The organism is Pseudomonas sp. 1L-C-7-B-C1, from assembly GCF_057291635.1.
On sequence record NZ_JBXAWH010000005.1, the window covers coordinates 170,452 to 285,794 of the forward strand.

Here is a 115,343-nt window from a genome sequence, read left to right on the forward strand (position 1 = left end):
AGGGCGTTTTGATGATTTGATTGGGCATGACGGAGCAACACGGCGGCGAACGAAACAAGCCGGCATGTTAGCCCTTTGTCTAACGAGGTACACCCTTCAACCTGTAGGGGCTAACTTACCTTCAGCGGTTTTTTACCGTAGAATCACCGGGCCTTTTAAGGCGCCAATGTCCGTTGGAAGCTGTTTTCAAAGCGTCACGAGCACAGTCAGGGCTTTTTACGATGAGTCGGCCAGCCACCCGTCGCACAAAGCCCGCCCCGCAGTCCGGTCCGACGCGAGTTCGCTTGCGTCCCCCCCTCGACCGATCATGCAGGCGTAAAACTTTGAAAACAGCTTCTGTTGGAGATCGTCAGCTTCCTGCCAAGAAACTTTAAAAAGTTCGAGAGCGCCGATGCGGACCTTCTCTGGATGAGCGTCCCGGACACCCATTTGGGACCACTGATGAGGGTAATACTGTGCTTGAAGCCTACCGTAAACACATCGAAGAGCGTGCCGCCCAGGGTATCGTGCCCCAGCCGCTTAACGCCGAACAAACCGCAGGCCTGGTCGAGCTGCTGAAAAACCCACCGGCTGGCGAAGAAGCTTTCCTGCTTGACCTGATCACCAATCGCGTTCCACCAGGCGTTGACGAAGCTGCCTACGTCAAAGCCGGTTTCCTTTCTGCCCTGGCCAAGGGCGAAGTCACTTCCCCTCTGCTGGACCGTAAACACGCTGTAGAGCTGCTCGGCACCATGCAGGGCGGTTACAACATCGTGACCATGGTCGAGCTGCTGGACGACGCTGCATTGGGCCAGGTCGCTGCCGACCAACTCAAGCACACCCTGCTGATGTTCGACGCCTTCCACGACGTCGCTGAAAAAGCCAAAAACGGTAATGCAATCGCCCAAGGCGTTCTGCAGTCCTGGGCTGACGGTGAGTGGTTCCGCAAGCGTCCGACCCTGGCCGAGAAGATCAGCCTGCGCGTCTTCAAGGTCACCGGCGAAACCAACACCGACGACCTGTCGCCTGCGCCTGACGCCTGGTCGCGTCCGGATATTCCGCTGCACGCCCTCGCCATGTTGAAGATGGCCCGGGAAGGTATCGTGCCTGACGTGCAAGGCTCCATCGGCCCGATGAAACAGATCGAAGAAATGCGCGGTCAGGGTTTCCCTATCGCCTACGTGGGCGACGTGGTCGGCACCGGTTCTTCGCGCAAGTCGGCCACCAACTCGGTGCTGTGGTTCTTCGGCGACGACGTCCCGAACGTACCGAACAAGCGCGCGGGCGGTTTTTGCTTCGGCACCAAGATTGCCCCGATCTTCTACAACACCATGGAAGACGCCGGCGCTCTGCCAATCGAATTCGATGTCTCGAACATCAACATGGGCGACGTGATCGACGTTTACCCATACGCTGGCAAAGTCTGCAAGCACGACAGTGAAGAAGTCATCACCACCTTCGAACTGAAGACCCCAGTGCTGTTGGACGAAGTCCGTGCCGGCGGTCGTATCCCGCTGATCATCGGCCGTGGCCTGACCGACAAGGCGCGTGCCGAGCTGGGCCTGGGCCCGACCGACCTGTTCAAGCTGCCTGAAGCCCCTGTCGACACCGGCAAAGGTTTCACCCTGGCGCAGAAGATGGTGGGTAAGGCCTGCGGTCTGCCGGAAGGCAAAGGTGTGCGTCCTGGCACCTACTGCGAACCGAAGATGACCACCGTCGGCTCCCAGGACACCACTGGTCCAATGACCCGTGATGAACTGAAAGACCTGGCGTGCCTGGGCTTCTCGACCGATCTGGTGATGCAGTCGTTCTGCCACACCGCGGCGTATCCAAAGCCGATCGACGTGACCACGCACCACACGCTGCCTGACTTCATCATGACCCGCGGCGGCGTTTCCCTGCGTCCGGGCGATGGCATCATCCACAGCTGGCTGAACCGCATGCTGCTGCCGGACACCGTCGGCACCGGTGGTGACTCGCACACCCGTTTCCCGATGGGGATTTCGTTCCCGGCCGGTTCCGGTCTGGTGGCGTTTGCCGCGGCCACTGGCGTGATGCCACTGGACATGCCGGAGTCGATCCTGGTCCGCTTCAAGGGCGAGATGCAACCGGGCATCACCCTGCGCGACCTGGTTCACGCGATTCCTTACTTCGCGATCCAGAAGGGTTTGCTGACCGTCGAGAAGAAGGGCAAGAAAAACGCCTTCTCGGGTCGCATCCTGGAAATCGAAGGCCTGGACAACCTGAGCATCGAGCAGGCATTCGAGCTGTCCGACGCCTCGGCCGAGCGTTCTGCCGCAGGTTGCACGATCAAGCTGTCGAAAGAGTCGATCACCGAATACCTGAACTCGAACATCACCCTGCTGCGCTGGATGATCGAACAGGGTTACGGCGATCCGCGCACCCTGGAACGTCGTGCTCAAGCGATGGAAGCCTGGGTCGCCAATCCGGAGCTCATGGTTGCGGACGCTGATGCCGAGTACGAAGAAATCATCGAGATCGATCTGGCCGACATCAAAGAGCCTGTGCTCTGCGCGCCAAACGATCCGGACGACGCCCGTCTGCTGTCCAGCGTTGCTGGCGAGAAGATTGATGAAGTGTTCATCGGTTCGTGCATGACCAACATCGGCCACTTCCGCGCTGCGGGCAAGTTGCTGGATCAGGTCAAAGGTCAGCTTCCTACGCGTCTGTGGCTGTCGCCGCCGACGAAGATGGATGCTCATCAATTGACCGAGGAAGGCTACTACGGCATTTACGGCAAGGCTGGCGCGCGCATGGAAATGCCGGGCTGCTCGCTGTGCATGGGTAACCAGGCACGTGTAGAGCCGAATTCGACCGTAGTATCGACGTCGACCCGTAACTTCCCGAACCGTTTGGGTGATGGGGCGAACGTGTATCTGGCTTCGGCTGAGTTGGCGTCTGTGGCGTCGATTCTGGGTCGTCTGCCGACGGTCGAGGAGTATATGGAGTATGCGGGCAAGATCGACAGTATGGCTGCCGATGTTTACCGCTATCTGAGCTTCGATCAGATAGCGGAATTCCGTGAGGCTGCGGCGAACGCTAATATCCCGGTTGTTCAGGCTTAATAGCTGAGACCGTGTTGAGAAAACCCCGCTTCGGCGGGGTTTTTTATGGGCTTTTTGCAGGCGCGGGTATTTGGGGGTTTATGCGAATTGTTGTGGTGGCATTGGAGTTGGCCTAACGGCCAACGGTTTCGCCTTCGGCGAGTTACTTGGAAAAGCACCCCAAGTAACCAAGGGTGCTTGCTCCTGATTTGGCCCGACTTCGTCGGGTTCCCTCACTCCGACGACGCTCCGTGGGCCCGCGCCGAACGGACATCCATGTCCTGACGGCGCTCTCGCCGCATCCATGCGGCTCGACCCACTGCGCGCCGTCTACGTTCGGCCTGCACCCAAGTCGCGTTTTGCGGTGACTGGGCTTTTTGCGTATGAAGATCAAAAGCGCAAAGCAGATCAAAAGCAGATCAAAAGCTTCCCGGCTGAAGCCGGTCCTACTGACGGTACGCAGTGCTTTTTGTAGGACCGGCTTCAGCCGGGAAGGCGGCCCCACTGACTGTATGCGTTGCTTTTAGTGGGACCGGCTTCAGCCGGAAAGCGCCAGTTAAGGAAGGCAAAGGCCGATGAGACGACGCTGTACCCGTGGGAGCGAGCTTGCTCGCGAATGCTGTTGATCGTACTCGCTGGTCGCCATAGCCATGTCAGCAATTGGCCGCTTAGACTGTTCCCTCTTTCTGTTTTCAAAGGACGAATCCAGTGAATGTTGCTGTCGATCAAGTGGTGATCCATCGTTTTACCGAGGCCCATATCGAGGGCGTGACTGCGTTGTATAACGACCCCGAGGTGTGTCGTCAGGTGCTTCAGATGCCGTATCAGTCCGCCGATGTCTGGCGCAAGCGGCTGGCGGGGGCGGACGACCGGTCTGTGAAACTTGTCGCTTTGCATCAGGGCCAGGTGATCGGCAACATTGGTCTGGAGCAATACGCGCGCATTCGCCAGCGCCATGTCGGCGCGATCGGCATGGGCATAGCGGCGGCGTGGCAGGGCAAAGGGGTGGGGTCGCGGCTGATGGCTGCCGTGCTGGAAGTCGCGGACAACTGGATGAACCTGCACCGGGTTGAACTGACGGTGTTCGCCGACAACGAAGCCGCCCTGGCGCTGTACCGCAAGTTCGGCTTCGAAACCGAAGGCCGCCTGCGGGACTACGCCATACGCGACGGCGTCCTCGTCGACGCCATCAGCATGGCGCGACTGAAATAACCGCCCAGCCCTTTGGAAGAACGACGCAGAGCGTCCCAGGATGCATACCCACGCGGAGCGTAGGAACGATCAACAGCATTCGCGAGCGAGCTCGCTCCCACAGGTAGGTTGTTCGGCCAGCAAAACTGCCAGCGTCCACACTGGCCCCTTCCCGGCTAAAGCCGGTCCCACTAAAAAACGCATGCATCCAGCGGGATGGGCGCCGACTGTAGGACCGGCTTCAGCCGGGAAGCTGTTGATCTGATCTAAACGCGCTTTTGATCTTGATCTTCATACGCAAAAGGCTCAGACACCACAAATCGCGACTTGGGTGCAGGCTGAACGCAGGTCTCGCGGAGTGGGCCGAGCGGCATGGATGCCGCGAGAGCCGCCCCCCGCCATGGATGGCGGATGGCGGCGGGCCCACGGAGCGAGACCGGAGTGAAGGAACCCGACGAAGTCGGGCCAAACCGAGAGCAGGCACTTTTGCTTACTTTTGGTGCTTTTCAAAAGTAAGTCGCCGAAGGCGAAACAGTCTGCCCCCAGGCAGACGCCCTTGACCTTGATCTCCCAACGCAAAAACAAAAAAGCCCCGCGTCTCTCGACGCGGGGCTTCCGATTACAAACGACTAAACCATCAAACCACAGCCGTCTGCCCACTCATTGCCAGATCCAGCAACTCACGGTTAGCGACCGCATACATCGCGTAATCGTGACCACTCGCTGCACGCAACTCCACTAACATCGCGCGCCAGCGCTCGACCATCGACAAATGCTGCTCCAGCCACAGATTCAAACGCTCCTCGACGTCCGCAGGACCATTCGCCATCTGCAACACAGACACCGTGATCGCCCGCTGCTGCCAATCGATATCATCGCGGAACGCCTCACGGGCCAGCGCCTGCCAATTGTTTTCAACCGGCAACGCACTGATCTGCTGCAGATACCAGGTCACATCCAGCGAACTGCCCACCGCGAAATACACCTTCGCCACGTCCGCTGCATTCTGACCGGTCACGTCCGACGCCTCGATGATCGGCAACAGTGTGTACAGGTGACTCGTACCCGCCACCATCCGCGCCAGCAACTCCGGCACGCCGGCCGCGACGTACTCCTGATAACGCGTCTGCCAGACCTCACGGGTCGGCCCTTCCAGCAACTCGTCCAGCTTCAGACCCAGTGCCGCGATGTGCGGACCGAAGTGCGCCACGTCACGCGCCGCGTCCAGTTCGTTGCGACGGCTGCGCAGGAACCAGCGCGTCGCGCGACGGCCCAGACGCATCAGCTCATCCATCAACGCCAGCTGAATCTCGGCCGGGACCTTGTAGTCCAGCGCCTCGATCTGACGGAACCAGTGCGGGAGGTGGAAAATGTCACGCACGATGACGTAAGCACCGGCCACGTTGGCGGCCGTCATGCCGGTCGACTCTTTGAGTCGCTGCACGAACGTGATGCCCATGTGGTTAACCAGATCGTTGGCGATCTGCGTGCTGACGATTTCGCGCTTCAGACGGTGGCGACGCATCGACTCGGAGAACTTCGCGCCCAGTGACGGCGGGAACGCCGTTTCCATGTCGCGGGCCAGGTAATCGTCGTCCGGAACGCGGGATTCCAGCAGCGCTTCCTTGAGGTCGATCTTGCTGTAGGAAATCAGCACCGACAGCTCGGCCCGGGTCAGGCCCTTCTTCTCGGAAATGCGCTCGGCCAGTTGATCTTCCGCCGGCAGGAACTCGATGGCGCGGTCCAGCTTGCCCCGCGCTTCCAGGTCGCTCATCAAGCGTTTGTACTCGGCGATGCGCTCGTAGGCCCGGCGCTCCGCCAGGGACAGAGCCTGGGTCTGCTTGTAGTTGTTGCCGAGGACGAGATTGCCCACTTCGTCGGTCATGCTTTCGAGCAGCAGGTTGCGCTGCTTCTCGGTCATGTCGCCGGCCTGAACCACTTCGTTCAGCAGGATCTTGATGTTCACTTCGTGGTCGGAGCAGTCCACGCCACCGGCGTTGTCGATGAAGTCGGTGTTGGTAGCGCCGCCCATCAGGCCGAACTCGACACGGCCCAGTTGGGTCATGCCGAGGTTGCCGCCCTCGCCCACCACTTTGCAACGCAGCTGATTGCCGTTGACGCGCAGCGCGTCGTTGGCTTTGTCGCCGACGTCTGCATGGGATTCGGTGCTGGCCTTGACGTAGGTGCCGATGCCGCCGTTCCACAACAGATCCACCGGCGCCTTGAGCAGCGCGTGCATCAGTTCGGTCGGGGTCAGCTTGTCAGCGGTGATGTCAAAACGCGCTTTCATCTGCGGGGTGATCGCGATGCTTTTCGCGCTGCGCGGGAAGATACCGCCACCTGCGGACATCAGGCTGGTGTCGTAATCGGTCCACGCCGAACGCGGCAGGTCGAACAGACGCTGACGCTCGACGAAGCTGCTCGCCGGGTCCGGATTCGGGTCGATGAAGATGTGCAGGTGGTTGAAGGCCGCCACCAGTTGCAGCTTGTCGGACATCAACAGGCCGTTGCCGAACACGTCACCGGCCATGTCGCCAACGCCGATCACGCTGATGCTGTCCTGCTGCACGTTGATGCCGCGCTCGCGGAAGTGGCGCTGTACGCCGACCCACGCGCCCTTGGCGGTAATGCCCATTTTCTTGTGGTCGTAACCCGCCGAGCCGCCGGAAGCGAAGGCGTCGCCGAGCCAGAAGCCGTAATCGATAGCGATGCCGTTGGCGATGTCGGAGAAGGTCGCGGTGCCTTTGTCGGCGGCCACGACCAGGTACGGGTCATCGTCGTCGTGACGCACGACGTTGGCCGGCGGTACCAGCGCGCCTTCTTTCAGGTTGTCGGTGATGTCCAGCAGACCGGAAATGAACAGGCGGTAGCAGGCGATGGCTTCAGCCTGAATCTCGTCGCGGGTCCCGGTGGTCGGCAGACGACGGGGCAGGAAGCCGCCCTTGGCGCCGACCGGCACGATGACCGAGTTTTTCACCTGCTGGGCTTTGACCAGACCCAGCACTTCAGTGCGGAAGTCTTCTTCACGATCGGACCAGCGCAGGCCGCCACGGGCTACGTTGCCGAACCGCAGGTGTACGCCTTCGACGCGCGGCGAGTAGACGAAGATTTCGAACTTCGGCACCGGCTTCGGCAGCTCGGGGATCAGGCGCGGGTTGAACTTGAAGCTGAAGTAGCTCTTGCTCTGGCCGTTGGCGTCGCTCTGGTAGAAGTTGGTGCGCATGGTCGCCTTGATCAGGTCAAGGTAGCGACGCAGGATGCGGTCTTCGTTGAGCACTTGTACGCCGTCGAGCGCAGTCAGAATGGCTTGCTCCAGACGCTGCTGCATGTCGTCGAGGTCGCCGCCGCTGAGCTTGCGCGCCAGGTAGAAGCGGGTCTTGAACAGACGCGTCAGCTCGCGGGCGATGTCGGCGTGGTTGTTCAGCGTGCTGGCGATGTAACCCAAGTCGAAGCCCAGACGGATCTGTTTCAGGTACCGCGCGTAGGCCCGCAGCAACGCCACATCGCGCCACGGCAAACCGGCCGTCAGCACCAGGCGGTTGAAGGCGTCGTTTTCGGCTTCGCCCCGCACGATATGGACGAAGGCGTCCTGCAACGTGTCGTTGAGCTGTTGCAGGTCCAGCTTCAGGCCTTCGCCGTAAGTGAACGCAAAATCGTGAATCCAGAATTCGCGGCCATTGGTGTGGCGCAGGCGATACGGGAATTCACCGAGCACGCGCAGGCCGAGGTTTTCAAGAATCGGCAGAACGTCGGACAGCGCCAGCGGCGTGTCAGCGTGGTACAGCTTGCAGTGCAGCTGCGCCTTGTCGCCCGACAGCGGCTGATAGAAGCTCATCACCAGCGGATTGGCTTCGGACAGGCTCAGCACGTGTTGCATGTCGACCACGGCAGAGTGCGCGGCGAAACGCTCGCGGTAGCCTGCCGGGAAACCTTTCGGGAAGTCGGCCAGGACATTGGTGCCCTGGGCTTCGCCGAAGCTTTCAATGACCAGACTGGCGTAGTCGTCTTTCCACGAACGGCAGGCCTGAACGACTTCGTTTTCCAGCTGCTGCGGGTCGATGTCGAGGGTGACTTTCGGGTCCACCCGCAGGATCAGCTGCACGCGCGCCAGTACCGACTCGGAGAAGAAGGTCCAGAACTCGCAGTCGGTGGCTTTCAGGCGATCCATCAGCACTTGCTGGATCTTCTGACGGACTTCGGTGGAGTACACGTCGCGCGGCACATAGGCCAGGCAGTAGCAGAAACGACCGTACGGGTCTTTGCGCAGGAACACGCGGATCTTGTTGCGCTCCTGGATCTGCACGATCGACATGACGGTGGTGAACAACTCGTCCACCGGTGTCTGGAACAGGTCGTCGCGCGGCAGCACTTCAACCACTTGCGCCAGTTCCTTGCCCAGGTGCGCCTTGGCGTCGAACCCGGAACGGCGCTCGACTTCGGCGACCTTGCGGCGGATGTAGGGAATGGCGCGCACGCTTTCGCCGTACACCGACGAGGTGTACAGGCCCATGAAGCGAGACTCCTTGATGACCTTGCCGTCGGCGTCGATCTGGCGGATCGACACGTAGTCCGGATACGCCGGGCGATGCACGCGGCTTGGGTGCGCGGCTTTGGCGAACGACAACAGGGTCGGCTCCTGCAGGTACTTCACTGCATAGCCTTCGATGTGCAAGTCATCGGCGGTGAGCCCAGCGCGCAGCAGTTTGGTCAGGCCTAGGAAGGACGACGGGTCGTACTGGAGCTGACCGCCCTCGCCTTCGTCACTGACGGTGAATTCTTCGTAACCGAGGAAGGTGAAGTGGTTGTTCACCAGCCATTCGAGGAACACCTTGACCTCGAATTTCTCCTCGGGGTCAATGTTGTACTCGGTGGCGTCGATGCCGGCCAGCAGCTCGTGGAGCTTGGCTTTCATCGGCTCGAAGTCTTCCACCGCGACGCGGACTTCCCCCAGCACCTGCTCCAGTTCGCGGGCCAGCACGTTCAGCTCCGCAGCATTGGCGCAACGGTCGATCTCCAGGTACATCAACGATTCTTGCAGCACATCTTCGCCGCTGGTGCCTTTGGGCAGCAGTTCGACCAGTTGACCACGGGCATCGCGTCGCACACTCAGTACAGTGGTTTGCAAGGTGTGGATGCTGTAGCCGCGGCGGTTGAGCTCGGTGCGCACCGAGTCCACCAGAAACGGCAGGTCGTGGTGCAGCACTTCGACGGCGGTGTGGGTCGACTGCCAGCCGTGGCGCTCGTAATCGGGGTTGTAGACCCGCACTTGCGGGCTGGAATGTTCAAAGCGCTCAAGCAAACGCCAGGCAGAAAGGGTACAGCCTGCCAGATCGGAGAGCCGACGCTGGGTCAGCTCGTCCAGGGAAATGATGCCGAAGAACTGCTCAGCGAACAGCGCCACTTGTGGCAGTGCCTGTTCACTGATGTGCTGGGCCAGTGCCGCTTGCAGTTGGTGCTGGAAGTCGGACTTGCTGGCTGCGGTGAAGAACGCCATCTTTGGTACTCCGCTTGGGCTTTTATATACGGTCTTAGGAGAGATGCGTGGTGCCGGGTCGAGTGTCGCGTTTACCGCTGCACGAGGATAGTCAGGAAAACGTGACTACGGGCAAAGCGTAGCGCTTTGCTTAAGTACTAACGCTTGTCGTGTGTGCGCCGTCACATCTGGCCGACCCGAATGAACCGTGTACACCGTCGCCCAGGCAGGCTCGGCTGTACAGCGTTTCATCTGCTACGCAGCTTAACGAGACCAGCCGCGCGCCTGCTTGCGGTGCTGCGACATATTCGGACATCGGGTTGCTACGGGATGTTGCGAAAGCGGCGAAGGCGCCACCTGGCTGAGATGACAACCCGGACCCCGTAGGAGTGAGCTTGCTCGCGATGCGGTGGTGGGCACCTTGAAGGTGCGTTGACAGTACTGGCGACATCGCGAGCAAGCTCACTCCTACAAGGATGGGCAATCAGCGAGTGGGCAAATGTGCGCGAACACTGGCAAAATCCCGCTCAGCCCCCCAGACGCTCTCAAGGAACATCCCCATGCTCATGACCACCGACAGCTTCATCTACAACCCCTGTGACGAGGAGGAAGATGACATGGCGCTGGCGTGTTGCCATGGGTCAAATGGCGACCTGTTCATGCTGGCGCGCTTTCCGGACGAGGACGAAGTCGACATCACCTTCCGCGACGACACCATTCACGTCGACGAGCAGATCATCGTGACCTTCAGCGCCACCCGCCTGATGTTGGAGATTGACGCCGGGGACGCCATCCATCTGGGCGGAGATACGTCCTACGAAATCCTGCACAGCACGCCGGCCAGTGAGCTGGCCGATCTGGATGCAACGTTGCGAATCATCCTCAAGGATGTAGGGGCATACATCAGCGAAATCGGCTAGTGAGTGACCCGGTAGTGGCGTGCACCCGGCGGTGAGCGACGACTGGCCTCCCCTTCTTCGACCGACGCCACCAGCGCCTCGACCTCATCACTGAACGCTTTTCCGCCGTCGAGCGCCATGTATCGCACATGCAAGATGACGTCGGTCAGCGTTGCAAGCATAGCCTGCTGACTCTCGGATTCATGGTTGGGGAAACTCAGCGTCCAGCTGGAGATGGCGCCCGTGCCTTCAAACGGGAAATAACGCTCATCGCCAAAGTCCAGCGTAGCCATGCCGTGGTCATCAACACCGCTGGAAAGACCAATCTGCTGATTGGATCGCGGGTTAAAGACGATCTGGTCCTGACGAATATCTTCGTCGCCTTCTGCCAGCTCCCCAGCCTGTTGATAAAGGTATTTCACATTGCCAATCTGCGGCTTCAACAGGTAGCTACTGGACTGCTGGCTCAGCGTTGCATGAATGTCCTGATAGGGTTGGAGCACGACTGGCAATGACACCGATACCCGCACCAGTTGGCGCAAGTAATGGCCGGGGTAATCCTTGTCGAATGTCGAGGACTTGAGCTGAAAATTGATTTCACCTTCGGCCCGCAGTGTCTCGACCACCGCGTCCCAACCCGTGGCAGCGGTCTGCGACGAGAAAGCAGCGCCTGGATCGTAATCCTGCAATAGCGCTTTGAGCGACACGGTTTTTGTCAGTTCAAGGCGCCGCTCATGACGACTCAGATACGCCGACTCCATCTGCAGCAAGCCCAATTTAAGGGACTCGCCCGCTGTCAACCCGAAGCGGTTATCAGCCCAGGCGGTGGTCGAGATAAACCGCGTATCGCGATCGCCGATTTCATACTGCCAACAGGCTTCGGTGCTCAAGCACATCGAGAGCACGGCGTCGTAGGCCTGGAAATACAGCGTCGACATTTGGCTCAACAACCATTGATACAGCCCAGCGCCGCAGGCCCGCCCTTTGATGAAGGCGTACATCGCTTGCGCCTGTTCCCGCGCTTTGGTGGCCTGTTCCAGGCTGGTTGTGGCCGACTGCATGTTCACTTCCTGCGCCTGGATCTGCTGATCGAGTATTTCCAGCTCGGACTCGGCCTGTTTGGCCATGAACTGCCACTCGTCACGACGGCGATTTTGCAGGTCAGTGGTCAGTTGTACCTGGGCCAGCTCCGACAATACTGCAGCGGCACTTTCGGCTAATTCCGCCGGGCCGAAAGCAGCGCCGCCCCAGTGCATGCCACCGGTGGCACCACCGAACAGGTTAGGCGCCAGGTTGGCGAAGTGTCCCGCGGCACCCAGCGCCCGGGCAGCAACGGTAGAGCCCATCGCAGCCATACGCTTGCCATGGGCAGATTTCTCCAGCGCGCTGACATCCTTGCGCACTAACGCGTCGTAATACGCCTTGCGCGCGGCGACACCACGACGACTTGCTTGCAACGCGTCGCGGCTTTTGCCGGCTTCATCGATGGCATTTTGTTGCAGCCGCTCGGCAAAGGTCGCCAGATCATCGACGATATGCCCTTGCTGCAGCTCATCCTGCTCGGCGCGGTCGCGGGATTCCATGTGGTTGAGCACTACCTGGGCAAAACGGATCAACATTTCCACCGCGTATTGGGTGCGCGGCAGCATGGCGCGAAAACGATACGGCGGGATGATTGCCAGCGAGCCCAGGCGCCGCTGGCTCAGGCTCGAGCCGCTCAACTGCGCACGCAGCAGGTCCAGCGGATTGGCCGGGGCTTCGTACAGCGCCAATTGCATCGGCTTGCCATCCAGCGTCAGGTTGTTCCGCAGGTTGAACAGCCGTTGCTCCAGCTGGCTCCACAGGTCCAGCAACTGGCTGTTGACCGGCAGTCGGAAGGCCGGGAGATCAAGCAGACGCAGCCAGGGTGCGCCGTCATCGCGCAGCGGGATCAAGTCACGCAGCGCGTCAAGCATGGACGACTCGAGCAAGGCAAAGGAATGCTTCTCCGGTTCCAGCACAGCAGACAGGGTCGCGGGCGTCCAGCGGCTGATACTGCGGCCATTCGACAACGGGCCTAACAGGGAGCCTGCCCGAACGTACAGCAGCTTGGCCTCGTTGAGGGTGTCGCGGGTGACCTGGCGATACAGCATGTCGCCCCAGGTCATGAGGTTGTTCACGTAGAGCATGAATATCGCTTTGCGGTAGTGCGACGGCGCACCTCGCGCGATGGCGTCAGGATTACCCAAACCTTCCAGCTCGGTGTTGAAGCGATCAGGCAGGCCCAGCGGACGGCAACTCCAGTAAGGCAACCAATCGGTCGTTGAAGGCGGCGGGTAAAGGGGAGCAACGCGCATTTGCGGATTGAACAGGCGCTCCAGCCAGGCCTGCGCTTCTGAGTAGTCGAACTCCTGCTGTAAGCGCCAGGCGACCAGGTGCGAGACGTGAAAGAAAATCTCCCAGAAATAAAGGCCATTGGCGCCATCGAAGTCCAGGTAAACCGGCGCAGTCTGGCCGGGTAATTCAGGTTCCACGGTGTGCTGGGTTTCCCAGGACAAGGCACTTTCCAGCGAGAAAGCAGCCTTGTGCGACAGTTCCTTGGCGAAAAGGGTGTTGAGGCGGATGGAAGCGGCGCTGGCATCGATGCCGATGGTGCTGAGATCAAGGTAATGCGCGCCGGCTGGGGTTGTCTTGATCAATGGAGCGGGGTTGGATACAGGCACCCGCTCGACCTTGAATGCGTTTGCGCCGAAATTCACGTCATCACCAAGTTTTTCACCCCACTGATACACACGATTGGGGTCATATTGCGTCCCCCACTCGTGATCGAGCAAGGGCGTCTTGGCAGCGCCATTTAAAATTAATGTGCCACTTCCTACCGATATATTAGGATCGAAGCGGCGGATAACCCACTCCATCTCCGCCGGTTGGTAATTAGGCTTGTAGTGAGCACAATCCAGTGGCCAGTCCATGCTATCGCTAATGTTGGCGATGAACTCACCGTCACTGCCCGTCAATTCAAACGCCTCTTGATCAAACTTAATAACTTTCTGTGCCTGCATATAACTGAAATACTCGTGAGGGTAGTCCTCGAAGTCGGCTTCAGTAACGGTACAGAGCACCTCTCCAGCATAAATGAGTGATGCGCTTATAGGAGGAATCTCCAGGTGCTTGTCGATGAACCTGATCACGCTGAAGGTTAAATCGCCGATACCTGAGATGACATCCACATGAAATCCATACCGCTGACTGTAGTCGATGGATTTACTATAAATAAAATCACTGTCTCGCTTTACATTGACTGCCTTATTGCAGAATCCTTGAAGAGTCCCGATGTTGCTTTTCCAATCGACGTGAAGTGTCAGGTATTGATTGACCGCCAACTCTCCTCTCCCGAGTACAGTTCCCTCGCTTGTTTGATCCCACGTTATCGGCGCAATCGTATACCTGCTGGCCACATCGTCGAAGGCGAACTGAACCCGACGGCTGTCTACACCAAGCATTGCATCCATGCTCCCGGACAGATCAATGTTGACAGGATTTAAAAGACTGTCGCGTACCAGGTGAGTATTGATATCAGGCTCGAATCCTTGTGAGACAAAGTGTACCGCTAACAGCCGGCGACCATCAGTGGCCCGGTCAGTGCCAACACCGAGTCGATAGCCTTTTGTAACAACACCCTCGGCACTCACCTCATTGGCGAGCAACTCATCCGGTGCCACGCCCGACTGAAGATGAATTGGCACACTCCAGCCATTATCAAGCCTTCGATACGTCAGCTTCAGATGATATTCGAACTCACCGGTCGTCGCCCCGGCATCGTCATACACCGCTTTCCCGGATTCAGCCCAGACCGCATATAAACGGCCATCCATGACAACCGGCCGACAATGTTTTATATGCGCACCCGAGACCGAGTCAATCGGCAGCCACTGTGTCCAGCCCGCCATGGTCGGTTTGGTTGCATTGTCTCCCGGATATAAATGCGCCTTGCGCCAATAATACCCAAACGGCTCGATGCTTTGCCGCCCTATAAAATAGTAATCGGCATCCAAAAACTTCGTGCTATCCACATAACAACCGGTGATCTGCAGATTGCTGATCAGCTCGAATGCCTGCAGGTAGTTGCCCAACGCGCTTTGAACCGAATCCCGAGACAACCGGGCCTGGGCGATTTCTGATTCGAAGGTCTCGAACAGGGTCGTCTTGTCGAGTCGCAGCGTCGGGTCAAGATAGTTTTCGGGGTAATCCGCAAGCATCTGGTAGCCCGCCCACACGCTGTACTGCGACATGCCCTCGCGCCAGAGCGTCAGCGATTCGCGGGATGCGTTGGCGTAGCCTGGCTCCATGCCATTGTAGATGGCATGAATATGTTGCTGGACGCTGGCAATGCTCTGCGCCACTCGACTGGTGTCCACCTGACCGGTGACCTGATTGTCGATCAGCAGATACTCGTAGAGATCGTCTTGGGTCAGCGCCGGACTCAACGCCGCGTTTCCCTGGGGAGCGAGCTGGCCCAGGTAGTAGGCGACCAAAGCATCCCGTCGTTGTTCTTCCAGAACCCCAATAATTGCCTGGCTCATGGCCTTGCCCTCATCATCCGTTGATGTGCGTACGCCGCGCCGCCGGAGCGGCACTATCCTGTTAAAGGCTGGCCGCCAGCGTCGCCGCTAAACGACACCGGTCAGGGGGTGGCAGCAGCGCCTTGACCTGTTCGGCAAACACTTTTCCACCGTCCCTAGCGCGGTAGCGCAGGTGGATGATGATGTCCTGCAAGTCATCGAACATTCGTTGCTGCGTGACACATTTATGTCGCGCAAACGTCAGCGTCCAGCTCGATACCGCGCCAGTACCCTCAAAGGGCAGGTAACGCTCATCGCCCGCCAGGGGCGTATGCAGACCGCTGTCCTCGGTATCACCGGAGATCGCGATCTGCTGCCCTGATCTGGGATTGGCGATGACAAACCTGGGATTGACGTCATCGTGCTCGCCCGGCAACTCATTGGCCTGCTGATACATGTGTTTGCAACCACCCAGATCAGCCTTCAACAAGTAGCTGTTAGTGAGCTGTCCAAGCACCGCCCGGGCGTTTTCGAACGGCCCCAGCACACCGGGCAGCGACAGGGTTACCTGTTCCAGTTGACGCAAGTAGTGGCCCGGATAATCCCGGTCGAACAGCGATGGCTTCAAGGCAAAATCAAGGGTGCCAGACGTACGCAACTGGGCGATCACGGAAGGCCAGCCTGCCTCGTTCCCGTCGGTTTGGTAGTCGGCCAGCAAGCGTCTTAGCGATACGGTTTTCGCCAGGTCAAGGGACCGCTCATTGCGCACAAGGAAGGCCGACTCCATTTGCATCAGCCCCAGCCCTAGGCTTTCTCCGGCCGTAAGCCCGTGGCGGTTGTCCTGCCACGCATTGACCGGTATGAAGCGCGTGTCGCCATCTCCGATCTCGTATTGCCAGCATGCTTCGGTGGCCAGGCACAGCGAAAACACCGCGTCGTAGGCCTGAAAATAAAGCGTGGCCATCTGCCCGCCCAACCACTGATACAGGGCAGCATTGGTGGCGCGGTTCTGGATAAATGCATACAGCGCCTGCGCCGCTTCACTGGATTTGCGAGAGCGATCGCGTTTCAGTTGTGCTGAACGAATCAACATCTGCTGCAGCTCATCCTGCAGGGCGAGCGCCTCGAGCTGATTTTGCGCCTCGTCCTTGAGGAACGCCCACTCGGTGCGCCGCCGCTCACGGGCATCGGCACGCAACTGCGCTTCGGCACTGTCCGAAAAATAGATGGCCGCACCCTCCAGCAGTGAAGCCGCCGCCCAGGGCGGCCCTCCCCACGTCCAGCCACCCGGTATCGGGATAGGCACCGGGACGCACATCAAGGTGATGGTGTTGGGAAGCGCGCTCAACGCGCTGCCGGCTGAGCGCAACCCGGCCGCTACCATCCGTGAGGCACTGGCTCCGGCGAGCATCTGTTCCGCCGCCAACTCCGCATCGCTGACATCCTCTTCCAGCCATTTGTCGTAGGACGCGACTTTGGCGTGCAGTTGCTCACGGCGCGACTTCAACGCTGCCAGGTTAAATTCCGCCTGCTGGATGGCCTGAGTGTCGAAGGTTTCCACGAACTGGGTCAGCTCCAGCAGATGAGCCTGTTGCAGGCTCTGCTGTTCGGCGCGGTCGCGGTTTTCCATATGCGCCTGCAGTTGATTGCCAAACGCCATAAGCGTGTCCACCGCCGACCGCGCACGCATCAGCATCGCTGAAAAGCGGTAAGGCGCAATGATCGCCAGTGCACCCAGACGCCGGACGGCGGCGCTGCTGCCTGCCAGTTGAGCACGCAGAAGGTCCCGCGGGTTGGCCGGGGCCTCATACAACGCCAACTTCATCGGCCGGCCATCCAGCGTCAGGTTGTTGCGCAGGTTGTAGAGACGCGTGTCCAGCTGGTCCCATATGTCCAGCAGGCGGGTATTGACCGGCAGGCGAAACCACGGAGCGTCGATCAGCCGGAGCCAGGATTCGGCACCCAGAGACGCGCAAGTCACGTGTTCGAGGGACGCGGCGGTTGATACCTCGAAAGCTGCCAAGGCGTCATCCTCATGACGGGCGGCTTGAGCCAGGGTTTGCGGCGCCCATTGGCTGATGCTGCGCCCCTTGGACAGAGGCCCCAGCAGCGACAGTGCACGGACGTAATGCAGCTGGGCTTCGTTCAAGGTGTCGCGCGTCACCTGCCGGTAAAGCGAGTCGCCCCAGGCAATGAGGTTGTCCACATAGAGCATGAAAATGGCTTTGCGATAGTGTGAAGGCGCGCCATACGCGATGGTGTCCGGGTCCCGTGGCGCGGCGGTGTCGCGCGACGGGTCATCGGCGAACGCCAAAGGTCGGCTGGTCCAGTAGGGCAGCCAGTCCACAAGCGCAGGAGCGGGATGCAACGGCGCCACCCGCGCCTGTGGATTGAACAGATAATGCAGCCATTGTTCAGCGCCCGCGTAGTCGAACGACTGATGCAAACGCGTCGCGACCAGGTGTGGAAGGTGAAAGAACAATTCCCAGAAGTACCGCCCGTTGGCGCCATTGAAATCGACGGGCTGGCGCTGCTTGCCCGGTGCAGCGCCTTCGAGCATGTGCTGTGCCTGCCAGCCCAGCGCCGCCTCCACAGAGATCTCAGCCCTGCGCACCAGCTCACCGGCGAAGGCGGTGTTGAGCCGCACGTAACGCAGAGACGGCACCAACAGGCATTCCAGATCGATGAACTGGCTGCCATCGGCGGTGGTGACGATAGTGGGCATCGCATCGGAACGTTCTTTGCGGGTGATGGTGAATTCGTTGTAGCCCAGGCTGCCCGCCTCTTTTTTCATGCCGAAGCGCATCGGATACGTCAACTCGCCGCTCCATGGATCAACTTGCGCAGTCGTTCTGGCCGAGCCATTGAGCACAAGAGCATGATCGGCGTCTGGCACGCTTTTCCAGATTCCGAAGTTGCGACGTAGGGGAGTGATCCCTTCAGCGTCCTCATACAGCGGCTTGCTGCACACGCCGATGGACTCAATTTTGCAAACCTGGTCAATCACTTTGATGCGTACATTGAGATCGAGAAACGAACTCAAGACGCCAGGATCGTTGTCACCGCTCGGATTCAAGTCCACGCGGTCCAGGGTCCACACTTTCCCGTCAGCGTCGGCACCTTCCATCGGAACCTGTGCGCGCCCGCGATCGCCACCCAACTGCTTCACCAGCGCGGTAAGGGCTGAGGTCATGGACGCCGAAGTCGGCGTGACGGACTGCCAGTACTTATCTTTCACGAGCACAAATGCGTGGCCTTCCACCAGAGTAACGTGTCGTTTTAAAAAGCCGATGATGAGTCTGGGATCCGCATGAGAGCGGTTATCAAACGTAGCTATCAGCATGTAATCCGACGCTTCGAGTGTTTCAAACGAAGGCATCGTGCATTCACGCAACGCGATTGCAGCACTCCATTGCCCGTTGCTTTGCAGGTAACTCACGTTCAGTCGATAGATAAAACTGTCAGCCTTGGGCTTTTCATTTGCGTCCAGCTCTTCTCGTAGTTGTTCCAGCCACACCACATGCAGACGCCCCTCCACCACCACCGGGCGGACATGAGTAACTGTTCCAGACGTTTGCGTTTCGATCTTCTTCCACTCAGTCCACGCGGACGGTGGCACCACCGGGCTGCTCCCATCAAGATCAATGGCTGCCTTGCGCCAATAACAAGCGAACGGCTCCACTGTCTGGCGGCCGATAAAGTAATAGTCGGACTTACAGAAATCCACGCCATCGATGTAACAGGCCACCGTATTGAGGTTGCTGACTTCTTCAAACAGCGTCAGGTAGTTGCCCAGCGCTTTTTGCACCGTATCGGTTGTCAGTCGCGCCTGCGCCAGATCCCCTTCCAGCGCCTTGAACGCCTCCGTCTTGCTCAGCCGCAAGGACGGGTCGAGATAGTTTTCAGGATAGTCGGCCAGCATCTGGTAACCCGCCCAGGTGCTGTATTCACTCATGCCGTCACGCCACAATTGCTGCGTACGAGTGTGCTCGGCGAGATCGGGAATCTCCCCGAACCCCGGCTCCATGCCGTTATAGATGGCATGCACATGCTGTTGAATGCTGGCAATGCCTTGCGCGACACGACTGGTGTCTACTTCGGCGCTGACCTGATTGTCGATCAGCAGGTATTCGTAGAGGTCTTCCGGGGTGATAATGTTTTCGGGCGCAGGATATTCCGGACTTGGGACAAGTTGGCCGAGGTAGTAGGCGACGAGGGCGTCGCGGTGTAGTTGAGCTAATTGATTCACACGAGTCGTTAGCATGGTTATTCACCTTTGAAACAAGCGCGCCTGATCATAACCATGGACAACACTGTGACCAGAAAGAAACCCTAAATGTCTATTTTCAGATACACAGCCCGTGCTTGACGTCGATTCGCCACCCACCCAAGGAACATTGTCAACAGAATCAAGGAGCGAGCCCCATATAGCCTGCCCGAATGGTGCAAAGACTATGGTTGTCCGCTTTGTCCAACCATCTACTGATGAGTAATCTGTATAGAGGATGCCATCCAAAAGATCTGAACCGTCAGAACCGTCAGTAGGATGAAGAGCGTCGGGCATCGTGCCGAAAACCCGGGAGTCTGACGCCGGTTGCCAAATCGCAATGGCCAGCCCCTGATAGAATATGATCCCGGCATAACTGCAAATCGATCCTATATAATAATTCAGACTCAGAGGTGTAATCGCGTCTCCTTGCAAGATTAGTCCAATATCCGCCCGCGACCCACCTTCGACGTCGATTAATATATCTACGCCACCCGAGATCGAAACCAGATCCTCATCTAAACCATCGATTATCACGCCTTCCAGAGCTGGTTCCACACCGGTGGACTTTAATGCGAATTTTACGCCCTCGTCGTCTAAACCATCTTCATTGACGACTCTAACATTGAGGACGTAGGAGGAGCCTCTCGATAATAGCCTGGACTCTGCCGGATGTTGTAACCCTTTAAGGCTCACGACAAAGTCGCACCTCGTAAATGAAGCAACCGAGAACTCAGCCGACTCTTGCCCGCCATAAATTCGCGCAATGACTATATGGTCTCCTGCTGCAAAATCCGAATTAAAACTGGCCAGACCTAATTTATCTGAGTACGTAGTTATTGTTTTCGTCCCGTCTATTAACCAATCTACCGGCATTCCCGGCGCAACTTCGCTTTCAATTTCCAGCCAAACTGAAAAAACGATGGGCTTAGATAATCCAACTAGATACCGCTCACTGGTAGCCTCTTGTTTAGAAATAACCACATGCTGATAAATCTTAGTCACTGGCGAAATTTTAGGTCCGATTGAATCGCCCATGTCTGTGGTCGCGGTTACCGTTACCTGCACCTGGCCCGCCGCTTCCGGTAAAAAACGATTTACCGCAATACCGTCCTCCCCAGTAATGCTCTCCAGCCCTGAGAGGCCCGAAGCGTCCGCACTCCAGTCGACTGTCACTCCTTGTTTGGGAGTGCCATCCAACTCTACGACACGGCAATTTATTCCAACCTCAATACCCGCTATAAGCGTGCTCACGAACCGCACATATTCAAAGTATGGGATGCTCAAGAACTCGACCGATTTAAACGGATATTCCTCGCCGTTACTGAAGCGCGCCACTGCAATCGCAGAACCCGGATGCAGACTTCTCAAGTCAGCCGTCGCCACACCATCGCTATTGGTGAATGTTTGAGGTCGCTTGAATGCACCCAGCGAGGTGGCCCACTCAACAGCTCGGTCAACCCCCCTGTTCCCGTAATAGTCCTCTAGAGTGACGCTGTGCGGAATGGATTCCAGCAGGTTGCACAATGCTGAATCGGGCGAACGCTCACCCGCAATGAAAGTCAACGTACCTTCATCGCAGTCAATTCTCAACGAAGGCGCCTTGAGCACGTCATCGAGCCCATAATTCGCTACAACATTTACGACGCCCATCTCATCGCCACTGGTGAAGATTACGGAGCTCATTCCGTTTTCATCTGTCACGCCGGATAATTGATCCAGTTCGCCCAGTTCAGGATTGCTCCATGTAACGGTCGCTTGCGCGATGGGATTGTTCATAAAGTCGCGCAGAGTAATGGTGTAAGTGGCGGTATCTCTGCGTTTTGCAACCAGATAATCAGGCGTAACTGTAATGACACTGTTGGAACTCTGCCCGACTTCGTCGGCTACCCCCTGGGAGGTTTCGGTCAGACAACTGAGCGCCAGTTCTGCAGCCTCACGATATTGCTCGGCTACGCTGGTAGGTGCTAGCGCATGCAACGCCAAGTGGGCTTTGGCATCCATCCGGGTGTTGCCACTGAACCGCGAAATCCGGACCGCCGTATCGAATGTGCGCAATGTATCGATCACGCCGTCTTTGGGCTCAACATGAAAGGCAATGGCCAATATCTCGCGGACGCTCCAGCGCAAAAAACCGGCCAGCTTATTCGCCGCGCTTTCGCGAATCAGACGTTTGTCCCCTTCGGATAACCCGTCCTTCCAAAGAGTGTTGATCAACCGGAAGTAGTCCAGCACAGTCTCTTCATTCTGCTCACTCAAACGCAGCGCTGTGGCGTATTGCGTCAGAAAAAATACCAGCTGCAGTGATAGCTCGGCGTCATTTAGGCCAAACCACGCCGGATGTTCCAACAGTTGTGTGATCAATGCCGAGCTCAATTCCAGATGCGAGCTGACAGCCGCGCGTTTGACTAATGCATCCAGCACCAGCAACACCTCATCGCCGATGTCTACCGTGGAATCACCTGGCTGGCTGTAGACCCTGAGCACCTCGTTCAGCAACTGATAACGGCTACCATGGGCCCAGCTCAAGAGCGCCTTTGCAAGGTCCGCAGAGGTATTCAAGTAGCTGGCTAAATCCTCCATCAGCAGAGCTTCCTGCGCACCTCGGGCACGCATGATCATGTTAGTAATTTTCGGGTGCAGCTCCTCAACGGCGAGGCCATGGGCTTTTATGACTCTTATAACCTGCTCGCTCAACGCGTTTGCAAATTCTGCCTCTGTCTCGCCACTGAGAATTTTCACCAGGCCCCTTGCAGTGGCCGCGGTTTTACCCGTATCGATGAAAGTCTCTAACTCGGCAAACCAGTCAATCGGCTCACTGGTATGAAATTTCTTACCCTGCTCATCAGGCTGCGACGTCACCGACACCTCCGGCGCCCCCACTTGAGCGAAGCTGCTGTCGGTGACCAGTGCCTCCGTCAGCCGAGAGTGGATTTGCTCAAGCAAGCCTTGTTCGGCTTCAGTGGCAATGGGCCTAGTCACTGGAGGCAGCACCAGCTGACACAATTGAGTAACGGTCCATTTGTTGTCCTTAAGCCAGACGCTGAAATCAACCAGCGCGTGCATCACGCTCAACGTGTCGGTGTTGGCCGAGGCAGAGTACGTCGCGATCTGCGTGACGCCCGCCAGCTTGGAAACCAGATGACTGCCGCCGCCGTCCAGCAACTCCAGCAGCGCCAGTACTTCGACGGTATTCAACCCGAGATAACGCGGCAGTTTTACCAGGCGATAAAACGCTGAAACCACTTCGCGGGACCAGCGTAATGACTGCCCGGCGTAGGCCTGTCGCACCACCTTGGCGACATAGCGAAACACTTCGTAGGTCATCCCCAGCGCCGCGCACAAGTGATTGATCTTCTGCCGCTCAGCCTCGTTCTCGGGGATGATCGAAAACGGCTGGTCGTCGAGAATCAGCGGCACCTCAAACAACGCCTGGCCGTTGAACACCCGGTCGAATTGCGACGCCGTCTTCCCCCGTCCATACACGCCCAGCCCGTAAAGCAACGCGGCAAAGTCTTCGGCGGTAGCGCCAAAGCGTTTACGCACGATCTGAAACAGGCCGAGCGAGCGCAGTGTGTTCTGGGTGATGTGGTAGGGGTTCGAGTCGCCTGCCTTGACTCTGCGCGTGACAGTGGATGCCTGTTGCTCGGCTTGCAACGAGGCCACCAGCAGCAGGTCCACTTCATGAAATGGCAGCTCAAGCCAACGCGATAAGCGGATCATCCGGTTCATGCGATCAAATCGATCAGGGGAGCTGCCGGTGAGGCGATGCCTTGGCCCTGGACCGCCGTCCTGCGCTGGCAGCGTTTCAATGCCCATCGCCGGCAATGCGCCAGCGTTGATGTAGACCGAACCGGACAGGCTGCCATCCACCGCCTGCCCAGCGCCCTGAGTGACGTTGGATGAACGGGTCGTTGCGAACGCACCGACGGACAATAAGGCTTCAAGTTCCTCGGTGGTAAGCCCGGTGCGAAGGCAAAACGTCTGGGTATCCTCCAGATCGATAAAACCGCCCACACCAAAGTTGTCCAGATAAAACGTTGTGGGGGCGCCCAGGTCTGTTCCATCGCGCAACAGGCGGGTGCGCGGATCGATGCGGCCTCGGCTTGAACTCAGCGGATGTGCCGGGGCACTGTCTTGAGGAAAATACGGTGCTTCGAGCAGCAACCCCTGCTGCACCGGACCAAGCCCGGTGTCCTGAATCAGCGCGATGTCCGACAGCAAGGAATGCACACCGGGCTCCTTGAAGTACGGATAATCAGGGTCCGCCGCCCGTATGGCATCGCCCAGGGTGTAATTTTTGCGGCCGAGGGCGTAGTTGATCTGGCTGGTGTAGCGCTCGAACGGCAGCGCGTTAGGGTAGCGCGCCTCCAGTAGTGCATCGTCGACCGGCTTGTCCTCAAGCGAGATGCCGTCCAGATAACCACGGATCGAGCTCTCCAGAATCTCGTTGACCAACACGATGGTCGGCTCTACGCGGTTGAGCGCGGTGTGGTCGAGCAGCAGGTTCTTCAGATCAGGCCGCCGCGCGTCGAGGCTGATGATTGCGCTCTGATCACCGGAGGCCTCCAACTCCAGCGCGAACCGATACAGATCCGCCAGATAGGCAACAGGCGAGGTGGTGGCTTCAATGGCATCCGGCGGACAGTGATTGGCCCAGTCCGGGTTGAACATGTCTGTGTAGGTAGGGCCATCCACCAAACCTCTGATTCCTGACGGCGGGCGATTAGCCTGGCGCACCGAGGCCGTCAGACGTTGCTCGCGAAACTGTCGGGCAATCACGACAGACATCGCCTGCGCACGCGCATGGATATCGCGGGCTTCAGTGATGTGCATCTGCGGGTTTTGCTTCATCAAGCGGGGAATATCGGCTTGGGACAGGCTCAGAACCGAACTGAACTGCTGGGTCAGCGCAGAGATTCCGGCCTTGGTCTGCCGTGTATTGCCCAGCAGCATATCCAGGGCCGAAACGGACTTGGCGGAATTCTTGACGATCTTCTTCATGACGGTCCTCATCCTGAGATAACGCTTCCATTAAGGGATCACCGCACAAGATCCTTAAAATAAGTCAAGCAGACCCACGCCAATCCGCCGGGCAGAACCGACTAACGGCGTAGTCATACAAGAGGCTTCAGCCTGCGACCCGCGACTACAGAGGGTAAGCACCCGTAAAAAAGTCTGAGCAATGTGCGGGCAGCTCTGAGAATACGTTCTGTTGGCGCTGACGAGCCGAGCGAGGATTCGTATCCTTCAGCCAATTCTCCACTTTGCGACACCCTTCCCTGAAAATCCTGCAAAAACCCCCTTCGCCGTTAGTCGCCAGCCCTTGGATCGATTAAAGTAACGCCCCCAGCTTCGGCGCCACTTGGCGCTGCTGCCTCTCCTGCCAGGAACTGTCATCGATGGAACATCGTGAAGCGTTGATCGCGCTGCGGACCTTTCTCTCCACCCAGATTCTCGGGCAGGAGAAACTGGTTGAGCGCTTGCTGATCGCGCTGCTGGCCGACGGCCACATGCTGGTCGAAGGCGCGCCCGGTCTGGCCAAGACCAAGGCGATCAAAGAGCTGGCCGAAGGCATCGAAGCGCAATTCCATCGCATCCAGTTCACCCCTGACCTGCTGCCCGCCGACATCACCGGCACCGAGATTTATCGTCCGGAAACCGGCAGTTTCGTGTTCCAGCAAGGCCCTATCTTCCACAACCTGGTGCTCGCCGACGAAATCAACCGCGCGCCGGCCAAGGTGCAATCTGCCTTGCTGGAGGCCATGGCCGAGCGTCAGGTCAGCGTCGGGCGCAGCACTTACGACCTGTCGCCGCTGTTTCTGGTGATGGCGACGCAAAACCCCATCGAGCAGGAAGGCACCTACCCGCTGCCCGAGGCGCAGCTCGATCGATTTCTCATGCACGTCAAGATCGGTTTTCCGGACGCCACCGTCGAACGCAAGATTCTCCAGCAGGCCCGGGGCGAAGCGCTCAACGGCGAGACCAAGCCCGAGCGCCGGGTCAGCCAGCAGGCGATTTTCGCCGCGCGCAAGGAAATCCTAGGTCTGTACATGGCCGATGCCGTTGAGGAATACCTGGTGCAGCTGGTGATGGCGACCCGCACGCCGGCCAAGTTCGATGCCGAGCTGGCCGAGTGGATCGGTTATGGCGCAAGCCCGCGGGGCTCGATTTCCCTGGACCGCTGCGCCCGGGCCCACGCCTGGCTGGCTGGGCGGGATTTCGTCAGCCCGGAAGACATTCAGGCGATGGTGTTCGACGTGTTGCGCCACCGCATCATTCTGTCGTTTGAAGCAGAAGCGGCTGGCATCGATCAAGACCGCGTGATCCAGCGCATTCTCGACGTCGTGGCCGTCGCCTGACCCCATGCAACCCTATCTGATCTCCCAACCGGGCATCCGCATCAGCCTCGCAGACCTGATTGAGATGCGTCATCGCGTGCGGGAAGTGCAGCTGTTTTCAACGCCCAGCCAGCGCAGCCCGTTGATCGGCCTGCACCACTCCAAGCTGCGCGGGCGCGGGGTCGACTTCGATCAGGTCAGGGTGTATCAGGCCGGCGACGACGTCAGGACCATCGACTGGCGCGTCACCGCTCGTACCCAGGAGCCCCATACCAAACTGTTTCACGAAGAACGCGAGCGACCCATTTTCATCATGGTCGAGCAAAGCCGCCGTTTGTTTTTCGGGTCCGGGCTGATGTTCAAATCAGTCCTCGCCGCCCAAGCCGCAGCACTGGTCGGATGGGCAGCGCTGGGCCACAACGACCGGGTCGGCGGGCTGGTGTTTGGTGACAACGAGCATTACGAAATCAAACCGCGACGCAGCAAACAAAGCCTGCTGCAACTGCTGAACCGGCTGGTGCGGGTCAATCAGTCGCTGCACACCGAAGCCGCTGCCGACCGCGACACGTTCGGCGTGGCGCTGCGCCGCGCGCGCGAAGTGATGCGTCCTGGCAGTCTGGCGATCATCCTGTGCGACGAGCGCGCGCTGTCCGACTCGGCCGAACAACAACTGACCTTGCTGTCACGGCATTGCGATCTGTTGCTGCTGCCGCTGTCCGATCCGCTGGATCACGCCTTGCCCGCTGCCGGCCTGCTGCGCTTCGCTGATCGCGGCGCGCACCTGGAACTCGACACGCTTAACGCCGACCTGCGCCAGAGCTACCGCGCCCAGGGCGAGGCCCGCCAGGCACGTTGGGAACTGCTGGCGCAAAAGCTGCGCGTGCTGATGATGCCGCTGAGCACCCAGCGGGAAATGGTCGAGCAACTGCGCGAATACCTCAACGGCCAGCGCCCGGTAAAACAGCCATGAGTGCGCTGGACCAGCTGCAACCGCTGATTCTGCCGGAGCCGGTCGGTTTCTGGCCGCCCGCGCCGGGTTGGTGGCTGTTGCTGATCCTGCTGCCGGCGCTGGGCTACGGCCTGTGGCGCGCGCGCACGCTGCTGCCGAAAAAGGCCAGCAGCGAAACCGTCGAGCCATTGGACCCTTTGCGCCAGGCCGCGCTGGTCGAACTCGCGCAGATGCCCAAACCCTACGACGGCGCCCCGGCCGGTGCCTGGCTGCAACAGATCAATGGCCTGCTCAAGCGCCTGTGCCGCAATCACTACCCCTACAGCCAGAGCCACACCCTCAACGGCCGCAAATGGCTGGCGTTTCTCGACAACCGCTGCCCGGCCGCCGGCCTGACGCGCTGGATGATCCTCGTCGAGGGCGCCTACAAACCGGAATGCAAGCTCGACGACAAGGCCATCAACGGCCTGACCCAGTCGGTCGAGACCTGGATTCGCAAGCATGTTTGAATTCGCCTGGCCGTGGCTTTTCGCCCTGCTCCCGCTGCCCTGGGTGATGCGCTTCGTGCTGCCCGCCGCAGACAGCGGCGAAGCAGCGTTGAAAATCAGCTTTCTCCCCGAGCTGGAAGGCCTCGCCGGTCGCCGCGCCCGAACCCGTTTACCGGGCTGGCGGCGTCAGTTGCCGTTCATTACCGTCTGGCTCCTGCTGCTGGTCGCTGCCGCGCGACCGCAATGGCTCGGCGAGCCGTTGCCGGTTGCCGCCAGCGGCCGCGATTTGCTGGTGGCGGTGGACGTGTCGGGCTCGATGGATTACCCGGACATGGTCTGGAAAAACGACGAGGTCAGCCGGCTGACCTTGGTGAAAACCCTGCTCGGGGACTTTCTTGAGCACCGTCAGGGCGATCGCATCGGCCTGATTCTGTTCGGCAGCCAAGCGTACCTGCAGGCGCCGCTGACCTTCGACCGCAAGACCGTGCGGGTCTGGCTGGACGAAGCGCGCATCGGCATCGCCGGCAAGAACACCGCCATCGGCGACGCGATCGGCCTGGCCTTAAAGCGTCTGCGCCAGCGTCCGGCCGAGAGCCGTGTGCTGATTCTGGTCACCGACGGCGCCAACAATGCGGGCCAGATCGACCCAAGAACCGCCGCGCGCCTGGCCGCCAGCGAAGGCGTGAAAATCTACCCGATCGGCATCGGCGCCGACCCTGACAAAGGCGCCACCAGCATTCTCGGCCTCAACCCGAGCCTTGATCTGGACGAGCCTGCGCTGCGGGAAATCGCCGCGGTCAGCGGTGGGCAGTATTTCCGTGCGCGCAACGGCGCCGAACTCGCCAGCATCGGCAAGGCGCTGGACCGGCTGGAGCCTGTCGCGCAACAACCCACCCAGGCACGTCCGGCCCGGGCGCTTTATCACGTACCGCTGACGATGGCCCTGTTGTTGAGCCTGCTGCTGGTGGTTCAGGAGCGTTGGCCGAACAACCCGGTTTATCACTTCTTCGCGCGCCGGCCGACGTTCGTTCGGCGCACGCAGTGGATGCAGCACTTGAAGCGCCTGACGAGGCGCCCATGATCGAGTTCCTGTCCGGTCTTTGGCCCCATTGGTCGCGCCCGGGGTGGCTGCTGATGCTGCCAGCGCTTGGCTGGCTGTTGTGGCGGTTATGGAATCGGCAGAAGCGCGTCGGGCGCTGGCAGATGATTATTCCCAGCGCCTTTCATTCTGCTTTGCTCAGCGGTGGCGGCGGTCGGGAAAGCAAATTGCCGTGGGTGGTGCTGGGCCTTGGCTGGTTGCTGGCGGTGTTGGCACTGCTCGGGCCGAGCTGGCAGCGGGTTGAGCAGAACAGCCAGCGGCCGGTCGATCCGTTGGTGGTGATGATCGAGTTGACCCCGGAAATGCTCGCGGCTGACAGCCCGCCCACCCGACTCGAACAGGCGCGGCGCAAGTTGCTCGATCTGCTACAGGCGCGCAGCGATTCACAGACCGCGATCATCGTGTACGCCGGCAGCGCCCACACCTTGGTGCCGCTGTCCGATGACCTGGCGACCAGCAAAAACCTGCTGGATGCGATCAAGCCATCGATCATGCCTGAAGCCGGCCAGCGCGCAGACCTCGCCGTGCGCAAGGCGCTGGATTTGCTGGAACAGGGCGACCTGGGCCAGGGGCGACTGCTGTGGGTCGGTTCATCCCTCAGCGACGCCGAACGTCAGGGGATTCGCGCCGCGATGACCGGCCGCGATGCCCCCCCTTTGTTAATGCTCGGTGTCGGCACGGCGGAAGGCGCGCCAGTCACGCAAGAGAAAGGCGGTTTCCTGAAGGACGCCCAGGGCGGCATTCTCGTGCCGCGTCTGGACGGGCCTGTGCTCAAGGATTTCGCCGACAGCATGGGCGGTCGCTACACCGCGCTGCGCCTGGACAATCAGGACCTCGACGAACTCGGCCTGCTGGAGGGCCCGAAGAGCCTGATCAGCCAGGGCCAGAAAGTGCGGCTCGACCGCTGGGCGGATCAGGGCTACTGGTTGCTGCTGCCGCTTCTGCTGCTGGCCGGTTGCGCCGGGCGTCGCGGCTGGCTGTTGGGGTTGCCGTTGCTGTTGATGGCCGTACCGCAACCCAGCTATGCCTTTGGTTTCGAAGACTTGTGGCGCCGTCCCGATCAGCAGGGCGAGCACCTGCTCAAGCGGCATCATCCGGCAGAAGCCGCGCGGCACTTCGAAGACCCGCAGTGGCAAGGCGTTGCCCTCTATCAGGCCGGTGACTACGCTGGCGCCGTCCAGCGCTTTGCCCAGGGCAGCAGCGCCGCGGACCATTACAATCGTGGTAATGCGCTGGCCCGAAGTGGTGAGCTGGAAGCCGCCATCGACGCTTATGAACAGGCGCTGGAGCGTCAACCGGACTTCCCGGCGGCGTTGGCCAACAAGGCGTTGGTGGAACAGCTCCTGGAGCAAAGCAAGGCGTCGGATCAGGCAAAAGCAGACGAGAAGGCAAAGACTGACGAGAACGCCGACAATGCCCGCCAAGGCAATGCCGGACAGACGTCATCGAACGCGCAGTCAGCGCCGCAGGATGCCAATGCCGACCGCTCGGCCAGCGATCAGGAAGCCTCGGCCGACGAGCAGGCTTCCGGCGCAGGATCCGACAGCGATGAGCCTGCCCGCGCTTCCGGCAAACCGGGGGACGGGCAAATCGATGGCGAGCAAAAACAGGCGCTCGAACAATGGCTGCGACAGATCCCCGACGAACCCGGTGAGCTGTTGCGGCGCAAATTCTGGTACGAACAACAGCAGCATCAGGAAAAGACCCGATGAGTCGTCTGCACAGGTTGCTGATCGCAGGAATGTGGTGCCTGTTTGCCCTGGTGGCGCAGGCCGACAGTGCAGGCTCCACGCTGCAATCCAGCGTCGATCGCACGCGCGTCAACACCGGCGAAACCGTCGAACTGACCCTTGAGACCGACGACGCGACCGTCTTCGGCCGTCCGGACATGAGCGCGCTGGACGCCGACTTCGAGGTCCGCGACACCCGCCAGCTCAACAGCCTGACCACGCTGGAAGGCAACGTGCACGCGACGACCCGCTGGCTGATCACACTGATGCCGCGCCACAGCGGTTCGATCGAAATCCCGTCCTTGAAACTGGGCGAAATGACCAGCCAGCCGATCGTGCTGCAAGTGGTCGATGTCGGCTCTGCCGCCCAGGGTCAGGAGCAGAAACTCGCCCCGGTGTTCATGGAGGCGAGCCTTGATCAGGACAGTGTGTATGTTCAGGCGCAGGTCTTGCTCACCGTGCGCATTTACCATTCAGTGTCGCTGTTCGACGACAGCAGCCTGACACCGTTGCAAGTGCCGGACGCGCGCATCGAAAAGCTCGGCGAGACGCGCACGTACGAGAAGCAAATCAATGGCATTCGCCACGGCGTGATCGAAATGCGTTACGCGCTGTACCCCCAGCACAGCGGTGTGCTGACCATCCCGGCACAGGCCTTCAGCGCCACGCTGGTTCAGGACACTACCGACGCCGCTGCGGCCGCTGCCATGGCGCCGGGCGCGATTGCCAGCGGCCCGAAACCTGGCCGATTGATGCACGTGACATCGCTGCCCTTGACCCTCGACGTCAAGCCGCAACCCACGCACTACCCGGCCGACACGCCATGGCTGCCGGCGCGCAGCGTCAGCCTCAGCGAAAGCTGGAGCCCTGAACCCGCCCACAGTCAGGTCGGTGATTCCCTGACGCGCACCTTGCAACTGAAGGCCGAAGGCTTGTCCAGCGCGCAGTTGCCGCCGCTGCCCGCCACCGACGTCAGCGCGTTGCGCCGTTACCCTGATCAGCCGCAACTCAGCAATCAGCCCGGCGAGCGCGGTTTGACCGGGGTGCGCGAGGAGCGTGAGGCGCTGGTGCCCAATCGTCCCGGTGCCATCGAAATCCCCGCTGTCGATCTGGTCTGGTGGAACACCCATGAAGATCACCTGGAGCACAGCGCCCTCCCCGATCGCACCTTGCAGGTCAGCCTCAACCCTGCTTTTGCCGTGGACACGCCGGTGAGCGACAACGCAAATGTGACGGTGATGGGTCCGCCGGTCTGGCCATGGCAGTTGAGCACGGTGCTGTTGAGTTTCACCACGCTACTGGGCTTCGGCCTGTGGTGGCGCGGCCGCTGGCAACCGGCACTGGCCCGGGTCGCGCAAACGGGGCCGAGTCCGCGTACAGTGCTCGACGACCTGAAACGCGCGTGCCTGGCCAACGACCCCCACGCCACCCGCCAGGCGCTGGACGCCTGGGCCCGTCAGCAGCCGGAAACCCTGGCCGACATGGCCGCGCGCTTCGTGCCGCTGTCCCATGCGCTGGATGGCCTGAACGGCGCGCTGTACAGCGAAACGGAAAAACTGTGGCTGGGCGAAGACCTCTGGCGCGCCGTCAAAGCGCTGCCCGCCATCGAAAACCCCCAAGACCCGAGCGGAGGCGACAGCCTGCCGCCGCTTTATCCAAAATGATTTCCATCGATCAGCGCATTCTCCGGTCACAGTCAAAATGCGCTGATTGTTAAACCAAGGTACCCCCATGCGTCTGTTCCACACCTCCGACTGGCACCTCGGCCAGAACCTTCATGGTCAGGAGCGAGATTTCGAACATGCCAGTTTTCTGACCTGGCTCCTGGCCCGTCTGGCCGAGCGCAAACCGGATGTCCTGCTGATCGCCGGTGACATCTTTGACACGGTCAATCCGCCGGTTAAATCCCAGGAGCGCCTGTACGACTTCATCGTCAGCGCCCACGAGCAGAACCCGCAGCTGACCATCGTCATGATCGCCGGCAACCACGACTCCGGCTCGCGCATCGAGTTGCCCGCGCCGCTGATGCGACGTCTGCGCACCCACGCCCTGGGCCGGGTGCTGTGGCTCGACGATGGCGTGCTCGATGTCGATCGCCTTTTGCTGCCGCTGAGCAACGCCAAGGGCAAAATCGTCGGCTGGTGCCTGGCGCTGCCCTTCCTGCGGCCGGCCGAAGTGACCGGCGCGGCGTTGGGCGACAACTATTTGCGTGGCATCGGTCAGGTCCATGAAATGCTCATCGCCGCCGCCAATCAGCGGCGCAAGAAAGGCCAGGCGCTGATCGCCATCAGCCACGCGCACATGGCCGGCGGCTCGGTGTCGGAAGACTCCGAACGCAGCCTGATCATCGGCAACGCCGAAGCCCTGCCCGCGAGCCTGTTCGGCGACAGCATCACCTACGTCGCGCTGGGTCACCTGCACAAGCCCCAGCGGATTAACGGCGAAGACCGCATTCGCTACAGCGGCTCGCCCATTCCCCTGTCGTTTTCGGAAATCGGCTACCAGCATCAGATCCTCGAAATCGAGTGCGACGGCGACACACTGGTCAGCGTCAAACCGCTGCTGATCCCCCGCGCGGTGAACCTGCAACGGGTCGGCCCGGCGCCACTGGCCGAGCTGTTGCTGCAACTGCGGGATCTCCCGGACATCGATTTGCTGGCCGACGTCGACCGTCAACCATGGCTCGAAGTCCGCGTGCGCCTGGACGAACCTCAGCCGGATCTGCGCAACCAGATTGAGGCCGCGCTGGAAGGCAAGGCCGTGCGACTGGTGCGCATCGCCGCCGAATACGCCGGCAAGGGCCGCCGCGAAGACGCCAACCAGGACTTGATCGAGCTGGATCAACTGAGCCCCCAGGAACTGTTCAGCCGCGCCTGGCAGGACAGCTACGGCAGCGAGGTCGACGAACAGACGCTGCAGGACTTCGCGACCCTGCTTCAGGACGTGCAGCTGGAGAGCGAGCAGCCATGAAAATCCTCGCCATTCGCCTGAAAAACCTCGCCTCCCTGGCCGGCCCGTTCGAGCTGAATTTCACCGCCGAGCCCCTCGCCAGCGCCGGCCTGTTCGCCATCACCGGCCCCACCGGCGCGGGCAAAAGCACGTTGCTGGACGCCCTGTGCCTGGCGCTGTTCGGCGCGATTCCCCGGCTGAACAACATCGGCCAGTCCCGCGTGCCGGAGATCGATGGCGACATCAGCACCAACGACCCGCGCAACCTGCTGCGTCGCGGCACCGGCAGCGGTTACGCCGAGGTGGATTTCGTCGGCATCGACAAGCGTCGTTATCGCGCGCGCTGGGAAGCCAACCGCGCCCGCGACAACGCCACGAAAAAACTGCAGGCCAGCCGCCAGACGCTGATCGATCTGGACAGCGAGCAGATTCTCAGCACGCAGAACAAGACCGAGTACAAGACCCTGCTCGAAGCACGGCTGGGGCTGAACTTCGAGCAGTTCACCCGCGCGGTGATGCTCGCGCAAAGCGAGTTCAGCGCCTTCCTCAAGGCCGACGACAAAGACCGCAGCGAACTGCTGGAGAAGCTCACCGACACGGCGATCTACAGCCAGCTGGGCCGCCGCGCCTACAGCAAAAGCAAGGAAGCCGAAGAAGCGCTGAAAACCCTTCAGGCCCAGGCCGGCACGCTGACGCCGATGGAGCCGGAGCATCGCGCCGAGCTTGAGCAGCGCTTCAACGACGCTCAGCAGCAGCTGAAACTGCAACAGGCGCACCTGCGCCAGCTGGAGCTCAAGCAACAGTGGTTCAAGGAATTGAATCGCCTGCGCGACAGCCATCAGGCGGCCAACGAACAGCTTGCCAGCGCCCAGCAGACGTGGGACGCACACAGCGCTGATCGCCAGCGGCTTGCGCTGCTGGAGCGTCTGGCGCCACAGCGGCATCTGTTCGGTCAGCGCGCCCGGCTTCACGCTCAGCTCGCGCCGCTCACCGCCGCGATTCAGGCCCATCAGCTCAAGCAAACCGGGCTTGATGGGCGCATCGCCGACCTGGACAGCAAGCGCATCAGCGCCGACGGCGCGTTGCAGCAAGCGCAGGAACAACTGCTCAATGCGCGGCCGGCCCTGAGTGAAGCGTTCGAGCAGCAGGCTCAGCTCAATCATCTGAATCAGGAGCTGCAACCGCTTGGCGAGCAGGCACGCGCCGCGCAGCAGGCCAGCACCGAGGGCCAGTCGACACTCGATCAACTCGCCGAGCAGCAGCGCCAGGTCCAAGCGCGTTTGCAGTCGATCGCCGAGCAGCTGGAACAGAGCGCGTCGCTGACCACGTTGAGTCAGTCGTGGAGCGCCTACCGGCCGCGTCTTCAGCAAACCGTGCAACTCAGCGCGCGCCTGATTCAGGGCCGCGCCGAGCTGCCGCAGCTGGAGAAAAACGCCACCCTCGCCGAGCAGACCCTGAGCAAACGCCGCAGCGCCTTGCAGGCGCTTTACGACGATGCCGAGGTCAAGGCCGACGCGGTCAGCCACGACATCGAGCGGCTGGGGCAACTGCTGCTGGACAACCGTCAGCAGCACAGCGCCAGCGACTCGCTCGAACGCCTGTGGCAGCGCCATCAGGACGTCGCCGGCCGGTTGCTGGACGTGCAAACCCGCCAGCAGCAGGCCACCGAGCGTCGCGCCCAAGGCATCGCCCAAGGCCTGAAACTCAAGGCCGAACACGAAGCCGCCGAGCAGGCGCTGAAGGTCACCGTTGAACTGCTGCAACGCCAGCGCCTGGCCCGCAGCGCCAGTGTCGAGCAACTGCGCGAGCAATTGGTCGATCAACAACCCTGCCCGGTGTGCGGCAGCGAAGAACATCCGTATCACCAGTCCGCTGCGTTGCTGGAAGCGCTGTCGGGCCATGACGATGGCGAAGAAGCACGTGCCCGGCAAATCGTCGGGCAGCTCAGCGAAAAGCTCGCCGAGCTGCGCGCCGAAGTTGCTGAGCTGAACAATCAGCTCAAGCAGTCCAAGCCGCAGCAGGACCAACTGGCCGAACAGCTGCAAACCCTGGCACCTGAGCTGGAAGCTCACCCGCTGCATCCGCGCCTGCTGGAGCAACCCGAGCACTTGCGCGGGGACTGGCTGAGCGAACGCCTGCATCAACTGGCCCAGGACATCCTCAGCGCCGAGCAGCGCCAGACCCGACTGCTTAAAGTGCAGCGGGATGCTGAGTCCCTGCAGCAGCAAGTGCTTGAGGCGCGCGAGGCCAGTCAGCAGGCCATGAAGCTGCTGGACGATCAGCAACGCCACATCGCGCTGGACAACCAGGATTTCGAAGCAGCGTTGCAGGAGTTCGAGCCCCTGCTCCCCGCCGAAAGCCTGAGCCAGTGGCGCGAGTCGGCAACCCAAAGCTTCATGCAGCTGGACAACGACATTGCCGCCCGCGTCGAGCAGCTCGATCAGCAGAAGAACGAGCAGCAGGAGCACAGCGAGCGGGCGCAAAAACTGGAGCGCGAGCAGGTTGCGCAGCAGAGTCGCGAGACAGAACATCAGAAGGTGCAGGCGCAACTCGCTGCCCGTCAGCAGCAGCAACAGACGGTGCAACAGCGCCTGGCACAGACCCTCGGCGATCATGCGTCCCCCGAGCGCTGGCAGCACGCCCTTGAACAGGCGGTCGAGCAGGCCCGTGAGGCTCAGGCCGCCATCGCCCACGAACTGCAAGCGGCGCGCAGCGAACTGATCAAGCTGACCGCCGAACTGGAGGGTGAGCAACAGCGCTTGCAGGCCCTTGAACAGGAATTGGCAGAACTCGAACGGCAGATCGCCGAGTGGCGCAGCAGCCACAGTGAGCTGGATGATGCCGCGCTTGAGGCCTTGCTGGGGATGAGCGACGACAGTGTTGGCGAGTTACGTCAGCAATTGCAGTCCAGCGAAAAGGCGCTGGAGCAAGCCAGGGTGTTGATGGAAGAACGTGCGGCGCAGTTGCAACAACATCAGGCCCAGCACAGCGACAGCGGCGATGCCGAGCAGCTACTGACCGCGTTGACCGAAGCGCAGGCGCAATCGGTGATTCAAGATCAACTGTGCGCCGACCTGCGCGCCCAAGTCAGCGAAGACAACCGCCGTCGCGACGCCAGCAGCGAGCTGCAACAGCGCATTGCCCACGCACACGCTGAATATCTGCGCTGGGCCCGGCTCAACGCGCTGATCGGCTCCGCCACCGGCGATACGTTCCGCAAGATCGCTCAGGCCTACAACCTTGATTTGCTGGTGCACCACGCCAACGCGCAGCTCAAGCAGCTGGTGCGACGCTATCGCCTGAAACGCGGCGGCAGCATGCTCGGCTTGCTGGTGATGGACACCGAGATGGGCGACGAACTGCGCTCGGTTCATTCGCTGTCGGGCGGGGAAACGTTCCTGGTGTCCCTCGCCCTGGCGCTGGGCCTGGCCTCCATGGCGTCAAGCACGCTGAAGATTGAATCGCTGTTCATCGACGAAGGCTTCGGCAGCCTCGATCCTGAATCCCTGCAACTGGCCATGGACGCCCTTGACGGGCTGCAAGCCCAGGGCCGCAAGGTCGGCGTCATCTCCCACGTGCAGGAAATGCACGAGCGCATCCCCGTGCAGATTCAGGTGCGGCGCCAGGGTAATGGCCTCAGCACCGTCGAGGTCAGCAGCGGCTAATCCGCTTTTTTAACGACGCACGGACACGCCCAATGGCGTTTCTGTGCAACCCTGTACCCCTTGCGCGGCAGTCGTCGCGCCAAACTCGAAAGAAGGTAAAACCACGTGGCAAACTCAAAAGTATTCTTCGACATCACTGCCAACGACGAGCCAATGGGCCGCATCGTCATGGAGCTGCACAACGACGTCGTTCCGAAAACCGCTGAAAACTTCCGCGCGCTGTGCACCGGCGAAAAAGGCGACGGCCTGAGCTACAAGGGTTCGTCCTTCCACCGCGTGATCCAGAACTTCATGCTGCAGGGCGGTGATTTCACCAACCACAATGGCACTGGCGGCAAGTCCATCTACGGCAACAAGTTCGAAGACGAAAACTTCACCCTCAAGCACACCGCCCCAGGTGACCTGTCGATGGCCAACGCTGGCCCGAACACCAACGGCAGCCAGTTCTTCATCACCACCATCGTCACCGAATGGCTGGACGGCAAACACGTCGTGTTCGGCAAAGTCGTGGAAGGCATGGACGTGGTCAAGGCCATCGAAGCGCTGGGTTCGCAATCCGGCCGTACCAGCAAGAAAGTCGTCATCGCCGATTGCGGCGAACTGACCGAGGCTTGAGCATGACGTCGGCGCCTCACGCTGAATCGACGGTGCCGACGCTCTACTCGTTCCGCCGCTGCCCCTACGCCATGCGCGCTCGCATGGCGCTGGGGTATTGCGGCGTACCGGTGACCACGGTAGAAGTCAGCCTCAAGGCCAAACCGGTCGAGATGCTCGAACGATCACCCAAAGGCACCGTGCCGGTTCTGGTGCTGCAACACCTGGTGCTGGAGCAGAGCCTGGACATCATGCATTGGGCCTTGGCGCAGCATGACCCGGACGATTGGTCCCTCGCACGCAACGTCGAAGGTCAGCAACAGATCGCCGACCTGATCGCGGAAAACGACAGCAGCTTCAAACAGGATCTGGATCACTACAAATACGCCGTGCGTTATCCCGAATTCACGCAGGAAGAATACCGCCAGCGGGGCGAGAGGTTTCTGCGCAGGCTGAACGAATTACTGGCTTCACGGGACTTTCTGATCACCGATCGACTGACCCTGGCCGACATCGCCATAGCGCCCTTCATACGGCAATTTTGCGCGGTGGATGCGGACTGGTTCTGGCAAAGCCCCTACCCTCACCTGCAGCGCTGGTTACAGCGTTTTCTGGCATCGGAGCTGTTCATCACGGCGATGGCCAAGCGCTGATTGCGACCGCATTGATTGCTGGCTGACCCCCTGCGCTACACCACGTCCAACTGAAAGATCGGCGAGATCATCTCGCTGTGCCGTGGCGGCGGATTGCCGGTGTTGAGCTTCTGCGAGCGCTGCATCTCGACCGCTTCCGCGACCTCGGTCTTGAACTCCATGCTGCGCGCCACACCGCCCACCGACCCTTCGCCATGGCCGAGCAATGAGCAGCCGTTGTTGATCAACGCGAAGAACACAATCACGCAGAAGTTCGCGCCTTTCACGACGCACGCCCCTGGGACTGAACAGCCGCGCGATTGAGGTCAACGGACGCTGTTTGCGTCGACATCTGTGACGGGGCATTTATTTGTGGGTTCGTGCTGATGACGGTGACCACTGCGATGAAAACAATATACAACGCGATGGCGGTATAAGCGCCGTGTTTGATTGAAGTGAGGATGGCAGTGGCCATGTTTGTTGCTCCAGGACGTGTCTGTTTCAGGCGCCCAGAATGCTTGAAGTGATAGTTATTAAAAAACGATGGCTGGCGATTCAAAACATCGATAGGGTTGATTATTCAAGAAGTTAATCAGGTTAATAGACCAACGCGTTGGTCATACTTACATCAATCCAAGTGGGAGCGAGCTTGCTCGCGAATAGGCTGGGACATTCACCCAATCTCCAGAGGCTGAAATGCAGTCTTCGCGAGCAAGCTCGTTTCCACAGGATCAGTGCCTGCTGTCGGAAACCGGGCGTCACCCCCTTGAATACAACCCACAAAAAAATCCCCATCGCTTATCCAGCAGACGGGGATCAAAGGGGAGGAATTCAGCGCTTTCGCGAACAAGCTCGCCGACACTTGATGCATGGCCTGACACGCAGTGGTCAGTGGGTCGCATCAACCTGTAGAAGACGAAGTTGCTCGCGAAAGCGTTTTCCGGTGATCAGAAACTTGCCGTTAAAATCCAGGTTCTTACAAATCCATTCCCCGGCAACGATACGTTCGTTAACGGGGAATGGATTCACTTCGAGTTTCTATTCATTGTTGAATCTTGTGATCCAGAGCGGCGTAGAAGTTGGCGCTTTGTTGCAGGTACTTCGGGGTGTAACTCTGGGTCGAGCTGACTTTCTTGTCGGTCGCTTCAACGCTCGCACTGGCAGGCAATGCAACGGTGGCGGAGATGGCGGACGCGGCGATGATGGAGAAGAGATTGAAGTTCATGGTGGGTACCTCGCTGTGGTGTGTCGTTTCAAGTCTTGACCGTCGTGGCCGTGGAATGAAAGTTACGCCCGAGGATGATTTGGAAAAAATCTTTTCTGGCACTAGCCCTTATCACCTGAATTGATACAGGCCCAGAGCCCTTGAAAATCAAGGGGTGGGCCTGCGTCAAAGCGTCACGGGGTGTCAGTGTGCGGTGAGGAAATGGAAGTCGGACGGCGAATCGAAGTCGACTTTCTGCACGGTGTCGCCCAGCAGACCGGTCTTCGGGTCAACGCGGACGGTCACGATCTGGTTGCTCTTCTGGTTGGCAATCAGCACGAAGTGGCCGCTTGGGTCGAAGGCGAATTCGCGGGGCTCCTTGCCTTCCACGGTGCGGCGCTGAATTTCCTTGAGCTGGCCGTTCGCGGCATCGATGCTGAACACCAGCAGCTCGTTCACTTCGCCACGGTTGGCAACGTAGAGGAACTTGCCATCCGGCGACGTGTGCAGGCCCCCAGCGGCACGGTTTTGCTGACCTTCCTTGTTGGCGAGGTCCACCAGTTGGGTCTGCTTGAACACGCCGTCGTGGTAGTCAAACACCGCGACCTGGGCGCTCATTTCCATGGTCAGCCAGGCGTGCTTGCCGTCTTTGCTGAAGGTCAGGTGACGCGGCCCGCTGCCCGGTGGCAGATCGACTGAAGGCACTTTCGCCGGCTTCAGCGGCTGAGGCTGTTTGGCGTCGTAGTTGAAGACAAACATCTTGTCAGCGCCCAGGTCCATGGCGATCAGGTACTTGCCGTCGGGCGTGGGAACTGCGGCGTGGACGTGGGACGAAGCCTGGCGCTCCGGGTTGACCTTGCTGGCTTCGTGAGTGGCGGTCTGCACCACCGGCGCCAGTTTGCCGTCCTTGCCGACCGGCACGACCGCCAGTACGCCACCCGGATCAGGGTGTACGGCGTAGTTGGCAACGAACAGGAAACGCCCGTCCAGGCTCAGGCTGGAATGGGTGGGCTCGTCACTTTTGGTGTCAACCTGATTGAGGAACGACACCGCGTGGGTCTTGGGGTCGATAGCGTAGCTGCTGACCTTGCCGACGACGTCTTTCTGGCCCGGGCCGTTTTCGTTGACCGCGAACATATGGCGCTGGTCCTTGGAGAGCGTCAGCCAGGACGGGTTTTCAGTCTGGATGACCTGACGCGGCTTGGCGTCGAGCTGGCCGGTCTGGGTGTTGAAGCCGAAGCGGTAAATGCCTTCGCTGGCGCCGGCGGTATACGAACCGACCAGTACGTCGTAATCAGTCATGGGTTTGGCCTGAACGGAGAGCGCGGAAAGGCTGCTGGCGAGCACTAACCACGGCAGAAGTCTGGGAGTCATTGGGGTGTTCTCTTGTTGGAGTTGTTGGCGCGCCGTGCACGCGGAATGTCACGGCTATGACAGCGTATTGCGGAAAGTAGTTGCCTGGCGGGGACAGCGTAGGCGACCCGTCAGGCTGAAACTGCGGTGTCACTTGGCTGAACACAATCTCTGTGGGGGTGAGCTTGCTCACGAAGACGGTTCATCCATTAACCATCCATGGGGTTGTGCCGCCTTCGCGAGCAAGCTCGCTCCCACACACAAGCCTTCTGCGGTGCGTCAGTACGCGATTACGCCTGTTCGCCCTCTTCATCCTCGTCACTCGCCGAGATGCCATTGAGCACGACGATGCGGTGGTCGGCGTTGCCGTCATTGATGACCCAGCTCTGCAGCGCGGCATCGAATTCGGCAGCGTCGATCTGCGCCAGCGAGAAGCGCCAGACCTTGCGTTCGCGGCCGTCCATGCTTTCGATCTGGAGCATTTCGTCGAGGGTGAACTCGAAGGCGTGCAGGCCGTCGATTTCCAGCATGCTGTGGGCGGTCAGCGCGGCCTGGAGTTCAGTGCGAAGGGATTGAGGTGTGGTGGTCATGGCAGTGGTTCGCATCAGTGAAAGCGCGAATGATAGGTGAAAAGACGCCGAGGCGCTGGCCTCGGCGTCCGATGACCGCAGGTTCAGTCCTGAACCGCTTCCTTCACGTAGTAGCGCGAAGGAATGCCCCAGACGATCAGCGCGATGGCCAGCACGCTGACGCCGAACAACGCGAACAGCGCCGGCGTCGCCGTGCCGGTGAGGTCCTTGATGCGGCCGACCATGAACGGCGCGATGATCCCGCCCAGTTGCCCCAGGGAGTTGATCAGCGCGATGCCCGCAGCGGCAGCGATGCCAGTCAGGAAGCGCGGCGGGATGGTCCAGAAAATCGGCATCCAGGCGATGATGCCGGTCATGATCATGGTCATGCCGATCACCAAGGGCACCAGTTGTCCGGGAAACAACGCACAGACCAGATAGCCCGCAGCGGTCAGCGTCGCGCAGCCCGCCATGTGCCAGCGGCGTTCGCCGTGGCGGTCGGAGCTGGCGCCGATCAGCAGATTGCCAATCACCGCGCCCACATAGGGAATCACTGTCAGCAAACCAATGTTCAGGGTGTCGGTCACGCCGGCGGTTTTGATCAACTGCGGCATCCAGAACAACAGCCCGGTCAGCGCCATGACCAGGCACAGGTAAATGCCTGACATCACGTAGGTGGTCGGGTGTTTCCAGATGTCTTTGACGGTCTGTTTGACGACGGGCTTGGCCTCTTTCGCCATCCGCGCCAGTACCACCTGTTTCTCCTGATCACTGAGCCAGGTGGCGTCTTCGATACGGTCCTTGACCAGCCAGAACACCACGCCGCCGAGCAGGATGGACGGAATGCCTTCGATCAGGAACAGCCAGCGCCAGCTGGCCAGGCCCATGACACCGTCGAAGTGGCCGAGGATCAGCCCGGCAATCGGACCGCCGACAATCCCGCACAGGCAGATGGAGCTTTTGAAGTAGGAGTTCACCCGCGCCCGACGTGAGCCGGGATACCACTGGGTGAAGAAATACAGGACGCCGGGGACGAAGCCGGCTTCCATTACGCCGATCAGAAAGCGCAGCGTGTAGAACCAGAATTCGGTCTGCACGAACATCATGCAGGCGGAGGCGATGCCCCACGAGACCATGATCCGCGCGATCCAGATCCGCGCACCGATCTTGTGCAGCAGCACATTGCTTGGGACTTCGAACAGGAAGTAACCGACGAAGAACAGGCTCGCGCCCAGGCCGTAAACGGTTTCGCTGAAGCCCAGGTCGCTGGCCATCTGCAGCTTGGCAAAGCTGATGTTGACGCGGTCCAAATAGGCAAACAGGAAACAGGCGATGAACAACGGCACGATTCGCCAGCTCACCTTGCGATAGATGCTGTCCTCAAGGGCGTCGGCATCAAGGCGTTCCAGCGGGATGGCAGTGGCGGTCATGGGTCGCACCTCGTTTTGTTTTTATGGGTGGCGTATCGAGCGCAGCAGCCTGCAACTGTAGGAGTGAGCTTGCTCGCGATAGCGAAATTCCGGTGACCCCTTTCAGTGACTGAATCACCGCATCGCGAGCAAGCTCACTCCTACAAAAATCTCTGCAACGCGGCGGATCGCCGCACATGCAGTCCTGGCCATTGAAGCGTTGTGCAGCCGGCCAGGAATCAAAGCTGCTTGATGCCGCCCGGCTGGAAAACGGCCTCGGCCGGGGCAATGCCATTGATCAACGGCGCGCCGAACTCATGTTGGCTGATCTCGAACGTGTCGCCCGGCTGAGTCTTGATGCCGTCGGCAAACGACAGCGTCGCGGTGCCGAAGAAATGCACATGCACATCACCCGGCCGCAAGAACTGGGCGTATTTGAAGTGGTGGTATTCAAGGTTTTCCAGGCTGTGGCACATGTTGGCCTCACCGCTCAGGAATTCCTTCTCCCACAGCACCTGGCCGTCACGGTGGATGCGACTGGTGCCCGCCAGATTCTGCGGCAGCTCGCCAACCCGCAGTTCCGGGCCGAAGGAGCAGGCGCGCAGTTTGGAATGGGCGAGGTACAGGTAGTTCTTGCGTTCCATGATGTGATCAGAGAATTCATTGCCGATGGCGAAACCCAGGCGGTAAGGCTTGCCATCGTGACCGATCACGTACAGGCCACTCAGCTCAGGCTCTTCGCCGGCGTCTTCGGAGAACGGCGGCTGCGGGAACGACTCACCCGGACGAATGACGATGCTGCCGTCGCCCTTGTAGAACCACTCCGGCTGCACGCCCGGCTGACCGGCTGCTGGCTTGCCGCCTTCCAGGCCCCATTTGAAGATGCGCATGGTGTCGGTCATGCCCGCTTCGTCATTGCCCTGCTGGTGCATTTTGTCCCGGGCCGAGGCGCTGCCCAGATGGGTCAGGCCCGTGCCGCTGACCAACAAGTGCGCCGGATCGGGGTGATCCAGTGGCGGCAAAATCATCAGATCGGCGCGCAGCTGCGAGTAATCGTGGTTGTCGCCCAGGCCCAGGCTGTCGACCTGTTCAGCGAGGGAGATTTTTTTGTCGATGGCCGCCAGGGCCAGATCACGGGTGCTGGTCGCGCCCTGGATTTCGCGCACCAAGGGGCCGTCCACCAGACCGACGCGACGCTGGCCGTTGCCCAGCTCGAACTGTACTAAATGCATGGGATTCTCCTGTTTGGGGTCTACACGGCCGCCCCGGAGAGCGGCCTGAGGTTAACGAGAGCCGCGCGCGCTGGCGGCGAATTTGGACTCGGGCAAGACGTGCTTGCGTTCCAGGACACGGTAGACCACGCCGGTCAGAATCAAACCGCAGATCATCACGCCCGAAAGGAAGTACAAGCCGCTGGCCAGATTGCCGGTCAGTTCTTTCAGCCAGCCGATGACGAAGGGGCCGATGTAGCCGCCCAGATTGCCCACCGAGTTGATCAACGCAATGCCCGCCGCTGCACTGGCGCCGGCGAAGAAACGACCGGGCAAGGTCCAGAACACTGCGGTGCAGGAAAACAGTGAGAACGCCACCAGCGACAGCGCCGCCAGTTGCAGCACCGGCACAGTCAGGTATGCGCTGAGAAACAAACCAATAGCGCCGATGACATATAGCACCGCCAAGTGACCATAGCGGTCATTGAGCCGGTCGGAGCTGCGCGGGACGATCAACAGGCCAACGATGCCGAAGATGTAGGGCACAGCAGAAATGAAGCCAGTGGTCAGGTCGCTGCCGCCAAACTGTTTGATCAGCGTCGGCAACCACAGGCCGAGGCCATAAATGCTCAGCGTGACGGGGAGATAGAACAGCGCCAGCAGCAGAACGCGTTTGTCTTTGAGCGCATGCAACGGGTTGCCGTGGCGGGTCTGGCCGTATTCTTCCAGGTCCTTTTTCAGCTCGCCGGCGAGCCATTGTTTCTCGACCGGATCCATCCACTTCACGTCTTTCGGGCCGTCAGGCAACCAGCGCAGGACCGGCAGGGTCAGCAGAATCGCCGGCGCGCCGATGCACAGGAACAGCCACTGCCAGCCGTGCAGACCGGCCACCCCTTCCATGCCCAGCAGACCGCCGGAAATCGGGCCGGTGATCATCATCGCGATGGGTTGGGAAAGAATGAACAGGCCGAGGATCTTGCCGCGATGGCGGACCGGAAACCATTGGGTGATGTAGTACAGAACGCCGGGGAAGAAGCCCGCTTCGGCCGCACCGAGCAGAAAGCGCATGACGTAGAAGCTGGTCGGGCCCTGGACGAACGCCATGCCCATGGTGATGGCGCCCCAGGTGAGCATGATCCGGGCGAACCAGCGCCGCGCGCCGAAGCGTTCGAGCATCAGGTTGCTGGGGATCTCCAACAGGAAATAGCCAATGAAGAACAGGCCGGCGCCCATGCCATAGGCCGCGTCGCCGATGCCCACGTCCGCGCCCATGTGCAGCTTGGCGAAGCCGACGGCGGAACGATCCACATAAGCGATCAGGTAGAGCAGGATCAGAAAGGGAATAAGTTTCAGGGTGATGCGACGAATAAGCCTGAGTTCCTGGCTCATGGATGCGGTCCTCATTGTTTTTGTTATGGAAGCCTGCGGGGATCGCCTCTGCCTTCGTGTGCGCATTGCTGCGGAAGAAGCCGGCAGGGTCGTCCCTCGGTCGAGATCGACTATATAGTATTACTATTTAAGGTTACAACTCTTCCACTCGCGACATTTTCGGCCTATTTTAGTCATCACCTGCAGCCTTTAGTCTTACAAATAAAGCCTAACAATAAGAGTGCCGATTTATGTCTGATTCCGCCAAGAAACCCGTGCTGCGCTCCGCCCAGTGGTTCGGTACCGCCGACAAGAACGGCTTCATGTACCGCAGCTGGATGAAGAACCAGGGCATCGCCGACCATCAGTTCCAGGGCAAGCCGATCATCGGCATCTGCAACACCTGGTCCGAACTCACCCCCTGCAACGCCCACTTCCGCACCATCGCCGAACACGTCAAACGCGGCGTGATCGAAGCCGGTGGTTTCCCGGTTGAATTTCCGGTTTTCTCCAACGGCGAATCGAACCTGCGGCCGACCGCCATGCTGACCCGCAACCTGGCGAGCATGGACGTTGAAGAGGCCATTCGCGGCAATCCCATCGACGGCGTGGTGCTGCTGACCGGTTGCGACAAGACCACCCCTGCCCTGTTGATGGGCGCTGCCAGCTGTGACATCCCGGCCATCGTCGTCACCGGCGGGCCGATGCTCAACGGCAAGCACAAGGGCAAAGACATCGGCGCCGGCACCATCGTCTGGCAGATGCACGAATCCTACAAAGCCGGGCAGATCAGCCTCGACGAGTTCCTTTCCGCCGAATCCGGCATGTCGCGCTCGGCCGGTACCTGCAACACCATGGGCACCGCCTCGACCATGGCGTGTATGGCCGAAGCGCTGGGCACGTCGCTGCCGCATAACGCTGCGATCCCTGCCGTCGATTCACGCCGTTACGTACTGGCGCACATGTCAGGCATGCGCGCGGTGCAGATGGTCAACGAAGACCTGCGTCTGTCGAAGATCCTGACCCGCGAAGCCTTCGAAAACGCCATTCGCGTCAACGCGGCCATCGGCGGTTCGACCAACGCGGTCATCCACCTCAAGGCCATCGCCGGTCGTATTGGCGTGGACCTGGAACTGGACGACTGGACCCGCATCGGTCGCGGCACGCCAACGCTGGTGGATTTGCAGCCCTCCGGACGCTTCCTGATGGAAGAGTTCTACTACGCCGGTGGCCTGCCTGCAGTGCTGCGTCGTCTGGGCGAGAACAACCTGATTCCCCATCCCGAGGCCTTGACCGCCAACGGCAAGACGCTCTGGGAAAACGTGCAGAACTCGCCGATTTATGGTGACGACGAAGTGATCCGCGCCATCGACAATCCGCTGGTGGCCGATGGCGGTATCTGCGTACTGCGCGGCAACCTGGCGCCGCTGGGCGCAGTGCTCAAGCCGTCCGCCGCCACCCCTGCGCTGATGAAGCACCGGGGTCGCGCCGTGGTGTTCGAGAACTTCGACATGTACAAGGCGCGCATCAACGATCCGGATCTGGACGTCGACGCCAGCAGCATTCTGGTGATGAAGAACTGCGGGCCGAAGGGTTATCCGGGCATGGCCGAAGTTGGGAACATGGGTCTGCCGGCCAAATTGCTGGCCCAGGGCGTGACCGACATGGTGCGGATTTCCGATGCACGCATGAGCGGCACGGCGTACGGCACGGTGGTGTTGCACGTGGCGCCCGAAGCGGCTGCCGGCGGTCCGCTGGCGGTGGTGCAGGAAGGTGACTTCATCGAACTGGATTGTGCAACCGGCCGCTTGCACCTGGACATCCCGGAAGCGGAACTGGCCGCGCGCCTGGCCGATTGGCAAGCGCCGCCACAGTTGTTGATCGGCGGATACCGTCAGCTGTACATCGACCACGTGATGCAGGCGGATCAGGGTTGCGACTTCGACTTCCTGGTCGGCATGCGCGGCTCGGAAGTGCCACGGCATTCGCATTGACACCTGACTGCCATTCACCGGATGAGCTGTGGGGTGACCAGCGTCAGACTCAGGCTTCGGGGCTGATCGAGGACCTGTGGGAGTGAGCTTGTTCACGAAGGCGTCAGTCCAACCGCTGCATCTCTGGCGGCGGGAAGTCAGCATTCGCGAGCAAGCTCGCTCCCACAGGATCAGTGTGGGGCTCAGGCTTGGAAACTGATCGAGGAACTGTGGGACCGCCACCCCGGTCGCTCCCACAGGTTCGGTGTTCAGCCGAACAATCTCAGGTCATTTCGAGCGGCGCGCCTCATTGTCCGCCAATGCTATGATGCGCCGCATTCACCGCTCAGGATCGCCCCGCGCACCATGGATTACCGTAAGCCCTCCGACCGTAAAAGCATGCACTCGCGCATTGTCCAGGACATCGGCATGCAGATTGTCTCGGGCCGCTTCAAGCCCGACGACAAGCTCCCCGCCGAAGCCTTGCTCTGTGAAGAATATGCGGTCAGCCGTCCGGTGCTGCGCGAAGCCACGCGGGTATTGGTCGCCAAAGGGCTGGTGTATTCCCGGCCACGGGTGGGCACGGTAGTCAAGCCGCGCCGCGAATGGCACATCCTTGATCCGGACGTGCTGCACTGGCTGATGCAAAGCTCGCCGCAGAATGAATTTTTCGCCCTGCTCACCAGCGTGCGAAGCATCATCGAACCGGCCGCCGCCGCCCTCGCCGCGCAACATGCGACCCCCGAAGACCTCACCGCCATTAGCGAAGCCTACGAGCGCATGGCTGCGGCGCCGACCGTCGAAGACGTGCTGCAACCCGACCTCGATTTCCACAGCCGCATCGCCGACGCTACACACAACGACCTACTCGCGCACTTGTGCAACATGCTGTCGCTGGCACTGCGCGAAGCGTTGAAGCATTCCAACAAACGCCCGAACCTGCACGAACTGGCATTACCTCGCCATCGCGCTATCCTCACTGCCATCGAAAACCGCGATGCACTGGGCGCCCACCACGCCACGCTGGTGCAACTGGACGATGCGCGCAACGCGCTGAATGTGGTGCTCGGAAAAGGCGTGAAGCTGTAATTGGCAGACGCTTCTGCCGTGTCCACCATCAGGCGGCTTACGCAGACACTGTGGGAGCGAGCTTGCTCGCGAAAGGGCGGCTTCCGCTGAATTTCCAAGCGATGGAATACCGTATTCGCGAGCAAGCTCGCTCCCACAGATTCGCCCACAGCGTCATTGTTGTCAGGGCAGATAAATACTGAACAACCCGCCACCCAAGGCGCCGCCGTTGGCAATTTCGATGTGGCCGGGGACGCCTTTGCGCTGATGCTGCCGGGCAATGTTCGCCGCGAAATACAAACCCAACCCCGTGCTGCCGCTGTTCTGGTTGATCCCCAGCACGTAGTCAGTCTGCTCCTCGATCATGCGCGCGGGAAAGCCCGGGCCGTCGTCGTTGATGCTGATCACCAGTTGCTCGCCGACCTGTCCTGCCGTAATCAGCACTTCGCTGCGCGCAAAGCGAATGGCGTTGATGACCACGTTGGACACCACCGAACCCACCAGCTCGCGATCAAAGAAGCCCGGCAAATCGAAAGCATCGACGGTAAAGCGGGCAGAGATGCCGCGACTGACGAGGACTTCCTGATGAAAGGCCAGCTGCGCTTCGATGAAATCATCCAGCTCGTGATAATCCGGGCGCAACGGCAGTTGGTTGACCCCCAGCTTGTACAGCCCAAGCAGCTGCACCAGCATGCCGTTCAGGTGGGCGAATTCGTAATCGATGACACCCTGATCCGGCGTACCACGACAGTTCTCGGGAAGCTGCCTGACCCATTGACCGTGGGCCTGAATCAACGAACCCAGCGAGTTCTTCATGTCATGGACAGTGGAAGCAATCACCATAGAGAAGTCGAGCCCGAGATCCTGATCTTTCATTCGCCGAAAGCCCTCAGCCGCAGTTTCTGGAAGCGCTCGAAGCGCGGGTCGGTCTCTGGCATCTTGCCGACCATCTTGAGACTGTTCTGGCATTCCGCCAGGCTCGCCGCGTCGAGGTTCTGGACGCCCATGTGCAGCAGCGACTGCGCCATGTTCAGGGCGATACTGATGTTCTTCGGTTGCAGGGCCAGGCCCTGGCGGAACAGATCCTGCGCCTCGCCGAGCTTGCCGGCGCGGTAGCAGCGAATGCCCTGGACGTTGAAGTCGATAGCCGCTTTGCCCGCACCGAGAATCTCGGGATCGTCGGTCTGCTTGGCGATGTTCTGCATGACCACCGGATCGTCGCCGTAAATCTCGGCACAGCTTTTCAGAATGCCCGCGCCGGCGTTTTCCTGGCCGAGGGCCTTGAGCTGCGACGCCACTGCCAGAGCCGCATCGGCGCTGAGAAACTGCTCCATGCCCTCAAGCCGCTCCATCGCCTGCTCGGTCAGCTTGGCGGCCATGTCCGGATCGGAAGACGCGACGCTGGTGGCTTTCATCAGACGCGCGCGCACCTGCAGGCCGGCATCGTTGCCGTTCTCTTTGGCGACTTCGGTCAGGGTCTGGTTGATCTCCACACGAGTGCGCGCATCCAGTCCGCGCTCGCCGCCACGGCTGATCAATGCCTGAGCAAAACCCAAGTTGGTTTCCGGGTCCTTGAAGCGAGAAAACTGACCTTGGGAAACGGCCTGACGATACGCTTTCGACGCACCGTCGAAATCCTCATTTTCCAGCGCCAGCTTGCCCAGCAAACGCTGACGGCGAACGGCGTAGGGCGACAAGCGCACCGCCTCTTCCAGCATCTTCTGGGCGCGCTTGTTGTCGCCGCTGGCCACCAACACATCGGCCAGCCCGTCGTACAACACTGGCATGGCGTTGAAGGCGCGAATCGCTTCTTCGTACACGGCTTGCGCTTCGGCATTGCGGCCGCGCTTGAACAGCAGCTTGCCCAATGCCGCATACGCCCAGGGTTGCGGGCGGTCCGCGAGGATCGACTTGAGAAAGGCTTCCAGCGGCTCGTGCTGGTTGAGATCACGCAGTGCGTCGGCCTTGTAGCGCAGGCACAGCGGCGCAAAACGGGGGTCCTGTTTGGTCAACGCGAGGCAGGCCGCCAGCACTTCGGTGGGGTTGCTGCGATCAAGCGCTTGCAGGATCGGTTTGAGCAGGGTCTTGCGCTGGACGATCTTCTCCAGACGCTGAGCCAGGCTTGCACGGTTGAACGGCTTGGTGAGGTACGCATCCGGCTCCCACTCCAGGGCGCTCATCACCATCGCCTGGCTGTTTTCAGCGGTGACCATGACGAACACGCTTTCGTGGCTGATCAGCCGATCGGTCATCAGGTCTTCAAGCACCTGCTGGCCGTTTTTCTTGCCATCGCCCAAATTGAAGTCGTGGAGGATGAAGTCGTAGCGCTTCTGCGCGCACATCTTCAGCGCCTCTTCGCCGGTGTCGGCAGTGTCCACTGCCCTGACGCCCAGCTCGCGCAGCATCGAGCGGACCGAACTGCGGAAGTCGGAAAAATCGTCGACGATCAGAAAGGTTTTTTGGTTCCACGCCAGCATCGAGATTCCTGTCACCGGATAAATAGTCGGCCCTGAGGCACTTGCAAGGGCGGCGGTCTCGTTCCCAACGTCCGGGCAGAGACGGCCAATAGAGTTGCGGCATGACGCCGCTTGTCCGAGTTATCGGCGGCTGCAGGGCAAAGCTTAGGCACGCCGCGCGGGAAAAGTGACGAGGCGTGCGCCGGGTTGACGGGGCATCGACGCCGAAAGAGGCTTACACGGCCGGGTAAAGTCCTTGAGCGTGCCGCCGATATCCAGTCATGCAACGCGTAGCCAACAGCAACAACCCATTCCCTTCGAGTGCACCCCATGTCCTGGCTGACCGACCTGAAATTGAAGACCAAGCTCCTTTCGGCTTTCTGCCTGTGTGCGCTGATCACTGTGGTCGTGGGCGTGCTGGGTCAGAGCGGTATCTCGCGGCTTTACGAGCTGTTTGAAAACACGGTAAGCGACAATCTGGTATCGATCGCCAAAGTCGATTCGGTGAAGGCCAACGTCATCGCCACCAACCGCGACTTTTTCAAGGCCATCGGACTGAGCGCGCTCAAGGCCAACCCGGACGACATCAACGCGGCGATCCAGTCACTGAAAGAAAATCAGGCCCAGGCCGAGACCGACTTCAAGGTCTATCGCTCAACGCCGCTTGAAGCGGATGAAAGAGCCGCAGGCGATGACTTCGAACGCGACTGGGCCGCTTACATCAGCGCCGCCCTCAATGCGCTGTCTGTGGCGCAGAGCGGCGACCTGGAGCAAGCCAGCAAACTGGCAGCCACCAGCGTGACGCCCAGCTACCGCAAGACCATGGGTGAACTGAAACTCATGATCGAATCCAACATGCGCCAGGCCAACGAACAGGCACAGGCGGGGGTTGAAACGGACAAGCAGGTCACTTGGACGCTGATCATCGGCTCGTTGATAGCAGTGGTGTGCGCCATCACGTTGGGGCTGATCGTCACGCGAATGATCACCCGGCCTATCTACCAATCGGTGGCCAGCGCCACCCGGGTGGCGGCGGGTGATTTGAGTCAGGCGATCCAGGGTGGCGGCCAGGATGAAACCGGTCAGTTGCTCAAGGCGCTGTCCAACATGCAGGGCAGCCTCAAAGGCACGGTTCAGCAGATCGCCACCGCGTCGGACCAACTGGCGTCCGCCGCTGAAGAACTGACCATGGTCACCGATGACAGCACCCGCGGGCTCATGCGTCAGAACGATGAAATCCAGCAAGCCGCCACGGCCGTCAACGAGATGACCGCTGCGGTGGAAGAAGTGGCGCGCAACGCCGCGAGCGCGTCGCAGGTGTCTGCGCAGACCTCCGAAGATGCCATCAAGGGCCAGCAACAAGTGCAACAGGCTGTCACCGCGATGAATACCATGACCGTGGAAATCACGGACTCGACCCAACGCGTCGAAGCGCTGGCCGGGCAGATCCGCGATATCACCAAAGTGCTCGACGTGATCCGCGGGATCGCCGAGCAGACCAACCTGCTGGCGCTCAATGCCGCCATCGAAGCCGCCCGCGCTGGCGAGCAGGGCCGAGGCTTTGCGGTGGTGGCGGACGAAGTACGTGCCCTCGCCCACCGCACTCAGACCTCCACCGGCGAAATCGAGTCGATGATCACCAAGGTGCGCAATGGCGCCGACGAAGCCGTACAGGCCATGGGCAAAAGTCAGGCAATCGCCGTGCACACTCAGTCGCTGGCGACCGAGGCCGGCCACGCACTGGAACGCATCAGCGAAGGCGTCAGCCAGATGAACGAACGCAACCTGGTCATCGCCAGCGCGGCGGAAGAGCAGGCGCAAGTGGCTCGCGAAGTAGACCGCAATCTGGTGAACATCCAGGACCTGTCGACGCAGACCGCGGCGGGCGCCAACCAGACCAGCGCCTCGAGTCAGGCGCTGTCGCGACTGGCCGTGTCGTTCCACGCCATGGTCGGTAAATTCACGCTTTGACCCGGCGTGCGTCTCGACGCCACGCCACCCAATCGCCACCCTGAGACAAAATGGCGTATTGACTAATTTGACACCCGATTTGTCGAAAATGACATTTCGGGTACAATCCCCGCCCGCCGCAGGGGATGGGCCTGATGACCAGGTTCTGCGGTGGATGATGTTTACTCAAGCTGCTGATTCCAATGATTGAATAAAAAGCACAGCACCGAGGGACATAGAACACGAGGTCGACCTGTTCACTGGCCTCTTGACCCTTCCTCCTCGTTTTCCGAGAGCGAAGCCTGTCTGACGTTCGCGCCGCACACTGGCGCCCGGCACTGCAGGACGTTGCGCGACGAATGCTGCAGGCGGATAACTTTCTATCTATTGGATGATTCGATGTTCAAGAAAACGAGCACCGCTCTACTGGGCCTCGCGATTTCGGCCACCTTCCTGCAAGCCCACGGCGCAGAAAGCAAAAAAGTCGATGTACTGCTGATCGGCGGCGGCATCATGAGTTCGACCCTGGGCGTCTGGCTTAATGAACTCGAGCCGAGCTGGTCGATGGAAATGGTCGAGCGTCTTGATGCGGTCGCCGAAGAAAGCTCCAACGGCTGGAACAACGCAGGCACCGGTCACTCCGGCCTCGCCGAGCTGAACTACACGCCTGAAGACAAAGACGGCAAGGTCAACATCTCCAAAGCCATCGAAATCAACGAAGCCTTCCAGGTTACCCGTCAGTTCCTGTCCTGGCAGGTCCGCCAGAGCGTCCTGAAGAACCCGCCTTCGTTCATCAACACCACACCGCACATGAGCTTCGTGTGGGGCGATGACAACATCAAGTTCCTGAAAAAGCGTTATGACGCGCTGCAAGCCAGCCCGCTGTTCCGCCCGATGCAGTATTCCGAAGACCCGGCGCAGATCGCCAAGTGGGTCCCGCTGATGATGGAAGGCCGTGATCCTTCGCAGAAGCTGGCGACCACCTGGACGCCAATTGGCACCGACGTCAACTGGGGTGAAGTGACCCGCCAGTACGTGTCGTACCTGCAGACTCGCCCGAACTTCGACTTGAAGCTGTCCAGCGAAGTCAACGACATCACCCGCAACGACGACGGCTCGTGGCACGTCGAATACAAGAACCTGAAAGACGGCACTACCACCGGTACCGACGCCAAGTTCCTGTTCATCGGTGCAGGCGGCGGCGCGTTGAAGCTGTTGCAGAAATCCGGCATTCCCGAAGCCCAGGAGTACGCAGGCTTCCCGGTTGGCGGTTCGTTCCTGGTGACCGAGAACCCGACCGTTGCCATGCAGCACATGGCCAAGGCCTACGGCATCGCCTCCACCGGCGCGCCGCCCATGTCGGTTCCGCACCTAGACACCCGCGTGCTCGACGGCAAGCGCGTGATTCTGTTTGGCCCGTTCGCCACCTTCTCCACCAAGTTCCTGAAAGAAGGTTCGTACTTCGACCTGTTCAGCAGCATGACCACCCACAACTTTTGGCCGATGACCAAAGTGGGCATCGAGCAGTACCCGCTGGTCGAGTACCTCGCCGGTCAGTTGATGCTGTCTGACGACGACCGCTTCAAGGCGTTGCAGGAATACTTCCCGCACGCCAAGAAAGAAGACTGGCGCCTGTGGCAAGCCGGTCAGCGCGTGCAGATCATCAAGCGTGATGCGGACAAGGGCGGCGTGCTGAAACTGGGCACCGAAGTCGTTTCCTCCCAGGACGGCACCATCGCTGCCCTGCTGGGCGCATCGCCAGGCGCGTCGACCGCTGCACCGATCATGCTGAACGTCCTGGAAAAGCTCTTCAAAACCCAGGTCGCGACGCCTGAGTGGCAAGCGAAGATTCATCAGATCGTGCCGAGCTATGGCACCAAGCTGAATGAATCGCCAGCCGCCGTTCAGCAGGAGTGGAACTACACCGCCGAAGTGCTGCAACTGGGCAAGCCGCCTGTGCTCGATCAGAGCGTCGGCACCAGCACTGCTGCGCCGGGCAAGCCTGCTGAAAGCAAGCCCGCCAGCGACATGGCGCTGTAAGCACGCCTGACCGCTTGCATCGATTCCGCTGCAGCCGTTCACGAAAGCCACGAGACTCCGCGTCTCGTGGCTTTTTTATTGCCTGTTGACCCGCCCAAGGGCCGTGCGAATTGCCTGAAGAGCGTCGGCAACCGCTGATGAGGTGAAAGTGAACGGCAAGCGCTTGCGTCGGGTCCATCCTGTAGAACCAGTCAGGGAGAAAGGTATGGACGCCACAAATACACAAGTGCTGAGGGACGTCGTGGTCATCGCAGGTTCACGAGGCGCGACCGAAGCCCTGCGGCACCTGCTCGCCAAGCTGCCAGCGGATTTCCCCGCTGCAGTGCTCATCGTGATTCACACGCTCCCCTCAGGTCCGGACTACATGGCCTCAGTGCTCGGTCGCTACTCGACGCTGCCTGTAGGCTATGGTGAGGAAGGCGAGCCGGTGCTGCCTGGCCGTGTGTACCTCGCCCCTCCTGACCGGCATCTGGAAATCGTCTCCCCCGGGATCATTCATCTCGACGACGGACCCAAGCTGCACCTCGCACGTCCTGCCGCCGATCGCCTGTTCACCACTGCTGCCGAGGTTTTTAGCGAGCGAGTGATCAGCCTGGTGCTGTCAGGCGGCGACTCCGATGGTGCGGAGGGTGCGGTAGCGGTCAAGAACGCCGGCGGGTTGAGTTTTGTCCAGCGCCCCGAGGAGGCGCCGGTGCCCAGCATGCCGATCGAGACGATGCGAAAAACCATATCGAGCCCTCAACTGAGTGCGGAAGAAATGGCAGACGCGCTGATCAAAGCGGTCGGCAGCGTCCATAGCTGACTTATTGCAGGAGACCGCGAGCATGCCAGGAGGCGAACAGCATCCACCGCCGTCAGGCGCCTTCGATTTGCTGGAACTGGGCCCGGGGCGCAACACGGCGGTGTTCCGCCTGACCCTTGCGTTCATGATTCTGGTGCTGCTGACGTTCGTCTCGGTCGAGGGGTGGCGCGCCTGGCGCGACTACAACCACGCGTACGACTTCGCTCGGGACTCGGTTACCAATCTGGCCCGTGCCACGGCGCAGCACGCTGAGGACGCCATCAGGCAGGTCGACATCCTGACGTACGCCCTGGGTGAGCGGGTCGAAGGCGACGGCCTGGCTAATATCAACGTTCCGCGCATTCACGCCCTGATGGTGCAGCAATCGAGGCTCATGCCTCAGCTCCACGGGCTGTTCATCTACGGCCCCGACGGTCGATGGATCGTTACGGACAAAGACATCACCCCGGAGACTGCAAACAACGCAGACCGGGATTACTTTAACTATCACCGGACCCATACCGATCACCGTGTGCGCATCAGCAACGTGGTCAAGAGCCGGTCCACCGGCGAGCTGATTATCCCGGTCTCCCGACGGCTGAATAACCCGGACGGTTCGTTCGCGGGCGTGCTGCTGGGCACCATCAAGCTCAGCTACTTCATGGATTACTACGGCGACTTCAAGATTGATGATCGTGGTGCGCTGGTCCTGGCGATGCGCGACGGCACTATCCTGATCAGGCGCCCTTTCATGGATTCGATGGTGGGGCAAAGCCTGGCCGACAGCGAGATATTCAAACGCTACCTGCCGACCGCCGACGAAGGGGTCGCGGAAGTCAAAGCCATCGTTGACGGCACGTACCGGCTGTACGCTTACCGCGCCCTGTCCAGCTACCCGCTGGTGGTCGAAGCGGGGCTGTCGAGAGAATCCTTCGTAGGGCCGTGGCGTCGCGACCTGTTTAAGTCCGGACTCGTGCTGTTGGTTCTGATTGCCGGGTTTATCGGATTTGCCTTCATCGTACTCACTCAGTTGCGCCGCCGCATGGCCATGGAAAGTGAAATACGCCTCGCCCACCAGGCGGTCAAAGACATGGCACTGACCGACAGCCTGACCGGGCTGGGCAACCGCCGGCGCCTCGACATGGCACTCCACAGCGAAATCGGGCGCGCGAAACGTCAGCGCTACCCACTTGCCTTGATCATGCTCGACATCGATTACTTCAAGCGCTTCAACGACCGCTACGGCCACGGCGCGGGTGACGACTGCCTCCAGCAGGTCGCTCAGGCCATCAGCGGCGTGCTGAAACGCCCTGCGGACCTCGCCGTTCGTTACGGCGGAGAGGAATTCACGATATTGCTCCCGGACACCGACATCCACGGTGCAGGGCGTCTTGCGGAGGACATCCTGCAGGCCATCCGTGGGCTCGCGCTGGAACATGCCGATCATCCTGAGCGAATTGTCACCGCAAGCGCCGGCGTCACGGCCAGGTTTCCTGCGCAGGAAGACACGACCCCCGCCGGCATGATCAAAGCGGCGGATGCCTATCTCTACTACGCGAAAAATAATGGTCGCAACCGCTGGTATGCAGATCAGCACGCTCAAGCGAGCACGCAGGCATGAATGACAGATGGGTTTGAATGGCCGGCGGCCGGGACGCGTTACCGGGAAGGAACGGTGTTCTGGCGGGAATGGAAGTGGATCAGATATGTCCCCTGCAGGAATCGAACCTGCATCTAGCCCTTAGGAGGGGCTCGTTCTATCCGTTGAACTAAGAGGACACTAAAACAGACGGCGTGCATCTTAACGACAAGGCGCCCGCTTGTCATGTCGTCATTATCAACGGGATCTGTAGGCCGCTGACTGTCCGTCACATCGAAGGGCCATCGTGCAGAATGCAACGACGGCAATAGGCCATATTGCAAAACGCAACCCTACAATCCGCTAAATCCGCCCTATGCTATTGATTTATAGGGAATTTATTCCGTTTAGAGATTGGCATGCAGGCTGCAATACTTTTCTTCGCAAATTACCCCTCTGTACGCCATCCCTGCGAAGGTACCCGAGATGAACATGACCCTGCCCCTGCTTAACGCTGCCGCGCTTGTCGCATTGGTCGCCTTCCACTTCCAGGATGATGGCAGCAAGTCAGAGGCGGTCCGGTCAGGGAGCTTCGCCGTACAGGCGCAGCCTCATTACCTCATGCAGCAAGCTCCCAGGTTCGCAGCCATGCCGAGCCAGGGTACAGAAGCTATTCTGGCTAATGACAGTGAAGAGGCGGTACCCGTTAACCGCCCGGACCGTTGGGTATTCTGAAAAAATCGCTGATCGGTAGTTTCAAAGAGTTCGATGAGCTCTCTTCCAGAGAGCACCCATTAGAGAGCAACCATGTCCAAAGCAGCAATTTCATTCCTGATCCTGGCCCTGATGGCCCTTGCCGCAGACCAGCTACTGGTGCCCTCGATGGAAACCATGAGCACCTTGGCGAAAGCCGCGGCAGGCGTTTTTGCTAGCCTGTTCGTTGCAGCACTGTTCGTAGGACGCCGCATCAAGTTCGACCCGATCTTGCGGCAAGCCAAGCCCTGACGCCTCGCCAGCCCCACGCTGGTCTGCTTTCAAGGTTAATCGCCGTCTCCAAGGCGGCTGAGGCGTATGCAAAACGGTCACGCCGCAGCCGACCCTTCGTCTTTTTATTCACTCCCTCCTCGTATTTTGCTTATTCTCCCACTACGCTGGAGACAGATAGCCATCACGGCGCAGGCCCAGTACCATCAGGCCGCTAGCCTTCGCACTTTGCAAACCAGCACGCAATTCGGATAATTGGTGCTGGCTAAAAGCCTTTATCTAGTTCAATATTTGTCACACATTTGACGCCAAGGATTCGACGCATTGATGCAGGATGTCGGTCCTTTATGCGGGCTGGTTGAACATTTCGTCTAAAAGACAGTCAGAGCATGACATCTCGCGGCCTAATGCAAGAACCGCCTCTCTCTTTGAACTAATTCGGTTAAATATATGAGCCCTATGAAACAGGCCAATTATTCCAGTCGCACAGCTGACAAGTTCGTAGTTCGTCTACCGGAAGGCATGCGCGAGCGTATTGCGGACGTCGCCAAACAGCACCACCGCAGCATGAACTCGGAAATCATCGCGCGTATTGAGCAGAGTCTGATTCAAGAAGGCGCGCTGGGTGATGAGCCAAGTCTGCGTCTGGACAGCCCGGAGCTTTCGCTCCACGAACGTGAGCTGTTGCAGCGCTTCCGTCAGTTGGCTCATCGCCAACAGAACGCGCTGGTTTCCCTGATTGCACATGACACTAGCCTGGCAAACGACGACGAATAAGTCGCGCAAGCCAGAGACTTAAAGGCCAGCGCTCTGCTGGCTTTTTTGTGCCTGAAATTCGGTTGAAACCTGGTCTGCGCGCATTAAAAAACCGCCTTGAGGGCGGTTTCGATTGAAGCGATGGGTCAAAGCAAGAATACGGTCGCCAGCCCGAGAAAGATAAAGAACCCGCCACTGTCCGTCATGGCCGTGATCATCACACTGGCGCCCATGGCCGGATCGCGCCCGAGCCGCGCCAGGGTCATCGGGATCAGCACGCCCATCAACGCCGCCAATAGCAGATTCAATGTCATGGCGACGGTCATCACCACCCCAAGGGACCAACTGTTGTAGAGAAGATAAGCAACGATCCCTATCACCCCGCCCCACACCAGACCGTTGATGAGCGCAACAGCCAGCTCTTTGCGCATCAGGCGTGAGGTGTTGCCGGTGTTGACCTGATCGAGAGCCATGGCCCGAACGATCATGGTGATGGTCTGATTGCCCGAGTTGCCCCCAATCCCTGCCACGATCGGCATCAATGCCGCCAGCGCCACCAGCTTTTCGATGGAGCCTTCGAAGAGACCAATCACTCGCGAGGCGAGAAAGGCTGTAATCAGGTTGACGGCCAGCCAGGACCAGCGGTTGCGCAGCGAACGCCAGACCGACGCGAAGATGTCTTCTTCTTCGCGCAGACCCGCCATGTTGAGCACTTCGGTCTCGCTCTCCTCGCGGATGAGGTCGACCATCTCGTCGATGGTCAGACGGCCGATGAGCTTGCCGTTCTTGTCGACCACCGGGGAGGAAATCAAGTCGTAACGCTCGAACGCCTGGGCGGCTTCATATGCATCGCCGTCAGGATGGAAGCTCACCGGGTCGCTGGCCATGACCTCCGACACCTGCTTCTCGGGGTCGTTGACCAGCAGACGCTTGATGGGCAGAACGCCCTTGAGCACGCCATCGGAATCGACAACAAACAGCTTGTCGGTGTGGCCGGGCAGCTCTTTAAGACGGCGCAGATAACGCAGAACGACTTCCAGGCTGACATCCTCACGGATGGTCACCATCTCGAAGTCCATCAGGGCGCCGACCTGCTCCTCGTCGTAGGACAGAGCAGAGCGCACGCGCTCGCGCTGCTGACTGTCCAGCGCCTCCATCAGCTCGTGGACAACGTCGCGCGGCAGCTCTGGAGCAAGGTCGGCGAGCTCGTCGGCGTCCATTTCCTTGGCGGCGGCCAGCAGCTCATGATCGTCCATGTCGGCGATCAGGGTTTCCCGAACGGAGTCGGACACTTCTAGAAGGATGTCGCCGTCACGCTCGGCCTTCACCAGCTGCCAGACCGTCAGACGGTCTTCGAGGGGAAGTGCTTCGAGGATGTAGGCAACGTCGGCAGAGTGCAGATCGTCGAGCTTACGCTGCAGCTCGACGAGGTTCTGCCGGTGAACGAGGTTTTCGACACGATCTTGGTGCTGGCCTTCCTGACGGTGTGTCAGGTCTTCGACGATGCGCTGACGCTGCAGCAAGTCGATGACTTGGGCAAGACGATCCTGAAGGCTTTCCTGCGTCTTTTTTACTTCTATTTGGGTCATAGGCGAACTCCACTCCCAGCAGTGGAACCCGCCAGAAGATCAATCAGTCGATTCTTGATTGGTGAAACTTAGTATTGAGTTGCTACTGGGTAAGTCCATGGAGGTAGTCCACAAGCCCCGGCGGGGCTGACGGGCGCAATCATACACCGCTTGCCGTGACGGGAGGCTAAAAATTCAACCTGAAACAATCGGTTGCATCGCATCCGTGACCGTTGTCCGAGCCCCTGATATCGCGCCGTCACATCCGGCGAACAAAACTCGCTCGCCGTGAGAAATCCTCATCGCTACCCTTTGCGGACACAGGCCAGGGAGGACGTCGCGATGCCGCTGAACACTGAAAAGCTCTTCATCACCCTGCTACTGCTCTTGCCATTCGGCGTAGGTGCCTCCACCGTCAATCGCTGCCAGGATCAAAGCGGCAGCGTGACCTTTACCACGCTGAGCTGCCCCAGCGGCCAAACGACAACGCCACAGGGTATCAAGCCGGCATCAGGCATGACTTTCACGCCCCCTCCTCCAACTTCGAAAGCGGAGGAGACGAAAGATCGCAAAAGCCGAGAGGTGGTGGTCGTGGGTCAGCGCGATGATGGTTGCGGAAATATCCTGAGCGCAGAGCAGCGCCGCAAGGCAATCATCAATCGGCAGACGCCAACGGGGATGAGCAAACGTGATGTGGAAAATTTGCTCGGACGACCGGACAAGATCATCAGCCGGAACGCTGAAGTCCGATATGTGTATGAGGAAAAGAAGGGACGCAGCCGACAGGTGTCATTCGATGAGCACGGCTGTGTAAAAGGCAAACGCTAGAAAGCAAAAAGCCCGCATTTGCGTGCGGGCTTTTCGTTTTATGGTGCACTCGACAGGATTCGAACCTGTGACCGCTCGGTTCGTAGCCGAGTACTCTATCCAGCTGAGCTACGAGTGCAGATGGCGCTTTTTAAACCAGTTCACCTCTGGGCATCGCATTTTACTTCTGGAAGTGAGTGGTGCTTCCGAAGACCTGTTGAAGCCAGGCTCTTTCTAACTTAAGACTGTTATTCGTATCACTACAAACAACGCTTAAATGGTGCACTCGACAGGATTCGAACCTGTGACCGCTCGGTTCGTAGCCGAGTACTCTATCCAGCTGAGCTACGAGTGCATTTGTTGCCGCGCATTATAGGCCGTCAAATCTCTTGGTCAAGCACTTTTTCTAGTAAATTCAACAACTTACCGATCAAGCCAGATTACAACGTACTACGCAAATAATGGCGGAGAACGGGGGATTCGAACCCCCGACACCCTTTTGAGGTGTACTCCCTTAGCAGGGGAGCGCCTTCGGCCACTCGGCCAGCTCTCCGCAACACGGGGCGTATAATAACCACCCTTTTCCCCGTTTGCAAACCAAAAATTCAATAAAAATTAATGGCTTGGTTCTTCGTCCTTCTCTTTCTTTATACGCAGGTAAATCTCTTCGCGGTGAACAGCTACTTCCTTGGGCGCGTTGACCCCAATCCGTACTTGATTGCCTTTTACGCCGAGCACGGTCACGGTGACTTCACCATCACCAATGATCAGACTTTCCGCGCACCGGCGAGTCAGAATCAGCATACCTATCTCCTTACGGCTTACATTCAAGGGACTACAGTCTGCACAGAGAAACGGCATGATCCCTAGCCAGAGGCCGCAGGGTCATGCCTCAGTATCGACCAGCGCCGGAAAAAGAATAGCGACTTGCGTACACCCACTCGCAGAAGGCGCGGCCGAAACCGGGCCTTTTGCCCAAGGCTTACTCGCCCTGACGCGGTGCGTCGAGTTCGAAAGCGGTATGCAGTGCGCGCACGGCCAGCTCCAGGTACTTCTCTTCGATCACCACCGAGACCTTGATTTCGGACGTCGAGATCATCTGAATGTTGATGCTCTCCTTGGCCAGCGCTTCGAACATGCGGCTGGCAACACCGGCATGGGAACGCATGCCGACACCGACGATGGAAACCTTGGCGATCTTGGTGTCGCCAATGACTTCGCGCGCGCCGATTTCACTGGCGGTGTTCTGCAGAACCTGCAGCGCGGCCTGGTAATCATTGCGGTGAACGGTGAAGGTGAAATCGGTGGTGTTATCGTGCGAAACGTTCTGCACGATCATGTCGACTTCGATGTTCGCGCCACTAATGGGACCGAGAATCTTGAACGCAACGCCCGGGGTGTCTGGCACGCCACGGATGGTCAGCTTGGCTTCGTCGCGGTTGAAGGCGATGCCCGAAATGATCGGCTGTTCCATGGATTCCTCTTCATCAATGGTAATGAGGGTGCCTGGACCCTCCTTGAAGCTGTGCAGTACGCGCAGCGGGACGTTGTACTTGCCGGCGAACTCGACCGCGCGGATCTGCAGGACCTTGGAGCCCAGGCTCGCCATCTCCAGCATTTCTTCGAAGGTGATCTTGTCCAGACGCTGGGCCTGCGAAACAACGCGCGGGTCAGTCGTATAGACGCCATCGACGTCGGTGTAGATCTGGCATTCATCGGCTTTCAATGCCGCGGCCAGTGCCACGCCGGTGGTGTCGGATCCGCCACGACCCAGGGTCGTGATATTGCCGTCTTCATCGACGCCCTGGAATCCGGCGACCACCACCACACGACCGGCCTTCAGGTCGGCGCGGATTTTCTGATCGTCGATCTGCAGAATACGCGCCTTGTTATGGGCACTGTCGGTGAGGATGCGGACCTGATTGCCGGTGTACGAAACCGCCGGCACGCCACGCTTGATCAGCGCCATGGCCAGTAGAGCGATGGTGACCTGCTCGCCGGTGGAAACGATGACGTCCAGCTCACGTGGCACCGGTTGATCGCTGATCTGCCGGGCCAGTTCGATCAGGCGATTGGTTTCGCCGCTCATGGCCGAAAGCACCACCACCAGATCATCGCCCGCATCACGGAATTTCTTGACCTTGTCGGCCACCTGTTCGATGCGCTCGACCGAGCCCACCGAGGTGCCGCCAAACTTTTGTACGATTAAAGCCATCTCAAAGCCGCCTCAGCCCATGAAGGGCGCCCGTTATCATTCAAACCGCGAAGCGCCGGAGCCCGAATGACGGGCCCCGGGTGGGTCGACTTAAATACCTTGCTCGGCGAACGGAACAGCCAGTGCCAGCGCTGTTTCGAGTCCGGCAGCATCAACACCGCCGCCTTGCGCCATGTCAGGACGACCGCCGCCTTTACCGCCTATTGCGGCAGCCGCCTGCTTCATCAAATCACCGGCTTTGAGTTGGCCAGTCAGGTCTTTGGTGACGCCTGCCACCAGCACGACCTTGTCTTCATGCACCCCGCCGAGCAGGATCACTGCGCGGCCGAGCTTGTTCTTCAATTGATCAACCAGGGCCAGCAGCGCCTTGCCATCCTGACCGTCGAGACGGGCAGCGAGAACCTTGACGCCTTTGACGTCCACTGCCGAGCCCGACAGATCGTCGCCCGCAGCACTGGCTGCCTTGGCCTGCAGTTGTTCCAGTTGTTTTTCCAGCAGCCGATTGCGTTCCAGCACTGCCGACAGCTTGTCCAGAACGTTGTCGCGATTCCCTTTGACCAGGTTCGCGGCTTCCTTCAGTTGCTCTTCAGCGGCGTTCAGGTATTCCAGCGCCACGGCGCCGGTCACCGCTTCGATACGGCGCACGCCTGCGGCCACACCGCTTTCGCTGATGATCTTGAACAGCGCGATGTCGCCGGTGCGGTTGGCGTGAATGCCGCCGCACAGCTCCACCGAGAAACCGCCGCCCATGCTCAGCACGCGAACGCTGTCGCCGTACTTCTCGCCGAACAGCGCCATGGCGCCCTTCTGCTTGGCGGTCTCGATGTCGGTTTCTTCAGTCTCGACGGCCGTGTTCTTGCGTACTTCGGCGTTGACGATGTCTTCAAGCGCCTTGATCTGCTCGGGCTTGATGGCTTCGAAGTGGCTGAAGTCGAAACGCAGGCGCTGACTATCGACCAGCGAGCCTTTCTGCTGGACGTGATCGCCCAGCACTTGGCGCAATGCAGCGTGCAGCAGGTGCGTGGCGGAGTGGTTCAGCGAAGTGGCTTGGCGAACTTCAGCGGCGACTTCGGTGCTGACGGTAGTGCCGACTTTCAGGCTGCCCGACACTTGAACACCGTGGTGCAGGAACGCGCCGCCGGTCTTGGTGGTGTCGCTCACGTCGAAGCGCACTTCGCCATCGGCGGTCAGGTAGCCACTGTCGCCAATCTGGCCGCCGGACTCTGCGTAGAACGGGGTCTGGTCGAGGATGACCACGCCATCCTCGCCTTCGCTCAATTGCTCGACCGCGATACCGTCTTTGTACAGGGCGACGACCTTGGCCTCGCCTGCGGTGGCTTTGTAACCGGTGAACTGCGTGGCCACGTCGACTTTGACCAGGCTGTTGTAGTCCATGCCGAAGGAGCTGGCGGAACGCGCGCGTTCACGCTGGGCGTCCATCTCACGCTCGAAACCGGCCTCGTCGAGAGTCAGGTCGCGTTCACGGGCGATGTCGCCGGTCAGGTCCATCGGGAAACCGTAGGTGTCGTACAGCTTGAACACCACGTCGCCGGGGACGACGGTGCCTTTCAGTTCGGCGAGATCCTGCTCGAGGATCTTCAAGCCTTGCTCCAGGGTCTTGGCGAACTGCTCTTCCTCAGCCTTGAGCACGCGCTCGATGTGCGCCTGCTGGTTTTTCAGCTCGGGGAAGGCTTCGCCCATTTCGGCGACCAGTGCAGCGACGATCTGGTAGAAGAAGCTGCCCTTGGCGCCCAGCTTGTTACCGTGACGGCAGGCACGACGAATGATGCGGCGCAGCACGTAGCCGCGGCCTTCGTTGGACGGCAGCACGCCGTCGGCAATCAGGAAACCGCACGAACGGATGTGGTCGGCGACGACTTTCAGGGACGCCTGATTGTCGTTGCTGCAACCGATGGCTTTTGCAGCAGCGGCCAGCAGGCTCTGAAACAGGTCGATTTCGTAGTTGGAATTGACGTGTTGCAGCACGGCGCTGACGCGCTCAAGGCCCATGCCGGTGTCGACCGATGGCGCGGGCAGCGGGTGCAGAACGCCATCCGCCGTGCGGTTGAACTGCATGAACACGTTGTTCCAGATTTCGATGTAACGGTCGCCGTCTTCTTCCGGCGAACCCGGCGGGCCACCCCAGATGCCGGCGCCGTGGTCGTAGAAGATCTCGGTGCAAGGGCCGCACGGGCCGGTGTCGCCCATGGTCCAGAAGTTGTCGGAGGCGTATGGCGCGCCCTTGTTGTCACCGATGCGCACCATGCGCTCGGCCGGCACGCCGATTTCCTTGGTCCAGATGTCGTAGGCTTCGTCGTCCGACGCGTAGACCGTGACCCAGAGTTTTTCCTTGGGCAGGTTCAGCACGCCGGTGAGGAAGGTCCATGCGTAAGTGATCGCGTCGCGCTTGAAATAGTCACCGAAGCTGAAGTTGCCCAGCATCTCGAAGAAGGTGTGGTGACGCGCGGTGTAGCCGACGTTTTCCAGGTCGTTGTGCTTGCCACCGGCACGCACGCACTTCTGGCTGCTGACGGCGCGGGTGTAGGCCCGCTTTTCCTGGCCGAGGAAGCAATCCTTGAACTGGTTCATGCCTGCGTTGGTGAACAGCAGGGTCGGGTCGTTGCCCGGGATCAGGGAGCTGGAGGCGACTCGGGTGTGGCCTTGCTCTTCGAAGAAGCGAAGGAAGGCTTCACGGATTTCTGCGCTTTTCATAGGTTCTTCCACGGAAACTGCGGCCTGGCACATGCATAGCGTCATTCGACGCAGCGACGGCAAAGGGCCGCATTATATAGGCGTTGTACGCTCGGTACAGCGTGTTATTCGATAGAAACCGGCAATCGGGCTGATCACCCGATCAGCGAGCGCCAAATTCGGCAAAGGCCGCAACGACCTTGTCCAGGTGCGCAGCCGTCACATCAAGATGGGTGACCATGCGCAACCGCGGCGCAGCGCTCAGCACGATACCGCGCTCGGCACACAGAGCTTTGAGCGCCTGGGCGCGATCGCCGATCTGCACGTACACCATGTTGGTCTGCACCGGCTCGACGTCAAAGCCGAGGTCTGCAAGCGCTTTGCCCAGAGCGGTGGCATTGGCGTGATCGTCAGCCAGACGCTCGACCTGATGCTCCAGCGCGTACAGCCCCGCTGCCGCCAGGAGACCGGCCTGACGCATGCCGCCGCCGACCATCTTGCGCAGGCGCCGGGCCTTGGCGATGAACTCGCTCGAGCCGCACAGCACCGAGCCGACCGGCGCGCCGAGCCCTTTGGACAGGCACACCGACACCGAATCGAAATGGCGGGTGATCTCATGCGCGTCCACCGCTAGCTTGACAGAGGCGTTGTACAGGCGAGCGCCGTCCAGGTGCAGACTGAGGCCTTTTTCGCGGGTGAATGCCCGGGCCGCCGCGAGGTATTCCATCGGCAGGACCTTGCCCTGCATGGTGTTTTCCAGGGCCAGCAACCGGGTGCGGGCGAAATGAAAATCGTCGGCCTTGATGGCGGCGGCCACTTGATCCAGATCCAGCGATCCGTCCGCCTGGTTGTCGAGGGGCTGAGGCTGGATCGAGCCGAGCACCGCCGCGCCGCCGCCTTCATATTTGTAGGTGTGTGCCTGCTGGCCGACGATGTATTCGTCGCCGCGTTCACAGTGGGCCATGAGGCCGAGCAGGTTGCTCATGGTGCCGGTCGGCACGAACAACGCGGCGGCAAAACCGAGACGCTCGGCCAGCCACGATTCCAGCCGATTGACCGTCGGGTCTTCGCCATACACGTCATCGCCAAGGGGCGCGCTGGCCATGGCGTCGCGCATGCCGACGGAGGGTTGGGTCACGGTGTCACTGCGCAGATCGATAACCGCCACGATGAAGCTCCCACTGATTAGGGTCGAGCCTCAGTTCTGAGGCCCGGGGCATCGATAATCAAGGCTTGGGGCAGGAATGCCAAGACGCCTTATAAGAAAAGCTGATGAAAACCATCAAAAAGGCTCCAAGCGAATCCGGGAAATGTATGTTACAAACTGCACGCCGACGCAAAACGCCGTTGGCAACGTTCTCAGGGCGGGGTGCGATTCCCCACCGGCGGTAATGGCGCGCAATGCGTCTAGCCCGCGAGCGCTTGCGGCGAGCTGAGGCTTGATGCAAGGTCAGCAGACCCGGTGTGATCCCGGGGCCGACGGTCATAGTCCGGATGAAGAGAGAACGGGACTGGCACAACAGGATCGTTTCGAGACAGCTCCAGGCGCTTGGCGTCAAGGACGGTTTCGCACGTACCCTGGCATCCCATTCGATCCAAAACGCCCTGTTTGTTTCATTAAACAGGAGTCAGAACACATGCAACCTACCGCCATTCACGCTCACGAGCGTATCGCTTTCATTCAAGCCTGCTGGCACAAGGAAATCGTCGATCAAGCGCGTAAAGGGTTTGTCGCCGAGATGGCGCAACACGGTTACGCCGAGACCGACATCGATTTCTTTGAAGTCGGCGGCGCGTTCGAAATCCCGCTTCACGCCAAATTGCTCGCCAAGTCGGGTCGCTACGGCGGCGTCGTGGCGGCCGGTCTGGTGGTCGACGGTGGTATCTATCGCCACGAGTTCGTGGCGCAGTCGGTGATCAGCGCGCTGATGCAGGTTCAGCTGGAAACCGAAGTGCCGGTTTTCTCGGTTGTGCTGACCCCGCACCACTTCCACGCGGGTGAAGAGCACCAGAAGTACTTCTTCGATCACTTCGTACACAAAGGCCAGGAAGCCGCCAAAACGTGCGCTGACACGCTGACAAAACTGCGCGCAGTGCGTCGCGTCGGTGAGGTGCAGAAAGCGGCGGGTTGATCACGAGGCGCCCACTGAAACCGGCACTTCAACGGCAAGATATATAGGGCCGTTGAAAACACCGCAATGTGGCGTAGTGAACACGGTCATGTGGGAGTGAGCTTGCTCACGAAGACGGCATTTCAGCCGCTACAAATTTAGCGGATGTACCGGCCCCTTCGCGAGCAAGCTCGGCTCCCACAAGTCCGCATTAGCGGGAAAATCACCGATGCCCCGCCTGACTCAACCAGAGCCGTCACAACCAAGTGCGCTCCTGCAATCATTGAGCGACTGCGATTTGAACAGGTCGCTTCAGGCCAGCGTATCTTCCGTCGCTGGCACGATCAGAATCCCCGCCCGCAGCCCGTTCTTGACGTTCGGGTTGGGGAAGATGATCCGGGCGCCCTCTTCTTCTATCACCCAGCGTGAATCGGCCAGGTCTTCGGCCAGCACGTAGCCTTTTTCCAGTTCCGTGAAGTTCTCGATGTCCGCCGGCAGGTGCAGGCGGAAGGCGTCACTGTGCTTGATGATTTCCCGGGCCACGCTGAACAGCTGCAAGCCGTCCAGATCGCCAGACTGATCGGCGTTGGTGCCGGCGATCAGGTGTTCGAGGCAGGACTTCAGCTTGTCCAGATTGACTTGCTGGTTCTGCCCGAACGGGCGCGCCTTGCCCAGTTCCAGGGTGAAGGCTTCGGCGTCGAGCTTGTCGTAGGTGTAGGCGCTGAACACGATCGACGACTTGTTCTGCAGCAGCACCGCTTCCATGCCCGCCGTGCGCAAACGGGCGAGTTCGCGGCGGGAGTGAGCGCGACCTTCTTTCCACGGGTACAGCGCGAACTGCTCGATCTTCGAGCCGCGAATCGCCGTGTGCAGGTCGTAGTGCAGGCGGTAGCGGCCCGGAATGTTGAAAAAGCTGGCGGCCAGACGCTCGAGCTCGCAGGCGCGCAAGGCTTCACTGCCGCCGCTGTGCTCGTGACGGCCGTTGAACAGCCGGTTGACGTCCTGCTCGACGTAACGCTCGCCGCGACGCATCGCTTCGGGGTTGCCAAACAGGAACAGAATACGCGCGCGAGGCTTGAGTTCGCCCCGGGCGATGGCGTGAATCAGCGTGTCGAGCAGTTCGATCGGCGCGGTTTCATTGCCGTGGATGCCGGCGGACAGCAGCAGGTCGGTGCCATTGTCGCGTGCTTCGGGAGGCCGGACTTCCAGCGCCCCCTCAGCGAGCCAGCGCATGCGAACGCCGTCGACGGTCAGCTGAGTCTTTTCCGCGGGTTCGCGACCCGCGAGGGTCAGTTCAAGCAGTTTGCCGAGGGCGAGCATGGGGAAGCTTCCTGCGCAGGCTTAGTCGTGGGTGCAGTCTGGGCCGTGCATGTGGCCTTCTTCGTCGTCGCCGCTCATGTCAGCCGGCTCCATTTCCAGCTGTAGGCTGACCAGGTTGGTCGCCAAAGGACGCAGCAGCAGGTTGGCGTATTCGGCATCGCCCTCTTCGACGTCAACGCCGATCAGCAACTGGCCACGGCCGTCCTGTTGAATCCAGACCTCTTTGCCCTGCCAGATAACGGCAAGACGGGTGCAGGACGTTTCCAGCTGAGTGCCGTCGGTGTCTTCAAGGATCAAACGCAGCGCGTCGGTCATGGCAAAACTCTCTCTGTAAAAGCAAAAACATCGCCGCCTGACGCCGCTCGGGCGCAGGCGTAACGGATGGGGTGCATCAGTTGATCTGGAAAGGATAGACCGCGCCCAGTTTCAGGTGCTGCGTCAGCTCGTCCAGCGCCGTGCGGCATTCGGTCAGCAACTGCGGATCGGCCAGATCACTGTCGCTCATGCGGTCGCGATAGTGCTTGTCGACCCACTGCGTCAGCGTGTCATACAGCGGCGCGGTCATGATAACGCCTGGATTGACCGCCGCCAGTTCGGTTTCATTCAAGGCCACGCGAAGACGCAGGCACGCCGGGCCGCCGCCGTTCTGCATGCTCTGCTTGAGGTCGAACACCTTGACCTCGCGAATAGGGCTGTCGTCCGCCAGCAGGCGCTGCAGGTAATGCCACACGCGCTCGTTGCTGCGGCACTCTTCCGGCACGATCAGCAGCATCGAACCGTCGGCACGGGACAGCAACTGGCTGTTGAACAGGTACGAACGCACCGCGTCTTCCACCGCCACTTCACTGCGCGGCACGCAAATGGCCTGGAAGCGACCGCCGCGTTGACCGAGTTTGGCGTGCAACTCGGCGAGCATGGGCTCGGTATTGAGGAAGGCATCTTCGTGGAAGAACAGGACTTCACCGTTGCCCACCGAGATCACGTCGTTGTGGAACACGCCCTGATCGATCACCGCCGGGTTCTGCTGGGCGAAGACCACGCCCTCGGCGCTCAGGCCGTGCAGACGCGCAACGGCCTGAGACGCTTCGAGGGTCTGGCGTGCCGGGTATTTCTGCGGTGCGGGGAAACGGCTGTCGAACGCGGCGCGGCCGTAAACGAAGAACTCGACGCCGGGCTCGCCGTAGCTGCGGCAGAAGCGCGTGTGGTTGGCCGCGCCTTCGTCACCGAACTGGGCCACGGCAGGCAACGCCGCATGGTGGGCGAAATGCTGCTGATCGGCGAACATCGCGCCAAGCACGCGGCTGGTGGTCGGGTGCTCGATGCTGCGGTGGTATTTGCAGTTGAGGTTGGCGGCGGTGAAATGCACGCGGCCGTCGGCGGTGTCGGCGCTCGGGCTGACCGTGGCGGCGTTGGCCACCCACATGCTCGACGCCGAGCAACTGGCCGCCAGCAGCGGCATCGACTCTTTGGCGGCGCGCTCAATGACCTGTGCGTCGCTGCCACTGAAGCCCAGCGTGCGCAGACCGGCCACGTCGGGACGTTCCTGCGGGGCCAGCACGCCCTGGGTGAACCCCATCTCCATCAGCGCTTTCATTTTGGCCAGCCCCTGCAAAGCGGCCTCGCGCGGATTGGAGGATTGCTGGCAGTTGTTCTGGGACGCGACGTTGCCGTAGGACAGCCCACCGTAGTTGTGGGTCGGGCCCACTAGACCGTCAAAGTTGACTTCACAGGATTTCATCGGTGAGGCTCCGTGGATCTGTTTTTATGTGCACATTCTTCGATGTGCGCTGCGCTATCAAGGAGCGCGCTCAGTTCAGGGTGATGCCGGGCGTCAGGCTGGCAGGCAGCGCCAGGGTTTCCGTCTCCAGCGACGCGACCGGGTACGCGCAATAATCCGCCGCGTAATAAGCGCTGGCGCGATGGTTACCCGAGGCGCCGACACCCCCGAACGGTGCGGTACTGGCCGCGCCGGTCAGTTGCTTGTTCCAGTTCACGATGCCTGCACGGCTCTGCAGCCAGAACTGCTGATAGCGCGCTTCGGAATCCGACAACAAACCCGCCGCCAAGCCGTACTGTGTGGCGTTGGCCTCTTCGATGGCTGCGTCGAAATCAGCGTAGCGAATCACCTGCAACAACGGGCCGAACAGTTCCTCATCCTCACGATCCGCCACGTCACTGACGTCGATGATGCCCGGCGTCAGCAGCGCCGATTGCGCGGCAGGCTGGGTCATTTCGAGCAGGGCCACTGCGCCATTGGCCAGCATGACTTCCTGGGCATCGATCAGCGCTTGCGCAGCGGCAAGGGAAATCACCGAGCCCATGAACGGCGCAGGCTGTTGATCGAAGGCGCCGACCTGAATGGTCGACGTCACCTCGACCAGCCGCGCCAGGAATGCATCGCCCCAGGCACCTTCGGGCACCAGCAGACGGCGGGCACAGGTGCAGCGCTGACCAGCAGAAATGAAGGCCGACTGAATCACGGTGTAGACCGCGGCATCGACGTCGGCGACCTGATCGACCACCAGCGGGTTATTGCCGCCCATTTCCAGGGCAAGAATCTTGTCCGGGCGACCGGCGAACTGTTGATGCAGGGAATTGCCGGTGCGGCTGGAACCGGTGAAGAACAAGCCGTCGATGCCCGTATGGGCCGCCAGGGCGATGCCGGTGTCCCGCGCGCCCTGCAGCAGATTGAGCACGCCCGCCGGCAGACCGGCCTCGATCCAGCATTGCACGGTCAGTTCGGCGACTTTTGGGGTCAGTTCGCTGGGTTTGAATACCACAGTGTTGCCCGCCAGCAGCGCCGGGACGATGTGGCCGTTAGGCAAGTGACCCGGGAAATTGTAAGGACCGAACACCGCCACCACACCATGGGGTTTGTGTCGCAGCACGGCGGTGGCGTCGCCCAGCGGGCCGCTCTTCTCGCCGGTCCGCTCGCGGTAGCTCTGAATCGAAATCGCCACTTTGTTGGCCATGCTGGTGACCTCAGTCGCCGACTCCCACAGTGGTTTGCCAGTTTCCTCACCGATGCAACGGGCGATTTCATCGGCGCGGTTCTTCAGCGCAGCGGCGAAGGCTTCAAGCACAGCAATGCGCTCGTCCAGGCTGCGCGTCGCCCAGGCCGGAAACGCCTGACGGGCCGATTTGACCGCCGCATCAACCTGTTCCGCCGTTGCGCTTTTGCCCGACCAGATCACTTGCTGGGTCACAGGGTTCAGGGAATCGAATACGTCGCCCTGGCCGTCCTGCCAGGCACCGCCGATATACAAAGTGTTCATCAAATACTCTCCCGGGCAGGCGACAGTGGCACGGCGCGAACCTGATCACCGGCGCTGAGACGCAGGCGCTTGGCGGTCTGTGGATCGACCACCAGGGTGCCGGCGGCGAAACGCGCAGGGGCAGCGGTCACGCGGCAGTCTTCGCGCTTGCGGTTGTGGATAAGGAAGGGCGTCGCGTCGTCACCCGGCGTGCCGACGGCCAGCACCAGCGCCTGGCTGTCGCGGACCGCGCGGATCTTGCTGGTTTCGCATTCGATGGCCGGGCCGGCGTCGAAGATGTCGACGTATCCCTGATAGCTGAAGCCTTCAGCCTTGAGCATGGCCAGCGCCGGTTCGGTGCTGACGTGCACGCGGCCGATGACGTCGCGCGCGGCTTCTGAGAGGAAGCAGCTGTACAGCGGAAACTTCGGCATCAGTTCGGCGATAAAGGCGCGGTTGCCAACCCCGGTGAGGTAGTCGGCCTGGCTGAATTCCATTTTGAAGAAGTGCCGGCCCAGGCTTTCCCAGAACGGCGAATGGCCCTGCTCGTCGGAGATGCCGCGCATTTCAGCGATGGTCTTGGTGCCGAACAGCTCTGGAAACTCGGCGATGAACAGCATCCGCGCCTTGGACAGCAAGCGGCCATTGAGGCCATTGCGGTAGTCGGCGTGAAGGAACAGCGAGCACAGCTCGGAGTTTCCGGTGAGGTCGTTGGCCAGAAACAGCGTCGGGATCTCCCGGTAGATATTCAGCTCTTGGGAAGCGCTGACCGTCAGGCCCACCCGGTAGTTGTACCAGGGCTCGCGCAAACCCACGGCGCCGGCCACCGCAGAAATGCCCACGACTTTCTCGTCGTCATCCTCGAGCACGAACAGGTAATCAGCATCGCCCCGCCCGGCCTCGCCACGGAAGGTTTTCTCGGCCCAGCCGACCCGGTGCGCCAGACGCTCTTCATTGGCCGGCAAGGTGGTCAGGCCTGCACCGGTGCTGCGCGCCAGCTCGATCAGCGCCGGAAGGTCACTGCTGCGTACGGGACGAACGATCATGCTTTCTCCTCATGCCGGAGGTTCTGCAACCCCCGGCGAACTCGCTAACCTGCATTACGGCGTCGGCCTGCCATTGCATCGCCGGTCGCCGTCAACTCATCTCAACCCAACTTGACCCGGTTGTCAGACCGCGACGATGCGCACACTGGCGCCTTCGCCGACGCCCAGCGCTTCGGCCGCAGTCAGACTCAAAGCGACCGGCTTGCCGGGCACCCAGTCCAGCTCCAGCATGACCGCGCGGTAATCCTGCAACTGGCCATTGGAAACCAGATAAGGCCGCCCGCCCTTGACCGCATCACCGGTACTGACCGTGTCGACCTTGACCGGCACGACGCGGCTCTGGGCGATGGAACGAATGCCCGAGACCCGCGCGTGCAGGGTCGGTCCGCCGTCGAAGATGTCGATGTAATGATCGGTCTCGAAGCCTTCGCGCATCAGGATGTCGAAGGTGATCTGCGCGCGCGGATGGACCTGGCCCATGGCTTCCTGCGCTTCATCGGGCAGCAGCGGCACGTAGATCGGGTAATGGGGCATCAGCTCGGCGAGGAAGGTCCGGCTTTTCAGCCCGCACAGGCGCTCGGCTTCGGCGTAGTTGATGTCGAAGAAGTTGCGCCCGATGGCGTCCCAGAACGGCGAGTCGCCGTGGTCGTCGCTGTAACCGACGATCTCAGTGACTACTGAGTCGGCAAAGCGCTCCGGGTGGCCGGCGACGAACAGCAGACGGCCGCGGGAGTTGAGCTCCGACCACAGCGTGCCGACCAGTTCGGGCAGCACGTAGAAGCTGGTCAGCAGGCTGTTGCCGGTAAGGTCGTGGCACTGCGAGAGCACGTGAATCTTGTTGTGGATCTTCAGTTCACGGGAGGCGTGGACGAAGGTTTCGTTGCGAAAGCTGTAGAACGGCTCGGAATACCCCGCCGAGGCGACGATCCCTGAACAGCCCACCAGACGGCCCGCTTCTGTGTCTTCGAGGACAAAGAAGTACGTCTCTTCGCCGTTGAAACTGACTTCCGCCGCGAACGAGGCTTCGGACGCAGCAATCTTGTCACTCAGACGTCCAGCGTCATCCGGCAGGGACGTGACACCAATCGGGCTGTCTGCCGCGAGTCGTTGAACCTCGCTCAGATCCGCCATTTGCGCGGGGCGCATCACCAGCATGGTGTCACTCCTTGAGAAAAAAATCGGGCCGGTTTATCGGCGATAAAAAAGTTCTGTCTGGCCGCCATTCGTAGGAGTGAGCTTGCTCGCGAAGGCGGCGGTCCAGCGAAAAATCTGCACCTGACCCAACGCTATCGCGAGCAAGCTCACTCCTACAGGGAATGCGTACGACATCAGCCGAAGGGTGTGTCCCCGTCGCCCGAAAGACTTACGCCCCGGTCAGCTTGGCGACTGCCCGTTCGAAGCGGTTCAGGCCTTCTTCGATATCGGCGTCTTCCACCACCAGACTCGGCGCGAAACGCACCACGTCGGGACCGGCTTGGAGCACCATTACGCCTTCCTGTTCGGCGGCGTTGAAGAAGTCTTTGGCTTTGCCTTTCCAGGCGTCGGTCAATACGCAACCGATCAACAGGCCCATGCCGCGCACCTGGCTGAACACGCCGTATTGCTGACCGATCTTCTCCAGACGGGCCTTGAACAATTCATGCTTGGCCTTCACGCCGGCCAGCACTTCCGGGGTATTGACCACATCGATGACCGCTTCGCCCACTGCGCACGCCAGCGGGTTGCCGCCGTAGGTGGTGCCGTGAACGCCAACGGCTAGGTGCTTGGCGAGTTTTTCAGTGGTGAGCATGGCCGCCATCGGGAAGCCGCCGCCGATGCTTTTCGCGCTGGAGAGGATGTCCGGCGTCACTCCGTAATGCATGTACGCGAACAGATGACCGCTGCGCCCCATGCCGCTCTGAACTTCGTCGAAGACCAGCAGCGCGTTGTGGTCGTCGCACAATTTGCGCGCGCCTTGCAGGTATTCGAGTTCGGCAGGCAGTACGCCGCCCTCGCCCTGGATCGGCTCCAGTACCACCGCGCAGGTCTTGTCCGAGACAGCGGCTTTCAGCGCGTCAAGGTCATTGAACGGGACGTGGGTGATGCCAGTGATTTTCGGCCCGAAGCCGTCGGAGTATTTCGGCTGACCGCCGACGCTCACGGTGAACAGGGTGCGACCGTGGAAGCTGTTCAGGGCAGCGACGATTTCGTACTTGTCCGGGCCGTACAGATCGTGGGCCACGCGGCGGGCCAGTTTGAAAGCGGCTTCGTTGGCTTCCGCGCCGGAGTTACAGAAGAACACGCGGTCGGCAAAGGTGGCGTCAACCAGCTTCTTGGCAAAACGCAGCGCCGGTTCGTTGGTGAAGACATTGGAGACATGCCACAGCTTGTTGGCCTGTTCGGTCAGCGCGCCCACCAGCGCAGGGTGCGCGTGGCCCAGCACGTTGACCGCGATGCCGCCGGAGAAATCAACCAGTTCGCGACCCGACTGATCCCAGACGCGAGAACCCTGACCGCGCACGGGAATAAACGCTGCCGGGGCATAGTTGGGGACCATCACCTGGTCGAAATCGGCACGTTGCACCGGTACTTGCTCAACGGACATCGGAGTCTCCTGAAGAGGAACGCCTGCCTGGGACAGGCGAGCGATGGAAGGATTGTAAGGACTGATTCGGGCCGGGCCTTGCCGCCAAGCGACAACTTCTTACAGCGCCAAACCGGCTTTTTACGGGGTTTGCGGCAATGCGACAAATTGCGTCACAAAGGCGCAGTTTAACCGGTGGCGTGCGCGTATTGCAGTGCAGGATCTAAACAGCCCACGGCTAATGCTCAACCACGCTCGGCGGGCACCGACGACAATTCGAATGGGCTGCTGCTGCGACGCTGGTTGCGGTCTTCACGGGGGGTGGCGCCGAAGAAGTTGCGGTAGGCGCTGGAGAAATGCGGCCCCGAGGAGAACCCGCAGGACAAGCCGATCTGAATGATCGACTTGCTGGTCTGCATCAGCATCTGGCGCGCCTTGTTCAGGCGCAGTTCGAGGTAATACTGGCTCGGCACGCGATTGAGGTACTGCTTGAAGATGCGCTCCAGCTGACGTCGCGACACGCACACGTGCTGGGCGATTTCGTCGGTGGTCAGTGGCTCTTCGATGTTGGCTTCCATCAATAGCACCGCCTGGGTCAGCTTGGGGTGGCTGGAACCCAGACGGTTCTGCAACGGAATCCGCTGACGCTCGCCGCCTTCACGGATGCGCTCCACCACCAGTTCTTCCGACACCGCGCCGGCCAGCTCGGCGCCATGATCACGGGCCAGCACCGCGAGCAACAGATCCAATACGGACATCCCGCCGCAGGCGGTCAGGCGATCGCGATCCCAATCGAACAGATGACTGGTGGCGATGACCTTGGGGAAGCGCTCGGCGAAGTCGTCCTGCCAGCGCCAGTGCACCGCGGCACGGTAACCGTCGAGCAAACCCAGCTGCGCCAGCGGATACACACCCGCCGACAACCCACCGATCACGCAACCGGCGCGGACCAGTTGCTTGAGCGCGCCACCGAGGGCCGAAGACATCGGCGCCGGTGGCTCGTCAGCCAGCAGAAACAGCTTCTGAAACCCTTCCAGACGACCGACCCACGGCTCGCCCGGCAACTGCCAACCGGCGCCGTCAACGGGGGGCTCGGCCTGCAGAAACGACAGTTCGTAAACCACTTCGGGGTGAACGCGCTGAGCAACACGCAGGGCTTCCTCCGCCAGCGCCAGGGTCAAGGCTTTGGTGCCGGGCCAGATGAGAAATCCGATTCGATGGGCAGTCATGGCGTGCAATCCGAAACGTGTCGCTAAAAGGGGTCGCACGCCTGGCATGCGATGGGATTCTGTAACCTTCAGTCAATGGCTGCGGTCTGAATGACGCGCAGCATGAACCGTTCTGAAGCAAAACGCACCGCTCTCACATGGCGGGCTCGTTACTTCAAACTGCCGGACAGGAACTGCTGCAAACGCTCGGATTTCGGATTGACCAGCACTTCACGGGGGTTGCCGCTTTCTTCGACCAGGCCCTTGTGCAGGAAAATCAACTGGTTCGACACTTCACGGGCGAAGCCCATTTCATGGGTCACTACCACCATGGTCCGGCCTTCCTGGGCCAGTGCCTGCATGACCTTCAGTACGTCGCCGACCAGCTCGGGGTCCAGCGCGGAAGTCGGTTCGTCAAACAGCATGACTTCCGGCTCCACTGCCAGCGCCCGGGCAATCGCCACGCGCTGCTGTTCGCCGCCGGACATGTGCCCCGGGTAAGCGTCCTTGCGGTGATAAACGCCAACCTTGTTCAGATAATGTTCGGCCTTTTCCAGGGCCTCTTTCTTCGGCACGCCCAGGACATGCACCGGCGCTTCGATGATGTTTTCCAGTGCGGTCATGTGCGACCACAGGTTGAAGTGCTGAAACACCATCGACAGGCGCGAACGCATGCGCTGCAGCTGTTTCGGATCAGCCGCCTTCAGACCACCGTTCTTGTTGGAGACGAGTTTCAGCTCTTCATTGTTGAGCAGGATGCGCCCTGATTTCGGCTGCTCCAGCAGGTTGATACAGCGCAGAAACGTACTCTTCCCCGAGCCGCTGGAACCGATGATGCTGATGACATCACCGGCCTTGGCGGTCAGCGAGACGCCTTTCAGCACTTCGTGACTGCCATAGCACTTGTGCAGGTCCTGGACTTCCAGTTTGTTCATGATGTCGGTTCTCACAAGTAATCAGTCACTGAGCAGGCGGCCGCTGCGCAACGGTGTGCGGCCGGCCACTTTGGCCATCCAGAAACCCGGCTGGGCGTAACGCAGTTTTTCGATGGCGAACAGCACCCCGGCGGTACCGGCACAGACGGTGGTGGCGCGATCGGTCAACGGGTCGATGACTTCGAACAGCGGCTCGCCTGATTCGACCCAGGCCCCCGCCGGACGCAAGAAAGTCAGCACGCCGGGATGGGGCGCGTAAATCATTTCGGTGCCTTCGAAGGGCATGCCTTCGCAGGCTTCATGGCCAGCTTGCGGCCACTCGCCACTGATCAGGCCCTGCTCGGCGAGAAACGCCAGAATGCCCTCGGCGTAGGCCTCGGCTTCAGCCTTGCCGGTGTTGGTCTGGCCGCCCAGCTCCAGAGTGGTCGCCAGGCAGGCCAGCGGGATCTGCGCGTCCGGGAACTGCTTGGACAAACGCAGCCACGGCAACGAACAGGCTTCGTCGAACGAACTGCCGCCGGAATCTTCAGCCAGCAGCGCAACCGTGACCCCCAGATGCGCCGACAACGACCGCCATTGCGGCCAGTGCTGGGGCAAGGCGTACATGTGCAGCGAAGCGTCGGTGTCGCAATGCAGGTCCAGCACCACGTCGGCGTTGCAGGCGTGACCCAGCAAGACGCGCTGCATGCCCGCCAGTTCGCTGCCCGCCGGCGCTAACTGCTCAAGCACGTCGGCCATGGCCTGACGAATCAGTTTGACGTTGGCGTGAGGGTCGTCACCGAGCTTGCCTGCCAGCGCCTGAGCCACCGGCTCGCTCAATTCGGTGAAATCGCGATTGAAATTCTTGCCGCTGCCGTACTCGAAACGGCCCTGATGGTTGCCCTGCAGCAACTGGCCCAGACCGATTGGGTTGGCGACCGGCACCAGCTCGATGACGCCCTTGAGCAGGCCCTGTTCTTCCAGCTGGGTCAGGCGTTTCTTCAATTCCCAGGCGGTGCGCATGCCCGGCAGCTCATCGGCGTGCAGGCTGGCCTGAATGTAGGCCTTGCGCTCGCCCTGACCGAAACGGAACACACTCAGGGTGCGCTGGGTGCCGAGGTTGCCCCACGGCAAATCGTGATCGATGCGCTGCATATCAGTGCTTCCTCGGGGCGAGGTAACTGAGCCAGCGGCGCTCGGCCAGCTTGAACAGTTTCACCAGAATGAACGTCAGGCACAGGTAGAAAACGCCTGCAGTGATGTAGGCCTCGAACGGCAGGTAGAACTGGGCGTTTACAGCGCGCGCCGCACCGGTGATGTCCATCAGCGTGACGATGGACGCCAGACTGGTGGTCTGCAGCATCATGATCACTTCGTTGCTGTACTGCGGCAGCGCCCGGCGCAGGGCCGACGGCAGCAGAATGCGGCGGTACATTTTGGCTTTCGACATGCCCATCGCCCGCGCCGCCTCGATCTCGCCCGGCGGCGTGGACTTCAGACTGCCGGCGATGATTTCAGCGGTGTAGGCGCTGGTGTTGATGGCGAAGGCCAGGCACGCACAGAACGTCGCGCTCGACAGCCACGGCCACAGAATGCTTTCGCGCACCGCTTCGAATTGCGCCAGCCCGTAGTAGATCAGGAACAACTGAACCAGCATCGGCGTGCCGCGAATGACGTAGGTATAACTCCAGGCCAGCAGATTGACCCAGGCGATTTTCGACACGCGCATCAAGCCCAGCGGCAGTGCAGCGAGCAGGCCGAAAAACAGCGAGAGCGCGAGCAGTTTGAGGGTGATCAGCAGGCCGCCGAAATACAGCGGCAGGCTTTCCCAGACGACGTTGTAATCGAAAATCATAGGTCTGCCACCCTAACGCCGGCCGAGTAACGTTTTTCGACGTAGCGCAGTACCAGCAGCGAGACACTGGTGATCACCAGGTACATGGCCGCGACTGCGAGGAAGAAAGTGAAGGGCTCGCGGGTGGCATCAGCCGCCTGCTTGGCCTTGAACATCATGTCCTGCAGACCGACCACGGAAATCAGCGCGGTGGCCTTGGTCAGTACCAGCCAGTTATTAGTGAACCCGGGGATCGCCAGACGGATCATCTGGGGTACCAGAATGCGGAAGAACACCCGGCCACTGCTCATGCCGTAGGCCATGCCCGCTTCGGCCTGGCCTTTCGGGATGGCCATGAACGCGCCGCGGAAGGTCTCCGACAGGTACGCGCCAAAAATGAAACCCAGCGTGCCGATACCGGCCACCAGCGGGTTCAGGTCAATGTAGTCGTCGTGACCGAGCAACGGCGCAACGCGGTTGAGCAGGTCCTGACCGCCGTAGAAAATCAGCAGAATCAGCACCAGATCGGGAATGCCGCGGATCACGGTGGAGTACAGATCGCCCAGCCAGGCCAGCCAGCGCACCGGCGACAGCCGCAATGCCACGCCGATCAGGCCGAGCACGATCGCCAGCGCCATGGAGCACAGAGCGAGCTGCAAGGTCAGCCATGCACCGTCGAGGATGACGGCTCCGTAACCTTTCAACATGTTGTTTGGCCCTCAAGCGCGGGATAGAAAAATGGCGCAATCAGTCGGTGCGGTGACCGGCTGTTTGCGCCATTGACGGCTTTAAACCAACTTACTTGCCGTAGATGTCGAAGTCGAAGTACTTGTCCTGAATGGCTTTGTATTTGCCATTGGCACGGATGGCCGCGATGGCGGCGTTGAGCTTGTCCAGGTCCGCCTTGTCGCCTTTGCGCACGGCAATGCCGACGCCATCGCCGAAGTAGTTGACGTCGGTGAAGGCCGGGCCGACGAACGCGTAGCCTTTGCCGGATTCGGTGTTCAGGAAGCCGTCCTGCAGCAGGGTGGCATCAGCCACGGTGCCATCGAGACGACCGGCGCCGATGTCCAGATAGACTTCGTTCTGCGAGCTGTACGGCTTGATTTCAGCACCCAGCGGGGCCAGGACTTCCTTGGCGAAACGCTCGTGGATCGAGCCACGCTGCACGCCGATGTTCTTGCCCTTGAGCTCGGTCAGGGCGTCGCTGACGACGGTGCCCTGCTTCATGACCAGACGGGCCGGGGTGTTGTAGTACTTGTTGGTGAAGTCGACCGACTTCTTGCGGTCTTCGGTGATGGACATCGAGGACAGGATGGCGTCGATCTTGCGCACTTTCAGCGCCGGGATCAGGCCGTCGAATTCCTGTTCGACCCACACGCACTTGACCTTCATCTCTTCGCACAGGGCGTTGCCGATGTCGTAGTCGAAGCCGACGATGCTGCCGTCCGGCGCCTTCGAGGCAAACGGAGGGTATGCCGCTTCGATGCCGATCTTCATGGGCTTTTCATCGGCGAACACGGGCTGTGCCAATACGGACAGTGCCAGCGCACCCAGCAGCATGAGCTTTTTCATTTCTTGGAACTCCATCGGTATAACGCGACAAATGGCAGTGAGCGAGACGCTCAATGAACAGGAGGAATCAGAAATTGCGACGCGAGGTGCCGGCGGGTCTCTGGACCCGACTAGCCTTCGGCGAGTGGTCGGCATTTTAGCGGCAGGCTGAAAGTCGATATTTCTTCAATGCGACAACTAGTTACAGAAGCGCATGAAATCGTATTCAGGCTAATTGACATCCAAAAAGCTTTATGCAAGTGCCAGAGCTGGCAAACCTATCAACGAAGCAAATAACGCGCCCATTATTGGCAAAGCCTTATGATCCGGCAAGTCCAGCGTGGAAGCGGGTTGATTCGGCGCGATGAAATGCCTGGTTTTCGGGTGGAAATGCCCCACTGGGGCGAGGGAGGTTACCGGGACGGATGCGCGGTAACAAATCGATATTTCTCGATTCTCCGGGTCCGCCTGAGGGCTTGAGATCAAGAGCGTCTGCCTAAGGGCAGACGTTTCGCCTTCGGCGAGTTACTTGGAAAAGTCGAAAGTCGCACCATCCCCAAGTAACCAAAGGTGCTTGCTCCTGGTTTGGCCCTCCTTCGTCGGGTTCCCTCACTCCGACGAAGCTCCGTGGGCCCGCGCCGAACGGACATCCATGTCCTAGCGGCGCTCTCGCGGCATCCATGCCGCTCGGCCCACTCCGCGTCGTCTGCGTTCGGCCTGCACCCAAGTCGCGATTGGCGGTGTTTGAGCCTCTTGCGTATGAAGATCAAAAGCAGATCAAAAGCAGATCAAAAGCAGATCAAAGGCAGATCGAGGGCGGATCAGGGCCGGATTGCGGGCTAAGGATACTGGGGGAGCGAGCTTGCTCGCGAAGGCATTGGCACCTCCGCCAAATAATTGGTGTTTGAAATGCAGCATTCGCGAGCAAGCTCACTCCCACAAGGACGGGGGTGCGATCAGCATAATTGTTGGCGCCTGGACTGGCCTCTTCCCGGCTAAAGCCGGTCCCACTAACAGACCGCGCGCCCCCGTAGGACCGGCTTTAGCCGGGAAGCCTTTGATCTGCTTTTGCTCTTCAAACACAAAAAGCCCAGACACCACCAAACGCGACTTTGGTGCAGGCTGAACGGAGGTCTCGCGGAGTGGGCCGAGCCGCAGGGATGCGGCGAGAGCGCCGTCAGGACATGGATGTCCGTTCGGCGCGGGCCCACGGAGCGAGGCCGGAGTGAAGGAACCCGACGAAGTCGGGCCCAACCGAGAGCAGGCACCCTTGGTTACTTGGGGTGCTTTTCCAAGTAACTCGCCGAAGGCGAAACAGAGGCCGTTAGGCCGACGCCCTTGATCTTACGAAGCAAGACCGTCAGGCCGCAGTCATGGTCTTGTGGGTTTCCACCAGATGCGCAACCACACTCGGATCAGCGAGCGTCGAGATATCGCCCAGCGCGTCGTACTCCCCGGTCGCGATCTTGCGCAGGATGCGTCGCATGATCTTCCCGGAACGGGTCTTCGGAAGACCCGGCGCCCACTGAATCACATCCGGCGAAGCAATCGGACCGATCTCCTTGCGCACCCAGTTGCGCAGCTCGATGCGCAACGCTTCGTCCGGCACTTCACCGCCGTTCAGGGTGACGTAGACGTAGATGCCCTGCCCTTTCAGATCGTGAGGCACGCCCACGACCGCCGCTTCGGCCACTTTCGGGTGAGCCACCATCGCACTCTCGATTTCGGCGGTGCCCATGCGGTGGCCAGACACATTGAGCACGTCGTCGACACGACCGGTGATCCAGTAGTAACCGTCTTCGTCGCGACGGGCGCCGTCGCCGGTGAAGTACATGCCGCGGAAGGTCTTGAAGTACGTGTCGACGAAACGATCGTGGTCGCCGTACAGGCTGCGCGACTGACCCGGCCAGGAGTCGAGAATCACCAGATTGCCTTCCGCCGCGCCTTCGATGAGGTTGCCGAGGTTATCCACCAGGGCCGGGATGACGCCGAAGAACGGACGCGTCGCCGAACCCGGCTTCAAGGCAATGGCGCCAGGCAGCGGGCTGATCAGAATGCCGCCGGTTTCGGTTTGCCACCAAGTGTCGACGATCGGGCAATTCTTGTTGCCGACCGTGTTGTAGTACCAGTTCCAGGCTTCCGGATTGATCGGCTCGCCGACCGAACCCAAGAGACGCAGGCTCGAACCATCAGCACCGTCTACGGCCTTCGTGCCTTCAGCCATCATGGCGCGAATGGCGGTCGGCGCGGTGTAGAGGATGTTGACCTTGTGCTTGTCGACAATTTTCGACACGCGGGTGATGTCCGGGTAGTTCGGCACGCCCTCGAACAGCAGCGTGGTCGCGCCATTGGCCAGCGGGCCGTAGACGATATAGCTGTGGCCGGTGACCCAGCCGACGTCCGCGGTGCACCAGTACACTTCGCCCGGACGGTAATCGAACACGCGCTCGTGGGTCAGCGCCGCGTACAGCAAATAGCCCGCTGTGGTGTGCAGCACGCCCTTCGGCTTGCCGGTGGAACCCGAGGTGTAAAGGATGAAAAGCGATTCTTCGGCGCCCATCTCTTTCGGCGCGCAGGTGCTTGAGGCCACGTCCAGCAGCGAGTGGTACCAGATATCGCGATGACGGTTCCACTCGATATCGCCGCCGGTGCGCTTGCACACGATGACCTTCTGTACGCTCGCTGTTTCCGGGTTGGTCAAGGCACGGTCGACGTTGGCCTTCATGGCGGTTTTCTTGCCGCCACGCAGCCCTTCGTCTGCGGTAATCACCACTTTCGATTTGCAGTCGATGATGCGACCAGCCAGTGCTTCAGGCGAGAAACCACCAAACACCACCGAGTGAATCGCACCGATGCGCGCGCAGGCCAGCATGGCCACCACGGCTTCCGGGATCATCGGCATATAGATAGTGACGACATCGCCGCGATGGACATCCTGCCCGCGCAGCGCGTTGGCGAACTTGCAGACTTCTTCGTGCAGTTCGCGGTAGGTAATGTTGCGGCTCTCGGAAGGATCGTCGCCCTCCCAGATGATCGCGATTGAATCACCGCGCTCGGCCAGATGGCGGTCGAGGCAGTTGTAGGAAACGTTCAGGGTGCCGTCGGCGAACCACTTGATGTCGACGCGGTGGTCGTCGAAGGAGGTCTGTTTGACGGTGGTGAATGGCTTGATCCAGTCAAGGCGCTGGGCTTGTTCGCGCCAGAAGCCATCGGGATTGACCACCGACTGCTGGTACATCGCCTTGTAGGTCGCCTCGTCAGTCAGCGTATTGGCTGCCACTTCAGGGCGGACGGGGTAAAGGGAAGCCGCACTCATCTTTCTTACCTCGGTGGAAATGTTGTTGTTTTATGACCCTGTTGTATCCGCCGATGGCTGCAAAGGCCATTCGACGATGGTCTTACCGACTCCGAGCATAGCGCTGAAAGCAGGTGAAGTGCCCGGTTTCAGGCAAATCTTCATGTCCCGGCTACGACTAAAGAACCCGTCGAGCCCTGCCAACAACCGAATAACAGCGATTGTTGCCGATTTGCTCAACAGACTTTATCAGAATGGTTTCTATATGAATTCCGGACAGGGGCATAGAATCCGTTCCGCCAACACGGCAAATGATTGATTAACAACAGCCCCCACGCTGGAATATCGATCAACTAAACCCACCCGGTCATCATTCGCTTCACCCAGAGCCCCACAAGGATTCTGCGCACCCTGTCGACCGCACTTTCTGCGTCGCAGTGTTAATGAAGCAACTTAGAGGAAATGAGTAATGAAAGCTGCACTGGTTGTAATGGCTCTTTGTGGTTTCAGCGCCATGGCAATGGCAGAAGAATCCGGCGCAAAAGTGGCCGCCCAGCAACAGCGTGTCGAGGAATACACCTACTCCACCAAGCTGGATATCGCGAAGGTTATTTCAGTGGATGAAGTGCCGAACGTCTGCCAGGTCGTCCCACAGCATATGACCTACGTTGACTCTCAGGGCAAACGCCACGTGCTTGAGTATCAGGTCATGGGCAACGGTTGCAGCAACGGCTGATCAGTTGCGCTCGCCGCTTGCTTGCAAGAGCGCTTGCCCGCGAATCGCGGTGTATGAGTTTATATATCCGCTAACAGCATTACCGATTCGCGGGTAAGCGTGCCTCTACAGTCATGAACAACTTTTAACTTTGGCCTATTCCGTAGTGCTTCAACTTATTGGCGACGGTTGTATGGGAAACACTCAATCGCTTGCCTAATAAACGGCTGCTCGGGTGCGCCGCATATAGCTGCTCAAGTACTGCTTTCTCGAACCGCCCGACAATGTCTTCCAGCCCCCCTTCCAGGGAAAACGCTCCCAAGGGTTGTCGCACGCCGTAATCCGGCAGGCGAATATGTTCAGCTTTCACCAGTTTTCCGTCGCACAGCGAAACAGCCTGGAACAATACGTTTTCCAGCTGCCGCACATTGCCCGGCCAGTGGTATTGGCTGAGCCGCTCCATTGCCGCTGGCGCCAGCCGGGGTAAGGCGCAACCAATCTGCCGACTGGCCTGATCGAGAAAGTGCTCAACCAGCGGCGCAAGACCGTCCAGGCAGTCGCGCAGGGGCGGAATGTGCAGCGACAGCACGTTGAGCCGGTGGTAGAGGTCCTGGCGGAATTCGCCCCGGGTGCAGAGTTCGGACAAGTCCACTTGCGTGGCACAGATGATGCGCACGTCCAGGTAAACCTCTTCGTCGCTGCCGACCCTTCGGAAGCAGCCTTCCTGCAAATAGCGCAGCAGTTTCGCCTGCAACCGCGCACTCATTTCCGCGACGCCGTCGAGAAACAACGTCCCCCCCGAGGTCAATTCGAGCAGCCCCAACTTGCCTTCGGCTCGTGCACCTTCAAATGCGCCGGGGCCGTAGCCGAACAGCTCGGTCTCAGCCATGGATTCGGAAAACCCCGCGCAGTTGAGCGCCATCATCGGCGACTGGCCGCGGGGGCTGGCCAGGTGACAGGCCCGCGCCAGCAGTTCTTTACCCGTGCCGGTTTCGCCTTCGATCAGCAACGGCGCATCCAGCGGGGCCATGCGGCGGGCCTCCCGAACCACCGCGGCCATCACCTTCGAACTCTGAAAAATACTGTCGAAACCGCGCAGCTCTTGCTTGCGCACGTTATAGATGTGCTCGCCGACCCGGTCGGCGCGGTGCAGTGTCAGCACCGCGCCGGCCATGGCCTCGCTGTCTTCATGCTCGGATTGCAGGGACGCGATGTCAGCCAGAAAGATGTCGCCCTTCACTTTCACGCGCATGCCGTTGATGCGCGAGCGATTGGCGCGCACCAGTTGCGGCAGGTCGAAGTCCTCGGCGTAGCGGGACAGCGGGATGCCCGGCACCTCATCAACGCGCACGCCCAGCAGCTGCGCGGCGGCGCGGTTGGCCGCAACGATGGAGCCGCCCATGTCGATGGAGAGCACCGGGAATTCCAGTGCGCCGAGCAAGGCATTGAGCTCCATGTGCCGACGCTCGCTGGGCATCAATCCCACACGCTTGACGCCGAATACCCCGGCGATGGTCTCGAACTTCGGCACCAGCGCCTGGAACTGCAGATTGATCAGGTTCGGGCAACGCAGGTAAATGGCGTCGCCATGCTCACCGCCCACTTCGCCGCCGGAGACGTTGACGCCGTAAGCCACCAGCAACTCGAGGATGTCGCGCAGGATACCGACGCGGTTCTGGCAATGGACTTTGATACGCATGAAGGGCTCGCGAACGTGGCATCGATTTCGGATTGGGCCGAGTTTATCGTCAAGAATACGTTACAGCGCAAGCGTTGAATGAAGCGCAACGGGTGATGTATTTGAGCAAGCGCCGGCTGGTCGTCACGATTTCTTTACAGATCTGCGAGCATTGCGGCCCTGATCGAACGGCAACCCTGCACTTCAAGAGCGCCAAATCAGCTATCAATGGCTCAGTCGGATTTAACCTCCGCACATCGCTTTGCTCCATATAAGAAGAAACCACCAGGAGAGCCCCATGAGTACGCAGTACGTCGCCCGCGAGCCGGATGCCACCGGATTCATTGATTATCCCGACGCTGAGCACAGCATCTGGAACACCCTCATCACCCGGCAGCTCAAAGTCGTCGAGGGCCGTGCGTGTCAGGAGTATCTGGATGGGATAGAGCAACTCGCCCTGCCCCACGACCGTATTCCGCAGCTCGGCGAGATCAACCGCGTCCTCGGCGCTACAACGGGTTGGCAAGTCGAGCGCGTACCGGCGCTGATCCCTTTTCAAACGTTCTTCGAGTTGCTGGCGAGCAAGCGATTTCCAGTCGCTACGTTCATTCGCAGCGAAGAAGAGCTCGACTACCTGCAAGAGCCCGACATCTTTCACGAGGTTTTCGGACACTGCCCGCTACTGACCAACCCCTGGTTTGCAGAATTCACCCACACCTACGGCAAGCTCGGTCTGGCAGCCAGCAAAGAGCAGCGCGTGTATCTTGCCCGCCTCTACTGGATGACCATCGAGTTCGGCCTGGTCGACACGCCCCAAGGGCGCAAGATCTACGGCGGCGGCATCCTTTCCTCGCCCAAGGAAACCGTTTACAGCGTGTCATCAACCCCTGAACATCAACCCTTCGACCCGATTGAAGCCATGCGCACGCCCTACCGCATCGACATTCTGCAGCCGCTGTATTTTGTGCTGCCGGATCTCAAGCGTCTGTTCGACCTTGCCCACGAAGACATCATGGGCATGGCCCGCACGGCGTCCGAACGGGGGCTGCACGCGCCGAAGTTCGCCGCCAAGACCAAAGCCGCCTAAAACAAAAGCTGCCTGAAACAGCAGCCCGAACCCGATCAAGGAATCTCCCAATGACCGCTCTCAATCAATCCCAGTGCGAAGCCTGCCGCGCCGACGCCCCACAGGTCAGTGACGCCGAGCTGCCGGATTTGCTCAAGCAGATCCCGGACTGGAACATCGAAGTGCGTGACGGCGTCATGCAGCTGGAAAAAGTCTTTCTGTTCAAGAATTTCAAATTTGCGCTGGCGTTTACCAACGCGGTCGGCGAAATTGCCGAGGCCGAAGGTCACCACCCGGGTCTGCTGACCGAATGGGGCAAAGTGACCGTGACCTGGTGGAGCCATTCCATCAAGGGGCTGCACCGCAACGATTTCATCATGGCCTCCCGCACAGACGAGGTGGCCAAAAGTGCCGAGGGCCGTAAGTAAAATGCATTTTTCACAGATCCAGCGCGTACCGGACGATCCCATCCTGGGCCTGATTCAGGCCTACGCCAAAGACCCGAATCCGAACAAGTTCGACCTGGGCGTGGGCGTCTATAAAGATGCGCAGGGCCTGACCACCATTCCCCGCGCGGTGAAAATCGCAGAGCAACGGCTGGTCGATTCCCAGCCCACCAAGAGCTACATCGGTGGCCATGGCGAACCGCGTTTCGGCACGCTGATCTGTGAGCTGGTCATGGGCGCCAATTCACCGCTGATCGCCAGTAAGCGCGTTGGCGCCACCCAGACACCCGGCGGCACCGGCGCGCTGCGTTTGAGCGCGGACTTCATTGCCAATTGCCTGCCGGGCAAGGGCATCTGGCTGAGTGATCCGACCTGGCCGATTCACGAAACCATCTACGCCGCGGCGGGCCTCAAAGTCAGTCACTACCCCTACGTGGGCAGTGACAACACGCTCAACGTGCCGGCCATGCTGGAGACGTTGAGGACTATTCCCGAGGGCGACGTCGTCCTGTTGCATGCCTGCTGCCACAACCCGACCGGGTTCGACCTGTCCCGTGATGACTGGTACGCGGTGCTGGAAATCGTCAAGCAACGCAACCTGCTGCCCTTGATCGATTTCGCGTATCAGGGTTTTGGTGACGGTCTTGAGGAGGACGCCTGGGCGGTTCGCCTGTTTGCCGGCGAACTGCCTGAGTTGCTGATCACCAGTTCCTGCTCGAAAAATTTCGGCCTGTACCGCGAGCGCACCGGCGCCTTGCTGGTCTGCGCCGACACCACCGACAAGCTGATGGATGTGCGCAGTCAGCTGTCGGCGACGGCCCGTAATCTGTGGTCGAATCCACCGGATCATGGCGCTGCCGTCGTCGCCGAAATCCTCGGCGATCCTGAATTGAAAGCCCTTTGGGCTGAAGAAGTCGAAGAGATGCGCAGCCGCATTGCGCGCCTTCGGGTCGGGCTGGTCGAGGCACTCACGCCGCTGGGTCTGGGTGAACGCTTCGCCCACATCGCCGTGCAGCGCGGGATGTTTTCCTACACCGGCATGAACGACGATCAGGTGGCGCGTCTGCGCAACGAACACAGCGTGTACATGGTGGCAGCGGGTCGGGCCAACGTGGCGGGGATTGATGCCACGCGACTGGCTGAACTGGCAGCGGCGTTTGCAGCGGTTTGCGAGGACTGAGGCGCTCACCGAGCCGACTTTTTCGAGGGCCGCGCGCATGTTGTAGGAACCTATCCTCACTACATGACCGGCGGCCCGCATTTAAAAGTCTGATTGTCATTTGTACTGCTGTATCCTCCCTGAGCGTTTTAAGACGCGCTGTTCAATTCAGCCGCAACACACTTGTGAGGAGCGATGATATGCATGAAATCCCGAACTTCCCCTTCCCAAGCCAAACCCAGCAAAGTGCAGCAGCCCGCCAGGAACTCGGTCAGCCGATCGAGCTGAAAGCCAGCGGTAAGAGTAATGACAGCAGCAAAGCCCAAAGCCCGCGCTGAAGGCCGATTTTTACCGCTGACTGTTCAGCCCCTATGGAAGAGCGTCTTCAAGGTGTATTTCCATAAGGGCTGAATCATTCGCAACAGGCTTTACCTCTGCTTGACCCCGAAATCAGATCCGCCCATCCGCTGCTGCCATGAACCACCGTGCCTCGTTATCATGTGCCCTCGCACGGATTCAAGCGTCTACGCTTCAACCCGATTGCCCCCTCGCCTTTCTATTTCCGTCGTAACCGTGGATCTATGCCCATGCCAGACGCTTCGAGCGCTGCCCCTCAACGTCCTATGGCTGTCACGCTGCAGGTTGTTTCCATCGTGCTGTTCACCTTCATCGGCTACCTGAACATCGGTATCCCGCTGGCCGTATTGCCGGGCTATGTGCACACCGACCTAGGCTTCGGCGCGGTGGCCGCCGGGCTGGTCATCAGCGTGCAATACCTCGCCACACTGCTCAGCCGCCCCTTTGCCGGGCGCTTCATCGACACCCGAGGCCCGAAAAAGGCCGTCATCATCGGCCTGTTCGGCTGCGGGTTGAGCGGCGTGTTCATGCTCCTCGCCGACTGGCTCGACGCCTGGCCGATGGTCAGTCTGATCAGCTTGTTCGTGGGCCGTCTGGTGCTCGGCAGCGCAGAAAGTCTGGTTGGCTCCGGCTCGATTGGCTGGGGCATCGGCCGCGTCGGCGCTGCCAACACGGCCAAAGTGATTTCCTGGAACGGTATCGCCAGCTACGGCGCACTGGCCATCGGCGCGCCGCTGGGTGTGCTGCTGGTCAACGCGCTGGGGCTGTGGAGCATGGGCGTCAGCATCATGCTGCTCGCGGCGCTGGGGATTTCCCTGGCCTGGAAGAAAACCCCGGCGCCGTTGGTGCATGGGGAGCGTTTGCCCTTCCTTCACGTGCTAGGGCGTGTGCTGCCCCACGGCACTGGGCTGGCGCTGGGGTCAATCGGCTTCGGCACCATCGCGACGTTTATCACGCTGTATTACGCCAGCCACGCCTGGCCAAATGCGGTGTTTTGCCTGAGCCTGTTCGGCGCCTGCTTCATCGGCGCACGCCTGCTGTTCGGCAACCTGATCAATCGCATCGGCGGCTTCCGCGTGGCGATTGCCTGCCTGTCGGTGGAGACGTTGGGGTTGCTGCTGCTGTGGCTGGCGCCCAACCCGAATCTGGCATTGGCCGGCGCGGCGCTGACCGGCTTCGGCTTCTCGCTGGTGTTCCCGGCGCTCGGCGTTGAAGCGGTGAATCTTGTGCCACCCGCCAGTCGCGGTGCGGCAGTGGGGGCTTATTCGCTGTTCATTGATCTGTCACTGGGGATTACCGGGCCGGTGGCGGGCGCCGTGGCGGCAGGCTTCGGCTTTGCGTCGATTTTCCTGTTTGCCGCGCTGGCTTCGCTGAGCGGGCTGGGGCTGAGCGTGTATCTCTACAAGCACGCGAAGAGGACGCGGGAAAAGCCAGTCGCGAGCTGATCCCGCTTGCGCGGGTCAAAAATCGACCTTGCCCCGCCCTGCCTTGATCGACCCGCGCTTGGTCTTCGACTCCAGTCGACGGGTCTTCGAGCCCAGGGTCGGCTTGGTCGGCCGGCGCTTCTTCTCGACCTTCCCTGCACTGATGATCAACTCACTCAGGCGCTCCAGCGCGTCAGCACGGTTTTGCTCCTGCGTCCGGTATTGCTGCGCCTTGATGACCAGCACGCCGTCGCTGGTGATACGACTGTCACGCAGCGCCAGAAGTCGTTCCTTGTAGAACGGCGGCAGCGACGAGGCGTTGATGTCGAAGCGCAGGTGCATGGCGCTGGACACCTTATTGACGTTCTGCCCCCCCGCCCCCTGTGCACGGATGGCAGTCAGCTCGACGTCGCTGTCCGGCAGATGGATGTTGTTGGAGATGATCAGCATCGCAACCTATGTCCTGGTCCAAAGCCGCCGCGATTTCACCGGCGGCTCTCGCCTCATTTGATGATCGACGTGCGCTGGGCCATCGACTCGCTGTTGGCCCGGCGCTTGTTCTTGATCAGGTAGAACACCCACATCGCCGCCAGCCAGACCGGGATCGCGTACACCGAAACCCGGATGCCGGGAATCATCAGCATGATCCCCAGAATCAGCACCACAAACGCCAGACAGACGTAGTTGCCATACGGGTACCACAGCGCCTTGAACAACGGCTGCTGGCCGACGCGGCTCAGGTGTTGGCGGAATTTGAGGTGGGAATAGCTGATCATCGCCCAGTTGATCACCAGCGTCGCGACCACCAGCGACATCAACAGCTCGAGGGCGTTTTGCGGCATCAGGTAGTTGAGCAGCACAGCAATCAGCGTCACGGCCGCCGATACCAGAATCGCCCGCACCGGTACGCCGCGACTGTCGACCCGCGCCAATGATGGCGGCGCATCGCCCTGCTCGGCCATGCCGAACAGCATGCGTGCGTTGCAATAAGTGCCGCTGTTGTAGACCGACAAAGCCGCCGTCAGCACGACGAAGTTAAGAATGTGCGCCGCCGTTGTGCTGCCCAGCATCGAGAAAACATGCACGAACGGGCTGCCGCTGTAGGCATCGCCGGACGCATTGAGGTCGACCAGCAAGGCGTCCCACGGCGTCAGTGACAGCAGCACCACCAGCGAGCCGATGTAGAAAATCAGAATCCGGTAGATGACCTGGTTGATGGCCTTCGGAATGATGGTACGCGGTTGGTCCGCTTCCGCAGCGGTGAAGCCGAGCATTTCCAGGCCCCCGAACGAGAACATGATGAACGCCAGCGCCATGACGAGCCCGCTCACGCCATGGGGGAAGAAGCCACCCCGATCCCACAGATTGCTCACCGACGCTTGCGGGCCACCCTCGCCGCTCACCAGCAGATAACTGCCCAGGGCGATCATCCCCAGAATCGCCACGACCTTGATGATCGCGAACCAGAATTCGGCCTCGCCGAAGACTTTCACATTGGCCAGGTTGATGACGTTGATCATCACGAAGAACACGGCCGCCGAGGCCCACGCAGGGACTTCCGGCCACCAGTACTGGATGTATTTGCCGACGGCGGTCAGCTCGGACATGCCCACCAGAATGTACAAAACCCAGCAGTTCCAGCCCGACAGGAAGCCGGCAAAGCCGCCCCAGTATTTGTGGGCGAAATGGCTGAACGACCCGGCCACCGGCTCTTCGACGATCATCTCGCCGAGCTGGCGCATGATCATGAAGGCGATGAAGCCGCAGACGGCGTAGCCAAGGATCATCGACGGGCCAGCGGATTTCAGAACCCCTGCCGAGCCCAGGAACAGACCCGTGCCAATCGCGCCACCGAGGGCGATCAGCTGGATGTGGCGGTTCTTCAGACCACGCTTCAAGTCACCCGAATGGGACATGTTTTCACTCATTGGCAAATCACCTTGGCGCGCTTGTCTGTGACGGAATCGAACCCGACGCGCTCATGGCGCGACGGAGGAAAACGGAGTGGGTAACCTCGAGGGGTTGGCGTCCGTACGCCGGTGGATCACAGAAAAAACGGGCGCGTATTGTACACCGCTCACACCGGTTTGCGCGGAGAGTAAGACCGGCTTAAGCCGGGAAGCTGTGATTGATTGAGCTCTTAATCACCCCGCCGACACAATTTTGTCGCGAAAATAATTAACCGAAATCGTAAGCTCCCTAACGTTGTTTTCGCTGCAACTTTTGAAAAGTCCGGCAAAATGCCAGCATCCAGCACCCGTTTTTCACTTTGCAACAGCCTGACTATTGAACTAGTTTTTTCAGTGCTTGCTGGCCACGAAGGTCAGTGTGCTTCCATGACGAGGACTTAAGGCGATGCCTTTCGTCCTCGCTGCATTCGGCAAGTACGTCATTCTCAGGAGATTCACCTATGCAAACAGTTGAACTGGCTCTGGAAGAAGAACTGCAATTGGACGATTGGTTTGAAGCACCGACTCATGATGCCGCTGTGGAGATGATGCAGGCCGACGCCGTGGTGCCGTTTGGCACTGCCATGTGGCCGTTCTAAAACAGCTAAAGGGCGAACGTGGCTAACGCGTTCGCCCTCTTGTTTTGAGCATTCGGAGCGGAGCGCACCCATGGACAACAGCAGCGCCATCGAACACTTCCTGTATTACCTGCAACACCACCCCGCCGTTAACGGCATGACCACTCCCCAAGTACTACTGGCCCATACCCCGGAATACCACAGCCTCGTCGATGGCATCGCCGAAAGCTCAACGGCGCGGGATTTCTTCCGGTTCAGCACTATGCCGCTGGACACCACCCCGGTCGGCGAACTGACAGAAGCCATCACCCATTCCGATCTCTATGTCCTGTTCTACGATTCCTCAACGCTGCCCAACCCGCGCGCCGAAGGACCGCCTTTCATTCGTCAGTTGCAGGAGGTGATGTCGGCGCAGTGGAAGAAGTCTCTGCTGTTCAAGGATTACGGCGACTATTTCTACGACACGTTCAGCGTTGAGCCAGAGCGCATCGCGCAGCTGAATGCGGCGTTGATCGACACCATGAGCGAAGGCGAGACCCTCAGCTTCAGCGACGAGCACGGCTCGTACTTCGAGGCACCGCTGCGCGAACTGAAGAAGTGGACCAACATCAACGGCGTCGGCAACTACGACCTGGCACCCGGTGAGATCGCCACCCACAGCGAATCCATCAACGGTCATGTGCGGTTCCTCGGCACCTTTCTCAGCACCATCCCTTTCGCGCGCAAGTACGGGATCATCGAATCGCCACTGGAACTGTGGATCGAGAACTCCGTGGTGACCCGCATCGCTACTGACGTACCGGGGCTGGAGCATGACTTCAATAAATACCTGGACGCCAATCCCTCGAACCGGCGCATCGAAGAACTGGGGATCGGCACCAACGAAGGCGTCAGTCAGCTGTACGCGCGCAACGCGGGGTTCGAAGAGCGTCACTGCGGGCTGCATCTGGGCCTGGGCGGCGGCGCCAAGGGCAGCCATCACATGGACCTGATCTTCAACAGCGGTTCACTGGCCGTGGACAAGCGCGTGGTGTTCGACGGCACCGCCTACGTCGTCTGACTCTTAAGCGCGCATAAAAAAACGCCAGTCTCTCGACTGGCGTTTTTCGTAGTGCAGACCGCTGTCAGTGTTTCACTACGGCATTACTCAGGCTTGCGACGACCGAAGCCTGGACGCTGACCGGAGCCGCTTGGAGGGCCGCGGCGTTTGCCGGACGGGGTCTTGTCGTCCACCAGACCAATGCCAGGGCGCGAAGGCTTAGGCTTGGCCGGGCGTTTGTTCATGTCGCTCGGGCGTTCCGCCACTGGCGTACCACGACCGTTGTCACTGCGAGCGCCGTCGCCACGTGGATTGCCGCCACGGGCATTGTCGCCGCCACGACCACCGATGGCCGGACGCGGGGTGCGCGCCGGACGACCGTTTTCCGCAGGCTTGCGCGCCGGGCGCTCGCCATCCGCCAGACGCGGCTCGCGGGCCGGACGATCAGGGGACACTGCATCCTTGGCCGGACGCAGCTGACGCACACGCTCGCCTTTGCCCAACGGACGGGACGACTGACGCTGCAAACGCTCCAGCTTGTCCTTGGTCTTGGCGGTCATCTGCGGCATCGCGACCGGCGTCAAGCCGACCTCCGCGCTGAGGATGTCGACTTCCTGCTGACTCATTTCGCGCCAGCGGCCCATCGGCAGGTCGGAATTAAGGAACACCGGACCGAAACGCACGCGCTTCAGGCGGCTGACCACCAAGCCCTGGGATTCCCACAACCGGCGAACTTCGCGGTTGCGGCCTTCCATCACCACGCAGTGGTACCAGTGGTTGAAGCCTTCGCCGCCCGGTGCCTGCTGGATGTCGGTGAAACGCGCCGGGCCGTCTTCCAGCACCACGCCAGCCTTCAGGCGTGCCAGCATGTCGTCGTCGACTTCGCCACGGACGCGCACGGCGTACTCGCGGTCCATCTCGAACGAGGGGTGCATCAGGCGGTTGGCCAATTCACCGTCAGTGGTGAACATCAGCAAGCCGGTGGTGTTGATGTCCAGACGACCGATGTTGATCCAGCGGCCTTCTTTCGGGCGCGGCAAGCGATCAAAGACGGTCGGACGGCCTTCAGGGTCGTCGCGGGTGCAGATTTCACCATCCGGCTTGTTGTACATGACGACGCGGCGAACGGTTTCGGCGGCTTCTTCGCGGCGGATCACGCGACCGTCGACCGTGATGGCGTCGTGCAGGTCAACGCGTTGACCGAGAGTGGCCTGAACGCCGTTGACCTTGATGCGGCCTTCGCCGATCCAGGCTTCAACGTCGCGACGGGAACCGACGCCAATGCGCGCCAGGACCTTCTGCAGTTTTTCGCCTGCTGGGCCGATCTCTTTGTCTTGCTTGTCTTGTTCACTCATCTGGGCACCTCCCGGTGTGTCGAATCAGGGCATGCGCGAGTGGGCATGGCCTGTGGCCCGGCTCTCTGGAAGAAAGCGGCTCCGGATCAGAACAACTCTGAAGCGGAACGGGCAGAAAACTGAAATCCCTGGCGCGTGTGGATCGCCAAAAGGTCGCGAATCATACGCGCCTGACGCGCGTTGCGCATCAAAGACTAGATGAAAAAATCAGGCTCACTTCTTTTTCCGCCGACTGGCGCCCTTGAGCTTGATCAGCCGGAGGGCCGATTCGGCGAGCACCGAGCGCTTTTCGTCCTTTTCCATCTTTTTCCAGGATTTGATCTCGCGCTTGCTGCGACCGCAGCCGAGGCAAATCTCTTCGTCGAACTTGCAGAGGCTGATGCAGGGATTCTTGGTGCTCATGGGTTCGCCTGAGTGAGGAATTGGGGCTGCGGACATTTCCGCCGCAGCCATCGTCACCGAGGATCTTCATCGTCCTGCGGCGGTTCTTCCAATTCAGACTCTTTATCGGCCTCATCGAGCAATAAATCGTCGAAGTCGATTTTCAGGCCCTGCTCCATGGTATCCAGCTCGGCCAGCAGGCTGCGGAAACTGGTCTCATCCCGAGGGGTTTCAGGCTCTGCGTCGGGATCAACTTCCAGGCTGGCATCGGCCAACGCCTGCAAATGCGCAGGCACTGGCGCGTCGTCGAATTCCAGCACCGGCTCGGTTTCCATCTCGCGCAAGTCGGCCAGCGGCGGCAGTTCGTCGAGGCTTTTCAGGTTGAAGTGGTCAAGAAAGGCTTTGGTAGTGGCGAACATCGCTGGCTTGCCGGGCACGTCGCGGTAGCCGACGATCCTGATCCACTCGCGCTCCATCAGGGTCTTGACGATGTTGGTATTGACCGCGACGCCGCGCACGTCCTCGATCTCGCCCCGGGTGATCGGCTGGCGATAGGCGATCAGCGCCATGGTTTCCAGGAGGGCGCGCGAATAACGCTGCGGGCGTTCTTCCCACAGACGCCCGACCCAGGGCGCGAACTTCTCGCGGATCTGCAAGCGATAGCCGGTGGCAACCTCTTTCAGTTCAAAGGCGCGGTTGTCGCAGGACTTGCCCAGCAACGTCAGCGCCTTTTTGAACACCGGCGGTTCGGGCCGCTCGCCCTCTTCGAACAGCTCATAGAGGCGCTCCAGGGATTGCGGTTTTCCGGAGGCGAGCAGAAACGCTTCGAGCAACGGCGCCAGATCGCGGGGTTCATTCAGGTTCATTGATCAGTTCTTGCTCTTTATTCGGCTCGCGCCCGCACATGAATGACGGCGAAGGCTTCGTTTTGCACCAGCTCCACCAGTTGCTCCTTGACCAGTTCCAGCACAGCCATAAACGTCACCACCACACCCAGCCGCCCCTCTTCTGCCGTGAATAGCTCGGCGAAGGGCACGAAACCCGCGCCTTTCAAGCGCTCCAGCACATCGCTCATGCGCTCGCGGGTGGACAGTGCTTCGCGGCTGACCTGGTGGCTTTCAAACATGTCGCCACGACGCAGCACGTCGGCCATCGACATCAACAGCTCTTCGAGGGCGACGTCCGGCAACAACTTGCGCACCCGCGCTTCGGGGGCCTCCAGCCTGGGCACCAGTACGTCACGGCCCACGCGAGACAGCTCATCGATGCTTTCTGCCGCCGCCTTGAAACGCTCATATTGCTGCAAGCGGCGGATCAGTTCGGCGCGGGGGTCGCCCTCTTCCTCTTCGGCCATTTCCGACCGGGGCAACAACATGCGCGATTTGATCTCGGCGAGCATGGCCGCCATGACCAGGTACTCGGCGGCGAGCTCCAGACGCACGGTTTTCATCAGCTCGACGTAACCCATGTACTGACGGGTGATTTCCGCCACCGGGATGTCGAGGATGTTGATGTTCTGTTTGCGAATCAGGTAAAGCAGGAGGTCCAGCGGGCCTTCGAAGGCTTCGAGGAAAACTTCCAGCGCATCCGGTGGAATGTACAGGTCGACCGGCATCTGCGTGACGGCCTGGCCGTACACCATGGCAAACGGCAGCTCTTGCTGGGCGTGCGCCTGAGGGTCGGTGCGGGACTCAAGCGTTTGCGCGTCGGTCACTCGGCGTCGACCCCGAACGGCGTCGGATCGCCACATCCGACCCGGACCACTTTCGGATCGCCTTCGGTCAGATTGACCACCGTGGAGGCTGAAATCCCGCCTTCGCCCGCATCGATAATCAGATCGACCTGATGCTCGAGAATCCCGCGCATTTCGTGAGGATCGCTCATCGGAATGGTCTCGCCGGGCAGGATCAGGCTCACGCTCATCAGCGGCTCGCCCAGCTCCTGCAGCAGCGCCTGGGCGATGGGATGACCCGGCACGCGCAGGCCGATGGTCCGACGCTTGGGGTGCAGGACCAGACGCGGCACGTCACGGGTGGCGCCGAGGATGAAGGTGTACGGCCCCGGCGTATGCGCCTTGAGCACGCGGAACGCCGCCGTATCGACCTTGGCGAACAACCCCAGTTGGGACAGGTCGCTGCACATCAGCGTGAAATTGTGTTTGTCATCGAGTTGACGCAGGCGACGGATGCGCTCGACGGCCGTCTTGTCGCCCATCTGGCAACCCAATGCGTAGGACGAATCGGTGGGATACACCACCAGACCGCCCGCCCGGATGATTTCCACGGCCTGCTTGATCAGGCGCGCTTGCGGATTCTCCGGGTGGACCTGGAAAAATTGACTCACGGTAATTTCCTGTTCAGACGGCAGTAGGCTGGTCATGTTTGAACCGACACCAAAGGGGCGGCAGGTCTTCGGGCAATGGGCGATAAACGCCGATTTCAGACCATGCGCCTGGGGCATGAAAATCACTGCCGGCACTGACCAGCAGACCGAACTCACGGGCCAGAATCGCCAGACTGCCGACCTGATCGGCAGGCTGCAGGCCGTTGACCACTTCTATTGCGTGGCCGCCGGCCTGGATAAAGTCGGCGACCAGCTTGCGACGCTTGCTGCGAGTGAAATCGTAATGCGAAGGGTGGGCAAGGCTGATCCAGGCCCCGGCGGCGCGCAGGGTCGCCACCGTTTCCTCAAGGGTCGGCCAGTGTTGCTTGACGTCGCCCAGTTTGCCCGCACCAAGCCATTTGCGGAACGCTTCGGCGCGATCTTTGACGAAACCCTGATTGACCAGAAAATCGGCAAAATGCGGTCGGGCCGGCGCATTGCCGCTGTCGCCCAGCGCCTGCTGCACCGCGCGCGCACCTTCGAGCGCGCCGGGCATACCTTTCATCGCCAACTTTCGGCTTATTTCTTCGGCCCGCAACCAGCGGCCCGTGTGCAATTGCTCAATGGCCTCACGCAATTGCGGGGCATCTACGTCGAATCCGTAGCCCAGTACGTGAATGGTGGCACCGCCCCAAGTGCAGGACAATTCAATGCCATCAATCAGCTGCATACCCAGCGCAAGCGCCGCAGCACGGGCCTCAGCGAGGCCTTCAAGGGTGTCGTGATCGGTCAGCGCGAGGACTTTGACGCCGTGCTCGTGGGCACGCGCGACAAGTACCGCAGGCGCAAGGGCGCCATCGGAAGCGGTGCTGTGGCAGTGCAGATCGACGTTCATAGGGGCGCTTTCGCAGTCATTGATGTTTGTTATTATGCCGTCACATCCAGCTTCTGGCTCTTACTGTGAAACAATTCATCGACTTCATCCCGCTCATCCTGTTCTTCATCGTTTACAAAATCAGCCCGCAAGCCGTCGATGTCCTTGGCCACAGCTTCATGGTTGGCGGGATTTACAGCGCCACCGCGATGCTGATCGCCAGTTCCCTCGTGGTCTACGGCGTCCTTTATGTCCGTCAGGGCAAACTGGAAAAAAGTCAGTGGCTGACGCTGATTGCCTGTCTGGTCTTCGGTAGCCTCACCCTAGCCTTCCACAGCGAAACCTTCCTGAAGTGGAAAGCTCCGGTCGTGAACTGGGTCTTCGCGCTGATCTTCGCCGGGAGTCACTTCATTGGCGACCGTCTGTTGATTCAACGCATCATGGGTCACGCGCTGACCCTGCCGCAGGCGGTCTGGACCAAGCTGAACATCGCCTGGATCGTGTTCTTCCTGTTCTGCGGCGCGGCCAATCTCTATGTGGCGTTTACCTATCAAGAATTCTGGGTCGACTTCAAGGTGTTCGGCAGCCTGGGCATGACCCTGCTGTTCCTGGTCGGCCAGGGCATCTTCCTGGCCCGCCATATCCATGACGCCGACCCGTCCACCCAGCCTTCAAACAAAAAAAGAGAGGACTGACATGCTCTACGCAATCGTGGCAACCGACGTCGCCAACTCGCTGGAAAAACGCCTGGCCGCACGCCCTGCGCATCTGGAGCGTCTGAACGCAATGAAAGCCGAGGGCCGCATCGTCCTTGCGGGCCCGATGCCTGCGATAGACAGCATCGACCCGGGTACGGCAGGGTTTACCGGCAGCCTGATCGTCGCCGAATTCGAGTCGCTCAAGGATGCCCAGGCCTGGGCCGATGCTGATCCCTACGTCGCAGCGGGTGTCTACGCTGGCGTGGTCGTCAAACCATTCAAGCAAGTCCTGCCCTGATACGTCAGTCGAGCACCCGGCTTTTTTCAAGAGTCGGGCCGCCTTCAACCCGCACGCTAAAGCTCACCCTTCGCACCGCCCTGCCGATACGTTGCTAGAACCAAAGGCTTTAACTGCGGCTCAAAGAGGCACGGGCGGTCATGCCTTGTGGGTGTTGATCGAACAATAATGGTTTGTCGCGAGGGGTCACGCAGCAAGGGTGGCCCTCCAGTGCGGTATCTTTGCCAGCGGCTGGCGTAGACGTCGTCGGCACTGGCTAAATTGAGTGAGTCATGAGCGAGCTGTTACTTATTGATGATGACCAGGAGCTCTGTGAGCTTCTGAGCAGTTGGTTGAGTCAGGAAGGGTTCGCCGTGCGCGCCTGCCACGATGGCCAGAGCGCGCGCAAGGCGCTCGCTGAATTTGCACCCGCTGCGGTGGTGCTGGACGTGATGCTCCCCGACGGCAGCGGTCTGGAACTGCTCAAACAATTGCGCACCGATCACCCAGACCTCCCTGTGCTGATGCTCTCGGCGCGCGGCGAACCGCTGGACCGTATCCTCGGTCTGGAGCTGGGCGCCGACGATTACCTGGCCAAGCCCTGCGACCCACGCGAACTGACCGCCCGTCTGCGTGCCGTGTTGCGCCGCAGCCACCCGACGGCGGTGTCGTCCCAGATCGAGCTGGGTGACCTGTGCTTCAGTCCGGCGCGCGGTGTGGTCACGATTGACGAGCAGGAATTCACCCTCACCGTTTCCGAAGCGCGCCTTCTTGAAGCCTTGCTGGGTCAGCCCGGCGAGCCGCTGGAAAAGCAGGAGCTGGCGCAACTGGCCCTGGGCCGCAAGCTGACCCTCTACGACCGCAGCCTTGATATGCACGTCAGCAACCTGCGCAAGAAGATCGGCCCCCACGCCGACGGCCGCCCGCGCATCGTTGCACTGCGCAGCCGCGGGTATTATTACAGCCTCTAGCGAGGCAGCTGGGAGCGGCAAGTTTCAAGCTGCAAGTTGCAAGCAACAGCGACAGCACAAGCCACAGCATCGGCAGCGACGCAGGACTGCTTTTGGCTTGAAGCTTGTGGCTTGCCGCTTACAGCTGGGCGCCCACTCGGTAGCAGGCACACTACGTCAACACGCCAGCGCGCCCCCTTTACCCAAGCTTTACCGATGCCTGACCTCCCTTGACCTTGATCTCCCTAAACTGGCCTCAACCGGCACAGAGCCGAAATCGAGACAAGGAGATTCACCATGCGCAAGACTTTGATGGCTTTGATGTTCGCCGCAGCCCTGCCTACCGTCGCAATGGCCATGCCTCCGGAAGGCGGCCCGATGGGTGGCCCTGGCGGCCCAGGCTTCGATGGCCCCGGCATGCATCACCGTAAAGGCCCGATGGACAAGCTGAACCTGACCCCGGAACAACGTCAGCAAGTCGACAGGCTGATGGGCGCTCAATGGCATGGCCGCAACGAGATCACCCAGAAGTACCTGGCCAAGCTGTCGGCTGCCGACCAGAAGGCGATGAAGGATGAACAGGACGCCGCCCGTGCTAAAACGCAGTCCGACATACGCGCCCTGCTGACGCCGGAGCAACAGAAGACCTTCGACCAGGTCCAGAAGGACGAAGCCCAGCGCCGTGCGGACCGCGCCGAGTTCGAAGCCTGGAAAGCGCAGAAAGCGCAAAAAACCCAGTAACGGCCTGCTGGCGCGGCATTACACTTCCCCCAACCCGACACGCTTCCCGGCGTGTCGGGTTTTCTGTTTGACGAACCGGGTCGAGGGCAGCACGTGCGATCATTGTTCTGGAGAATCCTGGCGAGCTTCTGGCTGGCCATCGCGTTAGTGGCGGGCCTGTCGATTCTGATGGGCCATGTGCTCAATCAGGACGCCTGGATTCTCAGTCGTCATCCCGGTCTGCATAACTTGCCGCAGAAATGGGTCGAGCTGTACGAAGGCCAAGGTGAGAAATCTGCCCAGGACTATCTGCAAGACCTCAAGCGCAAATACCACATCGACGTTCAGGTGCTGAACGACAGCGGCGAAGCGGTGATCCCCGGCACCTTCCCGCCCCGCGCGGCGGCCTTTGAAGAGCGGCAGAAAGACGACACACGCCCATTGCCGTGGCGGCGCCTGACCAGCGAATACACCAGCGAAAAAACCGGTGAAACCTACCTGTTGATTTACCGTATCCCCCACCCGGAGCTGGACGCGTGGCACCGCGACAGTCTGGTCTGGCCGCTGAGTGCGCTGGGTATCGCGCTGGTGGTGCTGACGTTGTTCAGCCTGATGGTGACGCTGTCGATCACCCGCCCGTTAAGCCGTCTGCGCGGCGCGGTGCATGATCTCGGCCAGACCACCTACCAGCAAAACAGCCTGGCGCAACTGGCTAATCGACGGGATGAATTCGGCGTGCTGGCAAATGACTTCAACCGCATGGGCGCCCGGTTGCAGAGTCAGATCAGCAGCCAGCGGCAGTTGCTGCGTGACGTTTCCCATGAACTGCGCTCTCCCCTGGCCCGGTTGCGGATTGCCCTGGCGCTGGCCGAACGTGCCGAACCGGTCGAGCGAGACAAGCTGTGGCCGCGCCTGACGCGCGAGTGCGACCGGCTGGAAGAATTGATCAGCGAGATTCTGGCGCTGGCGCGACTGGACGCCGACATGGGCAGCGCCACAGCGGTGGATCTGTCAGGGCTGTTGCACCATCTGCAGGCCGAGACGGAGATGGGCAGCGGCGAACAGACGGTTTCGGTGTCGGTGGAGCCAGGCGTGCAGTTGCAGGGCTGGCCGAGCGTGCTGGAACGGGCGCTGGATAATCTGCTGCGCAACGCGCTGCGTTTCAATCCGGTAGGTCAGCCGATCGAGTTGAGCGCGAGCATTGAGGGGGATGAACTGCGGCTTAGCGTGCGGGATCATGGTCCCGGCGCCAACCCGGAGCATCTGGCGCAGTTGGGCGAGCCCTTCTATCGCGCGCCGAACCAGACCGCGCCGGGTTACGGGCTGGGTCTGGCGATTGCCAAACGCGCCGCCGAGAAGCACGGCGGAACGCTGATGCTGGGCAATCACCCGCAGGGCGGGTTCGTGGCCAGCATCGTGGTACCCCGCGAGCTAACCGTTTTGCACGGCTGATTCGGTGGTACCGCCTTCTGCGATTCTCGGTGGGACCGGCTTCAGCCGGAACGAGGCCGGTGTGTATACCGGCAGTTTTGCGGTGTAACGCCCAATGCCTTCCCGGCTAAAGCCGGTCCCACTAACCCTCCCAGGCGCTTACAAAATCAGCCACCTCAGGCTTCGCAGGTTCTCGCGGCGGGTTTTGCGGGGTACCGAGGTAGAGGAAGCCGACGACTTCTTCTTCGCCGGTCAGGCCCAGCCCTTCGGCGACGTGGCGAGAGTACGACAAATCCCCCGAACGCCAGACCGCGCCGATACCCATTGCGTAGGCAGCCAACAGGATGCCGTGGGCGGCACACCCTGCGGTAATCACCTGTTCCTTTTTCGGCACTTTGTAGTGGTCAGTCAACTTGGCTATCACGACGACCACCAAGGGCGCGCGCAGGGGGCCGTTGCGGGCCTTGTCCAGCGCTTTGGCGTCGACATCGCCGCCCTTGTCGACCAATGCCTGGGCGAGCAATTCGCCCATTCGATGGCGTGCGTCGCCTTCGACGGTCAAAAAGCGATAAGGCCGCAAGACGCCATGGTCAGGCGCGCGCAGGGCGGCGCCAAAGAGGATCTCGCGCTGCTCGGCGTTCGGGGCGGGTTCGATCAAGCGGGGCACGGACACGCGATTAAGCAATACGTCGAGCGCTTCCATTAAGTCGTCTCCAGGAAAAATGACGGGCCATTGTAGTGCCCTCGGTGCAGTCTTGAACTTCAATAACGATTAACCCGGGCAATTACTTACAACACTCTCGGAAATGCCTCGGTTTACACCAACGGGCTCGCGAGTAGAATGGCCGCCCTCTCACTACCTGATCAGAGCGACTGCATGGCGTTGCCGACCCTCCGCATCATCGGTTTCATTATCGGCATCTTCCTGATTACCCTGGCCATCGCCATGGTGGTGCCGATGATCACCTTGATGATTTTCCACCGCACCGCCGACATGCCGTCGTTTCTGTGGTCGAGCCTGATCACCTTCGTATCCGGGCTGGCATTGGTGGGCCAGGGCCGGCCAGAGCATGTACACCTGCGCCCGCGCGACATGTACCTGCTGACGGTCAGCAGTTGGGTCATTGTGTGCATCTTCGCGGCGCTGCCGTTTCTGCTGACGCAACACATCAGCTACACCGACTCCTTCTTCGAAAGCATGTCCGGCATCACCGCGACGGGTTCCACCGTGCTCAGCGGTCTGGACACCATGTCCCCCGGCATCCTCATCTGGCGTTCGTTGCTGCACTGGCTCGGCGGTATCGGCTTCATCGGCATGGCGGTGGCGATTCTGCCGCTGTTGCGCATCGGCGGCATGCGCCTGTTCCAGACCGAGTCGTCGGACCGTTCCGAAAAAGTCATGCCGCGTTCCCACATGGTCGCCAAGTTCATCGTCCTGGTTTACCTCGGCATCACCGTGCTCGGCACGCTCGCATTCTGGTGGGCCGGCATGAGCCTGTTCGACGCCATCAATCACGCGATGTCGGCGATATCGACGGGAGGGTTCTCCACCTCTGACCAGTCACTGGCGAAATGGCCACAACCCGCCGTCCATTGGGTGGCGATCGTCGTGATGATCCTCGGCGCCCTGCCGTTCACCCTGTACGTGGCGACACTGCGGGGCAATCGCGGCGCTCTGCTCAAGGATCAGCAGGTGCAGGGTTTCATCGTCCTGCTGCTGGTGATGTGGCTGGTAATGACGACCTGGTACTGGGCGACGACTGATCTGCCGTGGTACGACGCGCTGCGTCATGTCGCGCTGAACGTGACATCGGTGGTGACCACCACCGGCTTCGCGCTGGGGGATTACAGCCTGTGGGGCAACTTCGCGCTGATGCTGTTCTTCTATCTGGGGTTCATCGGCGGGTGTTCGGGGTCGACGGCGGGCGGGGTGAAAGTCTTCCGCTTTCAGGTCGCGTACATCCTGCTGCGCGCCAACCTGCACCAGCTGATTCACCCGCGCGCGGTGATCAAGCAGAAGTACAACGGTCACCGGCTGGATGACGAGATCGTGCGCTCGATCCTGACCTTCTCGTTTTTCTTCACCTTCACCATCTGCCTGATCGCGCTGATGCTGTCGCTGCTGGGGCTGGACTGGATGACCGCGCTGACAGGCGCCGCCAGTACCGTGTCGGGCGTAGGGCCAGGGCTCGGTGAAACCATCGGGCCGGCGGGTAATTTCTCGACGCTGCCGGACGCCGCCAAGTGGATTCTGTCCCTGGGCATGCTGCTCGGGCGGCTGGAGATCATCACGGTGCTGGTGCTGTGCATCCCGGCGTTCTGGCGTCACTAGAACACTGCAGGCCGGGCAACATCACTGGCGCCCCCGTTAGAAATTTCACCCCGGGCGGCGGGGGCTGGACTAAGCTTAGCCAACACCTTGGCCGCAGAGCACAACCTTGTGGAAACCCTGAAGACTTTCGACCGGTTTGCAGATTTCTATCCTTATTACCTGCATGAACACCGCGACAGCACCTGCCGTCGTCTGCATTTCATCGGCACCAGTCTGGTCATCCTGATCCTGGCATTCGCCGTGCTCAGCGCAAACTGGACGTTGTTGTGGGTCTTGCCGCTGGCGGGTTACACATTTGCCTGGGTCGGCCACTTCTTTTTCGAGAAGAACCGCCCGGCCACGTTCAAGCATCAGTTCTACAGCCTGCTCGGCGATTTCGTCATGTACAAGGACATGCTCAGGGGCAAAGTGCCGTTTTGACCCAACGTTATCGGCGTCGCTCATGACGCCTCGCTGCCGCGCCGCTTGAGCAAAAAGCTGCCGGCGCTCAGACAGTCTCGCCCACCGGCTCCGGGGCTTGCGGGCTTTGAATCTTGACGTGGGCATCGGCCAGGCGGAACAGCTCGATCGTGCCATCCCAGTGCTCGATCAAGGCCGTGCAGGACTCCACCCAGTCGCCGCAGTTAAGGTACTCCACGCCGCCCACCTGGCGGATTTCGGCGTGGTGAATGTGTCCGCACACCACGCCGTCCAGGCCGCGCTTGACGCACTCATGGGCGATGGCTTCCTCGAAGTCGCTGATGAAATTCACCGCCGTCTTGACCTTGTGCTTCAGGTACGCCGACAGGGACCAATAGCCGTAGCCGTATTTGGCGCGCCAGTGGTTGAGCCAGCGGTTGAGGGTCAGGGTGAATTCGTAGGCCGAGTCGCCAAGGAAGGCGAGCCAGCGGTGATAGCGGGTGATGACGTCGAACTGGTCACCGTGGATCACCAGCAGACGACGACCATCGGCGGTCAGGTGCACGGCCTCATCGACCAACTGGATGTTGCCCAGAATGAGTTTTGAATAGCGGCGCAGAAATTCGTCGTGGTTGCCGGTGACGTAGATGACTTCCGTCCCGCGCTTGCTCATGGTCAGCAGGCGGCGGATGACGTTGGTGTGCGCTTGCGGCCAGTACATGCCGCCGCGCATCTTCCAGCCGTCGATGATGTCACCGACCAGGTACACCTTGTCGGCATGGTATTGCTTGAGAAAGGCGGAGAGATGTTCGGCCTGGCAGTCCCGGGTTCCCAGATGCACGTCAGATATCCACAAGGTCCGGACACGTTGTTTGCGGCTGGGTTTCGCGTTCTCGGCAATGCTCATGGACCACCTCCACTTTGGTTTTCCCAAGCGTGGACGTGGTCAATGATATGAACATGACGACCGTGTTTAGCTTTGATGACATGACATATCGGTTAACACTTGGCGACGCGCCAGCAGTCAGGTGTCCAGGCCGGCGTGACGATCGTTGTGTCCAAGGTCCCGGGCCGGATCGATTTGATCACGCACACGCTGCTTGAGAATCTTGGCCTCGGGAAACCCGCCGTCAGCCTTGCGCTCCCAGATCTGCACGTCATTGCAGGTGATGCGGAACACACCGCCGGTGCCCGGACTCAGCGACACCTTGCCGAGATCGTCGGAGAAGGTGCTTAGCAGTTCCTGAGCCAGCCAGGCGGCACGCAACAGCCAATGGCATTGTGTGCAGTAGGTGATGGTGATTTCAGGCTTGGCTGACATTGATCAGCCCAACCCTGCCAGCAGGTCACGGGCCGTTTGCTGCGGGCCATCGTCGGAACCGTCGATGACTTCCTGCAACAAGCGACGGGCCTCGTCGATGTTGCCCTCATCGATCAGCACCTGCGCCTCGTTGATCTTGCTCAGCGGCTCTTCGTCCAGGCTCAGCAGATCGAAGCCGCCCTCCTCGATCATGAAGCTGTCGAGAAAAGCGTCATCCATTAAATCGCTGTTGCTCTGCACGATGGCTGCCGGGCCCGGCTCGAACTGCACGCCCATTTCCGGCGGCGTTTCCTCTTCGGCAAAATCGCTGAGGAACTGCTCTTCCGGCATCTCGAAGACCTCGGGCAGCTGGGTGAGGTCGGACGAGAACGAGGTGTCCAGTTCAGGTTCGGCCTCAGCTGCCGGAACGGGCGTGCGGGGCGCGGGCGTGCTATCGAACGGATCGACCAGCTCCCAGTCGGCGTCCATGGAAAGGTCGTCGAGATTGAGTTGAAAATCATCCGCAGGGTCAACCGGGTTCAGCGACGCGGCCGCATTTTCGTCCAACCGGGCGGGCTCCGTGAGGCTGAGCTCCGTCCGGTCTTCTGATGCTTGCCTGGCCGAGGCTGTTTGACCAGCCAGCATTGCGGCAGCACCCAGCGCAGCTACAGGGGCTGCCGACGAGGTCATGGCAGGCGACGCAACCGGCGCGGACGGCGCTTCGGGCGCAACAGGCTCGGGTTTCAGTTTCGGATAACGATCGCGGATGCCCTGGAGCTTCTGTGCGTCAACGCCCTGGCTCAGCAGAACGCGCTCTTCCTCGTCATACGCTTCCACGTCGCCCTGTTCGCCGAGCAGTTCGAGGATGCGCAGGCGAACATCGGTACGTTCGGGCTGTTTGTCCAGCGCATCGCGCAGGATGGCCAGGGCTTCGGCGAAGCGACCGTAGGCAATGTAAATGCTCGCGCCATCCAGCGCATCGGTGGCGGCACCGGCCAGGCGCTGGCCGGCAGGCGCTGAAGAGGCCGAACGCGCAGGGGTGACCGCCGGCACCTCGAAGACTGGCGTGACCGTGGCCGCAGACCTGACCACCGGCTCCACCGGCTCAGGCTCAAGGGCCAGCTGATTTTTGATCCGGTTGCGGCGCACCGACCAGGCCAGCGCGAGGAGCAATAATATTACCAACAGCGCTGCCAGGGCCGACGTCCAGGGGAAGTCGTCCTCGGCGGCAACCGGCACCGGTGCTTGTACGGAGGTGGCTACCGGAGCGGGTGCGGCTGGTGTCGTAGCTGTCGTGTCAGCTGGCGTCGTCGCCACCGCAGAGGGGGCGGAAGCAACTGGCGCAGGCTTGGCCGATTGGGCCTTGAGTTCGGCGAGTTGTGTCTGCAGTTCGATGATCTGCTTGTCCTTGTCGGCCTCCTCGACCGTGGACGTCTGGACTTGCTGCTTGAGGTCATCCAGCGTCTTGCTCAACTGCTGGTTTTCAAGCGCCGTCGCCGCCAGCTGTTCGCCGACGTTCTCGGTCGCTGCGGGAGAGGCCGCTGCCGACGTGGTACTACCCGCAGCGGCAGGTGCACGGGCAGTCTTCGGTTCAACGGCGTTGTCCGGCAGTAACAGGCTCTGACCGACCTTCAACTGGCTGCGCTCGCCATTGGCAAACGCTTGCGGATTGAGCGCCACCACACCTTTTATTAACTCGGCAGAAGAGGTCTTGCTGCCCGGCGCCTGCACCTGGCGGGCAATACCCGCCAGCGTGTCGCCGGACACAACCGTGTAATGCTTGCCCTGTCGAGCCTGGGGCGGCGCGACCGGCAGACGCGACTCATCATTCTTTGCACCAGCCGCCGGCGATTGAGTACGGCTGCGCGTCGCGGCTAGCCCTGTCGGCGAGGTCGGCGGATCAAGGAGCACGGTGTATTCATGCAGCTGGTCCCCGTTTGGCCGTACCAGCCTGACAAGGAAATTCAGATACGGCTCGGTGACCGCCTTGTGCGATTCGATGTGAATAACACTGCGGCTGCCACGGATCACCGGGGTGAAGCGCAAGTCGTTGAGAAAAAAGACGCGCTCCACGCCAGCCTTGGCAAAAGCCTCGGGCGGCGCGAGCCCAACGACGATTTCTTCAGGACTCAGCCCGCCCGCTTCAATCAGTTCGATATCGGCGTTGAAGGGTTGCCCGAGGGCCGAATGCAGGCTGATCTCGCCCAGCCCCAGCGCAGCCGCCACGGAGCTGTGCAGCAGCGCGGCCGAGGCAAGCCCGATGGCCAGCAAACCCGAACGAAGACCTGACTGAACGCGAAGGGGCACCCCCCCTTCACGACGACTACCGGCCTGAAAACTCTTCAGCATGCGAACCCTTTTGAAGACGAGGCAGGCGTCCCTGCACATTCGGTACGCCCGGACACGTCATCCGGGCAGCATCAGTATGGGTGCAAATAGAACAGGATGTTTCGCCCGCATCAATGTATTTGTCGCGGGCATTCGCGCGGTTTTCAGGATTTTTCGAGATTCGCCAGGATTTTCGAATGAACGCGCATGCACAGGTGCAGTTCTTCCTCGTCGATGCCGGCAAAAAGCTCGTGACGCAAGGCCGTGGCGATGGTTTCGATTTTCTCGATCAGGGGCCGTGCGGGGTCACAGAGGACGATCTTTTTCGCTCGACGATCTTCGAGCACCGCCTGCCTGAGCACCAGTCCCTGATTTTCCAGACTATCCAGCAACCGGGCCAGGGTCGGGCCTTCAACGCCTACGCTCTGGGCCAGTTCACGTTGGGTCGGCGGCGTCTTGAAACGTGCCAGATGCAGTAAAACCAGCCAGCGCGCCTGGGACAATCCCAGATCAGCCAGCCGGCGATCCAGCTCCGCACGCCAGCCCCGGGACATATGGGCCAGCTGCATGCCAAAGCGGTGTTCTTCGGTTAACGGCATAGGTAACTCGACGGTTAAAGGCAATTCCTAATTAATAGGCAGCTAACCATGGAGCCCGGCAGGAGGCAAGCGCCTGAGCGCGGTGATTCGTCGCAGAGGCTGAGAGGGGCCGGGATGCGGCGGGTATGCCTTGGGGTTGCTTGAATGCGGGCGCGCAGTGCGCCGCGATGGCGGCGGGTTAAACTTCAAACTCCGACTGCAGCGCCGCGCGCACGCAATACAGCACGCCTTCGGGAACGCGGCCGCTGAACAGTTCGGCAATGGCGGTGACAGGGGGCAGTTCGCCTTCACCGTCGAGGAATGCGTCCTGAATCTCAGTCATCAGGTCTTCGGGGAGGTCCAGCGCCTGATCCAGTGAAAGTTGCTGTTTGCCAATGGCTTCGGCGAGCATCGTGTAGACGTTTTTCTCCGAGCATTGCAGTTGACCGGCGATCTGCATCGGGGTCATGCCGGCGCGGGCGAGGCTGATGAGCTCATGACGCACATCGGCGACCACACGCGGCGCCGGCGCCGCACCGCCGAGCACTTCAAGAAATGCCTCACCGTAACGCTCCAGCTTGCGAGCGCCCACCCCGCTGACCCGGCCCATTTCGGCCATCGTGCCCGGCTGGCTGCGCAGCATTTCGAGCAGGGTTGAATCCGGGAAGATGACGTAAGGCGGCACGCCATGTTCTTCCGCCAGCTTGCGCCGCAAGGCACGCAGCGCTTCCCACTGTTCGCGCTCTTCACCGCGCACCAGTTGGCTCGCCGGGCTGCCGGAGGCTTTCGCGGTGGTCTGGGGTTTCAGGTCACGACGCAGCTGCAAAGTGACTTCGCCACGCAACAGCGGCCGACACGTATCGCTCAGGCGCAAGCCGCCGTAGCCTTCCAGATCGATGTCGGCCAGACCACGGGCCACCAGTTGTCGGAACAATGAACGCCATTCGCCTTCGCTGCGGCTCTTGCCGACACCGAACACGGCCAGCTTCTGGTGACCGAAGCTCTGCACCTTGTCGTTTTCCTTGCCCAGCAAGACGTCGACCAGATGCCCCACTCCGTAGCGCTGGCCAGTTCGATAGATCGCTGAAAGCGCCTGTCTCGCAGGCTCGGTGGCGTCCCAGGTCTGCACGCCGTCGACGCAGTTGTCACAATGCCCACAGGGGTTGGGCATGATTTCGTCGAAGTAGGCCAGCAGCGACTGACGTCGGCAGCGGGTTTCTTCACACAGCGCCAGCATTGCGTCGAGCTTGTGCTGCTCGACGCGCTTGTGGCGCTCGTCGCCTTCGGAGTTCTGCAGCATTTGCTTGAGCATCAGCACATCCTGCAGACCGTACGCCATCCACGCATCGGCCGGCAGACCGTCCCGCCCTGCCCGGCCGGTCTCCTGATAATAGGCTTCCAGCGATTTAGGCAGATCCATGTGCGCCACGAACCGCACGTTGGGTTTATCGATGCCCATGCCGAACGCGATCGTGGCGACCATGATCAGCCCTTCCTCATTAAGGAAGCGCCGTTGATTGCCGGAGCGGGTTTCGATGGGCAAACCGGCGTGGTACGGCAGCGCCGGGTAGCCGTTGTCGCTGAGGAACGCTGCGGTCTCTTCGACCTTCTTTCGCGACAGGCAATAGACGATGCCGGCGTCGCTACGCCGCTCGGACAGAAACGCCAGCAGCTGCTTGCGCGGCTGTTCCTTGGGCACGATGCGGTAAAAAATATTCGGGCGGTCGAAGCTCGACAAAAATCGCTCGGCGTTCTGCAAGTGCAGACGCTCGACGATCTCTTCACGGGTGCGCTTGTCGGCCGTAGCAGTCAGGGCAATGCGCGGCACATCCGGAAACAGCTCGGCCAGTTGCCCCAGTTGCAGGTATTCCGGACGGAAATCATGACCCCATTGCGACACGCAGTGGGCTTCGTCGATGGCGAACAGGGCAATTTTGAGGTTCTGCAAAAACGACAGCATGCGCGGCTGGACCAGACGTTCCGGCGCCAGGTACAGCATCTTGATTTCGCCCAGACGAATGCGGTTGGCGAGGTCGCGCTGCTGCTCGGCGCTGAGCGTGGAGTTGAGCGCTGCGGCTGAAACACCGAGCTCTTCCAGCGTTGCGACCTGATCGTCCATCAACGCGATGAGCGGCGAAACCACCACCGCGAGGCCATCGCGCAACAGCCCGGGCACCTGGAAGCACAGGGACTTGCCGCCGCCGGTGGGCATCAGCACCAATGCATCACCGCCACTGGCAACGCGCTCGATAATGGCACCCTGGCGACCACGGAAGCTGTCGTAGCCGAAGATGTCTTTAAGTACGCGTTGAGCCTGGTCGAGCATAAATACCCCGGATGGTGCCGCAACAGCGGTCGAGAATCGCTGTGAAAATCGCAAAGCGCGGCAGTATACCGGAGCGCTCCGACAGATTGGACAGCGGCGACACCGGCGGTCGAAATTAACCGGAATAGTGATTCCAGTGGCCTCGCCGCTGGCGCCGGGCGGCCTCAGGGCCTAGAATTCAGCATCGTTTATTCCCAAGGTAGTCTGTCAATGTCCTTCGCTGAGCAATTACACCGCCTGCAAGCCTTCCTCGATGCCGATGAGCTGCATGACGAAGCGCTGGACTATGTAGCCGCCCATGGCTATTTGACCGCGCTGTCCATTTGCGCCGAAACCGTGCCGGACCGTGAGTGGATCGACGCACTGTTCGCCGAGCCGCCGCATTACGCCGACGACACGCAGCATCAGGAAATCGAAGCCACGCTGATCCAGCTCAAAGCGCACATCGCTCGCCAACTGGCGTCGGACGAAGAGTTCGAACTGCCGTGCGACCTGGACCTGGGCGATGACCCCGACGACTCCGAGCTGCGCGGCTGGTGCATCGGCTTCATGGAAGGCGTGTTCCTGCGCGAGTCCGCCTGGTTCGAGAACGACGAAGAGGAAGTCAGCGAGATGCTGCTGCCGATCATGGTCGGTTCCGGTCTGTTCGACGAACAGCCAGAGTTCGCTGACATCGCTGCCGACGCCAACCTGATGGACGACATGATCGTGCAGATCCCGGAAGCGCTGACCGCCCTGTATCTGCTGCTGCAAGCCCCGGATGAAAAGCCGGCGATCCTCAAGCCTCGCCATCACTAAGCTCGACTGTCTGTATAGACCCGCCGTCACTTACTGAGAAACGTACGAGCCGACTCCGGCTCGTACGTCTCCTTCCCTCTACTTGTGCTTCTTGTCACTCTTCCTGAATGCCGCTTCGATCGCTTCGTTGATCGTGCGCAGTACCTTTACCCGCGCCCAGCGTTTGTCGTTGGCCTCGACAAGCGTCCACGGGGCAATTTCCGTGCTGGTGCGATCCACCATGTCACTCACTGCCTCGCGATACAGCGGCCACTTGCTGCGGTTGCGCCAGTCATCTTCGGTGATTTTGTGGCGCTTGAACGGCACCTTCTCCCGCGCCTGAAAACGCTCCAGCTGGGTCTTGTCGTCAATCGCGAGCCAGAACTTCACCACCACGACGCCGAAGTCCGTGAGCTGCTCTTCGAAATCGTTGATCTCGCTGTAAGCCCTCAGCCAGTCCGCCTCGGAGCAGAAGCCTTCGACCCGCTCAACCAGCACACGCCCGTACCATGACCGGTCGAATACGGTGAACTTCCCGCGCGCCGGGATCTGCCGCCAAAAGCGCCACAGATAAGGCTGGGCCAGTTCATCCTGACTGGGCGCGGCGATCGGCACGATGTGGTACTGCCTTGGATCGAGGGCGCCGGCGACACGTTTGATCGCACCGCCCTTGCCCGCGGCATCATTGCCCTCGAAGACGGCTACCAGCGCGTGACGGCGCATGCGTTTATCGCGCATAAGCCCGGAAAGTCGCGCCTGCTCGGTAATCAATTGCTCGTCATAATCGTCTTTCTCGAGCGCCAGGGTCATGTCGAGGTTGTCGAGCAGACTCAGCTCATTGCTGTTGTTGGGCAAAGGGCCGAGTCCGACAAGATGGGTCGCCCCTTCAGGCGTCTTCAGGGCGTTTTGCAAACCTTCGAGCAGCAAGCGGCCGACGGTCA

General features: G+C 60.5%; 89 protein-coding genes, 4 tRNA genes, 1 pseudogene and 1 riboswitch (2 of these 95 only partly in view). Of the genes and pseudogenes, 40 read left to right on the forward strand and 54 right to left on the reverse strand.

The window, feature by feature from the left end; translation table 11 throughout:
- Positions 1-28 carry the 5' end (the start) of a DUF1289 domain-containing protein gene (locus AC0Z8Z_RS10080; protein WP_122537601.1) on the reverse strand. The gene continues 446 nt to the left of window position 1, outside the view, so the window shows 28 of its 474 coding nt (coding positions 1-28); the start codon lies at positions 26-28; its stop codon lies off the left edge, out of view.
- 427 nt (positions 29-455) lie between these two features.
- Here AC0Z8Z_RS10080 and acnB point away from each other — a divergent pair, with 427 nt between their 5' ends.
- Together acnB and AC0Z8Z_RS10090 are read left to right on the forward strand one after the other, a co-directional pair.
- Positions 456-3,065: a bifunctional aconitate hydratase 2/2-methylisocitrate dehydratase gene (gene acnB, locus AC0Z8Z_RS10085; RefSeq protein WP_122537599.1), complete on the forward strand. Its 2,610-nt coding sequence runs from the start codon at positions 456-458 to the stop codon at positions 3,063-3,065.
- 687 nt (positions 3,066-3,752) lie between these two features.
- Positions 3,753-4,256 (forward strand): GNAT family N-acetyltransferase, encoded by a 504-nt coding sequence (locus tag AC0Z8Z_RS10090; protein WP_205484382.1) that lies wholly within the window; start codon positions 3,753-3,755, stop codon positions 4,254-4,256.
- A 616-nt stretch (positions 4,257-4,872) separates the two neighbouring features.
- Here the strand turns inward: AC0Z8Z_RS10090 and AC0Z8Z_RS10095 are convergent.
- Positions 4,873-9,729: an NAD-glutamate dehydrogenase gene (locus AC0Z8Z_RS10095; protein WP_485619002.1), complete on the reverse strand. Its 4,857-nt coding sequence runs from the start codon at positions 9,727-9,729 to the stop codon at positions 4,873-4,875.
- Positions 9,730-10,268: 539 nt separating this feature from the next.
- Here AC0Z8Z_RS10095 and AC0Z8Z_RS10100 point away from each other — a divergent pair.
- A complete protein-coding gene (locus AC0Z8Z_RS10100; protein WP_485619003.1) occupies positions 10,269-10,628 on the forward strand; it encodes a hypothetical protein in 360 nt (119 codons plus the stop codon).
- On the opposite strand, the gene AC0Z8Z_RS10105 is transcribed toward AC0Z8Z_RS10100, so the two are convergent.
- The 3 genes from AC0Z8Z_RS10105 to AC0Z8Z_RS10115 all read right to left on the reverse strand — a co-directional run bounded on the left by AC0Z8Z_RS10105 (position 10,625) and on the right by AC0Z8Z_RS10115 (position 24,419).
- Positions 10,625-15,169 (reverse strand): Tc toxin subunit A-related protein, encoded by a 4,545-nt coding sequence (locus tag AC0Z8Z_RS10105; protein WP_485619004.1) that lies wholly within the window; start codon positions 15,167-15,169, stop codon positions 10,625-10,627. The two genes, AC0Z8Z_RS10100 and AC0Z8Z_RS10105, sit on opposite strands and share 4 nt — an antisense overlap.
- Positions 15,170-15,230: 61 nt before the next feature.
- Positions 15,231-19,412: a Tc toxin subunit A-related protein gene (locus AC0Z8Z_RS10110; protein ID WP_485619005.1), complete on the reverse strand. Its 4,182-nt coding sequence runs from the start codon at positions 19,410-19,412 to the stop codon at positions 15,231-15,233.
- Positions 19,413-19,418: 6 nt separating this feature from the next.
- The gene (locus tag AC0Z8Z_RS10115) at positions 19,419-24,419 is read right to left on the reverse strand and encodes a Tc toxin subunit A (protein ID WP_485619006.1); all 5,001 of its coding nucleotides are present in this window, start codon (positions 24,417-24,419) and stop codon (positions 19,419-19,421) included.
- 398 nt (positions 24,420-24,817) lie between these two features.
- Between AC0Z8Z_RS10115 and AC0Z8Z_RS10120 the strand changes: the two genes are divergently transcribed.
- From AC0Z8Z_RS10120 to AC0Z8Z_RS10165, 10 genes and pseudogenes are all read left to right on the forward strand, one after another.
- Positions 24,818-25,777 carry an AAA family ATPase gene (locus AC0Z8Z_RS10120; protein WP_037013687.1) on the forward strand — a complete coding sequence of 320 codons (960 nt, stop codon included), beginning with the start codon at positions 24,818-24,820 and terminating at the stop codon, positions 25,775-25,777.
- 4 nt (positions 25,778-25,781) lie between these two features.
- Positions 25,782-26,726: a DUF58 domain-containing protein gene (locus AC0Z8Z_RS10125; RefSeq protein ID WP_172611290.1), complete on the forward strand. Its 945-nt coding sequence runs from the start codon at positions 25,782-25,784 to the stop codon at positions 26,724-26,726.
- Complete coding sequence (locus AC0Z8Z_RS10130; RefSeq protein WP_485619007.1) at positions 26,723-27,214, forward strand: DUF4381 domain-containing protein; 492 nt, start codon at positions 26,723-26,725, stop codon at positions 27,212-27,214. Before AC0Z8Z_RS10125 ends, AC0Z8Z_RS10130 begins: the two co-directional genes overlap by 4 nt.
- The gene (locus AC0Z8Z_RS10135; protein ID WP_485619008.1) at positions 27,207-28,274 is read left to right on the forward strand and encodes a vWA domain-containing protein; all 1,068 of its coding nucleotides are present in this window, start codon (positions 27,207-27,209) and stop codon (positions 28,272-28,274) included. The genes AC0Z8Z_RS10130 and AC0Z8Z_RS10135 overlap by 8 nt, the downstream gene beginning before the upstream one ends.
- Before the next feature lie 8 nt (positions 28,275-28,282).
- A pseudogene (locus AC0Z8Z_RS10140) lies at positions 28,283-29,639 on the forward strand (VWA domain-containing protein); the annotation flags it as partial.
- A 361-nt stretch (positions 29,640-30,000) separates the two neighbouring features.
- On the forward strand, positions 30,001-31,686 hold the full coding sequence (locus AC0Z8Z_RS10145; protein ID WP_485619009.1) for a BatD family protein: 1,686 nt from the start codon (positions 30,001-30,003) through the stop codon (positions 31,684-31,686).
- A gap of 67 nt (positions 31,687-31,753) precedes the next feature.
- A complete protein-coding gene (locus AC0Z8Z_RS10150; RefSeq protein WP_485619010.1) occupies positions 31,754-32,992 on the forward strand; it encodes an exonuclease SbcCD subunit D C-terminal domain-containing protein in 1,239 nt (412 codons plus the stop codon).
- Positions 32,989-36,636, forward strand: coding sequence for an AAA family ATPase (locus AC0Z8Z_RS10155; RefSeq protein WP_485619011.1), 3,648 nt, complete (start codon positions 32,989-32,991; stop codon positions 36,634-36,636). The genes AC0Z8Z_RS10150 and AC0Z8Z_RS10155 overlap by 4 nt, the downstream gene beginning before the upstream one ends.
- A gap of 105 nt (positions 36,637-36,741) precedes the next feature.
- The gene (locus tag AC0Z8Z_RS10160) at positions 36,742-37,251 is read left to right on the forward strand and encodes a peptidylprolyl isomerase (protein WP_074892129.1); all 510 of its coding nucleotides are present in this window, start codon (positions 36,742-36,744) and stop codon (positions 37,249-37,251) included.
- 2 nt (positions 37,252-37,253) lie between these two features.
- Entirely contained in the window at positions 37,254-37,883 is a 630-nt protein-coding gene (locus AC0Z8Z_RS10165) for a glutathione S-transferase (RefSeq protein WP_485619013.1), read from the forward strand.
- Between the two features lie 35 nt (positions 37,884-37,918).
- On the opposite strand, the gene AC0Z8Z_RS10170 is transcribed toward AC0Z8Z_RS10165, so the two are convergent.
- From AC0Z8Z_RS10170 to AC0Z8Z_RS10205, 8 genes are all read right to left on the reverse strand, one after another.
- A complete protein-coding gene (locus AC0Z8Z_RS10170) occupies positions 37,919-38,149 on the reverse strand; it encodes a hypothetical protein (protein ID WP_485619014.1) in 231 nt (76 codons plus the stop codon).
- The gene (locus AC0Z8Z_RS10175) at positions 38,146-38,337 is read right to left on the reverse strand and encodes a hypothetical protein (RefSeq protein WP_122537578.1); all 192 of its coding nucleotides are present in this window, start codon (positions 38,335-38,337) and stop codon (positions 38,146-38,148) included. Before AC0Z8Z_RS10175 ends, AC0Z8Z_RS10170 begins: the two co-directional genes overlap by 4 nt.
- Before the next feature lie 567 nt (positions 38,338-38,904).
- Positions 38,905-39,087, reverse strand: coding sequence for a hypothetical protein (locus AC0Z8Z_RS10180; RefSeq protein ID WP_065986171.1), 183 nt, complete (start codon positions 39,085-39,087; stop codon positions 38,905-38,907).
- A gap of 183 nt (positions 39,088-39,270) precedes the next feature.
- Positions 39,271-40,440 carry a lactonase family protein gene (locus AC0Z8Z_RS10185; RefSeq protein WP_485619015.1) on the reverse strand — a complete coding sequence of 390 codons (1,170 nt, stop codon included), beginning with the start codon at positions 40,438-40,440 and terminating at the stop codon, positions 39,271-39,273.
- Positions 40,441-40,709: 269 nt separating this feature from the next.
- Positions 40,710-41,009 carry a DUF5629 family protein gene (locus tag AC0Z8Z_RS10190; RefSeq protein ID WP_485619016.1) on the reverse strand — a complete coding sequence of 100 codons (300 nt, stop codon included), beginning with the start codon at positions 41,007-41,009 and terminating at the stop codon, positions 40,710-40,712.
- Between the two features lie 83 nt (positions 41,010-41,092).
- A complete protein-coding gene (locus AC0Z8Z_RS10195) occupies positions 41,093-42,418 on the reverse strand; it encodes an MFS transporter (RefSeq protein ID WP_485619017.1) in 1,326 nt (441 codons plus the stop codon).
- A 218-nt stretch (positions 42,419-42,636) separates the two neighbouring features.
- Entirely contained in the window at positions 42,637-43,629 is a 993-nt protein-coding gene (gene araD1, locus AC0Z8Z_RS10200; protein ID WP_485619018.1) for an AraD1 family protein, read from the reverse strand.
- Between the two features lie 51 nt (positions 43,630-43,680).
- Positions 43,681-44,997, reverse strand: a complete 1,317-nt coding sequence (locus AC0Z8Z_RS10205) for an MFS transporter (RefSeq protein ID WP_122537573.1) — start codon at positions 44,995-44,997, stop codon at positions 43,681-43,683.
- 230 nt (positions 44,998-45,227) lie between these two features.
- Here AC0Z8Z_RS10205 and AC0Z8Z_RS10210 point away from each other — a divergent pair, with 230 nt between their 5' ends.
- Positions 45,228-46,970: an IlvD/Edd family dehydratase gene (locus AC0Z8Z_RS10210; protein WP_485619019.1), complete on the forward strand. Its 1,743-nt coding sequence runs from the start codon at positions 45,228-45,230 to the stop codon at positions 46,968-46,970.
- 345 nt (positions 46,971-47,315) lie between these two features.
- Positions 47,316-48,038: a FadR/GntR family transcriptional regulator gene (locus tag AC0Z8Z_RS10215; protein ID WP_172611263.1), complete on the forward strand. Its 723-nt coding sequence runs from the start codon at positions 47,316-47,318 to the stop codon at positions 48,036-48,038.
- A 162-nt stretch (positions 48,039-48,200) separates the two neighbouring features.
- On the opposite strand, the gene AC0Z8Z_RS10220 is transcribed toward AC0Z8Z_RS10215, so the two are convergent.
- Together AC0Z8Z_RS10220 and AC0Z8Z_RS10225 are read right to left on the reverse strand one after the other, a co-directional pair.
- Positions 48,201-48,893, reverse strand: coding sequence for a sensor histidine kinase (locus AC0Z8Z_RS10220; protein ID WP_172611262.1), 693 nt, complete (start codon positions 48,891-48,893; stop codon positions 48,201-48,203).
- On the reverse strand, positions 48,890-50,494 hold the full coding sequence (locus AC0Z8Z_RS10225) for a response regulator (protein ID WP_122537569.1): 1,605 nt from the start codon (positions 50,492-50,494) through the stop codon (positions 48,890-48,892). The genes AC0Z8Z_RS10220 and AC0Z8Z_RS10225 overlap by 4 nt, the downstream gene beginning before the upstream one ends.
- A gap of 309 nt (positions 50,495-50,803) precedes the next feature.
- Between AC0Z8Z_RS10225 and AC0Z8Z_RS10230 the strand changes: the two genes are divergently transcribed.
- The 4 genes from AC0Z8Z_RS10230 to AC0Z8Z_RS10245 all read left to right on the forward strand — a co-directional run bounded on the left by AC0Z8Z_RS10230 (position 50,804) and on the right by AC0Z8Z_RS10245 (position 56,865).
- Positions 50,804-52,444 (forward strand): methyl-accepting chemotaxis protein, encoded by a 1,641-nt coding sequence (locus AC0Z8Z_RS10230; protein WP_485619020.1) that lies wholly within the window; start codon positions 50,804-50,806, stop codon positions 52,442-52,444.
- Between the two features lie 378 nt (positions 52,445-52,822).
- Positions 52,823-54,463 carry a malate dehydrogenase (quinone) gene (mqo, locus tag AC0Z8Z_RS10235; protein WP_122537567.1) on the forward strand — a complete coding sequence of 547 codons (1,641 nt, stop codon included), beginning with the start codon at positions 52,823-52,825 and terminating at the stop codon, positions 54,461-54,463.
- A 205-nt stretch (positions 54,464-54,668) separates the two neighbouring features.
- A complete protein-coding gene (locus AC0Z8Z_RS10240; protein WP_485619021.1) occupies positions 54,669-55,265 on the forward strand; it encodes a chemotaxis protein CheB in 597 nt (198 codons plus the stop codon).
- Between the two features lie 22 nt (positions 55,266-55,287).
- Positions 55,288-56,865: a sensor domain-containing diguanylate cyclase gene (locus tag AC0Z8Z_RS10245; protein WP_485619022.1), complete on the forward strand. Its 1,578-nt coding sequence runs from the start codon at positions 55,288-55,290 to the stop codon at positions 56,863-56,865.
- 86 nt (positions 56,866-56,951) lie between these two features.
- Here AC0Z8Z_RS10245 and AC0Z8Z_RS10250 read toward each other — a convergent pair.
- A tRNA-Arg gene (locus AC0Z8Z_RS10250) sits at positions 56,952-57,023 on the reverse strand.
- 286 nt (positions 57,024-57,309) lie between these two features.
- Between AC0Z8Z_RS10250 and AC0Z8Z_RS10255 the strand changes: the two genes are divergently transcribed.
- From AC0Z8Z_RS10255 to AC0Z8Z_RS10265, 3 genes are all read left to right on the forward strand, one after another.
- Positions 57,310-57,558 carry a hypothetical protein gene (locus tag AC0Z8Z_RS10255; RefSeq protein WP_172611252.1) on the forward strand — a complete coding sequence of 83 codons (249 nt, stop codon included), beginning with the start codon at positions 57,310-57,312 and terminating at the stop codon, positions 57,556-57,558.
- Between the two features lie 72 nt (positions 57,559-57,630).
- Positions 57,631-57,828 carry a PA3371 family protein gene (locus AC0Z8Z_RS10260; protein WP_122537563.1) on the forward strand — a complete coding sequence of 66 codons (198 nt, stop codon included), beginning with the start codon at positions 57,631-57,633 and terminating at the stop codon, positions 57,826-57,828.
- A 429-nt stretch (positions 57,829-58,257) separates the two neighbouring features.
- On the forward strand, positions 58,258-58,584 hold the full coding sequence (locus AC0Z8Z_RS10265; RefSeq protein ID WP_065986187.1) for an Arc family DNA-binding protein: 327 nt from the start codon (positions 58,258-58,260) through the stop codon (positions 58,582-58,584).
- 125 nt (positions 58,585-58,709) lie between these two features.
- Here the strand turns inward: AC0Z8Z_RS10265 and mgtE are convergent, their stop codons facing one another.
- Positions 58,710-60,152: a magnesium transporter gene (mgtE, locus tag AC0Z8Z_RS10270; protein WP_122537562.1), complete on the reverse strand. Its 1,443-nt coding sequence runs from the start codon at positions 60,150-60,152 to the stop codon at positions 58,710-58,712.
- A 321-nt stretch (positions 60,153-60,473) separates the two neighbouring features.
- Between mgtE and AC0Z8Z_RS10275 the strand changes: the two genes are divergently transcribed.
- Positions 60,474-60,959: a DUF4124 domain-containing protein gene (locus tag AC0Z8Z_RS10275; RefSeq protein ID WP_485619023.1), complete on the forward strand. Its 486-nt coding sequence runs from the start codon at positions 60,474-60,476 to the stop codon at positions 60,957-60,959.
- A gap of 41 nt (positions 60,960-61,000) precedes the next feature.
- On the opposite strand, the gene AC0Z8Z_RS10280 is transcribed toward AC0Z8Z_RS10275, so the two are convergent.
- The 7 genes from AC0Z8Z_RS10280 to ltaE all read right to left on the reverse strand — a co-directional run bounded on the left by AC0Z8Z_RS10280 (position 61,001) and on the right by ltaE (position 67,012).
- Positions 61,001-61,077, reverse strand: a tRNA-Arg gene (locus AC0Z8Z_RS10280).
- 139 nt (positions 61,078-61,216) lie between these two features.
- Positions 61,217-61,293 (reverse strand) — tRNA-Arg (locus tag AC0Z8Z_RS10285).
- 107 nt (positions 61,294-61,400) lie between these two features.
- Positions 61,401-61,491, reverse strand: a tRNA-Ser gene (locus AC0Z8Z_RS10290).
- A 62-nt stretch (positions 61,492-61,553) separates the two neighbouring features.
- Entirely contained in the window at positions 61,554-61,742 is a 189-nt protein-coding gene (gene csrA, locus AC0Z8Z_RS10295; RefSeq protein ID WP_122537560.1) for a carbon storage regulator CsrA, read from the reverse strand.
- 178 nt (positions 61,743-61,920) lie between these two features.
- Positions 61,921-63,153: an aspartate kinase gene (locus AC0Z8Z_RS10300; RefSeq protein ID WP_122537559.1), complete on the reverse strand. Its 1,233-nt coding sequence runs from the start codon at positions 63,151-63,153 to the stop codon at positions 61,921-61,923.
- A gap of 90 nt (positions 63,154-63,243) precedes the next feature.
- Entirely contained in the window at positions 63,244-65,865 is a 2,622-nt protein-coding gene (gene alaS / locus AC0Z8Z_RS10305; RefSeq protein ID WP_485619024.1) for an alanine--tRNA ligase, read from the reverse strand.
- A gap of 142 nt (positions 65,866-66,007) precedes the next feature.
- Positions 66,008-67,012, reverse strand: a complete 1,005-nt coding sequence (gene ltaE / locus AC0Z8Z_RS10310; protein WP_485619026.1) for a low-specificity L-threonine aldolase — start codon at positions 67,010-67,012, stop codon at positions 66,008-66,010.
- Positions 67,013-67,195: 183 nt separating this feature from the next.
- Positions 67,196-67,355, forward strand: a riboswitch (FMN riboswitch).
- A 126-nt stretch (positions 67,356-67,481) separates the two neighbouring features.
- Between ltaE and AC0Z8Z_RS10315 the strand changes: the two genes are divergently transcribed.
- A complete protein-coding gene (locus tag AC0Z8Z_RS10315) occupies positions 67,482-67,976 on the forward strand; it encodes a 6,7-dimethyl-8-ribityllumazine synthase (protein ID WP_205484435.1) in 495 nt (164 codons plus the stop codon).
- A gap of 291 nt (positions 67,977-68,267) precedes the next feature.
- Here the strand turns inward: AC0Z8Z_RS10315 and astE are convergent, their stop codons facing one another.
- From astE to acs, 14 genes are all read right to left on the reverse strand, one after another.
- On the reverse strand, positions 68,268-69,275 hold the full coding sequence (gene astE / locus AC0Z8Z_RS10320) for a succinylglutamate desuccinylase (protein WP_485619027.1): 1,008 nt from the start codon (positions 69,273-69,275) through the stop codon (positions 68,268-68,270).
- Between the two features lie 21 nt (positions 69,276-69,296).
- Positions 69,297-69,590, reverse strand: a complete 294-nt coding sequence (locus AC0Z8Z_RS10325; RefSeq protein ID WP_485619028.1) for a topoisomerase II — start codon at positions 69,588-69,590, stop codon at positions 69,297-69,299.
- Between the two features lie 76 nt (positions 69,591-69,666).
- Complete coding sequence (gene astB, locus AC0Z8Z_RS10330; RefSeq protein WP_485619029.1) at positions 69,667-71,013, reverse strand: N-succinylarginine dihydrolase; 1,347 nt, start codon at positions 71,011-71,013, stop codon at positions 69,667-69,669.
- A 70-nt stretch (positions 71,014-71,083) separates the two neighbouring features.
- Complete coding sequence (astD, locus tag AC0Z8Z_RS10335) at positions 71,084-72,553, reverse strand: succinylglutamate-semialdehyde dehydrogenase (RefSeq protein WP_485619030.1); 1,470 nt, start codon at positions 72,551-72,553, stop codon at positions 71,084-71,086.
- Positions 72,550-73,575 carry an arginine N-succinyltransferase gene (gene astA, locus AC0Z8Z_RS10340; protein ID WP_122537552.1) on the reverse strand — a complete coding sequence of 342 codons (1,026 nt, stop codon included), beginning with the start codon at positions 73,573-73,575 and terminating at the stop codon, positions 72,550-72,552. Before astA ends, astD begins: the two co-directional genes overlap by 4 nt.
- Positions 73,576-73,698: 123 nt before the next feature.
- On the reverse strand, positions 73,699-74,730 hold the full coding sequence (gene aruF / locus AC0Z8Z_RS10345; protein WP_122537551.1) for an arginine/ornithine succinyltransferase subunit alpha: 1,032 nt from the start codon (positions 74,728-74,730) through the stop codon (positions 73,699-73,701).
- A gap of 208 nt (positions 74,731-74,938) precedes the next feature.
- Positions 74,939-76,159, reverse strand: coding sequence for an aspartate aminotransferase family protein (locus AC0Z8Z_RS10350; RefSeq protein ID WP_485619031.1), 1,221 nt, complete (start codon positions 76,157-76,159; stop codon positions 74,939-74,941).
- 224 nt (positions 76,160-76,383) lie between these two features.
- On the reverse strand, positions 76,384-77,367 hold the full coding sequence (gene argR / locus AC0Z8Z_RS10355; RefSeq protein ID WP_074890336.1) for a transcriptional regulator ArgR: 984 nt from the start codon (positions 77,365-77,367) through the stop codon (positions 76,384-76,386).
- A gap of 149 nt (positions 77,368-77,516) precedes the next feature.
- On the reverse strand, positions 77,517-78,281 hold the full coding sequence (locus AC0Z8Z_RS10360) for an ABC transporter ATP-binding protein (protein ID WP_122537825.1): 765 nt from the start codon (positions 78,279-78,281) through the stop codon (positions 77,517-77,519).
- Positions 78,282-78,302: 21 nt separating this feature from the next.
- On the reverse strand, positions 78,303-79,415 hold the full coding sequence (locus AC0Z8Z_RS10365) for a succinylglutamate desuccinylase/aspartoacylase family protein (RefSeq protein ID WP_485619032.1): 1,113 nt from the start codon (positions 79,413-79,415) through the stop codon (positions 78,303-78,305).
- 1 nt (position 79,416) lies between these two features.
- A complete protein-coding gene (locus AC0Z8Z_RS10370) occupies positions 79,417-80,115 on the reverse strand; it encodes an ABC transporter permease (protein ID WP_122537547.1) in 699 nt (232 codons plus the stop codon).
- Positions 80,112-80,801, reverse strand: coding sequence for an ABC transporter permease (locus AC0Z8Z_RS10375; RefSeq protein WP_122537546.1), 690 nt, complete (start codon positions 80,799-80,801; stop codon positions 80,112-80,114). Before AC0Z8Z_RS10375 ends, AC0Z8Z_RS10370 begins: the two co-directional genes overlap by 4 nt.
- Positions 80,802-80,892: 91 nt before the next feature.
- Entirely contained in the window at positions 80,893-81,669 is a 777-nt protein-coding gene (locus tag AC0Z8Z_RS10380) for an ABC transporter substrate-binding protein (protein ID WP_122537545.1), read from the reverse strand.
- A gap of 1,339 nt (positions 81,670-83,008) precedes the next feature.
- The gene (acs, locus tag AC0Z8Z_RS10385; RefSeq protein ID WP_172611230.1) at positions 83,009-84,964 is read right to left on the reverse strand and encodes an acetate--CoA ligase; all 1,956 of its coding nucleotides are present in this window, start codon (positions 84,962-84,964) and stop codon (positions 83,009-83,011) included.
- A gap of 448 nt (positions 84,965-85,412) precedes the next feature.
- On the opposite strand from acs, the gene AC0Z8Z_RS10390 reads away from it, so the two are divergent.
- Positions 85,413-85,679: a DUF2790 domain-containing protein gene (locus tag AC0Z8Z_RS10390; RefSeq protein ID WP_122624628.1), complete on the forward strand. Its 267-nt coding sequence runs from the start codon at positions 85,413-85,415 to the stop codon at positions 85,677-85,679.
- Positions 85,680-85,803: 124 nt separating this feature from the next.
- Here AC0Z8Z_RS10390 and AC0Z8Z_RS10395 read toward each other — a convergent pair whose 3' ends face one another.
- On the reverse strand, positions 85,804-87,357 hold the full coding sequence (locus AC0Z8Z_RS10395) for a sigma-54-dependent transcriptional regulator (protein WP_485619033.1): 1,554 nt from the start codon (positions 87,355-87,357) through the stop codon (positions 85,804-85,806).
- A 277-nt stretch (positions 87,358-87,634) separates the two neighbouring features.
- Between AC0Z8Z_RS10395 and phhA the strand changes: the two genes are divergently transcribed.
- From phhA to AC0Z8Z_RS10420, 5 genes are all read left to right on the forward strand, one after another.
- A complete protein-coding gene (gene phhA / locus AC0Z8Z_RS10400) occupies positions 87,635-88,423 on the forward strand; it encodes a phenylalanine 4-monooxygenase (protein ID WP_205484440.1) in 789 nt (262 codons plus the stop codon).
- Between the two features lie 50 nt (positions 88,424-88,473).
- Positions 88,474-88,830: a 4a-hydroxytetrahydrobiopterin dehydratase gene (locus AC0Z8Z_RS10405; protein WP_074890313.1), complete on the forward strand. Its 357-nt coding sequence runs from the start codon at positions 88,474-88,476 to the stop codon at positions 88,828-88,830.
- A 1-nt stretch (position 88,831) separates the two neighbouring features.
- A complete protein-coding gene (locus tag AC0Z8Z_RS10410; RefSeq protein WP_485619034.1) occupies positions 88,832-90,028 on the forward strand; it encodes an amino acid aminotransferase in 1,197 nt (398 codons plus the stop codon).
- A 179-nt stretch (positions 90,029-90,207) separates the two neighbouring features.
- Positions 90,208-90,345 carry a hypothetical protein gene (locus tag AC0Z8Z_RS10415; protein ID WP_485619036.1) on the forward strand — a complete coding sequence of 46 codons (138 nt, stop codon included), beginning with the start codon at positions 90,208-90,210 and terminating at the stop codon, positions 90,343-90,345.
- A gap of 249 nt (positions 90,346-90,594) precedes the next feature.
- Positions 90,595-91,809: an MFS transporter gene (locus AC0Z8Z_RS10420; RefSeq protein WP_485619037.1), complete on the forward strand. Its 1,215-nt coding sequence runs from the start codon at positions 90,595-90,597 to the stop codon at positions 91,807-91,809.
- A 15-nt stretch (positions 91,810-91,824) separates the two neighbouring features.
- Here AC0Z8Z_RS10420 and arfB read toward each other — a convergent pair whose 3' ends face one another.
- Positions 91,825-92,238 (reverse strand): alternative ribosome rescue aminoacyl-tRNA hydrolase ArfB, encoded by a 414-nt coding sequence (arfB, locus tag AC0Z8Z_RS10425; RefSeq protein ID WP_065986956.1) that lies wholly within the window; start codon positions 92,236-92,238, stop codon positions 91,825-91,827.
- 53 nt (positions 92,239-92,291) lie between these two features.
- The gene (locus tag AC0Z8Z_RS10430; RefSeq protein ID WP_485619038.1) at positions 92,292-93,716 is read right to left on the reverse strand and encodes an amino acid permease; all 1,425 of its coding nucleotides are present in this window, start codon (positions 93,714-93,716) and stop codon (positions 92,292-92,294) included.
- 482 nt (positions 93,717-94,198) lie between these two features.
- On the opposite strand from AC0Z8Z_RS10430, the gene AC0Z8Z_RS10435 reads away from it, so the two are divergent.
- Positions 94,199-94,336, forward strand: coding sequence for a hypothetical protein (locus tag AC0Z8Z_RS10435; RefSeq protein WP_163022139.1), 138 nt, complete (start codon positions 94,199-94,201; stop codon positions 94,334-94,336).
- 70 nt (positions 94,337-94,406) lie between these two features.
- On the forward strand, positions 94,407-95,375 hold the full coding sequence (locus tag AC0Z8Z_RS10440; protein ID WP_485619039.1) for a CgnE/CgnB domain-containing protein: 969 nt from the start codon (positions 94,407-94,409) through the stop codon (positions 95,373-95,375).
- Positions 95,376-95,458: 83 nt separating this feature from the next.
- On the opposite strand, the gene rluB is transcribed toward AC0Z8Z_RS10440, so the two are convergent.
- The 6 genes from rluB to AC0Z8Z_RS10470 all read right to left on the reverse strand — a co-directional run bounded on the left by rluB (position 95,459) and on the right by AC0Z8Z_RS10470 (position 100,307).
- On the reverse strand, positions 95,459-96,709 hold the full coding sequence (rluB, locus tag AC0Z8Z_RS10445; protein ID WP_485619040.1) for a 23S rRNA pseudouridine(2605) synthase RluB: 1,251 nt from the start codon (positions 96,707-96,709) through the stop codon (positions 95,459-95,461).
- Positions 96,710-96,922: 213 nt separating this feature from the next.
- Entirely contained in the window at positions 96,923-97,111 is a 189-nt protein-coding gene (locus tag AC0Z8Z_RS10450; protein WP_163022138.1) for a DUF1289 domain-containing protein, read from the reverse strand.
- A gap of 53 nt (positions 97,112-97,164) precedes the next feature.
- Positions 97,165-97,956, reverse strand: coding sequence for an SMC-Scp complex subunit ScpB (gene scpB / locus AC0Z8Z_RS10455; protein WP_485619041.1), 792 nt, complete (start codon positions 97,954-97,956; stop codon positions 97,165-97,167).
- 17 nt (positions 97,957-97,973) lie between these two features.
- Positions 97,974-98,672 carry a segregation and condensation protein A gene (locus AC0Z8Z_RS10460; RefSeq protein WP_485619103.1) on the reverse strand — a complete coding sequence of 233 codons (699 nt, stop codon included), beginning with the start codon at positions 98,670-98,672 and terminating at the stop codon, positions 97,974-97,976.
- A gap of 128 nt (positions 98,673-98,800) precedes the next feature.
- A complete protein-coding gene (locus tag AC0Z8Z_RS10465) occupies positions 98,801-99,433 on the reverse strand; it encodes an L-threonylcarbamoyladenylate synthase (protein ID WP_485619042.1) in 633 nt (210 codons plus the stop codon).
- Between the two features lie 13 nt (positions 99,434-99,446).
- Positions 99,447-100,307, reverse strand: a complete 861-nt coding sequence (locus tag AC0Z8Z_RS10470; protein WP_122537532.1) for a PHP domain-containing protein — start codon at positions 100,305-100,307, stop codon at positions 99,447-99,449.
- A gap of 65 nt (positions 100,308-100,372) precedes the next feature.
- On the opposite strand from AC0Z8Z_RS10470, the gene AC0Z8Z_RS10475 reads away from it, so the two are divergent.
- The 5 genes from AC0Z8Z_RS10475 to AC0Z8Z_RS10495 all read left to right on the forward strand — a co-directional run bounded on the left by AC0Z8Z_RS10475 (position 100,373) and on the right by AC0Z8Z_RS10495 (position 104,383).
- Positions 100,373-100,981, forward strand: coding sequence for a septation protein A (locus tag AC0Z8Z_RS10475; RefSeq protein ID WP_172611213.1), 609 nt, complete (start codon positions 100,373-100,375; stop codon positions 100,979-100,981).
- 1 nt (position 100,982) lies between these two features.
- The gene (locus AC0Z8Z_RS10480; RefSeq protein ID WP_122537530.1) at positions 100,983-101,282 is read left to right on the forward strand and encodes a YciI family protein; all 300 of its coding nucleotides are present in this window, start codon (positions 100,983-100,985) and stop codon (positions 101,280-101,282) included.
- A gap of 272 nt (positions 101,283-101,554) precedes the next feature.
- On the forward strand, positions 101,555-102,232 hold the full coding sequence (locus AC0Z8Z_RS10485; protein ID WP_122537529.1) for a response regulator transcription factor: 678 nt from the start codon (positions 101,555-101,557) through the stop codon (positions 102,230-102,232).
- A gap of 276 nt (positions 102,233-102,508) precedes the next feature.
- Complete coding sequence (locus AC0Z8Z_RS10490; protein ID WP_172611211.1) at positions 102,509-102,952, forward strand: Spy/CpxP family protein refolding chaperone; 444 nt, start codon at positions 102,509-102,511, stop codon at positions 102,950-102,952.
- A 93-nt stretch (positions 102,953-103,045) separates the two neighbouring features.
- Positions 103,046-104,383 (forward strand): sensor histidine kinase, encoded by a 1,338-nt coding sequence (locus AC0Z8Z_RS10495; RefSeq protein ID WP_485619043.1) that lies wholly within the window; start codon positions 103,046-103,048, stop codon positions 104,381-104,383.
- A gap of 121 nt (positions 104,384-104,504) precedes the next feature.
- Here the strand turns inward: AC0Z8Z_RS10495 and AC0Z8Z_RS10500 are convergent, their stop codons facing one another.
- Positions 104,505-105,065, reverse strand: coding sequence for an NAD(P)H nitroreductase (locus AC0Z8Z_RS10500; protein WP_122537527.1), 561 nt, complete (start codon positions 105,063-105,065; stop codon positions 104,505-104,507).
- 174 nt (positions 105,066-105,239) lie between these two features.
- Between AC0Z8Z_RS10500 and AC0Z8Z_RS10505 the strand changes: the two genes are divergently transcribed.
- Together AC0Z8Z_RS10505 and AC0Z8Z_RS10510 are read left to right on the forward strand one after the other, a co-directional pair.
- Positions 105,240-106,694, forward strand: a complete 1,455-nt coding sequence (locus tag AC0Z8Z_RS10505; RefSeq protein WP_122537819.1) for a TrkH family potassium uptake protein — start codon at positions 105,240-105,242, stop codon at positions 106,692-106,694.
- A gap of 108 nt (positions 106,695-106,802) precedes the next feature.
- On the forward strand, positions 106,803-107,114 hold the full coding sequence (locus AC0Z8Z_RS10510) for an Mpo1-like protein (protein ID WP_485619044.1): 312 nt from the start codon (positions 106,803-106,805) through the stop codon (positions 107,112-107,114).
- A gap of 67 nt (positions 107,115-107,181) precedes the next feature.
- Here AC0Z8Z_RS10510 and AC0Z8Z_RS10515 read toward each other — a convergent pair whose 3' ends face one another.
- The 5 genes from AC0Z8Z_RS10515 to recQ all read right to left on the reverse strand — a co-directional run bounded on the left by AC0Z8Z_RS10515 (position 107,182) and on the right by recQ (position 113,625).
- The gene (locus AC0Z8Z_RS10515) at positions 107,182-108,000 is read right to left on the reverse strand and encodes a UDP-2,3-diacylglucosamine diphosphatase (protein ID WP_485619045.1); all 819 of its coding nucleotides are present in this window, start codon (positions 107,998-108,000) and stop codon (positions 107,182-107,184) included.
- 117 nt (positions 108,001-108,117) lie between these two features.
- Complete coding sequence (locus tag AC0Z8Z_RS10520) at positions 108,118-108,414, reverse strand: Rdx family protein (protein ID WP_485619046.1); 297 nt, start codon at positions 108,412-108,414, stop codon at positions 108,118-108,120.
- Between the two features lie 3 nt (positions 108,415-108,417).
- The gene (locus AC0Z8Z_RS10525; protein WP_485619047.1) at positions 108,418-110,742 is read right to left on the reverse strand and encodes a FimV/HubP family polar landmark protein; all 2,325 of its coding nucleotides are present in this window, start codon (positions 110,740-110,742) and stop codon (positions 108,418-108,420) included.
- 143 nt (positions 110,743-110,885) lie between these two features.
- Positions 110,886-111,320: a MarR family transcriptional regulator gene (locus AC0Z8Z_RS10530; RefSeq protein WP_122537522.1), complete on the reverse strand. Its 435-nt coding sequence runs from the start codon at positions 111,318-111,320 to the stop codon at positions 110,886-110,888.
- Positions 111,321-111,498: 178 nt separating this feature from the next.
- Complete coding sequence (gene recQ, locus AC0Z8Z_RS10535) at positions 111,499-113,625, reverse strand: DNA helicase RecQ (protein WP_172611202.1); 2,127 nt, start codon at positions 113,623-113,625, stop codon at positions 111,499-111,501.
- Positions 113,626-113,835: 210 nt separating this feature from the next.
- Here recQ and AC0Z8Z_RS10540 point away from each other — a divergent pair, with 210 nt between their 5' ends.
- The gene (locus tag AC0Z8Z_RS10540; protein ID WP_485619048.1) at positions 113,836-114,423 is read left to right on the forward strand and encodes a UPF0149 family protein; all 588 of its coding nucleotides are present in this window, start codon (positions 113,836-113,838) and stop codon (positions 114,421-114,423) included.
- 78 nt (positions 114,424-114,501) lie between these two features.
- Here the strand turns inward: AC0Z8Z_RS10540 and pap are convergent, their stop codons facing one another.
- Positions 114,502-115,343: the 3' portion of a polyphosphate:AMP phosphotransferase gene (gene pap, locus AC0Z8Z_RS10545; protein WP_485619049.1), read on the reverse strand. The gene runs 661 nt beyond the window's last position; 842 of the gene's 1,503 nt are visible here — the last part of the coding sequence; the start codon falls outside the window, past its right edge; the stop codon is at positions 114,502-114,504.

Excerpts from the sequence above, each read along its gene's own strand:
- AC0Z8Z_RS10095 (WP_485619002.1), bottom strand. The coding sequence starts at position 9,729 with ATGGCGTTCTTCACCGCAGCCAGCAAGTCCGACTTCCAGCACCAACTG.
- AC0Z8Z_RS10100 (WP_485619003.1), top strand. The coding sequence starts at position 10,269 with ATGCTCATGACCACCGACAGCTTCATCTACAACCCCTGTGACGAGGAG.
- AC0Z8Z_RS10105 (WP_485619004.1), bottom strand. The coding sequence starts at position 15,169 with ATGAGCCAGGCAATTATTGGGGTTCTGGAAGAACAACGACGGGATGCT.
- AC0Z8Z_RS10110 (WP_485619005.1), bottom strand. The coding sequence starts at position 19,412 with ATGCTAACGACTCGTGTGAATCAATTAGCTCAACTACACCGCGACGCC.
- AC0Z8Z_RS10115 (WP_485619006.1), bottom strand. The coding sequence starts at position 24,419 with ATGAAGAAGATCGTCAAGAATTCCGCCAAGTCCGTTTCGGCCCTGGAT.
- AC0Z8Z_RS10120 (WP_037013687.1), top strand. The coding sequence starts at position 24,818 with ATGGAACATCGTGAAGCGTTGATCGCGCTGCGGACCTTTCTCTCCACC.
- AC0Z8Z_RS10125 (WP_172611290.1), top strand. The coding sequence starts at position 25,782 with ATGCAACCCTATCTGATCTCCCAACCGGGCATCCGCATCAGCCTCGCA.
- AC0Z8Z_RS10130 (WP_485619007.1), top strand. The coding sequence starts at position 26,723 with ATGAGTGCGCTGGACCAGCTGCAACCGCTGATTCTGCCGGAGCCGGTC.
- AC0Z8Z_RS10135 (WP_485619008.1), top strand. The coding sequence starts at position 27,207 with ATGTTTGAATTCGCCTGGCCGTGGCTTTTCGCCCTGCTCCCGCTGCCC.
- AC0Z8Z_RS10145 (WP_485619009.1), top strand. The coding sequence starts at position 30,001 with ATGAGTCGTCTGCACAGGTTGCTGATCGCAGGAATGTGGTGCCTGTTT.
- AC0Z8Z_RS10150 (WP_485619010.1), top strand. The coding sequence starts at position 31,754 with ATGCGTCTGTTCCACACCTCCGACTGGCACCTCGGCCAGAACCTTCAT.
- AC0Z8Z_RS10155 (WP_485619011.1), top strand. The coding sequence starts at position 32,989 with ATGAAAATCCTCGCCATTCGCCTGAAAAACCTCGCCTCCCTGGCCGGC.
- AC0Z8Z_RS10165 (WP_485619013.1), top strand. The coding sequence starts at position 37,254 with ATGACGTCGGCGCCTCACGCTGAATCGACGGTGCCGACGCTCTACTCG.
- AC0Z8Z_RS10175 (WP_122537578.1), bottom strand. The coding sequence starts at position 38,337 with ATGGCCACTGCCATCCTCACTTCAATCAAACACGGCGCTTATACCGCC.
- AC0Z8Z_RS10180 (WP_065986171.1), bottom strand. The coding sequence starts at position 39,087 with ATGAACTTCAATCTCTTCTCCATCATCGCCGCGTCCGCCATCTCCGCC.
- AC0Z8Z_RS10185 (WP_485619015.1), bottom strand. The coding sequence starts at position 40,440 with ATGACTCCCAGACTTCTGCCGTGGTTAGTGCTCGCCAGCAGCCTTTCC.
- AC0Z8Z_RS10190 (WP_485619016.1), bottom strand. The coding sequence starts at position 41,009 with ATGACCACCACACCTCAATCCCTTCGCACTGAACTCCAGGCCGCGCTG.
- AC0Z8Z_RS10195 (WP_485619017.1), bottom strand. The coding sequence starts at position 42,418 with ATGACCGCCACTGCCATCCCGCTGGAACGCCTTGATGCCGACGCCCTT.
- araD1 (WP_485619018.1), bottom strand. The coding sequence starts at position 43,629 with ATGCATTTAGTACAGTTCGAGCTGGGCAACGGCCAGCGTCGCGTCGGT.
- AC0Z8Z_RS10205 (WP_122537573.1), bottom strand. The coding sequence starts at position 44,997 with ATGAGCCAGGAACTCAGGCTTATTCGTCGCATCACCCTGAAACTTATT.
- AC0Z8Z_RS10210 (WP_485619019.1), top strand. The coding sequence starts at position 45,228 with ATGTCTGATTCCGCCAAGAAACCCGTGCTGCGCTCCGCCCAGTGGTTC.
- AC0Z8Z_RS10215 (WP_172611263.1), top strand. The coding sequence starts at position 47,316 with ATGGATTACCGTAAGCCCTCCGACCGTAAAAGCATGCACTCGCGCATT.
- AC0Z8Z_RS10220 (WP_172611262.1), bottom strand. The coding sequence starts at position 48,893 with ATGAAAGATCAGGATCTCGGGCTCGACTTCTCTATGGTGATTGCTTCC.
- AC0Z8Z_RS10225 (WP_122537569.1), bottom strand. The coding sequence starts at position 50,494 with ATGCTGGCGTGGAACCAAAAAACCTTTCTGATCGTCGACGATTTTTCC.
- AC0Z8Z_RS10230 (WP_485619020.1), top strand. The coding sequence starts at position 50,804 with ATGTCCTGGCTGACCGACCTGAAATTGAAGACCAAGCTCCTTTCGGCT.
- mqo (WP_122537567.1), top strand. The coding sequence starts at position 52,823 with ATGTTCAAGAAAACGAGCACCGCTCTACTGGGCCTCGCGATTTCGGCC.
- AC0Z8Z_RS10240 (WP_485619021.1), top strand. The coding sequence starts at position 54,669 with ATGGACGCCACAAATACACAAGTGCTGAGGGACGTCGTGGTCATCGCA.
- AC0Z8Z_RS10245 (WP_485619022.1), top strand. The coding sequence starts at position 55,288 with ATGCCAGGAGGCGAACAGCATCCACCGCCGTCAGGCGCCTTCGATTTG.
- AC0Z8Z_RS10255 (WP_172611252.1), top strand. The coding sequence starts at position 57,310 with ATGAACATGACCCTGCCCCTGCTTAACGCTGCCGCGCTTGTCGCATTG.
- AC0Z8Z_RS10260 (WP_122537563.1), top strand. The coding sequence starts at position 57,631 with ATGTCCAAAGCAGCAATTTCATTCCTGATCCTGGCCCTGATGGCCCTT.
- AC0Z8Z_RS10265 (WP_065986187.1), top strand. The coding sequence starts at position 58,258 with ATGAGCCCTATGAAACAGGCCAATTATTCCAGTCGCACAGCTGACAAG.
- mgtE (WP_122537562.1), bottom strand. The coding sequence starts at position 60,152 with ATGACCCAAATAGAAGTAAAAAAGACGCAGGAAAGCCTTCAGGATCGT.
- AC0Z8Z_RS10275 (WP_485619023.1), top strand. The coding sequence starts at position 60,474 with ATGCCGCTGAACACTGAAAAGCTCTTCATCACCCTGCTACTGCTCTTG.
- csrA (WP_122537560.1), bottom strand. The coding sequence starts at position 61,742 with ATGCTGATTCTGACTCGCCGGTGCGCGGAAAGTCTGATCATTGGTGAT.
- AC0Z8Z_RS10300 (WP_122537559.1), bottom strand. The coding sequence starts at position 63,153 with ATGGCTTTAATCGTACAAAAGTTTGGCGGCACCTCGGTGGGCTCGGTC.
- alaS (WP_485619024.1), bottom strand. The coding sequence starts at position 65,865 with ATGAAAAGCGCAGAAATCCGTGAAGCCTTCCTTCGCTTCTTCGAAGAG.
- AC0Z8Z_RS10315 (WP_205484435.1), top strand. The coding sequence starts at position 67,482 with ATGCAACCTACCGCCATTCACGCTCACGAGCGTATCGCTTTCATTCAA.
- astE (WP_485619027.1), bottom strand. The coding sequence starts at position 69,275 with ATGCTCGCCCTCGGCAAACTGCTTGAACTGACCCTCGCGGGTCGCGAA.
- AC0Z8Z_RS10325 (WP_485619028.1), bottom strand. The coding sequence starts at position 69,590 with ATGACCGACGCGCTGCGTTTGATCCTTGAAGACACCGACGGCACTCAG.
- astB (WP_485619029.1), bottom strand. The coding sequence starts at position 71,013 with ATGAAATCCTGTGAAGTCAACTTTGACGGTCTAGTGGGCCCGACCCAC.
- astA (WP_122537552.1), bottom strand. The coding sequence starts at position 73,575 with ATGATCGTTCGTCCCGTACGCAGCAGTGACCTTCCGGCGCTGATCGAG.
- aruF (WP_122537551.1), bottom strand. The coding sequence starts at position 74,730 with ATGCTGGTGATGCGCCCCGCGCAAATGGCGGATCTGAGCGAGGTTCAA.
- AC0Z8Z_RS10350 (WP_485619031.1), bottom strand. The coding sequence starts at position 76,159 with ATGTCCGTTGAGCAAGTACCGGTGCAACGTGCCGATTTCGACCAGGTG.
- argR (WP_074890336.1), bottom strand. The coding sequence starts at position 77,367 with ATGACTGCCCATCGAATCGGATTTCTCATCTGGCCCGGCACCAAAGCC.
- AC0Z8Z_RS10360 (WP_122537825.1), bottom strand. The coding sequence starts at position 78,281 with ATGAACAAACTGGAAGTCCAGGACCTGCACAAGTGCTATGGCAGTCAC.
- AC0Z8Z_RS10365 (WP_485619032.1), bottom strand. The coding sequence starts at position 79,415 with ATGCAGCGCATCGATCACGATTTGCCGTGGGGCAACCTCGGCACCCAG.
- AC0Z8Z_RS10370 (WP_122537547.1), bottom strand. The coding sequence starts at position 80,115 with ATGATTTTCGATTACAACGTCGTCTGGGAAAGCCTGCCGCTGTATTTC.
- AC0Z8Z_RS10375 (WP_122537546.1), bottom strand. The coding sequence starts at position 80,801 with ATGTTGAAAGGTTACGGAGCCGTCATCCTCGACGGTGCATGGCTGACC.
- AC0Z8Z_RS10380 (WP_122537545.1), bottom strand. The coding sequence starts at position 81,669 with ATGAAAAAGCTCATGCTGCTGGGTGCGCTGGCACTGTCCGTATTGGCA.
- acs (WP_172611230.1), bottom strand. The coding sequence starts at position 84,964 with ATGAGTGCGGCTTCCCTTTACCCCGTCCGCCCTGAAGTGGCAGCCAAT.
- AC0Z8Z_RS10390 (WP_122624628.1), top strand. The coding sequence starts at position 85,413 with ATGAAAGCTGCACTGGTTGTAATGGCTCTTTGTGGTTTCAGCGCCATG.
- AC0Z8Z_RS10395 (WP_485619033.1), bottom strand. The coding sequence starts at position 87,357 with ATGCGTATCAAAGTCCATTGCCAGAACCGCGTCGGTATCCTGCGCGAC.
- phhA (WP_205484440.1), top strand. The coding sequence starts at position 87,635 with ATGAGTACGCAGTACGTCGCCCGCGAGCCGGATGCCACCGGATTCATT.
- AC0Z8Z_RS10405 (WP_074890313.1), top strand. The coding sequence starts at position 88,474 with ATGACCGCTCTCAATCAATCCCAGTGCGAAGCCTGCCGCGCCGACGCC.
- AC0Z8Z_RS10410 (WP_485619034.1), top strand. The coding sequence starts at position 88,832 with ATGCATTTTTCACAGATCCAGCGCGTACCGGACGATCCCATCCTGGGC.
- AC0Z8Z_RS10415 (WP_485619036.1), top strand. The coding sequence starts at position 90,208 with ATGCATGAAATCCCGAACTTCCCCTTCCCAAGCCAAACCCAGCAAAGT.
- AC0Z8Z_RS10420 (WP_485619037.1), top strand. The coding sequence starts at position 90,595 with ATGCCAGACGCTTCGAGCGCTGCCCCTCAACGTCCTATGGCTGTCACG.
- arfB (WP_065986956.1), bottom strand. The coding sequence starts at position 92,238 with ATGCTGATCATCTCCAACAACATCCATCTGCCGGACAGCGACGTCGAG.
- AC0Z8Z_RS10430 (WP_485619038.1), bottom strand. The coding sequence starts at position 93,716 with ATGAGTGAAAACATGTCCCATTCGGGTGACTTGAAGCGTGGTCTGAAG.
- AC0Z8Z_RS10435 (WP_163022139.1), top strand. The coding sequence starts at position 94,199 with ATGCAAACAGTTGAACTGGCTCTGGAAGAAGAACTGCAATTGGACGAT.
- AC0Z8Z_RS10440 (WP_485619039.1), top strand. The coding sequence starts at position 94,407 with ATGGACAACAGCAGCGCCATCGAACACTTCCTGTATTACCTGCAACAC.
- rluB (WP_485619040.1), bottom strand. The coding sequence starts at position 96,709 with ATGAGTGAACAAGACAAGCAAGACAAAGAGATCGGCCCAGCAGGCGAA.
- AC0Z8Z_RS10450 (WP_163022138.1), bottom strand. The coding sequence starts at position 97,111 with ATGAGCACCAAGAATCCCTGCATCAGCCTCTGCAAGTTCGACGAAGAG.
- scpB (WP_485619041.1), bottom strand. The coding sequence starts at position 97,956 with ATGAACCTGAATGAACCCCGCGATCTGGCGCCGTTGCTCGAAGCGTTT.
- AC0Z8Z_RS10470 (WP_122537532.1), bottom strand. The coding sequence starts at position 100,307 with ATGAACGTCGATCTGCACTGCCACAGCACCGCTTCCGATGGCGCCCTT.
- AC0Z8Z_RS10480 (WP_122537530.1), top strand. The coding sequence starts at position 100,983 with ATGCTCTACGCAATCGTGGCAACCGACGTCGCCAACTCGCTGGAAAAA.
- AC0Z8Z_RS10485 (WP_122537529.1), top strand. The coding sequence starts at position 101,555 with ATGAGCGAGCTGTTACTTATTGATGATGACCAGGAGCTCTGTGAGCTT.
- AC0Z8Z_RS10490 (WP_172611211.1), top strand. The coding sequence starts at position 102,509 with ATGCGCAAGACTTTGATGGCTTTGATGTTCGCCGCAGCCCTGCCTACC.
- AC0Z8Z_RS10500 (WP_122537527.1), bottom strand. The coding sequence starts at position 105,065 with ATGGAAGCGCTCGACGTATTGCTTAATCGCGTGTCCGTGCCCCGCTTG.
- AC0Z8Z_RS10505 (WP_122537819.1), top strand. The coding sequence starts at position 105,240 with ATGGCGTTGCCGACCCTCCGCATCATCGGTTTCATTATCGGCATCTTC.
- AC0Z8Z_RS10515 (WP_485619045.1), bottom strand. The coding sequence starts at position 108,000 with ATGAGCATTGCCGAGAACGCGAAACCCAGCCGCAAACAACGTGTCCGG.
- AC0Z8Z_RS10520 (WP_485619046.1), bottom strand. The coding sequence starts at position 108,414 with ATGTCAGCCAAGCCTGAAATCACCATCACCTACTGCACACAATGCCAT.
- AC0Z8Z_RS10525 (WP_485619047.1), bottom strand. The coding sequence starts at position 110,742 with ATGCTGAAGAGTTTTCAGGCCGGTAGTCGTCGTGAAGGGGGGGTGCCC.
- AC0Z8Z_RS10530 (WP_122537522.1), bottom strand. The coding sequence starts at position 111,320 with ATGCCGTTAACCGAAGAACACCGCTTTGGCATGCAGCTGGCCCATATG.
- recQ (WP_172611202.1), bottom strand. The coding sequence starts at position 113,625 with ATGCTCGACCAGGCTCAACGCGTACTTAAAGACATCTTCGGCTACGAC.
- AC0Z8Z_RS10540 (WP_485619048.1), top strand. The coding sequence starts at position 113,836 with ATGTCCTTCGCTGAGCAATTACACCGCCTGCAAGCCTTCCTCGATGCC.